Origin of the sequence: Massilia sp. NP310 (assembly GCF_019443485.1) — a bacterium.
In the GTDB taxonomy this organism is placed as follows: domain Bacteria; phylum Pseudomonadota; class Gammaproteobacteria; order Burkholderiales; family Burkholderiaceae_D; genus Telluria; species Telluria timonae.
Window position 1 is genome coordinate 5002501 of record NZ_CP080379.1, and the last position, 115343, is coordinate 5117843.

The window sequence follows — 115343 nt, forward strand, 5'->3', positions numbered from 1 at the left end:
CTATCTGCCGTGGGCGTTGGAAATTTGAAGGGGGCTGCTCCTAGTACGAGAGGACCGGAGTGGACGAACCTCTGGTGTACCGGTTGTCACGCCAGTGGCATTGCCGGGTAGCTAAGTTCGGAAGAGATAACCGCTGAAAGCATCTAAGCGGGAAACTTGCCTTGAGATGAGATTTCCCGGAGCCTTGAGCTCCTTGAAGGGTCGTTCGAGACCAGGACGTTGATAGGCTGGGTGTGGAAGTGCAGTAATGCATTAAGCTAACCAGTACTAATTGCCCGTACGGCTTGTCCCTATAACCTTGGTAGTCCAAGGTCGAGTACAACTGCTCGATACAAAAGCTACAACCCAACTTACTTCTTCCAGATTCATGGCCACGCTGAACAAAGCGTAGGGTGGGCGGCTGTGCCGCCCACGCGTAACTCAAGCGTAGCCAGACAAGTCAAAGCCTGATGACCATAGCAAGTCGGTCCCACCCCTTCCCATCCCGAACAGGACCGTGAAACGACTTTGCGCCGATGATAGTGCTGCAACCAGTGTGAAAGTAGGTTATCGTCAGGCTAGTTATATGAAAAACCCCACCAGGTGATCCTGGTGGGGTTTTTTGCTTTGTGCATCCCATGTACCGTTTGTTGTTCAAGCACCAAATCGCTTTGACATAAAGCACATTGCGTACAAATAACTTTGCTTTCTGTCCAGAATCAATCGTGCGCGGCAGATAGTTTTCTATAATTCTTCGTTACCCAATTATTTGTTCTTGTTGGCATATCAAGCCGACAGGGACGTCGTTTGCCTCATCACTTTTAAAAAGAATATTATGCGATCACTTTCTGCACTCAGCACGCGGGCCAAGCTAGGCCTCGGGTTTGGCCTGGTCGGGATCCTGATCATCGTCCTGGCCATCTTTGCGTGGCGTGAATTAGGCAATGTCGGTCAGGAACTTACCGTACAAAATACGGTGCGCACTAACCAGCTCGAGCGCCTCTACGAGTTGCGCGAGTCGCTCGCCCAAACCGGTCTCGCCGCGCGCAATGCCTACATTTTTCCGGACGCCACTGACGCCACGCGTGAACTCGACCTCCTGGACGAACAGAAAGCCCGTTATCTCGCCGAGCTGCAAGCCCTGGAGCCACTGTTCGTGGGGAATGCCGACTTCGCGAAGATGCGCGATGGACTATTGCAGATGGCGCAAGAGCTGAACCGCCCACGCCGTTACCGCGATGCCGGGCAGATGGCCGAGTACGGTGCCTTCCTCGTCAATGAATGCAGTCCATTGCGCCGTCAAAACGTCCTCGATATCGACCGGGTCATCACCACCGTTCAGCAACATGTCGAAGCCGGTACGGCTCATGCGCAGGAGTCGATCGCTTCCGCCAAGACCACGATCATCGTGGTCACGCTTGCCGCGGTCGCACTGAGCCTGGTGATCGGCAGCGCGATCACGGCACACCTGCTGCGCCAGCTGGGCGGCGAGCCGGTCGAAGTCAATCGCATCGCGTCGGCCATTGCCGCGGGCGACCTCACCGTCGACGTCGCCGTGCGCCCCAACGACGAGGCCAGCGTCATGCATGCCATCCGTGAAATGCAGGTTAGTTTGCAAAACATCGTTGCCCAGGTTCGCGGCGGCACCGACATGATCGCGACCGCTTCTAGTGAGATCAGCGCCGGCAACGACGATCTGTCGATGCGCACCGAGGAACAGGCGAATTCACTGGGTCGCACCGCGGACTCGATGAAAGAGCTGACCGCTGTCGTCGAACAGAACACCGCCTATGCCCGTCACGCCAACACGCTCGCCGCATCGGCCAGCGTAGTCGCAGCCAAGGGCGGCACCGTCGTCTCCGCCGTGGTCAATACCATGCAGGATATCAATGCCTCGGCCCGCAAGATATCGGACATCACCAGCGTGATCGACGCCATCGCCTTCCAGACCAATATCCTGGCGTTGAATGCTGCGGTCGAAGCGGCGCGTGCCGGCGAGCAGGGACGGGGCTTCGCCGTGGTCGCGAGCGAAGTGCGCAACCTGGCGCACCGCTCGGCCACTGCCGCCAAGGAGATCTCGGCATTGATCGGTGAATCGGTCGCCAAGGTCGATGCGGGTTCGAAGCTGGTGGAGCAGGCTGGCACCACGATGGACGACATCGTGACCAGCGTGAAGGAAGTCAGCGGCATCATCGCTGAAATTACGACCGCGAGCGAAGCCCAGCATGCCGGTATCCAGCAAGTGAACCATGCGGTGGGTCAAATGGACGAGGCAACCCAGCAGAACGCTGCGCTGGTCGAGCAAGCCGCAGCTTCCGCCGCGGCACTCAAGGAACAGGCAGCGATGCTGTTGCGCACGGTGCGCGTGTTCCGTATTGGCGCCGAGGGCAGCCCGCTGCGGATCGCGGGCTGACTTTCCTACCTATCAGGCGCCGCTCAGTCGGCGCTGTCGTTCAGGCTCTTGCGCAGGTTTACCAACTGGTCGCGCAAAGCCGACGCCTCATCGACCGAGCACTGGGTCGCACACAATATCGCCGGCATCACGCTGGCGGCTTCTTTCCTCAACGTGTTGCCCTCTTCGGTCAGGCTGATGATCACCTGGCGTTCATCGCTGCGCGCGCGGTTACGCTGCACCAGTCCCTGGGCTTCCATACGCTTGAGCAAAGGTGTCAAGGTCGCGGAATCCAGGAACAGGCGCTCGCCGATGTCGGACACGGTCAGCTGATCTTGTTCCCATAACACCATCATCACGAGATACTGCGGGTAGGTGAGCCCGAGCTTTGGCAACAAACCGCGGTAGACCCGCATCATCGCCAGGGAGGTCGAGTACAAGGCGAAGCACAGCTGCTCGTCGAGCATGGGCGTCGCAGTGGAGGTGGAAGTGTTCGCATTCATGTTTTCCAATATAGGTCGCACGCTAGATAATTGCAAGCGATGATCCGCAAGATCCGAGATGCCAGCACCTCTACATTGTAATGAGTGCGAGTACGTACTTTTTTGCATCTCTGCGCGAGAGGACGACAATCATGAGTCCCCTGTATTACCAGCAGCAGGCGCAAGTGCTGGAGGCGCCTCGTCCTTGCAGGGCGCCGAGCAGCTGCGCAGTGTGGCCCCATTGCCATGAATGCTCACTGCAGAACAATATTATTGCTGAGCACTTGCGCGACCGGGTTGGGCTTTGCTATAGTTCGCCTCCGCTTCGGCACTGACCGAAAATGTTAACGTAATCAAGTGGTTACGATGGCAAGGTCGGCAGAGAAATCTGAGACGAAGCGAAATGAGGGGTTGACGAAAAACGAAAAACACTTCATACTCTCTTTCCTCTGCTGCTGACGAACAAAACGATTCGAAGCAAACAGCAGATGAAGCAGTACCGAATTCTGATCTTTAAAAATTAACAGTCGATAAGTGTGGGCGTTTGATGAAGGTGCCAGCTGACTTGTTCAGCTGCATACTTAAAATATCAAATGTTCGCACAAAGTATTAAACGTTGCTTCAGCAATGAAGTGACGGTCAGTATTTTGAGTGAGCGACTCGGCTAGCAATAGCCGATGACTCGAAAGAGTCAACAAACAGAGATTGAACTGAAGAGTTTGATCCTGGCTCAGATTGAACGCTGGCGGCATGCTTTACACATGCAAGTCGAACGGTAACAGGGAGCTTGCTCCGCTGACGAGTGGCGAACGGGTGAGTAATATATCGGAACGTACCCAAGAGTGGGGGATAACGTAGCGAAAGTTACGCTAATACCGCATACGATCTATGGATGAAAGCAGGGGACCTTCGGGCCTTGTGCTCCTGGAGCGGCCGATATCTGATTAGCTAGTTGGTGAGGTAAAGGCTCACCAAGGCGACGATCAGTAGCTGGTCTGAGAGGACGACCAGCCACACTGGAACTGAGACACGGTCCAGACTCCTACGGGAGGCAGCAGTGGGGAATTTTGGACAATGGGCGCAAGCCTGATCCAGCAATGCCGCGTGAGTGAAGAAGGCCTTCGGGTTGTAAAGCTCTTTTGTCAGGGAAGAAACGGTAGAGGCTAATATCCTTTGCTAATGACGGTACCTGAAGAATAAGCACCGGCTAACTACGTGCCAGCAGCCGCGGTAATACGTAGGGTGCAAGCGTTAATCGGAATTACTGGGCGTAAAGCGTGCGCAGGCGGTTTTGTAAGTCTGTCGTGAAATCCCCGGGCTCAACCTGGGAATTGCGATGGAGACTGCAAGGCTAGAATCTGGCAGAGGGGGGTAGAATTCCACGTGTAGCAGTGAAATGCGTAGAGATGTGGAGGAACACCGATGGCGAAGGCAGCCCCCTGGGTCAAGATTGACGCTCATGCACGAAAGCGTGGGGAGCAAACAGGATTAGATACCCTGGTAGTCCACGCCCTAAACGATGTCTACTAGTTGTCGGGTTTTAATTAACTTGGTAACGCAGCTAACGCGTGAAGTAGACCGCCTGGGGAGTACGGTCGCAAGATTAAAACTCAAAGGAATTGACGGGGACCCGCACAAGCGGTGGATGATGTGGATTAATTCGATGCAACGCGAAAAACCTTACCTACCCTTGACATGTCAGGAAGACCGAAGAGATTTGGTTGTGCCCGAAAGGGAACCTGAACACAGGTGCTGCATGGCTGTCGTCAGCTCGTGTCGTGAGATGTTGGGTTAAGTCCCGCAACGAGCGCAACCCTTGTCATTAGTTGCTACGCAAGAGCACTCTAATGAGACTGCCGGTGACAAACCGGAGGAAGGTGGGGATGACGTCAAGTCCTCATGGCCCTTATGGGTAGGGCTTCACACGTCATACAATGGTACATACAGAGGGCCGCCAACCCGCGAGGGGGAGCTAATCCCAGAAAGTGTATCGTAGTCCGGATCGTAGTCTGCAACTCGACTACGTGAAGTTGGAATCGCTAGTAATCGCGGATCAGCATGCCGCGGTGAATACGTTCCCGGGTCTTGTACACACCGCCCGTCACACCATGGGAGCGGGTTTTACCAGAAGTAGGTAGCTTAACCGTAAGGAGGGCGCTTACCACGGTAGGATTCGTGACTGGGGTGAAGTCGTAACAAGGTAGCCGTATCGGAAGGTGCGGCTGGATCACCTCCTTTCTAGAGTAGCACCGGGGTCTAACGCCCCATCATCAAGCGTCCACGCTTATCGACTGTTGAACGAGTAAAGAACAGTTTTATCGGGGCTGTAGCTCAGCTGGTTAGAGCACCGTGTTGATAACGCGGGGGTCGTTGGTTCGAGTCCAACCAGCCCTACCACGTTTCTCGGGGGATTAGCTCAGCTGGGAGAGCACCTGCTTTGCAAGCAGGGGGTCGTCGGTTCGATCCCGTCATCCTCCACCAAAAGTTCAAACGTAAGTCGTCAGTAAATGACTGATGAGATTTAGGTTTGGTCTTTTCGAGATCACTGTTTTTTCGTTCTTTAACAATCTGGAAGAAGTAAAGTTTTTTTAAGCGTGTTGAATCATGTCGGAAACGATGTGTGAGACACACTTAGGGTAGTAGTAATTTGTATCAAGCAAACATAGTTGTACTCTTGATCTATGACGATCTCTTTAACTCATGAAGAGGCCAACGTTATAGGGACAAGTGAATAAGTGCACATGGTGGATGCCTTGGCGATTACAGGCGATGAAGGACGTAGTAGCTTGCGATAAGCTGCGGGGAGCTAGCAAACGAGCTTTGATCCGCAGATTTCCGAATGGGGAAACCCGGCCTTTTAGGTCATTGCATACTGAATACATAGGTATGCAAAGCGAACGCGGCGAACTGAAACATCTAAGTAGCTGCAGGAAAAGAAATCAACCGAGATTCCCAAAGTAGTGGCGAGCGAAATGGGATGAGCCTGTACGTGATAGTCGGACTGATAGCAGAAGCCTCTGGAAAGTGGCGCCATAGTGGGTGATAGCCCCGTATGCGAAATCAGACCGGTGGTACTAAGCGTACGACAAGTAGGGCGGGACACGAGAAATCCTGTCTGAACATGGGGGGACCATCCTCCAAGGCTAAATACTCGTAATCGACCGATAGTGAACCAGTACCGTGAGGGAAAGGCGAAAAGAACCCCGGGAGGGGAGTGAAATAGATCCTGAAACCGTGTGCATACAAACAGTCGGAGCCTCTTCGTGGGGTGACGGCGTACCTTTTGTATAATGGGTCAGCGACTTACATTCAGTGGCGAGGTTAACCGAATAGGGGAGCCGTAGAGAAATCGAGTCCGAACAGGGCGACAGTCGCTGGGTGTAGACCCGAAACCAAGTGATCTACCCATGGCCAGGATGAAGGTGCGGTAACACGCCCTGGAGGTCCGAACCCACTAATGTTGAAAAATTAGGGGATGAGCTGTGGGTAGGGGTGAAAGGCTAAACAAACTTGGAAATAGCTGGTTCTCTCCGAAAACTATTTAGGTAGTGCCTCAAGTATCACCATCGGGGGTAGAGCACTGTTATGGCTAGGGGGTCATTGCGACTTACCAAACCATTGCAAACTCCGAATACCGATGAGTGCGAGCTTGGGAGACAGACATCGGGTGCTAACGTCCGGTGTCAAGAGGGAAACAACCCAGACCGCCAGCTAAGGTCCCAAAGATTGGCTAAGTGGAAAACGAAGTGGGAAGGCTAAAACAGTCAGGATGTTGGCTTAGAAGCAGCCACCATTTAAAGAAAGCGTAATAGCTCACTGATCGAGTCGTCCTGCGCGGAAGATGTAACGGGGCTAAGCCAGTCACCGAAGCTGCGGATATCCGTAAGGATATGGTAGGAGAGCGTTCTGTAAGCCTGCGAAGGTGTCTTGTAAAGGATGCTGGAGGTATCAGAAGTGCGAATGCTGACATGAGTAGCGATAATGCGGGTGAAAAGCCCGCACGCCGTAAGCCCAAGGTTTCCTGTTCAACGTTCATCGGAGCAGGGTGAGTCGGCCCCTAAGGCGAGGCAGAGATGCGTAGCTGATGGGAAGCAGGTTAATATTCCTGCACCGTCGTATGATGCGATGGGGGGACGGATCGCGGAAGGTTGTCTAGCTGTTGGAATAGCTAGTTTTTGACTCATAGAAGGTGCTTAGGCAAATCCGGGCACGTAATTCAAGGGGTCGAGACGAGTCGCCATGTGCGACGAAGCAATCGGAAGTGGTTCCAAGAAAAGCCTCTAAGCTTCAGTCATACGAGACCGTACCGCAAACCGACACAGGTGGGCGAGATGAGTATTCTAAGGCGCTTGAGAGAACTCGGGAGAAGGAACTCGGCAAATTGGTACCGTAACTTCGGGATAAGGTACGCCCTAGTAGTTTGACCACTTTACTGTGGAAGGACGAACGGGTTGCAATAAAATGGTGGCTGCGACTGTTTAATAAAAACACAGCACTCTGCAAACACGAAAGTGGACGTATAGGGTGTGACGCCTGCCCGGTGCTGGAAGATTAAATGATGGGGTGCAAGCTCTTGATTGAAGTCCCAGTAAACGGCGGCCGTAACTATAACGGTCCTAAGGTAGCGAAATTCCTTGTCGGGTAAGTTCCGACCTGCACGAATGGCGTAACGATGGCCACACTGTCTCCTCCCGAGACTCAGCGAAGTTGAAATGTTTGTGATGATGCAATCTACCCGCGGCTAGACGGAAAGACCCCATGAACCTTTACTGTAGCTTTGCATTGGACTTTGAATCAATCTGTGTAGGATAGGTGGGAGGCTTTGAAGCGGGGACGCCAGTTCTCGTGGAGCCATCCTTGAAATACCACCCTGGTTCATTTGAGGTTCTAACCTTGGTCCGTTATCCGGACCGGGGACAGTGCATGGTAGGCAGTTTGACTGGGGCGGTCTCCTCCTAAAGTGTAACGGAGGAGTTCGAAGGTACGCTAGGTACGGTCGGACATCGTGCTAATAGTGCAATGGCATAAGCGTGCTTAACTGCGAGACCGACAAGTCGAGCAGGTACGAAAGTAGGACATAGTGATCCGGTGGTTCTGTATGGAAGGGCCATCGCTCAACGGATAAAAGGTACTCTGGGGATAACAGGCTGATTCCTCCCAAGAGTTCATATCGACGGGGGAGTTTGGCACCTCGATGTCGGCTCATCACATCCTGGGGCTGTAGCCGGTCCCAAGGGTATGGCTGTTCGCCATTTAAAGTGGTACGTGAGCTGGGTTTAAAACGTCGTGAGACAGTTTGGTCCCTATCTGCCGTGGGCGTTGGAAATTTGAAGGGGGCTGCTCCTAGTACGAGAGGACCGGAGTGGACGAACCTCTGGTGTACCGGTTGTCACGCCAGTGGCATTGCCGGGTAGCTAAGTTCGGAAGAGATAACCGCTGAAAGCATCTAAGCGGGAAACTTGCCTTGAGATGAGATTTCCCGGAGCCTTGAGCTCCTTGAAGGGTCGTTCGAGACCAGGACGTTGATAGGCTGGGTGTGGAAGTGCAGTAATGCATTAAGCTAACCAGTACTAATTGCCCGTACGGCTTGTCCCTATAACCTTGGTAGTCCAAGGTCGAGTACAACTGCTCGATACAAAAGCTACAACCCAACTTACTTCTTCCAGATTCATGGCCACGCTGAACAAAGCGTAGGGTGGGCGGCTGTGCCGCCCACGCGTAACTCAAGCGTAGCCAGACAAGTCAAAGCCTGATGACCATAGCAAGTCGGTCCCACCCCTTCCCATCCCGAACAGGACCGTGAAACGACTTTGCGCCGATGATAGTGCTGCAACCAGTGTGAAAGTAGGTTATCGTCAGGCTAGTTATATAGAAAAACCCCGTCCAGTGATCTGGTCGGGGTTTTTTGCTTTCAGCCGCCGATCTCGATCAGCCTGTTCAGCAACCCTTCCGCCGAATCCGCGATGCGATCCAGACTCGCTTCACGCAGCTGCGCCGTGTCGACGACATGTTCGCTGCGCGAACCAGCCCATTGCAGCAGTGCGCCGCAGGCTTCCGGGTGATCGAACAGTCCATGCAGATACGTTCCCAGGATCTGTCCATCCGACGACACGGCGCCTTCGCCGCGACCGTCGATCGAAAATGCTGGCGTCTCCATGGCCGCGCCATGCGACACACCCATATGAATTTCGTAGCCGCTCACCCGGCTGGCGGTGCCGTCCACACTGAACGCACACACGCCCTCCACCCTGGTCAGCCGCTTTCCGCGCGTTAGTTCGGTCTCGATATCCAGCAAGCCGAGTCCCGCAGACAGTCCCGGCGCGCCTTCGACGCCATGGGGATCCTGTACTGTCCGGCCCAACATCTGGAACCCGCCGCACACGCCGATCACCTTGCCGCCATAGCGCAGGTGACGCGCGATCCGTTCAGGCCATCCATTCGCCTCCAGCCAGGCCAGGTCCCCGCGCGTATTCTTGCTGCCCGGGAGGACGATCAGGTCCGCGCCCGGAATCGCCTCTCCCTGCCGCACGAAGCGCAGGTCGACGTCCGGATGCGCACGCAGCGCATCGAAATCGGTGTGATTGCTCATGCGCGGCAGGCTGGGAACGACGACACGAAACGCGCCCTTGTTCGTTTGCGTCGCCTGCACCGCATCCTCGGCATCGAGGAACAGCCCGTGCAGATAGGGCAGCACCGCCAGCACCGGCTTGCCGGTCTGCCGTTCCAGCCACTCCAGCCCCGGCTCGAGCAGCTTGATGTCGCCACGGAAGCGGTTGATGACGAAGCCGATCACCCGATCGCGCTCCGACTGCGACAGGCAGGACAGCGTTCCAACCAGATGCGCGAACACACCGCCGCGATCGATATCCGCCACCAGCACCACCGGGCAGTCGACCGCCTCGGCAAAGCCCATGTTGGCGATGTCGCGGTCGCGCAGGTTGATCTCGGCCGGACTGCCCGCGCCCTCGACGATCACCGTTTCGTACTGCGCCAGCAGGCGCGCATGCGATGCGAGCACCGCCCCCATCGCCACCGGCTTGTACTGGTGATAGTCGCGCGCATTCATGTCGGCGCGCACCTGACCATGGATGATGACCTGGGCGCCGACGTCGCTCGACGGCTTGAGCAGCACCGGATTCATGTCGGTATGCGGCTCGATGCCGGCGGCGATCGCCTGCAGCGCCTGCGCGCGGCCGATCTCGCCGCCATCGCGCGTCACCGCGCTGTTGAGCGCCATGTTCTGTGGCTTGAATGGCGCGACCCGGATGCCGCGCCGCTTGAGCAGGCGGCACAGCGCCGCGACCACCGTGCTCTTGCCGGCGTCGGACGTCGTGCCCTGCACCATCAGGGTCCGGTAGGGAAAGCCGCTCATCTGGAGCGACGCTGGCGCGCCTGCTCGAGCACTTCGCACATCGCGGCCGTGCCCTGGACCATGCGCGGCCCCGCGCGATTGAGCAGGTGGCCGTCCAGCGTGAACAGGTTATTGCTGCGCACCGCGGCCAGGGTGCCATACGGCTTCCACAGTTCGACGCCGCCATAGTTCTTCTCGGCGGTGGCGATGATCGCTTCCGGGTTGGCCTGCAACACGCTCTCGATCGAGACGATCGGCGCCGTCACCGTCAGCTTGTCGAAGATGTTCTCGCCGCCGCACAGCTTCATCGCGTCGGTCAGGATGTGCTTTCCGCTCAGTGTATACAGCGGCTTGTCCCACACCTGGTAGAAGGTGCGCACCGTGGAACGGTTCGCATACTTCGCGCGCAGGCCGGCCAACTGCTCGCGCAGCTGCGTCGCGGTCGTCCTAGCCGCGGCGTCGGTGCCCAGCAACTGGCCCAGGCGCAGCACGGCGTCGGGAATGCCGTCCAGCGTCTGCGGGTCGCTCTGGAATACCGGGACGCCCAGGCGGCGCACCATCTCAATCTGTCGCTCCGAGCTGTTGTGGCGCCAGGCCACGATCAGGTCGGGCTTCAGCGAGATCAGGAGCTCCATGTCGATCTCGCGGTTCGAGCCGATGCGCGGGATGCGCTTGGCCGCTTCGGGATAATCGCTGTAGTTGACCGCGCCGACGATCTGGTTGCCGCCGCCGGCCGCGAACAGCAGCTCGGTGACGCTGGGCGCCATCGATACTACCCGCAGCGCCGGCTTGGCGAGGGTGACCGTCAGTCCGGCATCATCCTTGACCGTGATCGCGGCCTGGGCCTGGGCCGCCAGGCCAGCCGCGGCCAGACCAGCCAGGCCGGCCAGCAGCATCGCTTTCTTCATTGCTTGCTCCATTCGTGAAGTGCTTGTTCGAGGCGTTGCCATTCATCCTCGGCGGCAGGCAGGCCGACCCGGATGCCGCGCGCCGCATCGCGAAACAGCCGGCACCAGATGCCGTGCGCGGCCATGTGTTCATGAAAGGCTTCGGGCCGCGCCTCGGGCCACCAGCGAAACAGCGGCGTGCCGGCGCTGACGATGCCGTGCTCCCGCAGCAGCCGCGCCATCCGTTTGCCCGACTGAGCCAGCCGGGCCTGCGTATCCCGCTGCCAGCCGGTGTCGGCCAGCGCCTGCAGCGCGATCTCCTGCGCCGGACCGCTGACGGCCCACGGCCCGAGCAGGTCGGCCAGGTCCGCCAGCACGCGCTCATGCGCCGCGACGAATCCCAGCCGCAGCCCCGCCAGCCCGAAGAACTTGCCGATCGAGCGCAGCACGATCAATCCCGGCTGCGCCGCATGCGGCGCCACGCTCAGCGTGGGCGCCGTATCGCCAAAGGCTTCGTCGACCACCAGCCAGCCGCCGCGCGCATGCAGCCGCGCCGCCCAGTCGAGCAGGCGCTCGGGCGCGATGGTTTCGCCGGTCGGGTTGTTCGGATTGACCACCACGACGACGTCGCTGCCATCGACCGCGGCGTCCAGTTCCGCGTACGGCGCCAGCCGCCGCGTATGGCCGTGCAGGTTCCAGTGAAACGCGTGTTCCGCATACGAAGGCGCCGACACCGCGACGCGCGATGGTGGACGCAGGCGCGGCAGGGCCTGGATCGCCGCCTGCGTGCCGGCCACCGGCAGCAGTTGCGGCGCGCCGTAATAGGCGCAGGCCGCAGCAAGGAATGCAGGATCGGGCTCCGGCAGGCGATGCCAGGCCGCGCTCGACGGCGCCGGCGCCGGATAGCCATGCGGGTTGATCCCGGTCGACAGGTCGACCCAGTCATCGCGGCCATAGTGACGCGCGGCGTCGCGCAGGTTGCCGCCGTGTTCAAGCATGAGAAACTCCGACCGCCAGCAGGCAGACCACGCCGGCCCACAGCAAGGTAGTGCGCAGCACCAGCCGCCAGGCGCGCAGGATGTCGCCGGCGCCGGCGGCAGGCCCGAGGCCCAGCGGCGGGCGCTGTTCGACTTCGCCATCGTAGACGGCGGCGCCGCCCAGCGACACGCCCAGGGCGCCGGCGCCGCTGGCCATCACCGGCCCGGCATTCGGGCTGCTCCAGGCCGGGGCCTGGGTGCGCCAGCAGTGCCAGGCGCGCGCGCGGCCGCTGCCCGCCAGCAGCACGTACGACAACGCGGTCAGGCGCGCGGGCACGTAGTTCAATGCGTCGTCGATGCGCGCCGCGACGCGGCCGAACAGGTTGAAGCGCTCGCTGCGATAACCCCACATCGCATCGAGCGTGTTCGTCAGGCGGAACAGCACCGCGCCCGGCCCACCCAGCAGCACGAACCAGAACAGCGTGCCGAACACGGCGTCGTTGCCGTTCTCGAGCAGCGATTCGGCGCTGGCCTTGGCAAGGTCGGATTCGTCGGCGTGCGCCGTGTCGCGGCTGACGATGCGCGCCGTGAGCGCGCGCGCCTGCGCCAGGTCGCCCGCGCGCAGCGCGGAATGGATCGGCAGCGTATGGTCGCGCAGGCTGCGCAGGCCGATGCAGAAATAGAGCAGCACCGCATGCAGCCACAGGCCGGCAAGGTCGGCCAACGCCAGGAACAGCAGGCTCAGTGGCAGGACGGCGAGCATCCATGCCAGGGCTCCACGCGCCAGGCGCGCCTGCCCGCGATTGAGTCGCCGCTCGATCGAGCCGGCCAGCTTGCCGAAGCCGACCAGCGGGTGCCAGCGCCGCGTCTCGCCCAGCAGCAGGTCGAGCGCGATGCCGGCGACGAGCAATAGCGCGATGGTGGACAGCGACAGGCCGGTCAGCACTGGAGACCTTTCAGGACAAGTGGCAGGCCGGCCGCCACCAGCACCGCGCGGTCGGCGCGCGACGCCACCGCCTGGTTCAGGCGGCCGGCTTCGTCGACGAAGCTGCGCGAGATCGCGCCCCAGGGCACGATGCCCATGCCGATTTCGTTCGACACCAGGATCAGGTCGCCCGGCAGCTCCCCGTCCAGCAAGTCCAGCAGCGCCGTACGCTCTTGATGAAAGGATGCCGGCAAGTCGACCGCGCCGACGTCGGGATAGTCGCGGCCATCGCAGAACATCAGGTTGCTGAGCCACAGCGTCAGGCAGTCGACCAGCACCAGGCGCTGCGGCGCGCACCAGTCGCGCAGCGTCTGCGCCAGCGCCAGTTCTTCCTCGACCGTCCGCCATTCGGGCGGGCGCCGCTCGCGGTGATGGGCGATGCGGGTAGCCATCTCGCCGTCGCCGGCGCGCGAGGTGGCGACATAGACGACCTCCTTGCCCGATTCGCGCGCGATGCGCTCGGCGTAGGCGCTCTTGCCCGAGCGCGCGCCGCCGAAGACCAGGGTCACGCTCACGGCTGCGCTCCGAACAGTGCCGCCACCGCACGCGGGTTGGAAGGGAAGTAGCCGTGGAAGTAGGACGCGAACAGCGAGCCGACCCGGTAGGCGGCTTCGCCTTGCGTGCCCGTCCTCTGCTTCACGGTATGTGCTTGCGGCGCGACCGGGGAGTCCAGCAATGAATAATGGAAGGTATGGCCGCGAATCTCTCCCTGCGGCGTCGGCATCGCATGCATGCCCAGTCCTCCCAGGCGCTTCTGCATCCTGACCTCGCCGGTGAGCAGCCCGGCCATCTCGAAGCGGCGTCCCTCGCCATCGGTCAGGCCATCGGCAAGCGCCATCATGCCGCCGCATTCGGCGACGATCGGCACGCCACGTGCGTGCGCCGCGCGGATCGAGTCGCGCCAGCGCTGGGCGGCCTGCAGCTGCGCGCCGTGCAGTTCGGGATAGCCGCCCGGCAGATACACCGCGTCGGCATCGTCCGGCACCGCTTCGTCGGACAACGGCGCGAAATACGTGATGCGCGCGCCGAGCTGCCCGAGCAGGTCGATATTCGCCGGGTAGACGAAGACGAAGGCCGGATCGCGCGCGATCGCGATCGTGCGCCCCGCCAGCAGCGGCTCTACAGGCGCCGGGGCCGTGGCAGCAGGCGTCATGACGGGTAGCGCATCCCACGCCGCTTCATCGAAATCGATGCTGTCGGCCAGCGCATCCAGGATGCCGTCGAGCTCCTCGACCTCGCCCGGCACCACCAGGCCCAGATGACGCTCGGGCAGCGGCGCCTCCTGGCGGGAGAGAGTGCCGATCAGCGGGATGTCGCGCAGCGACTCTTTCACCATTGCCGCATGGCCGCTGCTGGCGATGCGGTTGGCAATCACGCCGGCCATCTCGACGGGGCCATAGTCGCGCAGGCCCTGCGCCACGGCGCCGGCCGTTTGCGCCATCGCCGACGCGTCCAGCACCGCCAGCACGGGGATGCCGAACTCGCGCGACAGGTCCGCCGCCGAAGGAGAGCCATCGTACAGGCCCATCACCCCCTCGATCAGGATCGCGTCCGCCTCGCGCGCGGCGTCAAGCAGGCGCTGGCGGCAGGCATCGACGCCCACCATCCACAGGTCGAGATTGTGCACCGGCGCGCCGCAGGCGCGTTCGAGCAGCATCGGGTCAATGAAGTCGGGGCCGCACTTGAACACCCGCACGCGCTTGCCCATGCGGACCAGCCGCCGCGCCAGCCCGGCCGTCACCGTCGTCTTGCCCTGGCCGGACGACATCGCCGCCACCAGGACGATACGGGCGCCCGTCACCATTCGGTTCCCGCCTGGGCCGTGATGCCGGCCTTGAACGCGTGCTTGACCACGTTCATTTCGGTGACGGTATCGGCCACCGCGATCAGTTCCGGCGGCGCGCCGCGGCCGGTAATCACCACGTGCTGCATCACCGGACGGTCGAGCAGGTCGGCGATCACGGTGTGCACGTCGAGGTATTTGTATTTGAGGGCGATGTTCAGCTCGTCGAGCACCACCATGCCGATCGCGGGATCGGACAGGAACTGCCGGGCCAGCGCCCAGGCTTCCTCGGCCTTGGCGATGTCGCGCTCGCGGTTCTGCGTTTCCCAGGTATAGCCTTCGCCCATCGCATGGAAGCGCACTTCGTCGGGAAAGCGGCGCAGGAAGGTTTCTTCGCCGGTCGACAAGGCGCCCTTGATGAACTGGACCACGCCCACTTTCATGCCGTGGCCGAGCGCGCGCGCCACCATCCCGAACGCGCTCGAGCTCTTGCCCTTGCCGTTGCCGGTATTGACGATGACGATGCCGATTTCCTTGTCGGCCGAGGCGATTTTTGCGTCGATGACCGCCTTCTTGCGCTCCATGCGGGCGCGGTGGCGGTCGTTCAGGGCGGCGGTCTGTTCTGGAGTCATGTCGGTCATGCGGAGCCCTCCTTGGGGATGAAGATGCGGCGGCCTTCGTGTTCGATCATGTCGATCGGATGGCCGAGGTAGTCGCCCAGCAGCGCCGGGCGCATGATCTGGTCGTTGGCGCCGGCGGTCCAGCGGCCGTCGCCCATGAGCAGGAGCGCGTGGGTCGAGATGCGCGCGGCCAGGTTCAGGTCGTGGCCGATCATGACCACGGTCCGGTTCTGCTCGCGGCACAGGCGGGCCAGCAGGCCCATCACGCTCACCTGGTGCGCCAGGTCGAGCGCATTGGCCGGCTCGTCGAGCAGCAGCAGCGGCGTTTGCTGCGCCAGCAGGGCGGCGATCGCCACGCGCTGGCGCTCGCCGCCGGACAGGGTGCGTACGTCGCGCGCGGCCAGGTCGTCCACTTCCATCGACGCCAGCGCCTGCAGGGCGGCTTGATGGTCGTCGCTGCCTTCCCAGTAGCGGTTGGCGTGGTAGGGGTGGCGCGCCGACAGCACGCTCTCGAGCACCGTGTAGGCGAAAGCGTCGTGGCGCGACTGGGCCAGGAAGGCGCGCTCGCGCGCCAGCTCGGTCAGCGGCCAGTCGGGTAGTGCGCGGCCATTCACCTGGACCGATCCGCCGTTCGGCGGCTGCAGCCCGGCCAGCGTACGCAGCAAGGTGCTTTTTCCCGCGCCATTGCGGCCGATGATGCTCCAGCATTCGCCGGCGCGCGCGGTCCAGTCCAGGCCCCGCACCAGGGTGCGTGGGCCGATGGACAGCAGCAGGTCGTGGGTGGAGATGGAGTTCATTTGCGCAGGCGGTGCAACTGGTAGAGGAAGACCGGCGCGCCGATCATCGCCGTGATGGCGCCGACCGGCAGCTGCTGCGGCGCGATGATGGTGCGCGCCAGCGTATCGCACAGCACGAGGAAGGCGCCGCCGGCCAGCACCACGGCCGGGATCAGGACCCGGTGGTCGGGCCCGAAGGCGAAGCGGCAGGCATGCGGCACGATCAGGCCGACGAAGCCGATCGAGCCGGCGCTGGTGACCGCGCTCGCGGTGAGCAGGGCCGACACGAAGAACAGTCCCTTGCGCAGCGCGCCGACGCGCACGCCCAGCGTCACTGCATTCTCGGCGTGCAGCGCGACCATGTTCATGGCGCGCGCATTGCGCATGGCGTACACCAGGCAGCCGGCCAGCACCAGCCAGGGCGCCAGCCGCAGCGGCGCGCCGGCCAGGTCGCCGATCAGCCAGAAGATCATGCTGCGCAGGCGCCCCTCGGGCGCGATCGACAGCATCAGGGTCACGACCGAGCCGCACAGGGCCGAGACGATCACGCCGGTCAGGAGCAGCATCGAGGCGCCACCTTCGGCCGCCTGGCCGCTGCGCAGGTCGCGCCGCGCCAGCAGGTACAGCAACATCGCCACGCCGATGGCGCCGGCCAGCGCGGCGGCATCGACCATCAGCGTGGACGCCATCAGGAGCAGCGCCAGCAGGGCGCCGACCGAGGCGCCGGACGAGACGCCCAGCACATACGGGTCGGCCAGCGGATTACGCAGCAACGCCTGCATCATGAGGCCGGCCAGGGCCAGCGCGCCGCCGGTCGCGAACGCCACCAGCGCGCGGCTGGCGCGCAGCTCGAGCAGGGAGGCGGAAAGCGAATCGGGCTGGCCGCTGGCGAGCTGGCGCAGGGCGTCGGGAATCTCGCCGAGAGGCACCCGGATCGATCCGGTCATGCCCGCGAACAGCAGGGTGGCAATCGAAAACGCCAGCATGGCGCCGACGATGAGCGTGGCGCGCTGGCGTAGCGGTGGGACGGATGCGTGCATGCTGGCCCTGTTGGTTTCGGACGCCCGCGGCCTGGCTGCCGCGGGCAAGGGGTTATAGCTTAACGGATGCCGTAGCGCAGGGCCGCGAACCAGGTGCGGCCGCTGGTGCCGTAGTTACGCGCGATTTCGTACTGCTTGTCGGCGACGTTGTCCAGGCGCATCAGCAGCGACCAGTCGGGCGTGAACTGCCAGGTCGTGTGCAGGTTCAGCAGGCCGTAGCCGCCCAGGCGACGGTTGTTGGCGGCGTCGTCGAAGCGCTCTCCCGATACCGTCAGCTCGGCGCCGGCCTTGAGCGTGCCCATCGTGTAGTCGGCGCCGAAACTGGCGTGCTTCTTCGCGCGGCGCGCCAGCTGCTTGCCGGTGGTCTCGTCGCGCGGATCCTGCCAATCGAGGCTGGCGCGCAGGTCGACGCCCATCAGGCGCGTAGCACCGGCCAGCGAGAATCCTTCGAGCTGGCCTTCGTTGACGTTGTAGGCGCAACTGCGGTTGACGCCGTCCGGGCATGGGGTGCTCGACACGATCATGTCGGTCAGGCGGTTGTGGAAGTAGGTGGCGTCCAGCTGGTAGCTGTCGCCGTCGTAGCGCAGGCCCACTTCGCGGTTGCGGCCTTTTTCGGGCTTGTTGGTTTCCAGGCCGTAGCCGGGGAAATACAGCTCGTTGAAGGTCGGGGCGCGGAAGCTCGTGCCGACGCTGGCGGTGGCGCGCAGGCCGTTGCCGAAGTCGTAGCCATAGCCGGCGGCGCCGGTGTTCTTGCTGCCATAGACCGAGCGGTCGTGGCGCGCGCTGACGTCGACCAGGTGCTGGCCGCGCTTGGCCGAGTAGGCCGCGGCATACGAATTCGTGATGCGCGAGCGCTGCATCGTCGGCACCTCTTCCTTGCGGTGCGTGTACAGCAGCTGCAGCGTGTCCTGGCCGATGGCGATGTCGTTCTGCCAGCTGAACTCATCCTGCTGGGTGTCGATCTGGCTGGCGCCGGATGGCGTCGCGTTGGTGAAGTTGCCCGACTTGTCTTCCGAGCGCGCGTATTGCACCGTGCTGTGCCAGTTCGGCAGGATCTGGTTGCGCATGAAGACCGCGGCGGTGTTCAGGTCGTTGTCGCTGTGGACGCCGTAGTTGGCGGTGCCGCTGTCGTACTGGCTGTACAGGCGGCTGACCAGGAACTGGGCGCCGATCTCGTGGCCCGGCGCAAGCGCCATCGACACGCGGCCGTTGGCGTTGCGGCGGCGGTAGCCGTCTTCGTCCGGGTTGTAGCCCGAGGCGCCCGGGCGGGTGGAGGAGAAGCCGTCCGAGTCCTCGTAGCCGGCGCCGAAGGCGTAGCTGACGGCGTTCGGGCCGCCGCTGCTGCCGTAGATGCCGGCATCAAGCTGGCGGGTGGCGTTGCTGCCCACGCCAACCGAGCCGGTGACGACCGGGGCGCCTTCGCCCTTGCGGGTGAAGATCTGGATCACGCCGCCGATGGCGTCGGCGCCGTACAGGGTGCTCAGCGGCCCGTAGACGATCTCGATACGGTCGATGGCGCCCAGCGGGATCGCGTTCCAGCTGGCGGTGCCGGTGGTCGCCGAACCGAAGCGCACGCCGTCGACCAGGACCACGGACTGGTTGGCGTTGGCGCCGCGGATGAAGACGCTGGTGGCGGTGCCGGCCGGGCCGTTGCGCGAGATTTCGATGCCGCGCTGGCGGCGCAGGATGTCGGCCACCGAACCGGCGCCGGAACGCGCGATCTCTTCGGCATCGATGACGGTGGTGTCGGCGATGACGTCGGCGGCGCGCTGCGCGCTGCGCGTTGCGGTGACGACGACGGTGTCGGCGGTAGGAATGGCGTCAGGCGACGGTGCGTCGGCGACGGCGGCGGACGAGATGACGGCGAGGGCGAGCGAGACCGCGGCGGCTTGCCGGGTGACTGGAAAATTCATGAACTGTTTCTTATAAAGGGCAACCAGCCGACGTCCCCGTAGGCCAGATTGAACGGCATCGCGCGAGGCGACGCCACCTTTTGGCCGGTATCCGGGCTGACAAGTATGGCCGTCCGACCTTCCCATGCATGCGCACAGTGGTATGAGGGGACGGTTTGCCGCATGGCTCGAAGAGAGCATGCGGCACTTGCTTACCGTTGCGGGGGCAGCACACGTTGGCCCTTGAAAGGAGCTTCGTGTTTCCCGTTTAACTGCGACTGCGAACGCAGGCGCGAGCACCAAAACGCGCACATTATAAGGCGTTGTCCAAGGCGTTGTCAGGTTTCCAGCATCATCACTTCACCGTAGCCGATCCGGTGTGGCGCCTGCGCAGCGCGCAGCGCGGCCTCGACCAGCGTGCCGCCGAGGTGCAGCGAATGCAGGAGGCGCATGGTGCCGGCATGGCAGATGACCAGGGCCTGTGCGTGTCCGGCGCGCCGGATGTCGGCATCGAAACCGGCCACGCGTGCGGCCACGTCCATCACGCTTTCGCCGCCGCCGGGTCGGTAGTGCAGCAGGTCGGCGCTCCAGGCGTCGATCTCGCTGCGCGGGATGTCGTCCCAGCTGCGCATTTCCCAGGCGCCGAAGTCGATCTCGGCCAGGCGCGCGTCGAATACCGGCGCCGGCGAGAGCTGCGCCGCCAGGACCGCGCTGCGGGCCAGTGGGCTGGCGTAGACGGGCATCGCGCCGGGCAGCCCCTGGCTCGCCAATGCGGCCAGCACCCGTTCGACGTCGGCTCGATCCGCCGCCAGGTCGCTGCGGCCGTAGCAGTGCCCGGCCGGCACCTCGGGCCGCGGATGGCGCACCAGGTAGAGGCGCATCAGGCCAGCACGCCGCGGCCGAGCGTGGCCAGCACCGCGATATAGACCGCCACTTCGGCCAGTTGCTGCACGGCGCCGAGGCAGTCGCCGGTATAGCCTTGCAAGCGCCGCGTGAACTTACGCGCGAGCCAGCAGGTTGCAACGAGGGACGCCACCAGCGCGGCGACGATCGCGGCCAGGTCGAGCAGGCCGCAGGCCAGCAGGCCGAGCGCGGGCAGCAGCACGGTGACGGCGGCGATGCCGAACTCGCGGTCGCTCATGCGCACCGCCAGCGGCTTGGCCTTGCCCTCGGCGCGGGCGTACTCCATCTGCCAGATCAGGGAAGTTGCGGCCAGTCGCGACAGCGGGTGAGCCAGCAGCAGGGCGGCCATGGCGCTGGCCGGCGGCAGGCTGGCAAGCAGGGCCAGCTTCGCGCCGAGCATGCAGACGATGCCGATCGCGCCATACGCGCCGACCCGCGAATCCTTCATGATCTCGAGCGCGCGTTCCTTCGTCATGCCGCCGCCCAGGCCATCGCAGGTGTCGGCGAAGCCGTCTTCGTGGAAGGCGCCGGTGAGGTAGATGGTGGCGGCGGTGGACAGCACGGCCGCCACTGGCGCCGGCAGCCACTGCGCGGCCACCAGGTAGACGAGCGCGCCGATGGCGCCGACCACGACGCCCACCAGCGGGAAGTAGCGCGACGCATGGTTCAACCAGCTCGGCTCGAAACCGACCCAGCGCGGAATCGGCAGCCGCGTGAAGAACTGCAGCGCGATGAAGAACAGGCGCAGCTGGTGCGTCATGCCGAGCGTTCGCTCACTTGCGCCGAGGCGAAGGTGGCCATCTCGTTCAGGAAGTTGGCGCTGGCGTGCAGCAGGGGCAGGGCGAGCGCGCTGCCGGTGCCTTCGCCCAGGCGCAGGCCAAGGTCGAGCAGCGGACGGGCGCCGAGCTCCTCGAGCAGCAGGGCGTGGCCATGCTCGCCCGAACAGTGCGAAAACACGCAGTAGTCGAGGATGGCCGGCTGCAGGCGTGCGGCCACCAGCAGCGCGCTGGTGACGATGAAGCCATCGATCAGCAGCACCTTGCGCAGCTCGGCCGCCTTGAGCATGGCGCCGGCCATCATCGCGATCTCGAAGCCGCCGAAGGTGGCCAGCACCTCGAGCGGCTGCACGGCGTGGGTGTGACGGGCCACGCTTGCCGCGACCACGTCGGCCTTGTGGCGGATACCGTCGGGGGTGAGGCCGGTGCCGGCGCCGACGCAGCGCGCCACCGGCTGGCCGGTCAGCTTGTGCATCAGGGCGGCGGCCGACGTCGTGTTGCCGATGCCCATCTCGCCGAAGCCGACCACGGTGCCGGGGAGGTCGCGCGCCAATGCCATGCCGTGTTCGAGCGCGGTCGCGCATTCCTGCGCCGTCATCGCGGGTTCGAGCGCGAAGTTGCGGGTGCCGTTGGCGACCTTGCGGTGCACGAGCCCCGCGCGTGCGCCGAAATCGTGGTTCACGCCGGCGTCGACCACGTGCAGGGCGCAGCCGTTCTGGCGCGCGAATACATTGATGGCCGCGCCGTCGCCCAGGAAGTTCTCGACCATCTGCCAGGTGACGTCTTGCGGGAAGGCGGAGATGCCCTCGGCCACGACGCCATGGTCGGCGGCGAACACCAGGATCGCGGGTTGGTCGATGCTGACCCTGGTCGAGCGCTGGATCAGCCCCAGTTGGGCGGCGAGCGATTCCAGTCGTCCGAGGCTGCCGAGCGGCTTGGTCTTGTGATTGATGGCGTCCGCCAGGGACTGGGAGAGGGCGGCGTCGGCGGTAGGGACGATCGTAGGAATCATATAAGGGTATGTAAGAGAAGGTCGCTGAATGCGGCGGCTAAGATATCACAATCGTAAACCTTGCAAACCGGCCTCCGGCTTGCTATAGTCTCGCTCCTCGACGCAGACGCAGCCTCACGGTAGCGAAAGCGAAGAGAAAAAAGAGGTTGACGAACAATGAGAAACACTTCATAATCTCGCCTCTCTGCTGCTGACGAACACAACGATTCGCAACGATGCAGCAGGAAGAAGCACCGAATTCTGATCTTTAAAAATTAACAGTCGATAAGTGTGGGCGTTTGATGAAGGTGCCAGCTGACTTGTTCAGCTGCATACTTAAAATATCAAATGTTCGCACAAAGTATTAAACGTTGTCTCAGCAATGAGATGATGGTCAGTATTTTGAGTGAGCGACCTCGCTAGCAATAGCGAGTGACTCGAAAGAGTCAACAAACAGAGATTGAACTGAAGAGTTTGATCCTGGCTCAGATTGAACGCTGGCGGCATGCTTTACACATGCAAGTCGAACGGTAACAGGGAGCTTGCTCCGCTGACGAGTGGCGAACGGGTGAGTAATATATCGGAACGTACCCAAGAGTGGGGGATAACGTAGCGAAAGTTACGCTAATACCGCATACGATCTATGGATGAAAGCAGGGGACCTTCGGGCCTTGTGCTCCTGGAGCGGCCGATATCTGATTAGCTAGTTGGTGAGGTAAAGGCTCACCAAGGCGACGATCAGTAGCTGGTCTGAGAGGACGACCAGCCACACTGGAACTGAGACACGGTCCAGACTCCTACGGGAGGCAGCAGTGGGGAATTTTGGACAATGGGCGCAAGCCTGATCCAGCAATGCCGCGTGAGTGAAGAAGGCCTTCGGGTTGTAAAGCTCTTTTGTCAGGGAAGAAACGGCTGTGGCTAATATCCACGGCTAATGACGGTACCTGAAGAATAAGCACCGGCTAACTACGTGCCAGCAGCCGCGGTAATACGTAGGGTGCAAGCGTTAATCGGAATTACTGGGCGTAAAGCGTGCGCAGGCGGTTTTGTAAGTCTGTCGTGAAATCCCCGGGCTCAACCTGGGAATTGCGATGGAGACTGCAAGGCTAGAATCTGGCAGAGGGGGGTAGAATTCCACGTGTAGCAGTGAAATGCGTAGAGATGTGGAGGAACACCGATGGCGAAGGCAGCCCCCTGGGTCAAGATTGACGCTCATGCACGAAAGCGTGGGGAGCAAACAGGATTAGATACCCTGGTAGTCCACGCCCTAAACGATGTCTACTAGTTGTCGGGTTTTAATTAACTTGGTAACGCAGCTAACGCGTGAAGTAGACCGCCTGGGGAGTACGGTCGCAAGATTAAAACTCAAAGGAATTGACGGGGACCCGCACAAGCGGTGGATGATGTGGATTAATTCGATGCAACGCGAAAAACCTTACCTACCCTTGACATGTCAGGAAGACCGAAGAGATTTGGTTGTGCCCGAAAGGGAACCTGAACACAGGTGCTGCATGGCTGTCGTCAGCTCGTGTCGTGAGATGTTGGGTTAAGTCCCGCAACGAGCGCAACCCTTGTCATTAGTTGCTACGCAAGAGCACTCTAATGAGACTGCCGGTGACAAACCGGAGGAAGGTGGGGATGACGTCAAGTCCTCATGGCCCTTATGGGTAGGGCTTCACACGTCATACAATGGTACATACAGAGGGCCGCCAACCCGCGAGGGGGAGCTAATCCCAGAAAGTGTATCGTAGTCCGGATCGTAGTCTGCAACTCGACTACGTGAAGTTGGAATCGCTAGTAATCGCGGATCAGCATGCCGCGGTGAATACGTTCCCGGGTCTTGTACACACCGCCCGTCACACCATGGGAGCGGGTTTTACCAGAAGTAGGTAGCTTAACCGTAAGGAGGGCGCTTACCACGGTAGGATTCGTGACTGGGGTGAAGTCGTAACAAGGTAGCCGTATCGGAAGGTGCGGCTGGATCACCTCCTTTCTAGAGTAGCACCGGGGTCTAACGCCCCATCATCAAGCGTCCACGCTTATCGACTGTTGAACGAGTAAAGAACAGTTTTATCGGGGCTGTAGCTCAGCTGGTTAGAGCACCGTGTTGATAACGCGGGGGTCGTTGGTTCGAGTCCAACCAGCCCTACCACGTTTCTCGGGGGATTAGCTCAGCTGGGAGAGCACCTGCTTTGCAAGCAGGGGGTCGTCGGTTCGATCCCGTCATCCTCCACCATAAAGTTCAAACGTAAGCCTGGTTGAGATAACCAAGTGCGGTTTAGGTTTGATCTTTTCGAGATCACTGTTTTTTCGTTCTTTAACAATCTGGAAGAAGTAAAGTTTTTTTAAGCGTGTTGAGCTAGTCAGCAATGACAAGTAAAACACACTTAGGGTAGTAGTAATTTGTATCAAGCAAACATAGTTGTACTCTTGATCTATGACGATCTCTGTAACTCATGCAGAGGCCAACGTTATAGGGACAAGTGAATAAGTGCACATGGTGGATGCCTTGGCGATTACAGGCGATGAAGGACGTAGTAGCTTGCGATAAGCTGCGGGGAGCTAGCAAACGAGCTTTGATCCGCAGATTTCCGAATGGGGAAACCCGGCCTTTTAGGTCATTGCATACTGAATACATAGGTATGCAAAGCGAACGCGGCGAACTGAAACATCTAAGTAGCTGCAGGAAAAGAAATCAACCGAGATTCCCAAAGTAGTGGCGAGCGAAATGGGATGAGCCTGTACGTGATAGTCGGACTGATAGCAGAAGCCTCTGGAAAGTGGCGCCATAGTGGGTGATAGCCCCGTATGCGAAATCAGACCGGTGGTACTAAGCGTACGACAAGTAGGGCGGGACACGAGAAATCCTGTCTGAACATGGGGGGACCATCCTCCAAGGCTAAATACTCGTAATCGACCGATAGTGAACCAGTACCGTGAGGGAAAGGCGAAAAGAACCCCGGGAGGGGAGTGAAATAGATCCTGAAACCGTGTGCATACAAACAGTCGGAGCCTCTTCGTGGGGTGACGGCGTACCTTTTGTATAATGGGTCAGCGACTTACATTCAGTGGCGAGGTTAACCGAATAGGGGAGCCGTAGAGAAATCGAGTCCGAACAGGGCGACAGTCGCTGGGTGTAGACCCGAAACCAAGTGATCTACCCATGGCCAGGATGAAGGTGCGGTAACACGCCCTGGAGGTCCGAACCCACTAATGTTGAAAAATTAGGGGATGAGCTGTGGGTAGGGGTGAAAGGCTAAACAAACTTGGAAATAGCTGGTTCTCTCCGAAAACTATTTAGGTAGTGCCTCAAGTATCACCATCGGGGGTAGAGCACTGTTATGGCTAGGGGGTCATTGCGACTTACCAAACCATTGCAAACTCCGAATACCGATGAGTGCGAGCTTGGGAGACAGACATCGGGTGCTAACGTCCGGTGTCAAGAGGGAAACAACCCAGACCGCCAGCTAAGGTCCCAAAGATTGGCTAAGTGGAAAACGAAGTGGGAAGGCTAAAACAGTCAGGATGTTGGCTTAGAAGCAGCCACCATTTAAAGAAAGCGTAATAGCTCACTGATCGAGTCGTCCTGCGCGGAAGATGTAACGGGGCTAAGCCAGTCACCGAAGCTGCGGATATCCGTAAGGATATGGTAGGAGAGCGTTCTGTAAGCCTGCGAAGGTGTCTTGTAAAGGATGCTGGAGGTATCAGAAGTGCGAATGCTGACATGAGTAGCGATAATGCGGGTGAAAAGCCCGCACGCCGTAAGCCCAAGGTTTCCTGTTCAACGTTCATCGGAGCAGGGTGAGTCGGCCCCTAAGGCGAGGCAGAGATGCGTAGCTGATGGGAAGCAGGTTAATATTCCTGCACCGTCGTATGATGCGATGGGGGGACGGATCGCGGAAGGTTGTCTAGCTGTTGGAATAGCTAGTTTTTGACTCATAGAAGGTGCTTAGGCAAATCCGGGCACGTAATTCAAGGGGTTGAGACGAGTCGCCATGTGCGACGAAGCAATCGGAAGTGGTTCCAAGAAAAGCCTCTAAGCTTCAGTCATACGAGACCGTACCGCAAACCGACACAGGTGGGCGAGATGAGTATTCTAAGGCGCTTGAGAGAACTCGGGAGAAGGAACTCGGCAAATTGGTACCGTAACTTCGGGATAAGGTACGCCCTAGTAGTTTGACCACTTTACTGTGGAAGGATGAACGGGTTGCAATAAAATGGTGGCTGCGACTGTTTAATAAAAACACAGCACTCTGCAAACACGAAAGTGGACGTATAGGGTGTGACGCCTGCCCGGTGCTGGAAGATTAAATGATGGGGTGCAAGCTCTTGATTGAAGTCCCAGTAAACGGCGGCCGTAACTATAACGGTCCTAAGGTAGCGAAATTCCTTGTCGGGTAAGTTCCGACCTGCACGAATGGCGTAACGATGGCCACACTGTCTCCTCCCGAGACTCAGCGAAGTTGAAATGTTTGTGATGATGCAATCTACCCGCGGCTAGACGGAAAGACCCCATGAACCTTTACTGTAGCTTTGCATTGGACTTTGAATCAATCTGTGTAGGATAGGTGGGAGGCTTTGAAGCGGGGACGCCAGTTCTCGTGGAGCCATCCTTGAAATACCACCCTGGTTCATTTGAGGTTCTAACCTTGGTCCGTTATCCGGACCGGGGACAGTGCATGGTAGGCAGTTTGACTGGGGCGGTCTCCTCCTAAAGTGTAACGGAGGAGTTCGAAGGTACGCTAGGTACGGTCGGACATCGTGCTAATAGTGCAATGGCATAAGCGTGCTTAACTGCGAGACCGACAAGTCGAGCAGGTACGAAAGTAGGACATAGTGATCCGGTGGTTCTGTATGGAAGGGCCATCGCTCAACGGATAAAAGGTACTCTGGGGATAACAGGCTGATTCCTCCCAAGAGTTCATATCGACGGGGGAGTTTGGCACCTCGATGTCGGCTCATCACATCCTGGGGCTGTAGCCGGTCCCAAGGGTATGGCTGTTCGCCATTTAAAGTGGTACGTGAGCTGGGTTTAAAACGTCGTGAGACAGTTTGGTCCCTATCTGCCGTGGGCGTTGGAAATTTGAAGGGGGCTGCTCCTAGTACGAGAGGACCGGAGTGGACGAACCTCTGGTGTACCGGTTGTCACGCCAGTGGCATTGCCGGGTAGCTAAGTTCGGAAGAGATAACCGCTGAAAGCATCTAAGCGGGAAACTTGCCTTGAGATGAGATTTCCCGGAGCCTTGAGCTCCTTGAAGGGTCGTTCGAGACCAGGACGTTGATAGGCTGGGTGTGGAAGTGCAGTAATGCATTAAGCTAACCAGTACTAATTGCCCGTACGGCTTGTCCCTATAACCTTGGTAGTCCAAGGTCGAGTACAGCTGCTCGATACAAAAGCTACAACCCAACTTACTTCTTCCAGATTCATGGCCACGCTGAACAAAGCGTAGGGTGGGCGGCTGTGCCGCCCACGCGTAACTCAAGCGTAGCCAGACAAGTCAAAGCCTGATGACCATAGCAAGTCGGTCCCACCCCTTCCCATCCCGAACAGGACCGTGAAACGACTTTGCGCCGATGATAGTGCTGCAACCAGTGTGAAAGTAGGTTATCGTCAGGCTAGTTATATAGAAAAGCCCGCTCAGTTGAACTGAGCGGGCTTTTTGCGTTTCGCAGTCCAGATCGCGCTTTCGACAATCTGTCGAGCCAATCTGCTGTTCAGCGCTTGCCCGACAAGACTGATCGGGTGTCGTGAAAGAATGGGGTTCTCCAAACTCGAGCGATTTCACCAGATCCCATGTCCCCGCAAACGAACGCTGGCCGCAACAACATCCTTTCCATTGTCATCCTGCTGGGCTGCCTGTCGATGTCGGGATCGGTATCCTCCGCCCCCGCCACCGCCAGCGTCGATATGATCGCAGGCCGACAGGTCGAATCGCTGACCATCAAAAATCCGAGCGCGAACGTCAGCATCGTCTTCGAAAACGGCTTGCGCGCAACGGTGGATGGATGGGACAAGGTGATCGACTCGCTGGTTCCTGACGCGTCGATCTTCGCCTATAACCGCCCTGGTTATGGCAACAGCCAGGAAACGGGCACGGCGCGCGATGGCGCAACAATCGTCGAGGAACTCAGGCAAACCCTGAGGCATAAAGGCCTGGCGCCTCCGTACATCCTTGTCGGCCACTCGCTCGGCGGCTTGTACATGCAGCTATTCGCAAAGCGCTACCCGCAAGAGGTCAGCGGCCTCGTGCTCGTTGATCCGCTGCTGCCTGGCGTCGTCAAGAAATCCGAGGAATTCCCCGTCTGGACCCGCGGCGCAAAGCGGCTGTTCTTCTCGAGCACCGTCAACAAGGAGATCGACGCCATTCACCAGACCAGCGAACAGGTGCTGTCGCTTGCGCCGATCGATGACAAGCCGATCGTCATGCTCATCAACAAACCGTCGGGTTCCACTGCGGTCGGCGTCGATTTCGGCGCCTTCAACAAAGACCAGAAGACGAGGGAATTGGTCAGCGGCTTGTATCCGAAAGCAAAAAAGATTGTCGTCGATTCCGATCACCAGGTGCAGCGCCAGAACCCGGCCGACGTGGTGAACGCGATCAGGAACATCCTCGCGAAGCAGCCTGCAGGGGTAATCCCCCCACAAAAAGAGCGCGTTCAGAAGTAGAATTTTCTACTTAAGACACAGAAAGCTCTACATGAAGACGTCCCGCTTTACCGACAGCCAGATTATCGCCATCCTCAAGCAAGCCGAAGCCGGTAGCCCGGTGCCAGAGCTGTGCCGCGAGCACGGCATCAGCAACGCCACGTTCTACAAGTGGCGCTCCAAATTCGGCGGAATGGACGCCTCGTTGATGGCACGCATGAAGGAGTTGGAAGAGGAAAACCGGCGGCTCAAGAAGATGTACGTCGAGGAGCGCCTCAAGGCAGAGATCGTCGCGGAGGCGCTCACAAAAAAATGGTAGCGCCATCTCAGCGGCGGGAGATGGCGCAATGGGCCGTAACGGAGCGGGCAGCCACGGTCAAGCTGGCGTGCAAAGCGTTTGGCATCAGCCAGACCTGCTACCGCTACAAGGCCAAGCTGGATGCGGAAAACGTCCTCATCGCGGACTGGCTGGTGCGACTGACGAACAACCAGCGCAACTGGGGCTTCGGGCTGTGCTTCCTGTATCTGCGCAACGTCAAGGGCTTCAGATGGAACCACAAGCGCGTCTACAGGATTTACCGCGAGCTCGAGCTGAATCTGCGGATCAAGCCGCGTCATCGTCTGGTACGTGAAAAGCCGCTGCCGCTGGCGGTGCCGCTCGCGATCAATCAGAGCTGGTCGATGGACTTCATGCACGACCAGCTCGCCGACGGGCGGAGCATCCGTTTGTTCAACGTCATCGATGATTTCAACCGCGAGGGCTTGGGGATCGAAGTCGATTTCTCGCTGCCGTCCGAGCGCGTGATACGCTCGCTCGACCGGATCATCGAATGGCGCGGCAAACCGGAAGCCATCCGCTGCGACAACGGCCCTGAATACATCAGCGCGGTGACTTTGGCGTGGGCTGCAAAACGCGGCATCCGCATCGATTTCATCCAGCCAGGACAACCGCAACAGAACGCCTACGTCGAGCGATACAACAGGACCGTGCGTTACGATTGGCTTGCGCATCACCTGTTCGAGACGCTCGAAGAGATCCAGGAATTTGCTACCAACTGGTTGTGGACCTACAATCACGACCGGCCCAACATGGCACTCGGCGGTATCACGCCAAAACAGAAATTGGCACTGGCCGCTTAGCCTCTACTTTTAGCGTGCTCTAAAAATGGGGGGATTACCCAGGCAACTCAGCAACGGAATAGTTGCATGCGGTGCGTAGGGCGAATCCCACAGTCCACCGAAACGTTCTCTGATACTTCCCCTGTCTTTGCACGCGCATTATCGAAGTTCTTGTTCAGTAAAGCGGAGGATCGCGATGAAGTCGAAAGAGAAGGTCAAGGGCGGAGACAACCGTGCACGCGGTATCGCAAAACCAAAAACGTTGATGGTTGCCGAGGGCAGCCTGCAGTCGAGAGCGCCTGGTTACGTCATGCCGGGCGGGCTCGACACACCTTTCCCGAAGGGAAACACCGGATCCATGCAATCCGACTCGAGCGGGCGCGGCCAACGCGCCGGCGCCGGTTCGCAGAGCGGCGGATGGAGCGCCCGCCAGCAAGCCCAGCGCATGCAGGCGCGCGGCGAGCAGGACCGTTTGGGCGAGTCGCGGCAATCCGGTCACGGCATGGAGCAGTACCAGCATGCCGGGTCCCAGGAGTCTCCAACCGGCCCGGACAAATCGCGACAAACCGGCAACGGCGCCGCCAACCAGCAACGGCAGGGGCGGCCTGACGAACCGTCGTCGGATGCCGGCAGCAAGCGCAAAGGCTGATCGACCAGGACCTCGACCGTCCACCAATACCACCGACCCGGGCATGGCCCGGGTTTTTTCTTATCGGCGTTGGACGTACGGTGAGCCAGCCCACTGCCAGCCCGCGTGAATCTGGTGCACAATGCCTTTAACGACATTGCCATTTCATCCATAGGAGAAGCATGAACGAACAGGTCGCACGCAACGTCGTGCTGGTGCGCTCGATCGAGTACGCCGATGTTGCCCACACGGTCCTGAGCGACGACGACCGCATGTACGCCACCCGCAGCGCGCGCGAGCTCGCTGCCTGGCAAGCGGCCGACAGCCATATGGCGGTCAACCAGCATCACTTCCTGCAGCAACGCGCGGAACAGATCCTCAAGCGCCTGGGCGAACGCACGCCGGCCTTCGGCGCCTTCGTCCGGCGCGCTCCCGGCATGAGCGGCATCTGGATCGCGCTGCCGTTCCTGGCCTTCGTGCTTGGCGCCGCGCTCGATCGCATCGCCGATCCACACCGCGTCGACCTGTTGTCGGCGCCGCTGCTGGCGATCGTCGGCTGGAACCTGCTCGTCTATCTCGGCCTGCTGCTCTGGGCCATCGTGCCCGCCGCGCGCCGGCGCAAGAGCGGCACGCCGCTGCTGCGCCGCCTGAGCGTGGGCAAGGCGGTGGCGCCGCGCAAGCTGCCGACCGCGCTGGCCGAAGGCGTCGCCCACTACCTGGCCGATTGGGCCGTGCTGAGCGAGCCGCTCACGCGCGCACGCCTGGCCCGCACCTTCCACCTGGCGGCGGCCGGCTTCGCGTTGGGCGCCGTCGCCTCGCTGTATGCGCGCGGCCTGCTCACCGAATACGTCACCGGATGGGAGAGCACCTTCCTCGACGCGGCGCAGGTGCACACGCTGCTGTCATGGCTGTTCACGCCGGCGCTGACCGTGTTCCCGTTTTTGCAGGGCTTCACGCCCGCCGAAATCGAGCAGCTGCGCTTTGGCGGCGCCGCCGGCCTGCCGGTCGGCGAGCGCTGGGTCCACCTGTATGGCGCGACCTTGCTGCTGCTGGTGATCCTGCCGCGCCTGGTGCTGGCACTGGTCGCGGGCATGCGCGCACGCCACCTGAAGCGCAACTTCCCGATCGATCTCGACCAGCCTTATTACCGCAAGCTGGCCGACAGCATCGGCGCCGGCACGCCGGCCGTGCTGCGCGTGATCCCCTACAGCTACACGCTCGACGAACCGCGCGACCGCGGCCTGTGGGCGATCGCCGCCGCGGCCCTCGGCGGCCAAGCGCGGGTGCAGTTGCTGCCGCCGGTCGCATATGGCGTCGAGCTCAAGGAAGCCTTGCGCGACACGACCCTGAAGGAGCCCGGCATCACCGTGACCACGGTGCTGTTCAGCCTTGCCGCCACGCCCGAAAAGGAAAACCACGGCGCGCTGCTCGACTACCTGGTCAAGCGGGTGCCGCGCGGCGTGGCCGTGCTGCTCGACGAGTCGCCGCTGCTCGAGCGCATCGGCGAACAGGCGGGGGGCGAGCGCGTCGCCGAACGTCACGCCCTGTGGCGCCAGTTCTGCAGCTTCCACGGCGCCTCGGCCCACGTCGTCAATCTGCTCCAGCCCGACAAGCACGCGCTTGAACTGGGCGCGGGCCTCGCCTTGCCGGAGCTGCGATGATCACGCCCGCAAAAATCCAGTTCGCCCTGGTCTCGCACACCAATAACGGCAAGACCACGCTGGCGCGCACCCTCGTCGGGATGGACGTCGGCGAGATCCGCGACGCCGCCCACGTGACCCAGATCTCGGAAGGCTACCCGCTCCTGAGCACCGAGGAGGGCGATGCGCTGGTGTTGTGGGACACGCCGGGCTTTGGCGACTCGGTGCGCCTGCACAAGCGCCTCGCGCTGGCCGGCAATCCGATCGGCTGGTTCCTGCGCGAGGTGTTCGACCGCTACCGCGACCGCCCGTTCTGGCTCAGCCAGCAGGCGCTGCGCGCAGCCAGGGAAGAGGCGGACGTCGTGCTCTACCTGGTCAACTCCTCCGAATCGCCGCAGGACGCGGGTTACCTGCCGCCCGAGATGAAGATCCTCGAATGGCTCGGCAAGCCCGTGGTCGTGCTCCTCAACCAGGTTGGCCCGCCACGTCCGGCCCACGAGGAGCAGGCCGAACCCAAGCGCTGGAAGCAGCACCTTGCGCAGTACCAGGTAGTGAAGGAAGTGCTGCCGCTGGACGCCTTCGCCCGCTGCTGGGTGCACGAACACGTGTTCTATGAATCGGTGGCGCACCTGATCGAAGAGGAGAAGCGTCCCGCCTATGCACGCCTGCTGGCCGCGTGGGCCGAGCGCAACCGCGTGCGCTATGTGAGCGCCCTGAACATGAGCGCCGAGCAGGTCGCGGCGGCGGCGCGCGACAGCGAGCCGCTGGGCGAAGAACGCACCGGCATGCTGCGCACCGCGCTGAAGGCGGTCGGCATCGGCAAGGACGAGCAGCGGCGCCAGGATCTCGCGATGGCGGCGCTGGTGCAGCGCCTGAACGACGGCATCAACCATGCAACCGCGCGCATGCTGTCGCTGTATCGCATCGATCCCGGACAAGCGGTGAACGTGAACGCGCGCGTGCGCGAGAACTTCGCGGTGCGCGCGCCGGTGGACAAGGCGCAGGCCGGGCTGCTCGGCGCGGTGGTGTCGGGCGCGGCGACCGGCCTGTCGGCTGATGCGCTGGCCGGCGGACTGACCCTGGGCGCCGGCGCGCTGCTGGGCGCGATCGCCGGCGGCATCACGGCGGCCGGCGCGGCCTGGGGTTTCAACCAGGGCACGGACCGCAACCAGGCCAATGTGAAGTTCGCCAATCCTTTCCTGCAGACGCTGCTGACGGGCGCCATGCTGCGCTACCTGGCGGTGGCGCACTTCGGGCGAGGACGGGGCAATTATGTGGAAAGCGAGGCGCCGCCGTTCTGGCAGGCAGAAGCCGAGCAGGCGCTGAACGCGGTCGGCATCGATGGGGATCGCCTGTGGCAGTCGGTGCGTGAAGCGCCGGACCTGGGCGCCGCCACCAGGCTGGTCGAGGCGGTGCTGGTGCCGGCGGTGACGGCGACGCTCGCGCGCCTGTATCCCGACGTCGCGCTGCCGGGCGCGCCGGTGCAGGCAGCGCCGGCGGCGCCGACATTGGACAAGGACGCGATTACTGGAACTGGTACTGCGCGCTGACGCCCAGGATCCAGTTGCGGCCAGGAGCCGCTTCGTAATAGCGGCGATTGGTGTCGCCCACGATGACGGAGCCGACGTAGTCGCGGTCGAACAGGTTGTTCAGGCGAGCGAACTGGCGCAGCTTCCAACCGCCCAGTTGCTGGCTCGCCTGCACGCGGGCGTTGACGATCGCATAGCCCGGCGCCGGCGTGGCGCTGTTGGTGTCTTCGGCGTACACGCGGCTGTTGGCGATGGTCTCGAGCGCCGCGCCGTAGCGGCCGGCCGCTTCCTTCCAACCGAATTCGCCGTAGAAGCTGGTCTTCGGCAGGCCGGGCAGGCGGCTGCCTTTCGGCACCGCGCCAAAGGCCTCGTCATAGACCGCGTGCAGCATGCTCAGGGCCAGGCGCGCATTCCAGCCGGCGCCGAGTTCGGCGTCTACCGACAACTCGCCGCCCTGGCGCAGGGTGGCGCTGGCGTTGCGGTAGCTGGTGCGTCCGCCCGATGAGGCGTCGACCACCAATTCGTCCTTCGTCTTCACCTGGAACACCGCGGCGTTCACGCGCACGCCGCTGGCCACCATGGCTTTCACGCCGGCTTCGAGATGGGTGCCGATCGCCGGTTCGAGGGCGAAATTGAAGCCGCCGCCGGTGCCCGAATAGAACGATTCGTTCATGGTCGGCGTCTCGAAGCCGCGCGCCGCGCTGGCGTACACGTTCAGGGTCGGCGACACTTTATAGAGCACGCCCACCAGCGGCGTCGTGTGGCGGAAGTCGGCGCCGCCGCTGTCGTCGCCGTTGGAGAGGAAGTTGTCCTTGACGTCGAAGTCCACGCGGCTATGGCGCACGCCGCCGCTCAGCACCCAGCGGTCGCGCTCCCACTCCAGCTGCACGTAAGGATCGACGCTGGTCACTTCGTTCTGCTCGTCGCGCCGCAGGTTGCCCTTCACGCCGAAGGTATCGCCGACGAAGTTTTCGAAACCCTGGCGCGCATCCTTCGAGCGCGCCAGTTCCAGGCCGGCCGTGGCGCGCATGGCGCCGCCGGCGACCTGGCGCACCGCGCGCCAGTTGGCGTCGATGCCGTAGAAATCGCGGTCGAAGTCGATCACGCCGCCCGAGTGGCTGCTCGGCGCCTGGAAGCCGCGCGAGAACGACTGGTACTGGATGACGCGGCGGTTGCCGCCGTAGGCGGTCACCTGCAGGCGGTCGGAGCCGAACGTCTGTTCATACGTCGCGCCGAACTGCTGGTGGTCGATGCTCTTGCGCGTGTCGTAGCGATCGGCCAGCGTGCGCTGGGGTGTTTGCGTATCGGTGGCGTCGATCTCGCCCGCGCGCGGGTCGCGCTGGTAGGTGGCCCAGGTGACGCCGAGCGGGTCTTGCGTATCGTCCTGGCGCAGGCCGCTCGCGGTCAGCACCAGGCGGCTGGTCGACGAGGGTTCGACGACCAGCTTGGCGTAGGCCTGCTTGCGCGTCGCGGCGCTGTGGTCGCGGTAGCCGTCGGTCTCGAAACGCGAGGCATCGAGCAGATAGCCGATGCCGCCGCTGCGGCCGGAGGCATTGGTGTCGAACTTGCGCTGGCCATAGCTGCCGCCGGTGAAGCTGGCTTCGACCGTGGGCGTATCGGTCGGTTCGCGCGTGAAGAGCTGGACCACGCCGCCGGAATGGTTGCCATACAAGGCGGACATGGGTCCACGCAGCACTTCGATGCGCTCGGCCAGATCCAGGTTGAAGGTCGCGGCCTGGCCCTGGCCATCGGGCATGGTGGCCGGGATGCCGTCCGCCACGAGGCGCACGCCGCGCACGCCGAAGGCGGAGCGGGTGCCGAAACCGCGCGAAGAGATCTGCAGGTCTTGCGCGTAGTTCTCGCGATTGCGCACCACGATGCCCGGCACGGCGACCAGGGCTTCGGAGGCGTTGACGCGCAGCTGGGTGTCGCCGATCTGCGCCGCATCGACCACGTCGACCGAGGCCGGCAGGTCGAAACTCGTGTGCTCGGCGCGGGTGCCACTGACCACGACCACGTTCATCGGGTCGCGAATCTCTTCGGCAAGGGCGGCCAGCGGCCAGCAGGCGCAGACGGCGGCGATCGCCGTACGGCGCAAGACGGTGTGATTCATTATTTCTCCATGAGTGCGTAGCAAGCGCGAGAAGGGAAGGCCTTGCCAATCAGCCAAGGAATATACCTTGCAAGGGAGTATTACGTGCGCACAGAAACAATTCGGCAAACTGATGACTTGCTGAAATGGCGGATAGATGTGTCGATCAGGGTCTTGCGGAACCCTGTCGAGGTTTGCTATAGTTCGCGTCCGCTTCGGCAACGGCCGAAAAATGTTAACGTAATCAAGTGGTTACGATGGCAAGGTCGGCAGAGAAATCTGAGACGAAGCGAAATGAGGGGTTGACGAGTAGCGCGAAACACTGCATAATCTCATTCCTCTGCTGCTGACGAACACAACGATTCGCAACGATGCAGCAAGAAGAAGCACCGAATTCTGATCTTTAAAAATTAACAGTCGATAAGTGTGGGCGTTTGATGAAGGTGCCAGCTGACTTGTTCAGCTGCATACTTAAAATATCAAATGTTCGCACAAAGTATTAAACGTTGTCTCAGCAATGAGATGATGGTCAGTATTTTGAGTGAGCGACCTCGCTAGCAATAGCGAGTGACTCGAAAGAGTCAACAAACAGAGATTGAACTGAAGAGTTTGATCCTGGCTCAGATTGAACGCTGGCGGCATGCTTTACACATGCAAGTCGAACGGTAACAGGGAGCTTGCTCCGCTGACGAGTGGCGAACGGGTGAGTAATATATCGGAACGTACCCAAGAGTGGGGGATAACGTAGCGAAAGTTACGCTAATACCGCATACGATCTATGGATGAAAGCAGGGGACCTTCGGGCCTTGTGCTCCTGGAGCGGCCGATATCTGATTAGCTAGTTGGTGAGGTAAAGGCTCACCAAGGCGACGATCAGTAGCTGGTCTGAGAGGACGACCAGCCACACTGGAACTGAGACACGGTCCAGACTCCTACGGGAGGCAGCAGTGGGGAATTTTGGACAATGGGCGCAAGCCTGATCCAGCAATGCCGCGTGAGTGAAGAAGGCCTTCGGGTTGTAAAGCTCTTTTGTCAGGGAAGAAACGGCTGTGGCTAATATCCACGGCTAATGACGGTACCTGAAGAATAAGCACCGGCTAACTACGTGCCAGCAGCCGCGGTAATACGTAGGGTGCAAGCGTTAATCGGAATTACTGGGCGTAAAGCGTGCGCAGGCGGTTTTGTAAGTCTGTCGTGAAATCCCCGGGCTCAACCTGGGAATTGCGATGGAGACTGCAAGGCTAGAATCTGGCAGAGGGGGGTAGAATTCCACGTGTAGCAGTGAAATGCGTAGAGATGTGGAGGAACACCGATGGCGAAGGCAGCCCCCTGGGTCAAGATTGACGCTCATGCACGAAAGCGTGGGGAGCAAACAGGATTAGATACCCTGGTAGTCCACGCCCTAAACGATGTCTACTAGTTGTCGGGTTTTAATTAACTTGGTAACGCAGCTAACGCGTGAAGTAGACCGCCTGGGGAGTACGGTCGCAAGATTAAAACTCAAAGGAATTGACGGGGACCCGCACAAGCGGTGGATGATGTGGATTAATTCGATGCAACGCGAAAAACCTTACCTACCCTTGACATGTCAGGAAGACCGAAGAGATTTGGTTGTGCCCGAAAGGGAACCTGAACACAGGTGCTGCATGGCTGTCGTCAGCTCGTGTCGTGAGATGTTGGGTTAAGTCCCGCAACGAGCGCAACCCTTGTCATTAGTTGCTACGCAAGAGCACTCTAATGAGACTGCCGGTGACAAACCGGAGGAAGGTGGGGATGACGTCAAGTCCTCATGGCCCTTATGGGTAGGGCTTCACACGTCATACAATGGTACATACAGAGGGCCGCCAACCCGCGAGGGGGAGCTAATCCCAGAAAGTGTATCGTAGTCCGGATCGTAGTCTGCAACTCGACTACGTGAAGTTGGAATCGCTAGTAATCGCGGATCAGCATGCCGCGGTGAATACGTTCCCGGGTCTTGTACACACCGCCCGTCACACCATGGGAGCGGGTTTTACCAGAAGTAGGTAGCTTAACCGCAAGGAGGGCGCTTACCACGGTAGGATTCGTGACTGGGGTGAAGTCGTAACAAGGTAGCCGTATCGGAAGGTGCGGCTGGATCACCTCCTTTCTAGAGTAGCACCAGAGCTAACGCTCATCATCAAGCGTCCACGCTTATCGACTGTTGAACGAGTAAAGAACAGTTTTATCGGGGCTGTAGCTCAGCTGGTTAGAGCACCGTGTTGATAACGCGGGGGTCGTTGGTTCGAGTCCAACCAGCCCTACCAAGATATCAGCGCACCCTAATGGGGGATTAGCTCAGCTGGGAGAGCACCTGCTTTGCAAGCAGGGGGTCGTCGGTTCGATCCCGTCATCCTCCACCATAAAGTTCAAACGTAAGCCTGGTTGAGATAACCAAGTGCGGTTTAGGTTTGATCTTTTCGAGATCACTGTTTTTTCGTTCTTTAACAATCTGGAAGAAGTAAAGTTTTTTTAAGCGTGTTGAGCTAGTCAGCAATGACAAGTAAAACACACTTAGGGTAGTAGTAATTTGTATCAAGCAAACATAGTTGTACTCTTGATTCTATGACGATCTCTGACACTCATGCAGAGGCCAACGTTATAGGGACAAGTGAATAAGTGCACATGGTGGATGCCTTGGCGATTACAGGCGATGAAGGACGTAGTAGCTTGCGATAAGCTGCGGGGAGCTAGCAAACGAGCTTTGATCCGCAGATTTCCGAATGGGGAAACCCGGCCTTTTAGGTCATTGCATACTGAATACATAGGTATGCAAAGCGAACGCGGCGAACTGAAACATCTAAGTAGCTGCAGGAAAAGAAATCAACCGAGATTCCCAAAGTAGTGGCGAGCGAAATGGGATGAGCCTGTATGTGATAGTCGATTGAATAGTGGAAGTCTCTGGAAAGTGACGCCATAGTGGGTGATAGCCCCGTACACGAAATTCAAACGGTGGTACTAAGCATACGACAAGTAGGGCGGGACACGAGAAATCCTGTCTGAACATGGGGGGACCATCCTCCAAGGCTAAATACTCGTAATCGACCGATAGTGAACCAGTACCGTGAGGGAAAGGCGAAAAGAACCCCGGGAGGGGAGTGAAATAGATCCTGAAACCGTGTGCATACAAACAGTCGGAGCCTCTTCGTGGGGTGACGGCGTACCTTTTGTATAATGGGTCAGCGACTTACATTCAGTGGCGAGGTTAACCGGATAGGGGAGCCGTAGAGAAATCGAGTCCGAACAGGGCGACAGTCGCTGGGTGTAGACCCGAAACCAAGTGATCTACCCATGGCCAGGATGAAGGTGCGGTAACACGCCCTGGAGGTCCGAACCCACTAATGTTGAAAAATTAGGGGATGAGCTGTGGGTAGGGGTGAAAGGCTAAACAAACTTGGAAATAGCTGGTTCTCTCCGAAAACTATTTAGGTAGTGCCTCAAGTATCACCACCGGGGGTAGAGCACTGTTATGGCTAGGGGGTCATTGCGACTTACCAAACCATTGCAAACTCCGAATACCGGTGAGTGCGAGCTTGGGAGACAGACATCGGGTGCTAACGTCCGGTGTCAAGAGGGAAACAACCCAGACCGCCAGCTAAGGTCCCAAAGATTGGCTAAGTGGAAAACGAAGTGGGAAGGCTAAAACAGTCAGGATGTTGGCTTAGAAGCAGCCACCATTTAAAGAAAGCGTAATAGCTCACTGATCGAGTCGTCCTGCGCGGAAGATGTAACGGGGCTAAGCCAGTCACCGAAGCTGCGGATATATTTCTCGTGATTTATCACTTGATCTATATGGTAGGAGAGCGTTCTGTAAGCCTGCGAAGGTGTCTTGTAAAGGATGCTGGAGGTATCAGAAGTGCGAATGCTGACATGAGTAGCGATAATGCGGGTGAAAAGCCCGCACGCCGTAAGCCCAAGGTTTCCTGTTCAACGTTCATCGGAGCAGGGTGAGTCGGCCCCTAAGGCGAGGCAGAGATGCGTAGCTGATGGGAAGCAGGTTAATATTCCTGCACCGTCGTATGATGCGATGGGGGGACGGATCGCGGAAGGTTGTCTGACTGTTGGAATAGTCAGTTTTTGACTCATAGAAGGCGCTTAGGCAAATCCGGGCGCGTAATTCAAGGGGTCGAGACGAGTCGCCATGTGCGACGAAGCAATCGGAAGTGGTTCCAAGAAAAGCCTCTAAGCTTCAGTCATACGAGACCGTACCGCAAACCGACACAGGTGGGCGAGATGAGTATTCTAAGGCGCTTGAGAGAACTCGGGAGAAGGAACTCGGCAAATTGGTACCGTAACTTCGGGATAAGGTACGCCCTAGTAGTTTGACCACTTTACTGTGGAAGGATGAACGGGTTGCAATAAAATGGTGGCTGCGACTGTTTAATAAAAACACAGCACTCTGCAAACACGAAAGTGGACGTATAGGGTGTGACGCCTGCCCGGTGCTGGAAGATTAAATGATGGGGTGCAAGCTCTTGATTGAAGTCCCAGTAAACGGCGGCCGTAACTATAACGGTCCTAAGGTAGCGAAATTCCTTGTCGGGTAAGTTCCGACCTGCACGAATGGCGTAACGATGGCCACACTGTCTCCTCCCGAGACTCAGCGAAGTTGAAATGTTTGTGATGATGCAATCTACCCGCGGCTAGACGGAAAGACCCCATGAACCTTTACTGTAGCTTTGCATTGGACTTTGAATCAATCTGTGTAGGATAGGTGGGAGGCTTTGAAGCGGGGACGCCAGTTCTCGTGGAGCCATCCTTGAAATACCACCCTGGTTCATTTGAGGTTCTAACCTTGGTCCGTTATCCGGATCGGGGACAGTGCATGGTAGGCAGTTTGACTGGGGCGGTCTCCTCCTAAAGTGTAACGGAGGAGTTCGAAGGTACGCTAGGTACGGTCGGACATCGTGCTAATAGTGCAATGGCATAAGCGTGCTTAACTGCGAGACCGACAAGTCGAGCAGGTACGAAAGTAGGACATAGTGATCCGGTGGTTCTGTATGGAAGGGCCATCGCTCAACGGATAAAAGGTACTCTGGGGATAACAGGCTGATTCCTCCCAAGAGTTCATATCGACGGGGGAGTTTGGCACCTCGATGTCGGCTCATCACATCCTGGGGCTGTAGCCGGTCCCAAGGGTATGGCTGTTCGCCATTTAAAGTGGTACGTGAGCTGGGTTTAAAACGTCGTGAGACAGTTTGGTCCCTATCTGCCGTGGGCGTTGGAAATTTGAAGGGGGCTGCTCCTAGTACGAGAGGACCGGAGTGGACGAACCTCTGGTGTACCGGTTGTCACGCCAGTGGCATTGCCGGGTAGCTAAGTTCGGAAGAGATAACCGCTGAAAGCATCTAAGCGGGAAACTTGCCTTGAGATGAGATTTCCCGGAGCCTTGAGCTCCTTGAAGGGTCGTTCGAGACCAGGACGTTGATAGGCTGGGTGTGGAAGTGCAGTAATGCATTAAGCTAACCAGTACTAATTGCCCGTACGGCTTGTCCCTATAACCTTGGTAGTCCAAGGTCGAGTACAGCTGCTCGATACAAAGCTACAACCCAACAATACTTCTTCCAGATTCATGGCCACGCTGAACAAAGCGTAGCCAGACAAGTCAAAGCCTGATGACCATAGCAAGTCGGTCCCACCCCTTCCCATCCCGAACAGGACCGTGAAACGACTTTGCGCCGATGATAGTGCTGCAACCAGTGTGAAAGTAGGTTATCGTCAGGCTAGTTATATAGAAAAAGCCCGCTCAGTTGAACTGAGTGGGCTTTTTTGCTTTCCGGCCTTGGAAAGCCGTCTGGATCTGGTTTAACGATCGGGAATTCATGCATCTGGCGAACGCGTCGGCGGCAGAGCCGCCAACCCTACGGCAGGTGCTGATCCGAATACAGGGTTGGCAGCTGCGCTGCCGGCGCGTTCAACCAGCCTGGAATCAAGCGAAGCTCAAACACCCCACAAGATATCGGTCTTGTTGTCGCGCGCCGATCGCATCATTTCCAGCAGCGGATACATCCGTGCCGAGAAGGTGACCACTTCGATCGGCTGATGCTCGTGGTCGTCTTCATCGCGATGGTGTGCCTGGACGTCTTGCGCCACCTGATCGGTCGCCTGGTGCTTGCGACTCTCTTCGATCTCGGCCTCGAGCAGAGGGATCACGCGTTCCGCTTCTGCCGCGGTGATGACACCGCGTTCCGGTTCCTTGTGCAACAGGTCGAGGATGCGCTTGGCATGCTCCTGGTACATCAAGACCTCTGGGTAGGATCTGCATTTAAAGGTAATCAACATGGCTATCTCTTGGTATTGTTAGTGTCTAAACGATAGCACGACTGACGCAGGCGCACAGTGCGCGCGCTCGCACAACTCAGGCACGTTTCACCCTCAGGACCCAAGCGGCCCCGAGCACCACGACGGCCAGCGCACCGCTCCCCGTCACCGCCAGCGCACTCGTATCCGACAAGGGCGAGCGCGTCGTCCCGGCCAGGAACCACCCCAGCGCGCCCCAGGCCAGGCTGTTGAACATCTCGAGCATATTCATCACCACGCCGCCCTTGCCGCGGCCCTTGAAGTTGCTGCGCACGCCAGGCCGGCCGCACCAGAACACGATCAGCCCGGCGCCCAGCACGGCGCCGCCCACCACAAAACAGACGAGCAGCCCTGTGGCGGGCATACGCACGGTCAGCCACAGCAGCGGAACAGCCACCAGCGCCAGCACCGGCATGATGGCCGCCGCCAGTTTTGCGCGCCGCACCGTGGCCAGCGACGCGGGCGACACCAGCAACAGGTCCGGCGCATCCTCGGCCGACAGCGCGATCCAGGCCAGCGCGCCGGTCAGCGAGCCGCATAGCAGCGCCAGCCCGGCGCCCAACGCCTGCACCTGCACGTCAGAACGCTGGAAGATGAGGAAGAACAGCGGCAGCAGGAACAGCAGTTGCAGCAACACCTGCGACAGCAGATGTGGATCGCGCACGATCAGGCGCCACTCCTTGACGACGACGGTCGAGAACAGACTGCGCCCGAAGCGGGGGCGCAGCGGCGCCGTGGGCGCCGTGCCCGCGCGCGCCGCCGATGCCGCCAGTTGCAGGCCATGCGCGAAAAAGCGGTGGGTGCGCCGCGCGGTCAGCACGAACACGACAGCAGCCAGCGCGGCCAGCAGCAGCATCGGCAGCGGCTCACCGAGCATGGCGCGCGCCGGCAGCAGCAAAGGGTGATCACCCATGCCATCCTGGCGCAACAGGCCGTCCAGCATCTCGCGCACGCGGCCTTGCGACTCCCTGGACGAGAGCGAGTGCAGCTGGGATGCGATGACGAACAGCGCCCCAGCCAGCGCTCCGATCACCTGCGCCACCACGCGGGTACGGCGCGCGCCGAGCACGCGCACCAGGCCGAGCGTGAGCAGCATCGCCGCGCAGCTGCACAGCGCCGCCACCGAGATCACGCCCGGATAGACGCCGAGCCAGGGCCACTGCCCCTGCAGCAGGCCGGCATGGGCGAACGGCGCCAGGAAGAACAGGTACACGGCGGCGGTGCTGGCCGCCACGCCGGCCAGGCGCACGCTGAAGATGCTGTACGAGGGCAGGGGCGACGACAGCAGCAAGTCGAGATCACTGCGCTCGAACAGCACCAGGACGCTCGACTTGATCGCCGACGACAGCATCAAGGCCGCGCCGCCTGCCAGCACGGCCGAGATGACGAACAGGATGCGCGGATCGTCGCCCGCCACGCCGGCCAGCCGTTGCACCGTCACCCATCCCAGCAGGTGCAGGGCGGCCCAGCCGAGCAGCGCCAGGCCGATCGCCGCATTGCCGGGCCGCCGCTTGCCGGCGCCCGAGGCATTGAACCAGGCCAGCCGCAGCTCATGCCGCAGCAGCCAGCCGACGCTGCCCGGCGCCGCCCTCATGGCGTGGCCGTCAGCTGCAGGAACACGTCTTCCAGGCTGCCGCCCCGGGTGCGCGCGCGCAGCTCGTCCAGCGTGCCCTCGGCGATCAGGCGCCCCTGGCAGATGATCCCGATGCGCTGCGCCAGCCGCTCCGCCACTTCGAGGATGTGCGTGGTCAGGATCACCGTGCCGCCCTTGGCCACGTGGGCCAGCAGCAAGTCCTTCACCTGGCGCGCCGCCGCCGCATCCAGGCCGGTGAGCGGCTCGTCGAGGATCAGGAGTTCAGGTTCGTGGATCAAGGCCCCGGCAAGCGCCAGCTTCTGCTTCATCCCGCGCGAGAACCCTTCGGTCAGCTCGTGCGCATGCCGGCTCAGGTCGAGCCAGTCGAGCAGCTCACGCGCGCGCGGCTCGGCCTGGTCGGCGCGCACGCCCCACAGCCCGGCCACGAATTCCAGATACTCGAAAGGCTTGAGCTTCCCGTACAACATCGGCTCGTCCGGCAGGTAGGCCATCCTGGCCTTGGCCGCCGCCGGCGCGTCGGCCAGGTCGATGCCGAGCACCTCGATGCTGCCGGCGTCCGGCGCCAGCAGGCCGCTCACCAGCCGCAGCGTGGTGGTCTTGCCGGCGCCGTTCGGGCCGAGCAGGGCATAGAACTCGCCGCGCCGCACGACCAGGTCGAGGCCATCGACGGCGGGACGGCCGAAATCCTTGCGCAGGCCGGCCAGGCGCAGGGCGGGTGGTTGCGCATTCATGAAAGCCTCACAGGGGCGCGAACGAGGACAGGAACTGGTCGACCTGCTCGGGCGGCGTCGCATTCGCCGGTCCGAGCACGATGACCTGGTAGAAGCGCTCGCCGCGCGCCTTGAAGCGGCCATGCAGGCGCATCGGCTTGCCGTTGGCGGCGCCTGTCGCTTGCACGCGCAGGCCGTCCCGGGCCACCGGCGCCGGCGCCGCCTCCGCGCCGGCGCCGATATTGCGCAGCAGGGCCAGGCGCATCGCCGGCAGCGCGGCGCGGGCGCGCGCTGCATCGGGCGCCGTGGCGGCGCCGACGGCGAAGGTGGCGCCGTCGACCTCGGCCGCCGTCATGGTCATCTCCACCCGCAGGCCGTCGAGGTCCACCGCGCGCGTGAAGGTGGCCGGCTTGGCCGGGAACAGGATCTTGTAGCGGCCTTCCTGGCTCGTGTGCTCGCGCCAGTTATAGGTGGGATTGCAGCCGGCCAGCAGGCTGGCCGCCAGCATGGCCGGGACGAGGAAGCGCAAGCGCATGCGAAGCGGATTCGGTGGTCGCATGGATGGGTCAATAGCGGGGTGCATGGCACGATAGTAGCAGCAGCGGCTACCTCCCTTGCCGTTTTTTGGGGGAGGGCGGCCACGGTATTCTCTGGACATGGCGGCGTGCCCGGATGTCCTGAATCACGGGTATGCATCGGTCCCGGCTGGAACGTTCTGCGACCCGGCCTCCACCGAAAGATGGAGGACTTCGGCCCGCCCGGCGCGTCTTGGCGTATTATTTTCTCTATTGCGCATTCCAGGATCATCATGAAACGCAGAATCGGATTCCTGTTCCCGCCCGGCTTCCAGGCGCTCGACCTGATGGCCACCACCGTGTTCGAGATCGCCAACGGTCTCGACGGCGGGCCGTTCTATGACATGACCATGCTGTCGGAGCACGGCGGCGTGCTCTCCAGCTCGTCCGGCGTCGGCGTGTTCACCGAAGCTTTCGACCGGCGCGACTACGACACCCTGATCGTGGCCGGCATCATGACCCCGGTCGGCTTCAAGTCGAGCGCGCCCTTCCTGAACTTCCTGCGCGAAGCCAGCGCGGCCTCGCGCCGCACCGCCAGCATCTGCACCGGCGCCTTCATCCTGGCCGAGGCCGGCCTGATCGACGGCCGCCGCGCCACCACCCACTGGGCCCTGGCGCGCGACCTGCAGCGCGCCTGTCCGAAGTCGCGCATCGAGGAAGACCGCATCTACATCAACGACGGTCGCGTGTGGACCTCGGCCGGCATGACCGCCTGCATCGACCTGTGCCTGGCGATGGTGGAGGAAGACCTGGGCAAGGACGCGTCGAAGCACATCGCGCGCCACATGGTGGTCTACCACCGCCGCAGCGGCGGCCAGTCGCAGTTCTCGGCCCTGCTCGAGCTGGAGCCGAAATCGGACCGCATCCAGCAGGCGCTCACCTACGCCAAGAGCCACCTGCGGCGGCCGCTGTCGGTCGACGAGCTGGCCGAGGCGGCCAACCTCAGCACGCGCCAGTTCAGCCGCAGCTTCCGCCTCGAGACCGGGCAATCGCCGGCGCGCGCGATCGAGGTGCTGCGGGTCGAGGCGGCGCGCGCCATGATCGAGACCAGCAACCACTCGATCGACGTGGTCGCGCGCGAGACGGGCTTTGCCGACCCCGAGCGCATGCGGCGCGCGTTCCTGCGCGCCTTCGGCCAGCCGCCGCAGGCGATCAAGCGCGCGGCGCGCGAGCAGGCGCTCTAGGCCCAGGCGCAGACGGATCAATCGTCGCGCAGCGCGCGCCGGTAGCCGATCGCCTCGGCCACGTGCTTCGACCGCACGTCGTCCACGTCCGCCAGGTCGGCGATCGTGCGCGCCACCTTGAGCACGCGGTGGTAGGCCCGCGCCGACCAATGCAGGTGCCGGGCGGCATCGTGCAGCAGCCGGCGCCCGGCTTCGTCGGGCGCGCAGTGGCGATCGATCGCGCCCGGCCCCAGCTGGCTGTTGGGCCGCCCCTGGCGCGCGAGCTGGCGCGCATGGGCCCGCGCCACCCGCTGCGCGATGCTCGCGCTCGGTTCGCCATCGGCCTGCGCGCCCATGCTGTCCGGCGCCATGGCCGCCACCGGCAGCTGGAGGTCGATGCGGTCGAGCAGCGGCCCGGAGATGCGTCCCTGGTAGCGCAGCACGGCGTCCGGCGTGCAACGGCACTTGCCGCTGGCGTGGCCCAGCCAGCCGCAGGGGCAGGGATTCATCGCCGCGATCAGCTGGAAGCGCGCGGGAAAATCTGCCTGGTGGGCCGCGCGCGAGATCGTGATCGATCCCGACTCCAGCGGCTCGCGCAGCACTTCCAGCACGCGGCGCTCGAACTCGGGCAGCTCGTCGAGAAACAGTACCCCGTGATGCGCCAGCGACACCTCGCCCGGCCGCGGCAGGTTGCCGCCGCCGACCAGGGCCACGCCGGACGTCGTGTGATGCGGACTGCGAAACGGCCGCTGGCGCCAACGTTCGGGCGCGAAGCCGCCGGCCAGCGATTGCACGGCGGCCGACTCGAGCGCCTCGGCCTCGCTCATCTGCGGCAGCAGGCCGGGCAGGCGCGCCGCCAGCATGCTCTTGCCCGCGCCCGGCGGGCCGACCAGCAGCACGGAATGAGTCCCGGCTGCCGCCACCTCGAGCGCGCGCTTGGCATGCTGCTGGCCCTTGACCTCGGCGAAGTCGGGATAGGAAGGCAGCCGCGTCAGGCCGGGGCCATGGTGGCGCGCCAGCTTCGGCGCGTCGGGCGCATTGGCGAAGTGGGCGCAGACCTCGAGCAAGGTGCGCGCCGGGTAGATGGCGGCTGCCTCGACCAGGGCCGCTTCGTCGGCATTGGCCAGCGGCAGGATGAAGGCGCGCATTTCGTCGTCGCGCATCTCGTCCTTACCTGAGCGCGCCATCGCGAACGCCATCGCCAGCGCGCCGCGCACCGGGCGCAGCTCACCCGACAGCGACAGTTCTCCCGCAAATTCGTAGCGGTGCAGCGCATCGTCGCGGATCTGGCGCGAGGCGGCCAGGATGCCCAGCGCGATCGGCAGGTCGAAGCGGCCCGATTCTTTCGGCAGGTCGGCGGGCGCCAGGTTGATCGTGATGCGGCGCGCCGGGATATCGAAGCCGGAATTCTGCAGCGCCGCGCGCACGCGGTCTTTCGCTTCGCGCACTTCGGTATCGGGCAGGCCGACGATGGCTATGCCGGGTAGACCGTTGGCCAGGTGGACCTCGACGTTGACGGCGGGCGCTTCCATGCCAGAGAGGGCGCGGCTTCTGAGGACGGCGAGACTCATAGACTCTGATCGACGAGTAGAGATTCGCTAGATACTGAAGGGGCGGTGAAGCTGAGTCTTGCGATTTACCAAACGTACGAGTTCGGCGAACTTAGACTATTCACATCCCTAAGAACAACCTAAATGCTCATACAATGCACTTACTTGCTTGTCCTGACAGAAAAGCCCGCTTGCGCGGGCTTAATGAGTTACCTAGGGAGGCGCTGATCAATTCATCCGCACTACGTGTCACAGGGTCTGCTCATCTGCGATAATTTTGGCTCCTCCAACGTCACGGTGTCGATCATGCAGAAGAGCTTCTCTGACCTTGAATACGCGAGCAAGAAGAAGCTGACGCGGCGCGACCGCTTCCTTGCAGAGATCGAAAAGATCACGCCGTGGAAGCAGCTGCAGCAGGCAATCGAACCGTTTTATCCCAAGGTCGTCGGTGCTGGCCGCCCGCCAATCGGCTTGGCACGCATGCTGAGGATGTACGTGGCCCAACAGTGTTTCGGCTTGTCGGATGAGGGCATTGAAGACGCGATTTATGACAGCCAGGCCATCCGCGCTTTCGTTGGCATCGACCTCAATCGGGAGTCCGCGCCGGACGCGACGACGCTCCTTAAATTTCGCCATCTGCTCGAAGCCAAGGGACTCACCAAGAAGATCTTCGACACGATCAACGGCCATCTTGCCGAGAAGGGTTTGATGATGCGTGAGGGGACCATCGTGGACGCCACGCTGATCGCTGCGCCACCTTCGACCAAGAACAAGGACGGGAAGCGCGACCCAGAAATGCACCAGTCGAAGAAGGGCAACGACTGGCATTTTGGGATGAAGGCGCACGTGGGCGTGGACGCCGCGTCGGGCCTGGTGCATACCGTCATCGGCACTGCCGGCAACGTCTCCGACGTTACGCAAGCGGGCTCGCTGTTGCACGGTGATGAATCTGCTGCGCTTGGCGATGCAGGCTACCAAGGTGTCGAAAAGCGCGCAGAGAATCTCGGCAAATCGGTGACCTGGCACGTGGCGATGAAGCGCTCCAAGCGCAAGGCGCTGCCCAAGAACAAGCTCGGCCGCATGCTCGAAAAACTGGAGCATCTCAAGGCGAGCGTGCGGGCGAAAGTTGAGCATCCGTTCCATGTCATCAAGAACCTGTTCCGCCATCGGAAGACACGCTATCGCGGCTTGGCCAAGAACACCGCTCAGCTCTTTACCTTGTTCGGCTTCGCCAATCTGGTGCTGGCCGGACGGCGATTTACGATCACAGAAACCCGAAGTGCGTCCTGAGTGCCGAAAGGCGCAAGGAAAACTGCCAATTCGCTGAAAAGTTCGCCGTAGCGGCGTCAAGAAACCTATCGCAACGTGCGAGGCGACCACGTCACCAAAAACTGCGGATGCGCCGAAAAATCGTTAATTGATCAGCGCTTCCCTAGGGCAAGAGGTCAAGGACAAGAGATTATCTGTCCAACGCCCATTAGCATGAGTTCGCAAATACGCAGGGCGGCCCGCTGGTTCTACCACGCCTACATCTGCACGGTTACCATATCGATCCATCACATAGAATGTGTTCGCATTAGATTTAATCCACGCGACAACTTCGGCAACCGTATTGCGCCATACCGCTCCATTTCCTACATGAGTGATGTATTCATGTCCGCCATCGGAATGGGAAAGATTAATGCATGTGATCTGGCAATCAGCCATTGTATGTCCTCGCTGTGATTGATAAATATCGTCACTTGTGACGAAAAAACGTTGAGTTTTTTAAACATACTGGCTTAGAATGGGACTCTGATTGGTGCACAAGTGCACTGTTCAGAGTCCTTGTCTAAGCCTAACTACCCTAATAAGGTGGTATGGGTTTTAGCCATACATGATCCCTGCCTATCCAGCCCAACATTGCTGGTTATGTAACCGCGCCCAGCGGCTAGGGTCAATCCTCCGGAACGACCAGTGCCTCTCACAACACTGGTCGCTTCCACCCAACTCCCGCGCTTTTTTGCTGATCATACGTACAGTGCTTGCGAGAGCATTAATGCGAACTCTACAGACGAATTTCTGAGTTTGCCAGTTTTTTTTGAAATTTTTGGTGATTTTTTTTGGGCATCAAGTCTTGACATTCTCACAGCCTCAATAGATCCGGGATTTGCAGGTTTGTGAGTGCTAACTATTGCTTTCCGATAGTAGCCATCGCGTTCATTTTCTTCTTCACCTCTAGCATTCGCTTGTATGCAATTCGCATAAAAGACATGGTGTAGGTAGCGACATTAGTCTTCTATTCCCATATTTCTACCGTCTGTCACAATCATCTGGCATTGCACTCCACTAACGCTGCATTATCTAGGAGGAAACATCTACCCGCATCTTATGCAGGTAGAGTCGATCAGAAACCGTTAAGGAGTCACCGCCGATGTTATCGATCAAGCAGCTCAACAAGACGTATGCCAATGGCGTGAAGGCCATCAACGATGTCAGTCTCGAGATCCCGAACGGCATGTTCGGCCTGCTCGGACCGAACGGCGCCGGCAAGTCCTCGTTGATGCGCACCATCGCCACCCTGCAGGACCCCGACAGCGGCAGCATCCATTTCCACGGCCTCGACGTGCTGAAGGACAAGGAGAGCCTGCGCCGCCAGCTCGGCTACCTGCCGCAGGACTTCGGGGTCTATCCGAAAGTCAGCGCCGAAAAGCTGCTGAACCACTTCGCCGTCCTGAAAGGCCTGACCGCGAAGGGCGAGCGCAGGGAGATCGTCGAAGCCCTGCTGCACCAGACCAATCTGTGGGAAGCGCGCAAGCGCGGCCTGGGCACCTATTCGGGCGGCATGCGCCAGCGCTTCGGCATCGCCCAGGCGCTGCTCGGCGCGCCGCGCCTGGTGATCGTCGACGAGCCGACCGCCGGCCTCGATCCCGACGAGCGCAACCGCTTCCTGAACCTGCTGGCCAAGATCGGCGAGCAGGTGGTGGTCATCCTGTCGACCCATATCGTCGAGGACGTGACCGACCTGTGTCCGCGCATGGCCATGATCGCCAAGGGCACGGTGCTGCTGCAGGGCGAGCCGCAGGCCGCGATCGACACCCTGAAAAGCCGCGTGTGGCGCCGCACCGTCACCCAGGAAGCGCTGCCCGGATACCAGGAGCGCTTCAACGTGCTGTCCACCCGCCTGGTGGCGGGCCGGCCGCAGATCAACGTCTATGCCGAGTCGCAGCCGGACGACGGTTTTGTCAGCGTCGAGCCGGACCTGGAAGACGTCTACTTCCTGCAGATCCGCAATGCCAGCCGCGGGGCTGGACAGGCGGCGTCGGCCCAGGCTGCGCCGGTGACGGCGTGAGGAGGGCGGCATGCTGAGAGAATTCTTCAAGTTCGAGCTGGACTTCCAGCTGCGCCAGCCCCTGCTGTGGGTGTGCGCGCTGATCTTCGGCGCGCTGGCCTTCGGCGCCACCACCAGCGATGCGATCCAGGTCGGCGGCAGCATCGGCAACGTCAACCGCAATGCGCCGACCGTGGTCGCGCAGCTGCTCGGCATCTTCAGCCTGATGTCGATGTTCGTCGTCACCATCTTCATCGCCGGCGGCGTGCTGCGCGACGCCGAAGTCGGCATCTCCGACATGCTGTTCGCCACGCCGATGAAAAAGCGCGACTACCTGATCGGCCGCTTCGCCGCCGGCCTGGTGGCCTGCCTGCTCATCTTCGCCATGATCGTGCTCGGCACGATGCTCGGTCCCCTGATGCCGTGGATCGATGTCCAGCGGGTCGGCCCATTCCCCGGCGCGGCCTACCTGTGGGCGCTGGGCGTGCTGGTCGTGCCCAACCTGTTCTTCATCGGCGCCTTGCTGATGCTGCTGGCCGCCACCACGCGCTCGATCATGATGGTGTACGTCGGCGTGATGGCTTTCTTCGTGCTGTGGATCGTCGCCGGCAGCTTCACCTCGAACATCGACAACGAGTGGATCGCCGTGCTGGCCGATCCCTTCGGCCTGCGCGCGCTCGGCCGCGCCACGCGCTACTTCTCGACCGCCGAATCGAATGCCGGCCTGCCCGACATTGGCGGCTACATGCTGGCCAACCGCCTGCTGTGGAGCGCCGTGGCGCTGGTGCTGGTCGGCCTGACCCTGGCCCTGTTCAAGCCGCAGCGCGCCGGCACCGGCAAGCGCCTGTTCGGCAAGGTCAAAACGCAGGCCGCGCAGGCCTTCGTGCCGGTGACGGTGGCCCTGCCGCGCGTCGCGCCGCGGTTTACCGGCGCCACGCGCTGGGCCCAGTGCTGGCACATCTTCGCCTTCGACGCCGTCGCGGTGTTCAGAAGCGTGCCATTCCTCGTGCTGCTGCTGTTCGGCGTGCTGAACATGGTCGGCAGTGCGAGCGTGCTGGACGAGATGTTCGGCACCGACGTCTATCCGCGCACGCACCTGATGATCGAACTGCTGAAAGGGTCGTTCAACTTCCTCCTGATTGTCATCGTCACCTTCTATGCGGGCGAGTTGATCTTCAAGGAACGCCAGGCCAGGATCGCCGACGTGAGCGACGCCATGCCGGCGCCGAACTGGGCGCCGCTGGTCGCCAAGAGCCTGGCGCTGGTGGGCGTGGTGCTGGTGTTCCTGTTCGCCGGGATCCTGACCGCGATCGCCATCCAGCTGTTCCGGGGCGGGGCGCCGGTCGAATTCGGGGTGTACGTCCAGGGCGTGTTCATGGCCGGCCTGCCGTTCGTCCTGATGGCGCTGATCGCCATCGTGCTGCAGGTCGTCACCAACAACAAATTCATCGGCTACCTGCTGGTGATCGTCCTCCTGATCGCGCAGATCGTCCTGTCGGTGATGCACTTCGATCACAATCTGTACAACATCGCGCTGCTGCCCGAGACGCCGTATTCGGACATGAACGGCTTCGGCCATTTCGTCACGGGCTGGGCCTGGTTCGCGCTGTACTGGACCCTGTTCTGCCTGGCGGCGCTGATCGTGGCCCAGGCCTTCTGGGTGCGCGGCCTGTCGGTCGCGTGGCGTGCGCGGGTGCGCGAAGCGGGCCGCCGCCTGCGCGGAGGCGCCGGCGTGGCGCTGGCGCTGTGCACGATCGCCTTCGCCCTGGTTGGCGGCTGGATCTTCCATAACACCGTGACCCTGGGCGGCTACGAAGCCAAGAACGTGAGCATGGACAAGCAGGCCCGGTACGAGAAGAACTACCGCCAGTACAAGGACTTGCCGCATCCGAAGGTTATCGACGTGCGCGCCGCGGTCGACATCTATCCGGAGCAGCGCCGCGTGACGGTCAAGGGCAGCTACGTCCTGGAGAACAAGACCGACAAGCCGCTCGACACCCTGCGCCTGCAGTTCAATCCCGACGTCGTCACGACCCTGGGCAAGCTGCCGCCGCACCAGGTGGTGCTGGACGACACCGAATCGGGCTTCAGGATCCTGAAGCTGGCCGCACCCCTGGCGCCGGGCGCGCGCCTGCCGCTCGACTTCACGATCGATGCGCATCGCCAGGGCTTCTCGAATTCGGGCAAGGCCGACACCTTCAACCTCAACGGCACGTTCTTCAACAACCACGAGTTCTTCCCGATGCTCGGCTACCAGGCCGACTACGAGCTGCTAGAGCGCAACGAGCGCCGCAAGCGCGGGCTGGGCGAGCCGCAGCGCATGGCCAAGCTCGAGGACGAGGCGGCGCGCGTCGACTCCATGTTCGGCGGCGGCGCGGACTGGATCGGCTTCGAGACCACGGTGTCGACCAGCGGCGACCAGATCGCGCTGGCGCCGGGCTACCTGCAAAGATCGTGGAAGGAGAACGGCCGCAACTACTACCATTACAAGATGGACCAGAAGATGATGCCGTTCTTCGCCTACCTGTCGGCGCGCTGGCAGGTGAAGAAGGGCGACTGGAACGGCATCCCGATCGAGATCTACCACGACGCCAAGCACGGCTACAACGTGGACCGGATGATCGAGGCCACCCGCAAGTCGCTGGACTACTTCACCACCGAGTTCACGCCGTACCAGCACAAGCAGGTGCGCATCCTGGAGTTCCCCAACTACCAGGCCTTCGCCCAGTCGTTCGCGAACACGATCCCGTTCTCGGAGTCGATCGGCTTCATCGCCGACCTGCGCGACAAGGAAGACATCGACTACGTGTTCTATGTGACGGCCCACGAGATGGCGCACCAGTGGTGGGGCCACCAGGTCACCGCCGCCAACGTGCAGGGCTCGAGCATGCTGATCGAATCGCTGTCGCAGTACTCGGCGCTGATGGTGATGGAGAAGGAGTACGGGCGCCACCAGATGCGCCGATTCCTGCGCTACGAGCTCGATCGCTACCTGCGTTCGCGCGGCGGCGAGGTGATCGAAGAGCTGCCGCTCATGCGCGTGGAAAACCAGGATTACATCCACTACCGCAAGGGCAGCCTGATCTTCTACCGCCTGCGCGACGAGATCGGCGAACAGGCGCTGAACCGCGCGCTCAAGCGCTTCCTCGAAGACAAGGGCTACCAGGAGTCGCCGTTCACCACCTCGAAGGAGCTGCTCGACTACATCCGCGCCGAGGCGCCGCTTGATAAGCACGCCCTGATCTCGGACATGTTCGAGAAAATCGTGTTCTACGATAACCGCGTGACGCAGGCGACGGCGAAGAAGCGCCCGGATGGCCAATGGGACGTGACGATGACGCTGCACCTGGCCAAGATGGAGGCCGACGGCAAGGGCAAGGAAACCGCGCGCGCCTACGACGAGCCGGTGGAGATCGGCGTGTTCGCCCGCGCCGCAGGGGCCAGGGAAGCCGACGAAAAAGTGCTGCTCCTGGAGAAGCGCGTGCTGTCCGGCGCCAATCCGGTGGTGACGGTCACGGTGAAGGAGCAGCCGTTCGAGGTGGGCGTCGATCCCTACAACAAGATGATCGACCGCGTGTCGCGCGACAACCGCAAGGAGGTCGGTATCGAGTGATCCGGGGCGAACATGCCGCCATGGTCCGGCCGTTCGGCCAGGCCATGGCGGGGGAGGCGACGCGTGGACGGCAAACGCGGCATACTGGAACTTCTTCGTTCTTTCGCCGCTCATGATGAAACCTGTCGTCGCTGCCTTTCTGCTCGCCATCCTGCCGCTGTCGTCCCTCGCCGCGCCGGCCCCCGCCGCGCGCCAGGAGATCGCGCACCTGATCGGCTACCTGACCGCGTCCGGTTGCAGCTTCCAGCGCAACGGCAGCTGGCACGACGCCGCGCAAGCGGCGAAACACCTCCAGCGCAAATACGACTACCTGCTCAAGCGCGACCTGGTCGCCTCGAGCGAGGATTTCATCGCGCGCGCCGCCAGCGAAAGCAGCCTCAGCGGCAAGCCCTACCTGGTCCGCTGCGGCGGCAATGCGCCGGTCGCCAGCGCAGCCTGGCTCAAGGCCGAGCTGGCGAAGTATCGCGCCGCGCGCCCATCCCGCTGAGTTCGCGCATCCGAAGAATTCGGCTGGCGCGCAACGATCGTCACCATGGGTATCCCCACCGCATTGACTCGTGCATAACTTTCGTGTGAGGATTTGTTCTATATTAAATAGCAACACTATCTGACTGCGGAAGCGGTACCGGTCGCCACGGAAAGGGCCGGGTCCCGACGAGAGGAAATGCAATGCTGGCTAAGAGCTGGGCATGGTGGGTGCCGGTATTGCTATTGGGCGCATGGAATGGCGCCGCACATGCCACCCAGACCGATCCGATCGCACGGCTGGTGCACCAGGAGCGCTATCAAGAGGCGAACAGTGCGATCCAGGCCAGGCTGGCGCGCGACGCCACCGATCCGACGGCACTGGCCGCGTCGGTCGACGTGCGCATCGCCCGGGGCGAGCCGGACGACTTGCCGCAGGCGCGCGCCGCGGCCGAGCGCTGCGTCGGGGCCAATCCGGACAGCAGTCTCTGCGCCGAAGCGCTGGGAAACGTCATGCTGGCGCAGTCGCGCGCCGGCGGCCTGGTCGCGTTCGTGCGCAATGCGCATGCCACGCGCGATACCCTGGAGCGCGCGCTGCGCTTCGATCCGATGAATTACCGCGCCCGCGTGACGCTGATGAGCTTTTATCTGGACGCGCCGTTCTTCCTGGGCGGCAGCGAGGTGCGCGCACGCGAACTGGCCACCGAAGCGCGCCGCCTCGACCCCGACCTGACCCGGCTGATGCGCGCCATGTGCGCTTTCGACGAGGGGAAACTGGACGAGGCCGAGCAGCACATCCTGGCGGCCGACCTGACGCAGTATGCACTGGTGCAGGGCAGCGAGCGCGAGCTGCTGCTGGCCCTGGCCAGCACCCACCTCGACGCCGGCCGCCATGCGCAGAGCGTCCGGCTGTTCCAGGAACTGAACCGCCGGCTGCCGTCCGGCGAGCATGGACTTTACGGACTGGCGCAAGTGGCGCGCGCCCAGGGGCGGCTGGCCGACGCCGCGCTGCAGCTGGAGAGGGCGGCAGCGATCGCCCCCAAGCCCTATGTCTACAAGACGCTGGGCGAAGTCTACGAAGCGCGCCGCGACCGGCCGCGGGCGATCGCGGCCTACCAGGCGGCGCTGGCGGGCGTTCCGCCGCTCGCGCGGCGCGAGAAGAGGCAGGTGACGGCGCAGCTGGCGCAGTTGCAGCGGCGCTGATGGCCGACCGGAGGATGGCGAATTACGCTTCGATTCACGCTTCGATTCACGCTTCGATTCACGCGACGATCAGCGGATTCTTGGTAAGCGCCACCGCCAGGATGTAGGCGAAGCAGGCCAGCGCGGCGACGAAAGCGAGGGCGCGCACCTGGCGCGTGCGGCCGCGCCTGAGCGCCACCGTGCCCAGGCCGATGTAGGCGACCAGGGCCAGCAGCTTGGCCGTCAGCCACGGCGATTGGCCCGGATACTGGCCGCTCCATACCGCCAGGCCGATGGCGCTGGCCAGCAGCAGGGTGTCGATCGCATGCGGCGCGATCTTCACCCAGCGCTGCTCCAGGCGCTTCGATGCGGCCAGCATCCACAGGCCGCGGACGAGGAACAGGGCGCCGCTCACCACGGCGAAGGTCATGTGGATATGCTTGAGGGCGTAATAACTCATCGTTGGGTCGGGTTGGTTGCGACCCCGGCAGTATGCCCGAACCCGGCCCGCGGGCGCGACTGTTCAAAGGACCGGTCAGCCGCACTCGCCGACGTAGTGGCACGACGCGCAGCGCGAACACCCGTCGACCTTGCGCAGCGCCAGCGCGCCGCATTCCGGGCATTTGGCGCCGTTCAGGACGGGCAGCGGCTCGGCCGGCGTCTCCTCCTGCAAGCGCGGCCCTGGCGCGGCGTCGTGCATGCGCCGTTCGAAGCTGCGCGCGAGCGCGTCCACCGGCACCTGGTTGCCCTGCTCGTCGAGGAAGCCGCGCCGCGTCAGGATCCGCTGCAGCATGAAGGCGATCGCCGCGACTTCGGAGTCGTGGTACACCGGCACCTGCACGCCGTCGTCGCGCACGATGTGGCCGCAGCGCACCGGGCCTTTTTCCCATACCACTTCGCGCATGTCGGCCAGCGCCCGCGCGATTGGACCGCCGGCGCGCGCCACCATCGACAGCAGCCGCATCGAGGCCGTGATCCACTGGTGGCCGCCGGTGCGCTGGTTGGCCGGCATGAAGAATTCGAAAGGACGCTCGACCGTCACCTGGCGGCCTTCCCACACGCCTTCGGCGCGCAGGAAGCTCACCGTCAGGTAGACGGTCTTGCGGCCTTCCTGGGTCGAGTACTCGATCTTCGACGTCACCGATTCCAGCTCGCCGAGCGGACGGTGCTCGAAGCGCCTGCGCAGCGGGTCGTCGTCCGCCACCGGCGCGGCCGATGCGTCGTCCGCTGCCGGCGCGGTCGACAACACACTCCCCAGCACCGCGTTGGGGCGATAGGTCGCCAGCCCCTTCAGGCCGGCGCGCCAGGCTTCCAGGTACAGGTCGCGGAAGTCGTCATAGGGATAATCCTCGGGCACGTTGACGGTCTTGGAGATCGCGGTGTCGATGAAGGGCTGGACCGCCTCCACCATGCGCAGGTGGTCCAGCGCGCGCATCTCGAGCGCGGTGACGAAGCTTGGGGGCAAGGGGGCGTCGCCGCGCAGCTGGCGGTACAGGCGCCAGGCGTGGTCGCACACCTCGTAGCTGCGCGTGCCGCCGTCCGCCGTGCGCTTCCTGCGCTGGTAGGTCCAGGAATAGGGCGGCTCGATGCCGTTCGAGGCATTGTCGGCGAAGGCCAGCGAAATGGTGCCGGTCGGCGCGATCGACAGCAGGTGCGAGTTGCGGATGCCGTGCTTGCGGATGCCGTCGCGCAGCGCCTCGGGCAGGCGCAGGGCGAACTGTCCGCGCAGGTACTGGTCGGCGTCGAACAGCGGGAAGGCGCCTTTTTCGCGCGCCAGTTCGATCGAGGCCGCGTAGGCCGCGTCGCGCAGCTCGCTGGCGATGCGCGCCGCCATGGCCCGGCCCGGGTCGGCGTCGTAGCGCAGGCCCAGCATCGCCAGCGCGCTGCCCAGCCCCAGGAAGCCCAGGCCGACGCGGCGCTTGGCGCGCGCCTCGTCGGCCTGCTGCGGCAGCGGCCATCGGGTGGCGTCCAGCACCAGGTCGAGCATGCGCACCGCGACGGTCGCCACCTTGCGCAGGCGCTCGAAGTCCAGCCGCGCATCCAGGGTGAACGGCGCGTCGATGAAGGCGGTGAGATTCAGCGAGCCGAGATCGCAGCAGCCATACGGCGGCAGCGGCTGCTCGCCGCAGGGATTGGTGGCGCGCAGTTCCTCGGCATACCAGAGGTTGTTCTCGGCATTCATGCGGTCGACGAACAGCACGCCCGGCTCGGCGTGGTCGTAGGTCGAGACCATGATGCGCTCCCACAGGTCGCGCGCACGCACGCTGCGGTAGACCCACAGGCCGTCTTCGCGGCGGTGGCCGCCGGCCGCCTGCTCTTCGTCGCCCGGCTCGGCCGCGTGCACCAGCGCGAACGCCTCGTCCGCCTCGACCGCGCGCATGAAGGCGTCGGTCACGCCGACCGAGATATTGAAGTTGGTGAGACGGCCCGTGTCCTTGGCCGCGATGAAGCGCTCGATGTCGGGATGGTCGATGCGCAGCACGCCCATCTGGGCGCCGCGCCGGGCGCCGGCCGACTCCACCGTGCGGCATGAGGCGTCGAACACTTCCATGTACGACACCGGGCCGGAAGCGCGCGAGGCGGTGCCGGCCACCTTGCTGCCCAGCGGGCGGATCGCGGAAAAATCGTAGCCGACCCCGCCGCCGCGGCGCATGGTCTCGGCGGCTTCGCTGAGCGCGGTATAGATGCCGGGCAGGCCGTCGCTGGCGCCGGAGATCGAGTCGCCCACCGGCTGGACGAAACAGTTGATGAGGGTGGCCGACAGGCCAAGGCCGGCGGCGGACGCAATCCGGCCGGCGGGAATGAAGCCCTGTTGCTGGGCCTCCAGGTAACGGCGCTCGCAGTCGGCGCGCTGTGCTGCCGGCTCGAGGGCGGCCAGGGCGCGTGCGATGCGCCGCTGCACGTCCCCGATCGTGCGTTCGTCGCCGCGCGCGTATTTTTCGCGCAGCACGTCCAGCGACACTTCCTGCGCGGGCAGGGCGCCGGCTGGTGCTTCTGGTGCATTCATGCCGGTCGCCCTATCCATGAATGCACCCGCCATCAGGGTTTGTTGATCGGCGTGTCGCCCGATTTGTCGAGATGCGGCGGCAGCACGATGGTCGGATCTTCGGGCTGGGCAGGGAATGGCGCGGTGGCCGACGGCGCCGCGCCTGGCGGCGGGGTGGTCGACGTGGACGATGCCGAGGTGGAGGCGCCGGAAGCGAGGCGGGCTTCGAGCTCGATCACGCGCAGCTCGAGCGCTTCGAGCTTGGCGCGGGTCTTGGCCAGCACCTGGGCCTGGATGTCGAATTCCTCGCGCGTTACCAGGTCGAGCTTGGCGAAGCCCGAGGTCATCGCGGCCTTGACGTTGCGCTCGATGTCCTTGGCCGGACCACTTTCGAGTGCCTGGTTGATCTTGCCCTGCAAGTCGCTGAAGAAGTTGCTGTTGTTCATGTCCCTATCCCTTTCTGCCGGGTTGTATGCACCAAGTCGGTGCAAACGAGCCTGATTTGGTGCGTCACGCAACACGGCGGACGCCGCTCGCGCTCGGTTGTATTGAAGCAAATCGTATGTGGGGCGTGTTTACCAAAAAAACAAGGCCATTTTGCGCGCTTTTATGAGCTGGCACACATCCTGCTAAATGAAAGAGGAATAACGCATGAAAAAAGGATTCCGAACGCAGTAACTGTCAAAGGGGGTTTGTCATGAAGTGCAATGCAAAAATCAACGCAATCAGTCTGGCGATTCTGGCTTTCACCAGCGTCCCGGCCATGGCACAGGAACAACCCGCCGAACATCAGGTGAGCTACAACGTGGCCCTCACCAGCGACTACCGTTACCGCGGCCTGTCGCAAACCGATTCCGACCCCGCGCTGTCCGGCGGCGTCGACTACGTGCACAGCCCAACCGGCTTTTACGTAGGCACCTGGCTCTCCACCATCAAGTGGACGAAAGACCTGGGTGGCGACGGCAATATTGAATGGGATGTGTATGCCGGCAAGCGTGGCCAGTTGACCGACGAGGTCAGCTACGACGTCGGCGGCCTGTATTACTGGTATCCGGATAACAGCCTGGATCCGAACGCAAATACGTTTGAAATTTACGGCAAGCTCGGCTTCGGGCCCGCATATATCAAGTATTCGCACTCGACGACCAATCTGTTCGGCACCGCCGACAGCAAGCGCAGCGGTTACCTGGACGTGGGCGCCGACATCGACGTCGGCAACGGCTTCCTGTTGAACCTGCACGTTGGCCGCCAGCGCGTGAAGAACAACAGCCCGGCGTCGTACACCGACTACAAGGTCGGCGTGACGAAGGACTTCGGGGTCGCCACCGTGGCCCTGGCCTGGCACAAGGCGAATACCGATGCCTACCTGAGTCCGGAAGGCAAGAACCTGGGCAAGTCAGCCGCCGTGCTGTCCGTGTCAAAAACTTTTTGATAGCAAAAGAGGCAATACCATGAAAATGATTACCGCCATCATCAAGCCCTTCAAGCTCGACGAGGTGCGTGAAGCGCTGTCGGAAATCAACGTACAAGGCATGACGGTGACCGAAGTGAAGGGTTTCGGTCGCCAGAAGGGTCACACCGAGCTGTACCGTGGCGCCGAGTACGTCGTCGACTTCCTGCCCAAGATCAAGATCGAAGCTGCCGTCGACGATGCCGTCGTCGACCAGGTGATCGACGCGATCCAGGGCGCCGCCCGCACCGGCAAGATCGGTGACGGCAAGATCTTCGTGGCCGACCTGAATCAGGTCATCCGTATCCGCACCGGCGAGACCGGCAACGACGCACTGTAAGAAGGAAAGTGTTCATGAAGCATATAACGACAAAAATCCTGACCGCCATGCTGGGCCTGGGCCTGGCCCTCCCGGCCATGGCGGCGCCGTCCATCAACAAGGGGGATACCGCCTGGATGTTCGTCGCCACGCTGCTGGTGATCATGATGGTGATCCCGGGCCTGGCGCTGTTCTACGGCGGCATGGTACGCGCCAAGAACATGTTGTCGGTCCTGATGCAGGTCATGATGGTGTTTTCGCTGATCATCGTGCTGTGGTGCCTGTACGGCTACTCGCTGGCCTTCACCGGCAACAACGCCTTCATCGGCGGCTTCGACCGTGCCTTCCTGCAAGGCATCTGGGACCCGGTCGCCGGCACGTTCTCGATGGGCGCCACCTTCACCAAGGAGGTGATGATCCCCGAGTTCATCTTCGTCGCCTTCCAGGGCACCTTCGCCGCCATCACCTGCGCGCTGATCGTCGGTTCCTTCGCCGAGCGCGCGCGCTTCGCGGCGGTGCTGGCCTTCGTGGTGATCTGGTTCACGTTCGCCTACCTGCCGATGGCGCACATGGTCTGGTTCTGGGCCGGCCCTGACGCGATTACCGACGCCGCCTCGCTGGCCACCGTCACCGCCGGCGCCGGCTACCTGTGGCAGCAGGGCGCGCTCGACTTCGCGGGCGGCACCGTGGTGCACATCAATTCCGCGGTCGCCGGCCTGGTCGGCGCCTACGTGATCGGCAAGCGCGTCGGCTACGGCAAGGAATCGATGGCCCCGCACTCGCTGCCGATGACGATGGTCGGCGCTTCGCTGCTGTGGGTCGGCTGGTTCGGCTTCAACGCCGGTTCGGCGCTCGAAGCGGGCGACATCGCGGCGCTGGCCTTCATCAACACCCTGCTGGCGACCGCCGCCGCCACCGTCTCGTGGGCGGCCGGCGAGTGGATCTTCAAGCGCAAGCCATCGATGCTGGGCGCCGCCTCGGGCGCCATCTCGGGCCTGGTGGCGATCACCCCGGGCGCCGGTTTCGTGGGGCCGATGGGCGCCTTGGTCATGGGCCTGCTGGCTGGTATCATCTGCCTGTGGGGCGTGACCGGCCTGAAGCGCATGCTGCGCGCCGACGATTCGCTCGACGTGTTCGGCGTGCACGGCGTGGGCGGCATCCTGGGCGCGCTGCTGACCGGCGTGTTCGCGGCGCCGTCGCTGGGCGGCCAGGGCGTGTGGGATTACACGACCAATGCCATGAACACCAGCTATTCGATCGGCAGCCAGGTGCTGGTGCAGGCGCACGGCGTGGTCGTGACCATCGTCTGGTCGGCCATCGTCGCCTTCATCGCCTTCAAGCTGGTCGACATCGTGATCGGCCTGCGCGTGCCTGAAGACGAAGAGCGCGAGGGCCTGGACATCACCAGCCACGGCGAATCGGCGTACCGTTACTGATATCCCCGGATATCGGTCAGAAAGGCGCCTGCGGGCGCCTTTTTTGCGTTCTTGGCAACACCTCTTTAAAAAGGGCCAGGCACCCCCATATGAGATACCCGATTAAGTAAACAACAAGAAGCGCATAACAAGGACGTCCTCTACATGGTTCCGCACCTCGCCACAGCCCAGACCGGTCCTCTGCTGGACCTGGAAAAGAAAATCCTCGAAGCCACCCCCGCCATCGAGCGCTGGTTCCGGCTCGAGTGGCAGGAGCATACGCCGCCGTTCTATTGCTCGGTCGACCTGCGTAACGCCGGGTACAAGCTGGCGCCGGTCGACACCAACCTGTTCCCGGGCGGCTTCAACAACCTGCCGACCGAAATGCTGCCGCTGACGGTGCAGGCCGCCATGGCCGCGATCGACAAGTATTGCCCGGACGCACGCAACCTGATCCTGGTGCCCGAGACGCATACGCGCAATCCGATGTACCTGCAGAACGTGGCGCGCCTGATGCAGATCTTCCGCCAGACCGGGCTGCACGTGCGCCTGGGCTCGTTCTCGCCGGACGTCACCGAACCGACCCCGTTGGCCCTGCCTGACGGCAATATGCTGGTGGTCGAGCCGCTGGTGCGTTCGCCCAACGGCCGCCGCGTCGGCCTGGCCGATTTCGATCCCTGCACCATCCTGCTCAACAACGATCTGTCGGGCGGCATTCCGGCCATCCTCGAGAACGTGCACGAGCAGTCGCTGCTGCCGCCGCTGCATGCCGGCTGGGCGCTGCGCCGCAAGAGCAACCACCTGAAGGCGTTCGACGAGGTGGCCAAGAAGTTCGGCAAGCTGATCGACATCGATCCGTGGCTGGTCAATCCGCTGCACAGCAAGTGCGGCGAAGTCGACCTGCGCGAGAACGTCGGCACCGAGGCCCTGGCCGACAACGTCTCGGCGCTGTTCTCGAAGATCAAGAAGAAATACAAGGAATACGGCATGAAGGAGCGCAAGCCCTTCGTGATCCTGAAGCCCGACGCCGGCACCTACGGCATGGGCGTGATGACCATCAAGGATGCGAGCGAAGTGCGCGACCTGACCCCGGCCCAGCGCGCGCGCATGTCGGTGATCAAGGATGGCGTGGCAGTGACCGACCTGATCATCCAGGAAGGCGTGCCCACCTTCGAATCGATCGACGACGCCGTGGCCGAGCCGGTGGTGTACATGATCGACCGCTACGTGGTGGGCGGCTTCTATCGCGTGCACGCCGAGCGCGGCATCGACCAGAACCTGAACTCGCCGGGCTCGCAATACGTGCCGCTGGCCTTCGCCCAGCAGCATGCGGTGCCGGACCTGAAGGCCAAGCCGGGCACGGCGGCGCCGAACCGCTTCTATGTGTATGGCGTGGTGGCGCGACTGGGCATGCTGGCGGCGTCGCTGGAAATGGAACGCACGGATCCGAATCCGGAAGTCTATTGACGGTAGCGGGGAGGGCGGCCGCTGCCGCCCGTTCTTGACTGACGGGCTCCCCGGCTGATCTTCATTCTTCCTTGCGCACCACGTACATGAAATGCGAGCGCAGCACCGGCGCCAGCGCCGTCAGCAACTCGGACACCATGTAGGGCGCCACCGCCAGCAGCCGGTGGATCGGCGGCGCCAGCACCAGGCTGCGGTAGCGCTGCTCTGTGCCCGGCCACCACGCTTGCAGCTCGGCGCGGGTGACCTTGCGCACGTTGCGGTTGCGTGGGTTGTCGTAGCGGAAATCGAACACGAGGCACCAGCCCCCCGGGCGCAGCGTGCGCCACATCTGGGCGGCCAGTTCGCGCCGCAGGACGGGATCGAGCACCGAGGAAAGCACCGTTTGCGCCGTGACGAGGTCGTAGCTGGCCGGCGGCAGCGCGTCGAGCGCGCCCAGGTGCCAGCGTACGCCGTGGGCGGTGCAGCGCCGCGCATGGTCGAGCCGGTCTTTTTGCAGCTCGGTGCCGGTGAGCTTGGCCGGCGTGGCGCCCCAGTCGATCATCTGGCGCAGGAAACCGCCAGTGCCGCAGCCGACGTCCAGCACTTGCACGCTCGATAAATCGGAGCCAACCGTGTTGGAGAGCAGGTCGGCAAAACCGCGCGAACGCGCCGCCACCTGCTGCAGGATCTCGGGCCGGTGCCAGGCGTAGCGCGCCAGCGCGGCGCCGCCATGCCAGTTGCGGTAGACATCTTCGATGCGCTCCTGCTCGGCCTGTTGGCTTGGTTGGGTATCCATGCCCTCATGTTCTCGCGCGATCGTATTGACACGATTGAGCTGTCTCAGTCGCGTCGCGTGATACCTGACAAATTGCTGCAGTGCATTTCCAGCTGTCGGCGGATGAGGGCCTGGTCCGCGAGTTTCCACGATTCGGGCTAAAATCAGGCATTACTTCGAATGGACGCCCCATGAAAATCGCCTTTCTCGCCGACCCTCTGTCCGGATTCAAGATCTACAAGGATTCGACCTTCGCCATGATGCGCGAGGCGGCGCGGCGCGGCCATGCCATCTACCATTTCGAGCAGCGCGACATGGTGCTCGAAGAAGGCGTCGTCAGCGCGCGCGTGGCGCAGATCCATCTCACCGGCGACGCCGACGAGTGGTACCGCCTTGACCCCGCCGCCGACGTCAAGTTGTCCGAATTCGACGCCATCATCGAGCGCAAGGATCCGCCGTTCGACATGGAATACGTGTACGGCACCTATCTGCTGGAACTGGCCGAGCGCCAGGGCGCGCGCGTGATCAACAGCCCGCGCGCGATCCGCGACCACAACGAGAAGCTGGCCATCGGCCAGTTCAGCGAACACACCTCGCCGACCATCGTCACCTCGGATGCGGCGCGCCTGCGCGCCTTCCACGCGAAACACGGCGACGTCATCTTCAAGCCGCTCGACGGCATGGGCGGCGCCGGCATCTTCCGCGTCAAGAGCGATGGCCTGAACCTGGGGTCGATCATCGAGACCCTCACCGACAACGGCCGCAACACCATCATGGCCCAGAAGTTCATTCCGGCCATCGAGAAGGGCGACAAGCGCGTGCTGGTCATCGGCGGCAAGCCGGTGCCGTTCGTGCTGGCGCGCATCCCGCAAGGCGGCGAAGTGCGCGGCAACCTGGCCGCCGGCGGCCTGGGCGTGGCCCAGCCGATCAGCCCGCGCGAGCGCGAGATCGCCGAGGCCCTGGGCCCGGTGCTGGCCGAGCGCGGCCTGTTGCTGGTAGGATTAGACGTGATCGGCGACTTCCTCACCGAAGTCAATGTGACCAGCCCGACCTGTTTCCAGGAGATTCATGACCAGGCCGGATTCGACGTGGCCGCGATGTTCATCGACGCGGTCGAACAAAAGGTGAACGAATAACATCATGGTAGGCATCCTGCTCCTGACCCACGCGCCGCTGGGCCAGGCATTCATCGCGGCGGTGGCGCACGTGTTCCGCGGCCCGACCGAGCGCTTCGAGGCGATCGACGTGGCCGCCGACCAGGACATACGCGAGGTCAACGGCCTCGCCAAGGAGGCGATCGCGCGCCTCGACGAAGGCGACGGTGTGCTGGTGATCACCGACGTCAAGGGCGGCACGCCGTCCAATTGCTGCAACTCGCTGGCCGACGCCGGCCACGTGGAAGTCATCGCCGGCATCAGCCTGCCGATGCTGCTGCGGGCGATCACGTATCGGCGCGACACGCTCGACGTCGTGGTCGAGATGGCGCTGGCGGGCGCCCAGAACGGCGCGGTGCGGGTGGATAACCGGATTCGGGTGGGGTAGGGATTGCCGTAGCGGTAGCGGTGCAGGCGCCGGGGGGCGCGATTCGACAAGTACAACGATAAAGCGAATATGATTCAACAAGAACTCGAGATCATCAACAAGCTGGGCCTGCATGCCCGCGCATCCGCCAAATTCACGCAGCTGGCCGCCAAGTACCAGAGCGACGTCTGGCTCACCCGCAACGGACGCCGCATCAACGCCAAGTCGATCATGGGCGTCATGATGCTGGCCGCCGGCAAGGGCGCCAAGGTGACCCTGGAAGCCGACGGCAAGGACGAGGAAGCCGCGGTCGCGGCCCTGTCCGCCCTGGTCAACGACAAGTTCGGCGAAGGCGAGTAATGCCGCGTGAAGCGGCATCTCGTTCAGGAGACGTCAGCATGGCCTCCTTCCTTCTCCATGGCATACCGGTCTCGCGCGGGATCGCGATCGGCCGCGCCCACCTGCTCACCCCGGCCGCGCTCGACGTCAAGCACTACCTGGTCGCCGACGACCAGGTGGAAAACGAAGTGCGCCGCCTGCAGGACGCGATCGCCGCCGTGCACCGCAACCTGCAGGAACTGTGGACCGACCTGCCCAAGGACGCCCCCACCGAGCTGGGCGCCTTCATCGACGTCCACGCCCTGATCCTGTCCGATCCGATGGTGTCGGAAGCGCCGCTCGATATCATCCGCGCGCGCCACTACAACGCCGAATGGGCGCTGGTGACCCAGATCGACGACCTGTCGGCCCAGTTCGACGAGATCGAGGACGAATACCTGCGCGAGCGCAAGCACGACATCCAGCAGGTGGCCGAGCGGGTACTGAAGGTCTTGACCGGCACCGCGCTGAACGTGCCGCCGATCGTGATCGACGACGACCAGCCGCCGCCGCAGATGATCGTGGTCGCCCACGACATTTCGCCGGCCGACATGCTGGCCTTCCGCGACCGCGATGGCGGACCGCGCACCTTCATCGGCTTCGTCACCGACGTCGGCGGCCAGAACTCGCACACCGCGATCGTCGCGCGCAGCCTCGACATCCCGGCCGTGGTGGGCATGGACCAGGCCTCGCGCCTGGTCGAGCAGGATGACTGGGTGATCGTCGACGGCGACGCCGGCGTGGTGATCTGCAATCCGAGCCAGCTGGTGCTGGAGCAGTACCGCGAGCGCCAGACGGCGCTGGCCAAGGCGCGCAAACGCCTGCTCAAGCTCAAGAAGACCCCGGCCGTCACCCAGGACGGCACCGCCATCACGCTGCTGGCCAATATCGAGCTGCCCGACGATTGCCCGGCCGCGCTCGAGGCGGGCGCCAACGGCGTCGGCCTGTTCCGCTCCGAATTCCTGTTCATGGGCCGCGGCCCGCAGGGCCTGCAGATTCCGGGCGAGGACGAACAGTTCGAGCAGTACCGCAAGGCGGTGCTGGCGATGAAGGGCCGCCCGGTGACGATCCGCACGCTCGACGTCGGCGCCGACAAGCCGCTCGACCAGACCGATCAGACCGCGCTCAATCCGGCGCTGGGCCTGCGCGCGATCCGCTACTGCCTGGCCGAGCCGCAGATGTTCCTGACCCAGCTGCGGGCCATCCTGAGGGCGTCCGCCTTCGGCAAGGTGAGGATCCTGATCCCGATGCTGGCGCATGCCTTCGAGATCGACCAGACCCTGAACATGATCGAACAGGCCAAGGCCGAGCTGCGTCTTGAAAACATCAAATTCGACGAGGGCATCGAGGTCGGCGCCATGATCGAGATCCCGGCCGCGGCGCTGGCGCTGCCGCTGTTCGTGCGGCGCATGGATTTCCTGTCGATCGGCACCAATGACCTCATCCAGTATCTGCTGGCGATCGACCGGGTCGATTACGAGGTGGCGCACCTGTATAATCCGCTGCACCCGGCCGTATTGCAGCTGATCGCCTCGACCATCGCCACCGGCCACAAGGCCGGTCTGGACGTGGCGGTATGCGGCGAGATGGCCGGCGACGTCAAGCTCACCCGCCTGTTGCTGGGCATGGGCTTGCGCGAATTCTCGATGCATCCGGCGCAGCTGCTGGCGGTGAAACAAGAAATCTTGAACACCGACCTGGGCGCGGTCACCACCCGTACCCGGCGCATCCTGCGCGCGATCGAGCCGGGCGAGATCGCCAGCGCGGTCGAGCAGCTGCAAGCCCTCTGACGTTGTGGCGACGGCCAGGCCCCGGCCGTCGCGAGCACCACCATCGCACCACCCAACACTTTTGAATACCTCCATGGGATCTCTTGGAATAGTCACACCGCAGGCGATGCATTTCGCCGAGCCCTTGCTGTTGCAAAGCGGCGCCCAGCTCGGCGACTACACGCTGATGTATGAAACCTATGGCACGCTCAACGCCGACAAGTCGAACGCGGTGCTGATCTGCCACGCGCTGAACGCCTCGCACCACGTGGCCGGCCACTACTCCACGCCGAAAAGCGCCGGCTGGTGGGACAATATGGTCGGACCGGGCAAGCCGGTCGACACCGACCGCTTCTTCGTCATCGGCATCAACAACCTCGGATCCTGCTTCGGCTCGACCGGCCCGATGCACGTCAATCCCGCCACCGGCAAGCCGTATGGCGCCGCCTTCCCGCTGGTGACGGTGGAAGACTGGGTGGCGGCCCAGGCGCGCCTGGCCGATCGCCTCGGCATCGAACAATTCGCCGCCGTGATGGGCGGCTCGCTGGGCGGCATGCAGGCCCTGTCGTGGAGCATCATGTTCCCCGAACGCCTGCGCCACTGCATTGTGATCGCCTCGACGCCCAAGCTGTCGGCCCAGAACATCGCCTTCAACGACGTCGCGCGCCAGGCCATCCTGACCGACCCGGACTACCGCGGCGGCGACTTCTACGAGCATGGCGTGGTGCCGAAGAACGGCCTCAAGGTGGCGCGCATGATCGGCCACATCACGTATTTGTCAAACGACGACATGGCGGAAAAATTCGGGCGCAAGCTGCGCAACGCGGCCGAAACCAATGACTACAACTTCGACTTCGGCATCGACTTCGAGATCGAATCCTATCTGCGCTACCAGGGCGACAAGTTTTCGGAATACTTCGACGCCAACACCTATTTGTTGATCACCAAGGCGCTCGACTACTTCGACCCGGCGCGCGAGCATGGCGGCGACCTGACGAAGGCGCTGGCCGGCACGAAAGCCCAGTTCCTGGTCGCCTCGTTCACCACCGACTGGCGCTTCTCGCCCGAGCGCAGCCGCGAGATCGTCGAGGCCCTGATTTCGAACCGGCGCCGCGTCAGCTATGCCGAGATCGACGCGCCGCACGGTCACGACGCCTTCCTGCTCGAAGACGCGCGCTACATGAACGTGGTGCGCGCCTATGTCAACCGCATTGCGCTGGAGGTCGCATGAATTTCAACGACCTGAACACGCTGCGGCCCGACCTGGCCTTCATCGCGCACTGGGTGGGCGAGGGCGCCCACGTGCTGGACGTCGGCTGCGGCGACGGCGCCATGCTGCGCTACCTGGAGTCCGGCAAGCGCTGCAGCGGCTACGGCATCGAGATCGCCGACGACAAGGTGTTGGAAAGCACCGCGCGCGGCATCAACGTGATCCAGCACGACATGGAGAAGGGATTGGGCCTGTTCGGCGACAATACCTTCGACACCGTGCTGTGCCTGAACTCGCTGCAGATGATGCAGCACGTCGAGGCGCTGCTGCGCGACATCGTGCGGGTGGGGACCGAAGCCATCGTCTCGTTTCCCAACTTCGCCCACTGGCCGCACCGCCTGGCGCTGCTCAAGGGCCGCATGCCGATGTCGCGCTCGCTGCCCTATAAATGGTATGACACGCCCAACGTGCGCTATGCAACGATCTACGATTTCCAGGAACTGGCGGTGTCGTGCGGCCTCGAAGTGCTGGAGTGCGTGGCGCTGGCCGACGGCGAGGTCGTCAAATTCCTGCCCAACCTGCGCGGCAGCCTGGCAGTGTTTCGTCTGCGCAAGAAAATAACGCCAGCAACTTGATACGTCTTATGTGCGTTGGCGGCTTGAGCGAACGCGGCGGATACGCGATGATCCTCGCCAATCCTGCGCGGGCGTGTTGCCCGTTTTGAATAATTTCTGAGAGGATAGCGCTGCTAACAACAGCCTGTCGGTGACGAGATGATAAAACTGAAACGCCTTGCCCTTTGCCTCACCCTGATGAGCGCCACCAGCCTGGGCCTTGCCCAGGACAACAGCCAGGTGGTCCAGGACGGCATCGCGGTCAAGCCGCTGTCGCGCATGCGCGTGCTGGCGCCGGAAGAACAGGTCAACGAGGCCGCGCGCCAGCAGTACACCGAAATGGTGGGCGAGGCCAAGCAGAAGGGCGTGCTGGCGCCGGAAGGCGACCCCCAGCTCAAGCGCCTGCGCGTGATCGCCCAGCGCATCATCCCGCAGACCACGCGCTGGAATCCGGCCGCGAGCAAGTGGGAATGGCAGGTCAACCTGTTCAAGTCCGACCAGGTGAACGCCTTCTGCATGCCGGGCGGCCGCATCGGCTTCTATACCGGCATCATCAATCAGCTGAACCTGACCGACGACGAAGTGGCGGCCGTGATGGGCCACGAGATCGCGCACGCGCTGCGCGAACACGGGCGCGAGCGCCTGGCCAAGACCAATGTCACCGCGCTCGGCGCCCGCGTCGGCGGCGCGCTGCTGTCGGGGATCTTCGGCGTCGACCCCAACCTGACCGGCACCGCCGCCAACTATGCCGGCCAGTTCCTGGTACTGAAATTCTCGCGCGACGAAGAGCGCGAGGCCGACCTGGTGGGCCTGGATATCTCGTCGCGCGCCGGCTACGACCCGCGCGCCGGCATCGCGCTGTGGCGCAAGATGGCGGCGCTGAACCAGAGCGCGCCGCTCGAGATCTTCTCGACCCACCCGGGCGGCGAAACCCGCATCAAGGACATGGAAGCGCACATGAACGTGCTGCTGCCGCTGTACGCGCGCGCCAAGAACACGAGCGTGTCCAAGCTGCCGGCCTACCAGAGCACCGCCCTCAAATGATGGTTCGATGGGCCGTGTAGTCGTCAAGGGCCGGCAGGCCGAAGCCAATGCCCATGTGCCGCTGCCGATCCGCGACGGCGTCTCGCCCAGCTACCTGTGGCTGACCGAGACCCGCGCCGGTGGCATGCTGCGTTTTCTCACCGAGCGGTATCCGGACGTGAGCCGCGAGGCTTGGGCCGCGCGCCTGAACCGTGGCGAGATCGTCGATGCGAAAGGCGCTGCCCTGGGCCCCGACAGCCACGTGCGCCAGGGCATGCGCATCTGGTATTACCGCGAGCTGGAACAGGCCGAGACGCCGATCCCGTTCCACGAAAAAGTGCTGTTCCGGGACCAGCACATCCTGGTGGCCGACAAGCCGCACTTCCTGCCGACCATCCCGACCGGACGCTTCCTGAAAGAGACGCTGCTGGTGCGCCTGAAGCGCGCCCACGACCTGCCGCACCTGGTGCCGATCCACCGGCTCGACCGCGAGACGGCGGGCGTGGTGATCTTCTCGCACAATCTTGAATCGCGCGGGGCGTACCAATCGATGTTCCAGAAGCGGGTGGTGAAGAAGACCTATGAGGCGCTGGCGCCGATGATGGCGGGACGAGAATTCCCCTTCACCTACCGCAGCCGCATGCAGGATGCGGAGCAGTTTTTTGTGAGCGAAGAGGTGGAGGGCGAGCCGAATTCGGAGACGCTGATCGAGCTGATCGAGCGGCGAGGAAACCTGGCGCGTTATCGCCTGCATCCGCACACGGGCCGCAAGCACCAGCTGCGGCTGCACCTGTCGCGCCTCGGCGCGCCGATCGTGAACGACGCCTTCTATCCGGTCGCGCTGCCGTGCAAGGGCGACGATTTCAGGTCGCCGCTGCAGCTGCTGGCGCGCTCGATCGCCTTCGACGATCCCTTGAGCGGCCAGCCGCGCAGCTTCTGCAGCGATTTCAGCCTGGATTGGCCCTGAATCAGCGCTCGTAATCGATGATCAAGGGAGCGTGGTCGGAGAACTTGACGTCCTTGTAGACCGAGACGGCCTTGGCGCACTTGGCGAGGCCCGGGGTGGCGACATGGTAGTCGATGCGCCAGCCCACGTTCTTGGCATAGGCCTGCCCGCGGTTGCTCCACCAGGTGTACTGCTCGGGACGCGGGTCCAGGCCGCGGTGCACGTCGACCAGGCCCAGTTCGTCGAAGATGCGCGTCATCCAGGCGCGCTCCTCGGGCAGGAAGCCCGAATTCTTGAGGTTGCCCTTCCAGTTCTTGAGGTCGATCTCTTTATGCGCGATGTTCCAGTCGCCGCAGATCACGATTTCGCGGCCCTCGGCCTGCAGCTCCTGCAGGTGCGGCAGGAACACTTCCATGAAGCGGAACTTGGCCAGCTGGCGCTCGGGCGACGAGGAGCCCGACGGCGCATACAGCGAGATCACGGTCAGGTCGCCGAAGTCGCAGCGCGTGTAGCGGCCCTCGGCGTCGAACTCGACGCAGCCGAAGCCGATGCGGTGCTTGTCCGGGGCGGTGCGGCTGTAGACGCCGGTGCCCGAATAGCCCTTCTTCTCGGCGTAGTGGAAGTGGCCATGGTAGCCGTGCGGGCGCAGGAAATCCTCGGTCATGTCGGCTTCCTGGGCCTTGAGCTCCTGGACGCAGATATAGTCGGCATCCTGCGTGGCGAGCCATTCGAAGAAGCCCTTCTTGTGGGCGGAACGGATGCCGTTCAGGTTCGCGGAAATAATTCGTGGCATGGTGATGATAAGACTGGTAATGGATCAGCGGGTTTAATGGCCACCCGGCAACAAGCGGGACAGTGTAGCGCGTTTTTGAACCGTCCGTCATGCCTGCCGACTGTTGCGGATATGCAGTAGATGCCGTGATGAAGGGCAACGATCTGTTACACTAGGCATTCTCCTGCATCACACGCCGCGTCAACTTCCTGACGTTGCATTGCCTCCTTCCCAAGTCCATGAACACTGACAAACCGCTACTCGCGGGCATCGTCGCTTCCGGCGTTTGCCTGCCCGCCGCATCGGACGCCGAGCTGGCCGACTTCGTGGAAAACGCCGTCGAAGGCCTGCACCGGGTGGGCCCGGACGGCACCATCCTGTGGGCCAACCGCGCCGAACTGCAGCTGCTCGGCTATGAGTGGGACGAATACGTCGGCCGCCACATCGCCGACTTCCACGCCGATCCGGCCACGATCGACTACATCCTGACGACCCTGCTGTCGGGCGGGGTGCTGTACGACCAGCCGGCGCGGCTGCGCTGCAAGGATGGCTCGATCAAGCATGTGCTGATCCACTCCAACGGGCATTTCGAGGACGGCCGGCTGCGCTACACGCGCTGCTTCACGCGCGACGCCACCGAGCGGCACGAGCGCGACGTGGCGCTGGCCCAGCGCGACGCCATGCTGCTCAATGCGCCGGTGGCGGCGGCCCTCCTGATGGGGCCCGAGCTGCGCTTCCACCTCGTCAATCGCCGCTATTGCGAACTGGTCGGCTCCAATGAACTGGTCGGACGCACCTTCGGCGAGGCTTTCCCGCGCCTGTCCGGCAGCGGCGTGGCCGAGCGCATTGCCCACGTGTTCGCCACCGGCGAGCCGTATCACGCGGAAGAACTGGCCCTCGGCCGCCTCGACCCCCAGGGCCAGCTGGAAGAGCGCTATTTCAAGTTCAGCCTGGAGCCGCTGACGGGCGTGGGCGGGCGGCCGGACGGCGTGATCCTGGTCGCGGTCGAGGTGACCGACCACGTGCGCAGCCGCCAGGCGATCGAGCGCGCCCATCGCGAGCGCGAACAGTTGCTGGTGGAGTTGAGCGCGGCCAGCCGGGCCAAGGACGAGTTCCTGGCCATGCTGGGCCATGAGCTGCGTAATCCCCTGTCGCCGATCGTCATCGCGTTGCAGCTGATGCGCATGCGCGGCGACGGCGCGCACGGCCGCGAGGGCGAGATCATCCAGCGCCAGGTGGACCATCTGGTGCGGCTGGTGGACGACCTGCTCGACGTCTCGCGCGTCACGCGCGGCAAGATCGAGCTCAAGGTCGAGCGGGTCGAACTGGCGCGGGTGGTCGACAAGGCGGTCGAGATGGCAAGCCTGCTGATCGAGCAGCGCCGCCACCGCCTCGAAGTCGAACTCGAACCCGGCCTGGCGTGGGAAGGCGATCCGGTGCGATTGGCGCAGGTGGTGTCGAACCTGCTGACCAATGCGGCGCGCTATACCGAGCCGGGTGGCCAGCTGTGGCTGCGCGTACTGCGCGTACTGCGCGACGGGCTTGAAGCGGTCGAGATCAGCGTGCGCGACACCGGCATCGGCCTCGCGCCCGAGGTGCGCGAACAGGTGTTCGAGCTGTTCTTCCAGGGCAAGCGCAGCATCGACCGCGCCGAAGGCGGACTCGGGATCGGGCTGGCGCTGGTGAAGAACATCGTCGAGCTGCACGGCGGCAGCGTCCATGCGCACAGCGAGGGACGCGGCCTGGGCAGCGAATTCGTGGTGCGCCTGCCGCTAAGCAGCGTAGCCCAGGCGCCGGCGCCATCGGAGCCGGCGCCGGCTCCGATGGCGGGCGTCGCCTCGCAGCGCGTGCTGCTGGTGGACGACAATGCCGACGGCGCCGATACCCTGGGCCGCCTGCTGCGTGCGCACGGCCACGCGGTCGAGGTGTACCACGATCCGGTCGGCGCGCTGGCGGCGCTGGAGCGCTTCAGGCCCACGGTCGCCTTGCTCGACATCGGCCTGCCGGTGCTGGACGGCTACCAGCTCGCCGCGCGCATCCGCGCGCTGCCCGGCGGGGCGGGCTGCCGCCTGGTGGCGCTGAGCGGCTACGGGCTGGCGGCCGACCATGCGAGGAGCGAGGCGGCCGGCTTCGAGCGCCACCTGGTCAAGCCGGTCAATCCGGACGAGGTGGCGCGGGTGGTCGCGGCCGACGCCGCGACGGATTAAAATAGCCGCTTTCGACATTCAGGGAGAGAGTACATGAGCGATCTGCGCCAGCAATTCATCGGGTTTTCGGTCGAGGCCGAGGTATTGAAGTTCGGCCAATTCACGACCAAGGCCGGCCGCCTGTCGCCGTACTTCTTCAACGCCGGCCTGTTCCACGACGGCGCCACGCTGGGTAAACTCGCCCAGTTCTACGCCCAGACCCTGCTCGATTCGGGCGTCGAATTCGACATGCTGTTCGGCCCTGCCTACAAGGGCATCACCCTGGCCAGCGCCACCGCCGTGGCCCTGGCCGCGAAGGGCCGCGACACCTCGTTCGCCTACAACCGCAAGGAAGCGAAGGATCACGGCGAGGGCGGCACCATCGTCGGCGCCAAGCTGCAGGGTAAAGTGGTGATCATCGACGACGTGATCTCGGCCGGCACCTCGGTGCGCGAATCGGTGACGATGATCCGCGCCGCCGGCGCCGAACCGGCCGCCGTACTCATCGCGCTGGACCGCATGGAGCGTTCGGGGAAGGACGACGCGCTGTCCGAACTGTCGGCAGTGCAGGAAGTCGCGCGCGAGTTCAACATCCCCGTGATCTCGATCGCCAACCTCGAAGACCTGTTCACCTACCTCGACACCCACACCCAGGACGAGCGCCTGTCCCAGCACAAGGACGCCGTCGCCGCATACCGCACCCGCTACGGTATCTAACATGTGAAAACAATGAGGGTCAGCGTCGCATTACTGGCAGTTCCGGGAAACTGCTCAATAATGCGACGCTGACCCTCATTGTCGATGGCTGAGGGTTAGCCGGCGAGTTTTTGTTTCAGCAGTTCGGTCACCTGGGCCGGGTTCGCCTTGCCCTTCGACGCCTTCATCGTCTGGCCGATCAGGGCGTTGATGGCGGCTTCCTTGCCGGCGCGGTATTGCTCGACCGACTTGGCGTTGGCGGCCAGGACTTCGTCGACGATCGCTTCCAGCGCGCCCGTGTCCGAGATCTGCTTCAGGCCCTTCTGGTCGATCACGGTGTCGGCCAGGTTTTCGTCGTCCGATTTGGCTTCCCACATCGCGGCGAAGACTTCCTTGCCCGCCTTGTTCGAGATCGTGCCGTCGGCGATGCGCTTGAGCAGCAGCGCCAGTTGCGCCGCGCTCACCGGCGCGTCGCCGATGTCCACGCCTTCGCGGTTCAGGGTCGACGAGACGTCGCCCATCATCCAGTTGGCGGCCGCCTTGGCGTTTTCCTTGCCGGCCTTGGCCACCACGGCTTCGTAGTAGCCCGCCATCGCCTTCGACGAGGTCAGGACCAGGCTGTCGTACTCCGGCAGGCCATACTCGCCCGTGAAGCGCGCGCGCAGGGCGCCCGGCAGCTCCGGCATCCCGGCCTTCACGCGGTCGATCCAGTCCTGGCCGATCACCAGGGGAGGCAGGTCGGGGTCGGGGAAGTAGCGGTAATCCTGGGCGTCTTCCTTGGTGCGCATCGAGCGCGTCTCCTTGCGGTCCGGGTCCCACAGGCGCGTCGCCTGGATCACCTTGCCGCCGTCCTCGATCAGCTCGATCTGGCGCCGCACCTCGTAGTGGATCGCCTCTTCCATGAAGCGGAACGAGTTCAGGTTCTTGATCTCGCAGCGGGTGCCGAATTCCTTCTGGCCGACGGGGCGCACAGAGACGTTGACGTCGCAGCGGAACGAACCCTCCTGCATATTGCCGTCGCAGACGCCCAGCCACATCACCAGCGAGTGCAGGGCCTTGGCATACGCCACCGCCTCGGCGGCGCTGCGCATCTCGGGCTCGGACACGATCTCGAGCAGCGGCGTGCCGGCGCGATTCAGGTCGATGCCGCTCATGCCGGCATAGTCTTCGTGCAGCGACTTGCCGGCGTCTTCCTCGAGGTGGGCGCGGGTCAGATTGACGGTCTTGGTCTCCAGCTTGCCGTCTTTTTCATAGGCGAAGCTGATGGTGCCGCCCTGGACCACCGGATCCTCGAACTGGCTGATCTGGTAACCCTTCGGCAGGTCGGGATAAAAGTAGTTCTTGCGCGCGAAGACCGATTGCGGCGCGATCTTCGCGCCGACCGCCAGGCCGAAGCGGATCGCGCGCTCGACCGCGCCGCGGTTCAGCACCGGCAGCACACCCGGCAGCGCCAGGTCGACCGGGCTGGCCTGCGTGTTCGGCTCGGCGCCGAAGCGGATCGAGCTGCCGCTGAAGATTTTCGATTGGGTCGTGAGCTGGACGTGGTTCTCAAGACCGATGACGACTTCCCATTGCATAGTGTTCTCTCTTTGTTCAGTAGCGTCGCGGATCACACGCCTTCGGGCGTGCGCTTGTGCCAGTCGGTCGCCTGCTGGTACTGGTGCGCGATGTTCAGCAGCTTCGCCTCGGCGAAGTAGTTGCCGATGATTTGCAGGCCCACCGGGCGCTTGCCGTTCGCTTCACTGCCTTCCTTGCCTGCTCCGAAACCGCAGGGGATCGACATGCCGGGCAGGCCGGCCAGGCTGGTCGACAGCGTGAAGATGTCGGCCAGGTAGTTCGCCACCGGGTCATTGGTCTTCGAGCCCAGGTCCCAGGCCACCGTCGGCGCCACCGGCCCCATGATCACGTCGCATTTGTCCGCGAACGCAGCCTGGAAGTCGTCCGCGATCAGGCGCCGGATCTTTTGCGCCTGCACGTAATAGGCGTCGTAGTAGCCGTGGCACAGCACGTAGGTGCCGACCATGATGCGGCGTTTCACCTCGCTGCCGAAGCCTTCGGCGCGGGTTTTGCGGTACATGTCCTGCAAATCCTTGTACTCCGCTGCGCGGTGGCCGTAGCGCACGCCGTCGAAGCGCGACAGGTTCGACGAGGCTTCCGCCGGCGCGATGATGTAGTAGGTCGGAATCGACAGCGCCGTTTTCGGCAGCGAGATGTCGACCAGTACCGCGCCCAGTTTCACGAACTGCTCGAGCGCCGCGCGCACCGCGCCTTCGACGTCGCTGGCCAGGCCTTCGCCGAAGTATTCCGAAGGCACGCCGATGCGCAGGCCGGCCAGCGGCTTGTTCAGGTCGCGCGTATAGTCTTCGCGGACGTTGCCCTGTTCGACCGTGAGGCTGGTCGAATCGCGTTCGTCGAAGCCGATCATTTCGTTGAGCAGCAGAGCGCAGTCCTCGGCGGTCTGGGCGATCGGGCCGCCCTGGTCCAGCGACGAGGCGAAGGCGATCATGCCGAAGCGCGACACGCGGCCATAGGTCGGCTTGATGCCGGTGACGCCGCAGAAGGCGGCCGGCTGGCGGATCGAGCCGCCGGTGTCGGTCGCGGTGGCGGCCGGCGCCAGGCGCGCGGCGATCGCCGCGGCCGAGCCGCCCGACGAACCGCCCGGCACGGCTGCTGCGTCCCATGGGTTCTTCACCGCGCCATAGGCCGAGTTCTCGTTGGCCGAGCCCATCGCGAATTCGTCCAGGTTGACCTTGCCCAGGGTGACCATGCCGGCCGCGTTGAAGCGGTCGACGACGGTCGCGTCGAACGGGCTGACGTAACCGTCCAGCATCTTCGAGCCGGCCGTGGTGCGCCAGCCGCGGGTGACGAAGATGTCCTTGTGCGCGATCGGCACGCCGGTCAGCGGGCCGGCCGTGCCTTGCGCGAAGCGGGCGTCGGCGGCCGCGGCCTGGGCCAGCGTCAGTTCGTGGTCCACGTGCAGGAAGGCATTGTGCCCGCTCGCGTCGATGCGGCCGAGGTAGTGGCGCGCCAGCTCGGTCGCGGACACCTGTTTCGAGTGCAGGAGCGCGGACAGCTCCTTGATGGTCTTGTTATGCATGTGCGTGTCGATTCTCTAGCGATTTTCTGGGCGGTTTACTCGATGACCTTCGGCACCAGGTACAGGCCATCCTGCGCCTTCGGCGCCGGCGCCTGGTAGTCTTCGCGGCGGTTCTCTTCGGTGACCGCGTCGTCGCGCAGGCGCAGCGGCAGGGCCAGGATGGCCGACAGCGGCTGGGCCAGCGGCGCCACGCCGGTGGTGTCGACCGCCTGCATCTGCTCGGCCAGCGCGAAGATGCCGTTCAGCTCGGCCAGCGCGGTCTCGGCATGGGCGTCATCCATGTCGAGCTGGGCCAGGTTGGCGATGCGTTTTACGTCGGAAAGGGTCAGGGACATGGCTATATGGCACGCCATCAGCGCGCAAAAAGTGATTCGGCGAATATGAATGTTAGCAAGTTGTCAGCGAACGGCTTCTTAAAGGCGATAAAACCCTGCAAACACCGCTCAAATCGCTTGCAATTCGGTGGGGAAAACCACCTGTATTCAGCATGTAAACGACAAATTATAAGGTAGAATGGCGGGCTAATGCGTTGTCGTGCCGAAAGCCCGGCGCCCGCGCATGCGAAGTCCGCGGTGCCCATGCGTGGCAGGTGCGGCACAGAATCCCCGATCAATGTTTAGGCGCACATTGATGCGCATCAGGACACCCATGTTTGGTTTTTTACGCAGCTACTTCTCGAATGACCTGGCGATCGACCTCGGCACCGCCAACACGCTGATCTACGTCCGCGGCCTGGGCATCGTCCTGGACGAGCCGTCGGTGGTCGCGATCCGCCAGGAAGGTGGCCCGAACGGCAAGAAGACCATCCAGGCAGTCGGCAAGGAAGCCAAGCAGATGCTGGGCAAGGTGCCCGGCAATATCGAAGCGATCCGCCCCATGAAGGATGGCGTGATCGCCGACTTCACCGTCACCGAGCAGATGCTCAAGCAGTTCATCCGCATGGTGCACGACTCGAAATTCTTCCGTCCGTCGCCGCGCATCATCATCTGCGTGCCGTGCGGCTCGACCCAGGTCGAGCGCCGCGCGATCCGCGAATCGGCGCTGGGCGCCGGCGCCTCGCAGGTGTACCTGATCGAAGAGCCGATGGCGGCCGCGATCGGCGCCGGCCTGCCGGTCTCGGAAGCGACCGGCTCGATGGTGGTCGACATCGGCGGCGGCACCACCGAAGTGGGCATCATCTCGCTGGGCGGCATGGTCTACAAGGGCTCGGTGCGCGTCGGCGGCGACAAGTTCGACGAAGCCATCGTCAACTACATCCGCCGCAACTACGGCATGCTGATCGGCGAACAGACCGCCGAAGCGATCAAGAAGGCGATCGGCTCGGCGTTCCCTGGCTCGGAAGTCAAGGAAATGGAAGTCAAGGGCCGCAACCTGTCGGAAGGCATCCCGCGCTCGTTCACCATCTCGAGCAACGAGATCCTGGAAGCCCTCACCGATCCGCTGAACCAGATCGTGTCGGCCGTGAAGAACGCGCTGGAACAGGCGCCGCCGGAACTGGGCGCCGACATCGCCGAAAAAGGCATGATGCTGACCGGCGGCGGCGCGCTGCTGCGCGACCTCGACCGTCTCCTGATGGAAGAAACCGGCCTGCCGGTGCTGGCCGCCGAAGATCCGCTGACCTGCGTGGTGCGCGGCTCGGGCATGGCCCTCGAGCGCATGGACAAGCTTGGTTCGATCTTCTCGTACGAATAAGACGCGCGTGATCAACCGGGGCGGGCAGGGCGTGCGGTCACAAGCTGCGCGCATCTGCCCGCCTTGGTATTGACCGCCCGCGTTATCACCAACGGACGTCATGGAATACAGTCCTCCGCCGCTGTTCAAGCAAGGCGCCCCGGCACGAGTCAAGGCCATGGTGTGCGCCTTGATCGCCATCGTATTGCTGTTCGTCGACGCCCGCATGGGATTGCTGTCCGGCGTGCGCCAGGTGGCCGCCACCGTGCTCTATCCGATGCAGATGGTGGCCCTGATGCCGCGCGAGGCGCTGGCCAATATGGGCGATTATTTCTCGTCGCTGTCGACCTTGCAGAAGGAAGTGCAGGCCCTCAAGCACCAGGAGCTGGCGCGCGCCCAGTTGCTGCAGCAGGCCCAGTTCCAGATGGCCGAGAACGCGCACCTGCGGCGCCTGATGGAAGGCAAGCAGCAGTTGCCGGTGCAGTCGCAGATGGCCGAGATCCTGTACGACGCGCGCGACCCGTCCACCCGCCGCATCGTGATCAACCGCGGCTCGCGCGACGCCGTGTCGCTCGGCCTGCCGGTGATCGACCACGCCGGCGTGGTCGGCCAGGTCACCCGCGTGTTCCCGTTCACCTCCGAAGTCACGCTGCTGACCGACAAGGACCAGGCCATTCCGGTGCAGGTGCTGCGCAGCGGCTTGCGCAGCATCGTCTATGGCCGCGGCAATACGGGCCTGCTCGACCTGCGCTTCGTGGCCCAGGACGCCGACATCCAGGTCGGCGACGTGCTGGTGACCTCGGGCCTGGACGGCATGTACCCGGCCGGCCTGGCGGTGGCGCGCGTGACCCAGGTCGAGAAGGCGGCCGGCTCGTTCGGCCGCGTGGTCGGCCAGCCGCTGGCCGGCATCGACCGCAATCGCCAGGTGCTGGTGATCATGTCGCACAATCCCTTGCCGCCGCGCCCGGCGCCAGAGGCGCCGTACAGCGGCAGCCGGCGCAATATGCCGAAGATGCCGGCGGTGCCGACGCCGCCGCTGCCGGCCGCGCCGCTGCCGGCGGCCGGCGCGCCCGCCGCCGCCAACGGCGCGCCAGCGCCGACGCCGGCCAACCAGCCTGCGGCAACGCCGCCCGTGGCCCAGCCCACGCCACGTCCGGCGGCGCCCGCCGCCACGCCACCTGCAGCGACCGCGCCCGCGCCGGCCGCCCGAACGGAGTAAGCCGCCATGCCCGGTCGCCGTCCGCATTACATCCTGCTGCCCGTCAGCCCGCTGTTCATCGCCTTCAGCCTGGTGTGCGCCTTCATGCTCAACCTGATGCCCTGGGGGCGCTGGGTCGGGGCGCCCGACTTCGTCGCGCTGGTGCTGGTGTTCTGGGGCATCCACCAGCCGCGCAAGGTCGGCATCGGCGTCGCCTTCTGCATGGGCCTGTTGATGGACGTGCACGACGCCAGCCTGCTGGGCGAGAACGCGCTCGCCTACACCGTGCTGTCCTACCTGGCCATCATGATCCACCGCCGCGTGCTGTGGTTCCCGCTGCTGACCCAGGCCATGCACGTGTTCCCGCTGCTGCTGCTGGCGCAGGCCATCCAGCTGGTCGTGCACCTGGTGGTCTCCGGCCGCTTCCCCGGCCTGCTGCCGTTCGTCGAGAGCGTGGTGGCGGTGGCGCTGTGGCCGCTGATCACCTGGCTGCTGCTGGCGCCCCAGCGGCGCGCCGTCGACCGCGACCATACCCGCCCCATCTGACCAGGTTTGCCCAGGAATGACCGAGTTCAAGGATAGCGACCGCGAGATCCACCAGTTCCGGATGCGCCTCACGGCGCTGGTGGCGCTCGTCTTCATCTGCTTCGGCCTGCTGGTCGCGCGCGTGGTCTGGCTGCAGGTGCTGCACCACGACCAGTACGCGGCGCAGGCCGAGGACAACCGCATCGCGCTGGTGCCGATCGTGCCCAACCGCGGCCTGATCGTGGACCGCAACGGCGTGGTCCTGGCGCGCAACTATTCCGCCTACACGCTCGAGATCACGCCGTCCAAGCTGCAGGCCGACATGGAGTCGGTGATCGACGAGCTGGCCAAGCTGGTCGAGATCGACGCGCGCGACCGGCGCCGCTTCAAGCGCCTGCGTGAAGAGTCGCGCAGCTTCGCCAGCATCCCGCTGCGCACCCGCCTGACCGACGACGAGGTGGCGCGCTTCACCGCCCAGCGCTTCCGCTTTCCCGGCGTCGAAGTCCAGGCGCGCCTGTTCCGCCAGTACCCGATGGGCGAGGTGGCCTCGCACGTGATCGGCTACATCGGCCGCATCAACGCCAAGGAAGCCGCCGCGATCGAGGAGGGCGACGACGCCGCCAACTACAACGGCACCGACCATATCGGCAAGGAAGGCGTCGAGAAGCGCTACGAGCGCCAGCTGCACGGCATCACGGGCTACGAGCAGGTCGAGCGCTCGGCCGGCGGCCGCGCGATCCGCACGCTCAAGCGCACGCCGCCAGTGCCGGGCAGCAACCTGATCCTGTCGATCGACATCGAGCTGCAGAAGATCGCCGAGGAGGCCTTCGGCGACCACCGCGGCGCGCTGGTGGCGATCGAGCCCGCGACCGGCGACGTGCTGGCCTACGTTTCGCGGCCGGGCTTCGATCCGAACCTGTTCGTCGACGGCATCGACTACCAGAGCTGGAACGAGCTGAACACCTCGCTCGACCGGCCGCTGATGAACCGTCCGCTGTCGGGCACCTATCCGCCGGGTTCGACCTTCAAGCCCTTCATGTCGCTGGCGGCGCTCGAGCTGGGTTACCGCCGTCCGCAGGACGCGATCCGCGATCCCGGCTTCTTCATCCTGGGCGGACACCGCTTCAACGACGACAAGCCGGGCGGCCACGGCATCGTCAACATGTACCACTCGATCGCCCATTCGTGCGACACCTATTACTACCAGCTGGGCAACGAGATGGGGATCGACAACATCTCGAAATTCATGAGCGAATTCGGCTTCGGCCATCCGACCGGGATCGACCTCGATCACGAAAAGACCGGCGTGCTGCCGTCGAAGGAATGGAAGGCCGAGCGCTTCAAGCGCAACCGCGCGGCCCAGAAATGGGTGGGCGGCGACACCATCTCGATCTCGATCGGCCAGGGCTTCAACAACTACACCATGCTGCAACTGGCGCATGCGACCGCGATCCTGGCCAATGACGGCGTGGTGATGAAGCCGCACCTGGTCAAGATGGTCGAGGATGGCGTGACCCGCGAGCGCACCCTGACCGTGCCCAAGGAGACCCGGCGCCTGTCGATGAAGCAGGAGCACCTCGATTTCATCAAGGATGCGATGGCCGGCGTGATGCGCGAAGGCACCGGGCAACGCGCGTTTTCGACCGCCACGTACACGTCGGCCGGCAAGACCGGCACCGCGCAGGTGATCGGCCTGCGCGGCAAGAAGTACGACGCCAACGCGATCGACGAACGCCATCGCGACAATGCGCTGTTCACCGCCTTCGCGCCGGTCGAGCAGCCGCGCATCGCGCTGGCGATGATCGTCGAGAACGCCGGTTTCGGCGGCGTCGTGGCGGCGCCGATCGCGCGCAAGGTGCTCGACTATGCGATCCTCGGCAAGCGTCCTGCGCCGCCGCCGGAGCCGAAGGATAGCGCCCGTCCCGCCACCGTCAAGGCGGCCGCGCCGGCCGCTGCAGCCGCTGCGCCCCAACCTTCGGCCCCCGCCACCGCCACCCGAACCGAATAAGCCATGGCCCATATTCCAGAACGGCGCTCGCTGCGCCGCCGCCTGCGCCCGTACTTCACGGTGTTCGACCTGCCGCTGACCCTGATCCTGGCCATGCTGGTGACGATCAGCATGGTCACCATGATGTCGGCCGGCGCCGATTTCCCGGACCGGGTCGAGCACCAGATCCGCAACTTCCTGCTGTCCTTCGCCGTGATGTGGCTGGCCGCGAACATCGCGCCGCAAACCCTGATGCGGCTCGCGGTGCCGGTCTATGCGGTCGGCGTGGCCCTGCTGGTCGCGGTCGCGCTGTTCGGCCTGATCAAGAAGGGCGCGCAGCGCTGGCTGCACATCGGCGTCATCGACATCCAGCCGTCCGAGATCATGAAGATCGGCCTGCCGCTGATGCTGGCCTGGTACTTCCAGACCCGGGCCCAGGTCGCCGGCTGGAAGCATTACATCGTGGCCGCCGTGATCCTGATGATTCCGGTCGCCCTCATCATGGAGCAGCCCGACCTCGGCACCTCGCTGCTGGTCGCGTCGTCGGGCCTGTACGTGATCTTCCTGGCCGGCCTGTCGTGGAAGGCGATCGCGGCGGTGACGGCGAGCGTCGTGGCCTTCCTGCCGATCGGCTGGTCGATGATGCACGACTACCAGCGCCAGCGGGTGATGACCCTGATCGATCCGACTTCCGACCCGCTGGGCAAGGGCTTCCACATCATCCAGTCGATCATCGCGATCGGTTCGGGCGGCGTGACCGGCAAGGGCTATATGCAGGGCACCCAGGGCTACCTGGAATTCGTGCCGGAACGCACCACCGACTTCGTGTTCTCGGTGTATTCCGAGGAGTTCGGCCTGATCGGCAACCTGTTCCTGCTGTTCGTCTACCTGCTCTTGATCGGACGCGGCCTGATGATCGCAGCCAATGCGCCAAACGCCTTCGGCCGCTTGCTGGCCGGTTCGATCGCGATGATTTTCTTCACCTATGCCTTCGTCAATATGGGCATGGTTTCAGGGATATTGCCTGTAGTTGGGGTGCCACTACCGTTCATGAGCTATGGCGGCACGGCCTTCATCACGCTGGGCCTCGGCGCCGGCATCCTGATGAGCATCCAGCGGCATCGCAAGCTGGTGCAGACCTAGGGAAGCGCTGATTTATTCATGGCGGCGGTCTTGGCACGGAAAAAAGGCGCCCTGCTGCGTTGTAAATCCTCGCCATACCACGCGGTATGGCTGCGGTTTACGCCTTGCCGGGCGCCTTTTTCCGTCGCCAATCCCATCCGTCAGAATAAAACAGCGCTTCCCTAGGACGGCCAAGCCGTCCACGCGTCTAGCGAACCGGGCCGCCGCGCGCCGCGGGGCCTGCCGTGTGCACCTCGGTCAGCAAGGCCATCAAGCGGGAAATATCGACCGGCTTGGTGAAGAAATGGTCGAAGCCTGCCGCGAAGGCCTTGTCGCGGTCGGATTGCTGGCCATATCCGGTGACGGCAACCAGCACCGGAGGCGGCAGCCGCGGCATCGCGCGCAGCCGGCGCGCCAGCGCGTTCCCATCGAGCTCGGGAAGGCCGATGTCGAGCAGGCAGATGTCCGGCCTGATCGTCTCGACGTTGTCGAGCGCCCTCACCGAGCTCAGTTCGACCACGACGTCATGGCCGGCCGATTCGACCAGCATCGACAGCATGGCGGCGGCGTCGGCATTGTCGTCCACCACCAGCACTTTCAGCCCGCCCGCCGCCGGCGCGAGCCCCGTGGCGGAACCGGCGCTGCCGGCCGGCGCGGCATCGGGTTCGATCCGCGGCAGGGTCACGGTGAACCGGCTGCCCTGTCCGGCGCCCGCGCTATGCGCGCCGACGCTGCCTCCGTGCAGCTCGACCAGGTTGCGCACCAGGGCCAGGCCGATGCCCAGCCCGCCCTGGGTCCGGTCGGCATCGCGCTCGCCCTGGGCGAACAGATCGAACACGCGGCCGACCAGTTCGTGGGCCATGCCGATGCCGTTGTCGCTCACCGAGATGGCGACGTCGCGCTCCCGCACCTCGACCCGCATGTCGATCGCGCCGCCCGGCGGCGTGTACTTGGCCGCATTGTTGAGGAGATTGGCGAGCACCTGCACCAGCCGCTTGCGGTCGCCGCGAACGTAGGCCTTGCCCGCGCGGTAGATGCAGCGCAGCGCATGCTGGCGCTTTTCCATCAGCGGGCGCGCCTGTTCCTCGGCGTCGGCGATGACGTCGTGCACGTCGATCTCTCTCTGTTCCAGCGTGATCAGGCCGCGGGTCACGCGCGAGATGTCGAGCAGGTCGTCGACCAGCGCGGTCATGTGCGCGACCTGGCGCTGGATGACGGCGCTGGTCCGGTGTATCTTGTCCTCGTCGAGGCGGGCGGCGGCGAGCAGGTCGGCCGCGGCGCTGATCGGCGCCAGCGGGTTGCGCAGTTCATGCGCCAGCATCGCGAGGAATTCGTCCTTCAGGCGGCTTGACAGGCGCAGCGCTTCTTCGGCCCGGGCCCGCTCGATCGCGTCCCAGGTGCGCTCGGCCACGTCGGCGATGATCTCGAGTTCACCCGGCGTCCAGCGGCGCGGCACCGAATGGCCGACATTGAAGTTGGCGCGCAGCTGGCCACCCCGGTTCAGCGGCACGACGACGACCGACTGCATCCCGAGATCCAGGTAGGCCTGCGCATGCCCGGCTAGGTGCGGGTCGGCCGCGATGTCCTCGGCCACCACCGCCCGCGCGGCGCGCAGGCTTTGCAGCAGGTAGGGACTGAAAGTGGCAACCGATCCGTGTGGCGGCAGGCCGGGCAGGGCGGGCAGCTCGCCGCTGTGCGTCCATTGCGCGGGGATGTGGAAGCAGCCGGCCTGGTCGTCGATTTCGGCGTAATAGGCGCGCGTGACGCCCAGGTGCTGGCGGATCAGCCGGGTCGCCGTGCCGATGATGTCGTCGGTCGTCGCCATCCCCCTCAATTCGTCGGCCAGGTTCAGCTGGAAAGCGCGCCGGCGTTCCGCCATGACGCGCGCGCTCGTCTCGACCGCCGCGGTGAACATGCCGACGACGGCGCCCGAAATATCGCGGATCGGGCTGTACGAAAACGTGAAGTGGCACAGTTCCGGGTAGCCGTTGCGCAGCAGTTCGAGCGGCATGTCCTCGCCCCTGACCGCGATGCCGTCGTTCATCACCTGGTCGACCATGGCGCCGATCGTCGGCCAGATTTCGGGCCAGGTTTCCCGGGCCGGGCCGCCGAACGACGCCGGGTGCTTGCTCGAACCGAGGATCGGCCGGTAGAAATCGTTGTACAGCTGGATCAGGTCCGGGCCCCACCATATCGCGATCGGGAACTGCGATTCGAAACAGACGTTCACCTGCAGCCGCAAGGCGTCGGGCCAGGTGGATGGGTCGCCCAGGCCGGTGCGCGACCAGTCGGTCTGCCGCAGCAGGGTCACGGTGTCGCCGTTACCCGGCAGGTGATCGAAAATATGCGAAGAGTGCGGCATGGTTGAAAGTGGACAGACCGGCGATGCCGCAGTATGCCCTGTTTTTTTGCGTCGGAACCACACTTTCGGAACGATCATGGCACGCGAACGTCTTGCCAAAACGGCCATTATCGCATTCCGGCTTGATGCCTGCATATTGATGAGTCTGGCAAGACAACGTAAACTGGGGGTCGACCTAACACGATGGAGGACGGCCAATGGGCGTTCGTACAAGCTTCCTGGCGGTCATACCGGTTGCCATTCTAGTATCGGCCTGCAGCAGCACTGGGGAACACAAGCGGCTCAATCCTTTCCCCTGGCCGCACAAACCGACCGCCAAGCATGGCAAGGCGCCCCAGCTGCCGCCCGCCAAGTCGGGCCGCGGCGGCTACTACAAGGACGACGGCCCGGGCGACGACATCCCCGACGGCCTGCTCGACGTGCCGGACGCCGTGGTCAAGGCCGAGCCCTTCAACAAGTGGACCAGCCGTCCCTACACGGTGCTGGGCAAGACCTATACGCCGCTGGGAAATGACGAGCGGTACAGCGCGCGCGGCGTCAGCACCTGGTATGGCGTCAAGTTCCACGGCCAGCGCACGGCGTCCGGAGAACTGTACGATATGTACAAGATGACGGCCGCGCATCCGACGCTGCCGATCCCGTCCTATGTGCGCGTGACCAGCCTCGACACCGGCAATTCGGTGGTGGTGCGCATCAACGACCGCGGCCCCTTCCATTCCAGCCGCATCATCGACGTCTCGTACACGGCGGCGCTCAAGCTCGGGCTGCTGGGCAAGGGCAGCCATGAAGTCGAGATCGAGCGCCTGTTCCCGGGCGATCCGATCGTCCCGCCGGCGCAGATCGCGGCCGCGCGCCGCGAAGTCGCGTCGATCGCGCAATCGGCGCCGCCCGAGATCGAGGCGCTGATGCTGGAAGACCGGATTCATTCCGACAGCGCGGCGCTGGTGAGCCAGGCAGAGCCGGTGTCCGCGCCCGCGCCGGCCGGTCGCTTCTTCATCCAGCTCGGCGCCTATGGCCGCGCCGGCACCGCCGAGGCGATGGGAGAAAAGATCGCCGATGCCGGCGTCGAGCTGGGCAAGCTCGAAGTGGTGAAGGTGGGTTCCCTGAATCGCCTGTACGGCGGCCCCTACGCCAGCCGCGCCGAAGCGATGGAAGCCATGCGTGCGCTGCCGTCCAGCCTCGGCTTCAAGCCGATCGTGGTCCAGCGCTGATCGCCCCCTCGTCGAACGCGGCGCGCTGAATCTGCGCGCCATGAAAAATGGCCGGCGAACCGGCCATTTCTTCGAGCGGAAAAGAAGCGCTTATGCCTGTGCGGCGGTGCGGCGGCGGCGCAGGAAGCCGATGGCGGCCAGGCCGGCGCCGGCCAGCAGGACGCTCGACGGCTCAGGCACTTCGCCCGGCTCTTCAGTCGGCTCTTCCACCTTGGTGTAGTCGAGCAGGAGCTCGGAGTTGGTGAGCATCAGGTCGCCGAGCACTTTCAGCTTGAACGTCAGTTGGCCATCGTTCAGCAGCGCGTCGATGATGGACTGGTTCGTCACGGTGCCGCTGATGGTGAACTCACCGGTGTACGCCTTCTTCACGGTCGTCGTCGTGGTCGTGGTATCCGAATATTGCGAGTGCGATTGTTTGCAGATGAAGAAGAACCATTTCGTGCATTTTTGGCCGTCGTAAATTTCCTGGAAGCTCGACGGGGAGGTATAGCTCGACTCGAAGAGCTGGGTGCTTCCGCTTCCGAGCAGGAAGTCGCCGAACCACAGGGCGGCGCTCTCTTGTTCACCGGTATAGGTATGGGTATTGGTGACCGTCACATCACGGGTGCTCTTGCCATTCTTGACCTTGCCGTATTCGCCTTCGTCGCGGTCGCTGGTCGAGGTCAGTTTCATCAGTTCGCCATCGTCCTTGAAGGAGAACGAATACGACAGGCTATTGAAGGTATATTTTTCTGGCAGCGGCGTATCGTTGATGAAAGCGACTTTGTAGCTGCCCTGATCCAGCATCCCGTTGGCCAGCGAGCCGTTCAGCGAAATGGGTGCAGCGGCAGCGGTGGTCGACAGCGTGGCAGCGGCGAGCAGCAAGGCGGTGATGATCTGTTTCATGGTTTCCCCTCGGAACGTCAAATTATATTGGAACAACTTAATTTGATATAGAGCAAATAGTGTGCCAAGGATATAAGTGTTTGTTTTGGTTAATTAAAATTTCTTGAGGAAAATTAAGTGTAAAGATATTCGACAGCTTGCGGGTGGTCAACTGCACACCGCATAAAAAAGCGCGCCATGTGGCGCGCTGGATGGATGCGATACACGACCGCGACGTTATTCGCAGTTGCGCAAGTCGGCGCCGGAGAAGTTGCCGATGAGCGTGGAAAGCCGGTTGCGCGCACCGGCATCGATCGCCTGGTACTGGTAGGCGGGGCGCATGACTTGCGGGCCACGCGGCAGCACCCGCACACCGCGCACACCCTGGCGCTGCAGTTGCGCCACCAGCTTCTGGGCCGCGCTGTCGGTCTTGAACACGCCCAGCGAGATCGCCCAGCGCAGCGGCGAGTCGCCCTGCATGATGTAAAAATTCTCGACACCGCGTTCCTTGAGCTCGGCGGCGCGGCGCTGGGCGCCTTCGCGGCCGCCGTTGGGAGGCAGGTAGACCAGGCGGCTGGTCACTTCCTGGAAGGGGACGTCGACCCGCGACTGGCGCGCAGCGAGGTCCAGGCTGGCCACCCGGGTTTCGAAACGGCGGGCGTCGGCGGCGCTGAAGGGACCGGCCTGGACGCAGGCGATCAGGTCCGGCGCCACGGCGGCCGGCGGCGCCGGCTCCGGCGAGGGCGCGGCGGCGGATGGCTCGGCGCGGGCTTCGGCGTCGCCGGCTTCCATGGCCTCGGCCTCGTCCAGCGCGCGCTTGGCCTCGACCGCCGTCAGTTGCGTGATGCGTTCGGGCGCCAGCTGGTTGTTCAGCCGGCCTGGCTCGCGCTCACCGGCGCCGGGCTGGCCCAGCATGCCCTGGCCATACGCCAGCAAGGCCGCGTTCGCGGCCAGCAGCGCCCAGAATACGAATTTCAACACCGTGCTTCCCCCTCTCTCCAGGCGGTCGCCGCCTGCAGGCCGACCAGCACGATATTATCGACCACCCTGTGCGCGACCTTGAGCGCGGGCGCGATGGTCGGCGCCGCGCCGCCCGAGACGATGCAGGAAGAGGCGCCATGTCCGGCCACGGCGCGCTCGATGGCGCCGGCCTGGGCCGACAGCACGCCGGAGAGAATCGCGTCGTTGGTATTGTCGCCAAACAGCGCCGGCACGGCGCCAGGGACTACCTGCGGCAGCTGCGCCGTGTTGCTGGCCAGGCTGGACGCCATCAGCGCCAGGCCGGGCAGGATCATGCCGCCCACGAACAGGCCGTCGGCGCTCACCGCGTCGACCGTGGTCGCGGTGCCGCAGGTGGCGACGATCAGGTTCTGCCTGGGCGCCAGGGCGCGCGCGCCGATGGCGGCGGCGAAGCGGTCGCAGCCCAGGCGGCCGGGGTCGCGGTAGCCGTTGCGCAGGCCGGCGCGCTCCACGCTGGAGGCGAACCATTCGACCTCGATCCCGGCCGGCAGCAGGGCCGCGATGCGCCCGGCCAGCTGTGGGCCGGCGACGTTCGACACCAGCGCGCGGGTCACGCCGGCGCTCGCCCATCGGGCAGCTGCTTCGTCCAGCTGCGCATGCAGCACGGCGCCGTGCAGGCGCCACGCGCCGAGGGCGCTGCCGGCGTCGGCCAGCGCCCACTTGACGCGGGTATTGCCCGCGTCGACCAGCAGCATCATGTCTTCACCCGCAGCGAGACGTCGCCGGCCATCACGGTGATGCGGCCCTCCGACGTGTCGAGCAGCAGGCGGCCGCTGTCGTCGACGCCGGCGGCGCGGCCCTCGTGCCGCACCGCGCCGTGGTCGAGCAGGACCACGGTCTCGCCCTGCCAGGCGTGGCGCAGGTTCCAGCGCGCGGCGAAGGCGGCGAAGCCGCGCGCGGAAAACTCCGCCAGCGCCGCGGCCAGGCCGTCGAGCAGGGCCGCCATCAGGACGTCGCGCTCCATGCGCGCCAGCCAGGGCACGCCGGCCGCGCTGCGTCCCAGCTGCGCTTCCATCTCGTCCGGCATCAGGAGATTGAGGCCGATGCCGATCACGGTCCAGGTGCCGCCACCGGGCGCGGACTGGGTCTCGACCAGGATGCCGGCCAGCTTGTCGCCGTCCTTGAGCAGGTCGTTCGGCCATTTCAGCTGGACTTGCTGGCCCAGCGCGCCGAGCGTCTCGGCCAGCGCCACGCCGATTGCCAGCGGCAGGCCAACCAGCGCCTGCGGGCCGCCGTCGAACTTCCACGCCAGCGAAAAGGTCAGCGAACCTTCGGGCGAAGACAGCCAGCTGCGGCCGGCGCGACCGCGGCCGGCGGTCTGGTGTTCGGCCACCAGCAGCAATGGCGCTTCGAGCGTCGCGGCGCGCGCCAGCAGGTCGGCATTGGTGGAGCCGGTCTGCGCCACGACGTCGACCGCCACGCCGGCCTTCGACAGTGCGCGGATGGCATCGGCGTTCATGCTTCCCCCTGGCGCTGCTTGGTCGGCGCGCGCGCGAACAGGCGGTCGAACACGAAGTTGGGCAGCAGGCGCAGCAGCTTGGCGACGACGCCCATCTGCCAGGGTAATACGCGGTAGCTGTCGCCGCGCGCGATCACGGCGGCGGCTTGCGCCGCGAAGCGGTCGGCGGGCATCAGGAAGGGCATGGGAAAACGGTTCTTGCTGGTCATGGGGGTGTCGATATAACCGGGGGCGATCGTCACCACCCGGATGTTGGTCGCGCGCAGCTCGACCCGCAGCGCTTCGCAGTAGCTGTGCACGGCGGCCTTGCTGGCGCAGTAGGCGCCGGCGCCGCGCATGCCGCGCACGCCCGCCACGCTGCCGATGCCCACCAGGCGGCAGGGCGTCGCCTGCCGCCGCATGGGGGCAATGAACGGGGCGAAGGTGGCGACCGTGGCGTTCACGTTGGTGGCGAACACCGCGTCGAACACGGCCAGGTCGGCCGCGCGGTCGGTGAGCGTGCCGTGCGAAATGCCGGCGCTGGCGATGACGACGTCGGCGCCGCCGTTGGCGGCGATGAAGTCAAGCGCGGCCGCGGCCAGGCCGTCGCGATCGAGCACGTCGACCGCGTAGATGTGATGCCGTTCGGGGTGGGGCAGCGAGGCGGCCAGCGCAACCAGGTGGTCGCGCCGCCGCGCCAGCAGGCCAAGCGTGGCGCCGCGCGCGGCGTATTCGCGCGCCAGGGCGGCGCCGATGCCGCTCGAGGCGCCGGTGATGAAGACGCGCTCCGTCCGCGTCGACATGGGCTTAGCGCTGGTTGCGCACGATGGCGACGTCGATGCCGCTGTCGAGCAGCTTGGCGCGCGCCTTGTTGACGGCTTCGACTTGCGAGTAGGGGCCGACCCGCACCCGGTGCAGCACGCCGCTGTCGGTGCTGCGGTCGGTGATCGCGGCCTCGAAGCCGAGCAGGGCCAGCTTGGCGCGGGTGTTCTCGGCGTCCGACATCTCGCGGAAGGCGCCGGCCTGCAGGTAATAGATGTAGCCGTCGGTCACGGCCGCCGCGCCGGAGGCGGGGGCGGCGGTGTTGACCGGGCCCGGCGGCGGTGGCGGCGCGCTCGGGCGCGGCTCCTGCATGCCGGCGATGGCGGCGCCCAGCGGGTCGGAGTCGGGCTGCTGCTGTGGTGACGGCGCCGGCGCGCTCGCCGGCGCGCTCGGCTGGCTTGGCGCCTGCGGCACCGGCGCCCGGTTGCCGTACATCGGCTTGTTGGGATCGGACGCCTGGCTGGGCTCGAGGTCGGCCGGGCGGCCCATCTTGTTGGAACGATCGGTGAACGGCGAGGCGCCCTTGGTGATCACGAGCGCGACCGCCACCGCGATCCCCAGCCCGATGATCAGGCCGACGATGATGCCGGTCAGGGTGCTGCCGCGTTGATGGCGTTGGCTACGCTTCGAGAAGGTACGGATGACGGTCATGACGCTTTCTGGTGATGAGACGTTGGGCTTCGGTTCCAGTGCTGCCTGCACTTTAGGGCACTTCGAAAAACCTGCTGCGCGTTGCAGTTTCGGTCGGGCCGCGTAGGTCTGCGATGCTCACCGTACGGCCGTACGGTTGCGCTTCTCGACCGAAACTGCTGCCGCTCGCGACGGTTTTTCGAGGCGCCCTTCACATCTTGTCCGGCGCCGAGACGCCGATCAGGGCCAGGCCGTTGCGCAGCACCTGGCGGGTGGCGGCGGCCAGCGCCAGGCGGGCCAGCTTGAGCGACTCGTCGTCGTCGAGCAGCCACTTGTGCGCGAAATAATAGCTGTGCAGCTCGCCTGCCAGTTCGCGCAGGTAGAACGCGACCTGGTGCGGGCCGAGTTCGGCCTGCGCGCGCTGCAGCATCTCGGGATAGGCCGCCAGCTTGGCCAGCAGCTGCGACTCGTGCGATTCGGTCAGCGGCGACAGATCCGCCTTGGCCAGGCTGGCGACGTCGCCGCCCCAGTTGGCCAGCGCCGAGCAGATGCGCGCGTGGGCATACTGCACGTAGTAGACCGGATTCTCGTCATTGGTCGCGAGGGCGACGTCAACGTCGAACACGAACTCGGTGTCGGCCTTGCGCGAAATCAGGAAGAAACGCACCGCGTCGCGGCCGCGCGTGACGTCGCCATTGCCCGACCATTCGATCAGGTCGCGCACGGTGACGTAGGAGCCGGCGCGCTTGGAGATCTTGACCTCTTCGCCGTTCTTCATCACGGTGACCATCTTGTGCAGCACGTAGTCGGGATAGCCCTGCGGGATGCCGATGTTCACCGCCTGCAGGCCGGCGCGCACGCGCGCGATGGTGCCGTGGTGGTCGCTGCCCTGGATGTTGATCGCCTGGTCGAAGCCGCGGCGGAATTTCTGGATGTGGTAGGCGACGTCGGGCACGAAATAGGTATAGGTGCCGTCGGACTTGCGCATCACGCGGTCCTTGTCGTCGCCGTAGTCGGTGGTCTTGAGCCACAGGGCGCCGCCGTCTTCATAGGTCTTGCCGGCATCCACCAGGGCCTGCACCGCGGCTTCCACCTTGCCGTCGGCGTACAGCGACGATTCGAGGTAGTAGTTGTCGAACTTGACGCCGAATGCCTGCAGGTCCTGGTCCTGCTCGTTGCGCAGGTAGGTCACGGCGAAGCGGCGGATCGATTCGATGTCATTCACGTCGCCGCTGGCGGTGGCGGGTGCGCCGTCGCTGGCCGACACGGTCTTCTTGGCCAGGAAGTCGGCCGCGATGTCGGCGATGTAGTCGCCGTTATAGGCCGACTCCGGCCATTCGGCGTCGCCCGGCTTGAAGCCGCGCGCGCGCGCCTGCACCGAGGTGGCGAGGGTGGCGATCTGGACGCCGGCGTCGTTGTAGTAGAACTCGCGCGTCACTTCGATGCCCTGCGATTCGAACAGCGACGACAGCGCATCGCCCAGCGCGGCCTGGCGGCCGTGGCCGACGTGCAGCGGACCGGTCGGGTTGGCCGAGACGAATTCGATGATCGCATGGTGGCCGCTGGCGGCGCCGGCGCGGCCGAAGGCTTCACCCTGCTCGAGCACGCTGCGCACCACCGACTGCTTGGCGGCGGCGGCCACGCGCAGGTTGATGAAGCCGGGGCCGGCAATCTCCGCCGATTCGATCAGGCCCTGCGCGCCCGGCTCGGCCTGCAGCGCGGCGACCAGGCGGGTGGCCAGTTCGCGCGGATTGGTCTTGAGCGGCTTGGCCAGCTGCATGGCGATATTGCAGGCGATGTCGCCGTGCGAAGGATCGCGCGGACGCTCCAGCACCACATTGGGGGCCAGGTCGGTGCCGGCGACGATCGGGGCGAGGGCTGCCTGGAACAGGGCAACGATTTGTTGTTTTTGTTGGGCGAGCATGGGAATGGTCGAAAAATTAGGTACTACGGATGGACGGCGCCTATTATCGGGAAGACGAGCAGGCAAACAGTGAACATTATACTAGTTTGATGCCACGCTTTGGCTGGCCACGGCGTTCGCGATTGGCGGTTCAACAACCATATTAAGCGTCGCCAAAGGCATAACCGTTACAATGGGAGCCCATTTTCGCAACATTTTATTCGCCATGACTGACAAGCGTCCAACGCTCACCCTGAAACCCAAGGCCAGGCCCGCCGCCGACCGGCGCGCGCCAGGCGCGGTCGGCCGCAACCCGGTTCCGGCCGGCGCTGCGGCAAAGGGTCCTGCGCGGGGGCAGGGCGGTCATGGCAAGCCCGGTCCGAGCGCATCAGGCCAGCCCCGGCCGGCAGATCCCGACCGCCGCCCGGTCGGCAAGCCGCCTCGGGCGCAGGGTGGCGACTTCCCCGGCCAGCAGCCGCGTGCGCAGCGTGAAGAAGCGCCGCGTCTGCGCCAGAGCCACGAAGTGAAAGTCGCGCCGCAGCGCGACTACCGCCCCGACCTCAAGTCCGATTCGCTGGCGCTGGCGCTGCTCGGCGCCGCCAGCGCCGTGGCGCGCGTGCGCGGGGGCAGCGCGCTGCCGCAGGCCCTGGCTGCCGTCTTCGGCGCCTACGACGCCACGCCGCAGGCGCGCGGCGCGATCCAGGACATCGCCTACCGCACCATGCGCCAGCTGGGCCGCAGCGAGACCCTGCTGGGCCTGATGACCAGCAAGGCGCCCGAGCCGCCGATGCTGGGCGGCCTGTTGTGCGCGGCGCTCTCCCTGCTCGATCCGCCCGAGGGCCAGGCGGCCCCGTATGAGGCCTTCACCGTGGTCGACCAGGCCGTCAACGCGGCCGCGGCCCATCCCGATTTCGCCCATGCCAAGGCCATGGTCAACGCCGTGTTGCGGCGCTTCCTGCGCGAGCGCGAGGCGCTGGTCGCAGAAGCCCTGCGCGAGCCGCTGGCGCGCTTCAATTATCCGCAGTGGTGGATCGACACCATGCGCGCGGCCTATCCGCGCGACTGGGAAGCCGTGCTCGAGGCCGGCAACGTCCATCCGCCGCTGACCCTGCGCGTCAACCGCCGCAAGACCGATGTCTCTGCCTATCTGCACGCCCTGAACGAAGCCGGCCTGCAGGCCGAGCAGGTGGGCTTGACCGCGGTGCGCCTGGCCCAGGCCATCAACGTGGCCCAGATCCCGGGCTTCGCCGACGGCGTGGTGTCGGTGCAGGACGCCGGCGCCCAGCTGGCCGCGCCGCTGCTCGACCTGAAGGACGGCATGCGCGTGCTGGACGCCTGCGCCGCTCCCGGCGGCAAGAGCGGTCACATCCTCGAGACCGCCGACGTGCAGCTGACCTCGGTCGACGCCGACCCGGCGCGCCTGGCGCGCGTGGGCGACAACCTGGGCCGCCTCGGCCTGGACGCGACGCTGCTGGCCGCCGATGCCGGCAGCCGGGACTGGTGGGATGGCCGTCAATACGATCGTATCCTGGCCGACGTGCCGTGCACCGCCTCGGGCATCGTGCGCCGCCACCCGGATATCCGCTGGCTGCGCCGCAAGTCGGATACATCCCAACTTGCAACACTTTCTTCCAAAATACTCGACAATCTTTGGCAGATGTTGCTGCCCGATGGTAAATTGCTGTTCGTGACATGTTCGCTCTGGCCCCAGGAATCGGAGGCGCAGGCAGCCGCTTTCGCGGCTCGCCACGACGCAGTCCGCCTTGATGCGCCGGGCCAACTCCTGCCGCTCGGCGGCGCCGGACAGGATCATGACGGTTTGTTCTACGCCCTGTTCCAGAAGAAAGCGGCGTAAGTTCTTTTACACTACGCGCATTTTTTAAGGCCCCGGCTCACCCGTGACGTTACGACTTTTACGCCTCCTCGCCTGCCAGCTGCTGCTGGCGCTTGCGTGCGTTGCTGCGTGGGTACCGGCGCAGGCGGCCGACGGGATCGAGATCAGCCGCGCCGCGATCGAAGCGAGCGACGACGGCTACCGGCTCAACACGGTCTACGATTTCGAGCTCAATAGCGGCCTGCGGGATGCGCTCCAGCACGGTGTGCAACTGCATTTCACCACCGAGATCGAGCTGGTGCGGCCGCGCTGGTGGTGGCGCGACGAGCGGGCGGTGTCCGCCAAGCGCACCATCCGCATTTCGTATGACGTGCTGACGCGCCAGTATTACGTGACGGTGGTCGGCTCCTTCCAGGAGCGCTTCCAGACCTTCGAGGATGCGATGTTCATGGTGCGCCGGCCGACCCGCTGGCTGATCGCGCCCAAGGGCAAGCTCAAGCCGGGCGAAGTCTACGAAGTCTCGCTGCGCATGTACATGGACCGCGAATACCTGCAGAAGCCGCTCCAGGTCAACGCCCTCAACGATTCCGACTGGCGCCTGACGTCCAGCCGGAAGACCTTTACCTATCGTGCAGAGTAGACCGGTCAACCAGGTCTTGCGCTACGCCCTCGTCGTGGGCTGCGCGGTAGTGTGCATCCTGCTGTTCCTGCTCGCGTCGGCCTCGGCCAATTCCGAATTCCTTGGCCGCTACTACGGCTGGCTGATCGGACTGATCGGCGCGGTGGCCTTCGTGCTGCTGGCCTTCGTCGCGGTCGCCCTCGGCCGCCTGTATTCGCGCCACAAGGCCGGCAAGTTCGGCTCGCGCCTGATGGCGAGACTGGTGCTGCTGTTCGCCGGCATCGGCATCCTGCCCGGCGTCGTCATCTTCATGGTGTCGGTGAATTTCGTCTCGCATTCGATCGACTCGTGGTTCGACGTCAAGATCGAGTCGGCGATCGAGTCGGGCCTGAACCTGGGCCGCGCCGCGCTCGACGAATCGCTGGCCGAACTGGGCGCGACCGCGCAGACCGCCGCCGCGACCCTGGCGGGCCAGGGCGACATGAGCGCGCAGCCGGTGCTGGCGCGCCTGCTGGCCGACACCAGCGGCCTGCAGAGCGCGATGCTGGTCGACGAGAAGGGCGCGGTGCTGGCCGCGGCGCTGGAAGACCGCGGCGCCAACCTGGCGGCCGACGCGCCCAACGAACGCATGCTGAAGAGCGCCGCCATGCCGGGCGGGTATGCGCTGGCCGAAGGCGGCGTCGACCGCGACCTGAGCGAAGAGGGGCTCGACGGCGTCTCGAGCGCGCTCGACGCCGTCACGGGCCTGCGCCTGCGCGTGGTGCTGGCCGTGCCCGAGCCGCCCGGCGCGCCGCAGCGCTACCTGCAGCTGCTGCAGTCGGTGCCGGTCAACCTGGCCTCGAACGCCGAGGTGCTGCGCTCGGCCTACAGCGAATACCGCCTGCGCCTGGAAGCGCGCACCGGCCTGCGCAAGATGTACATCGGGATGCTGACCCTGACGCTGCTGCTGGCGATCTTCGGCGCCGTCGGCAGCGCCTTCCTCATTGCCGGCAACCTGGCGCAGCCGCTGCTGGTGCTGGCCGAGGGCACGCAGGCGGTGGCCGAGGGCGACCTGTCGCCCAGGCCGATCGTCCAGACGAAGGACGAACTTGGCACGCTGACGCAATCGTTCAACGCCATGACCGGCCAGTTGTTCGAGGCCAGGAGCGCGGTCGAGCGCAACCGCGCCGCGCTGCAAAGCGCCAAGGCCCACCTCGAATCGGTGCTGGCGAATATGTCGGCCGGCGTGATCGTGCTCGACGCCGAGGGCCTGGTGGTGAACTCGAACGACGCCGCCTACCGCATCCTGCAGGTGGAACCCGGCGCGATGGCCGGGCCGCTGGCCCGGATCCCGGGACTGGAGCACTTCTCGAACTGCATCACGCGCGCCTTCTCGGCCCAGAGCGCGCACTCGGCGGCCGAGCGGCGCAAACGTGCGCACTGGCAGCAGCAGATCGAGATCCCGCGCCGCGGCAGCGGCGACGACCACGACCACGACCTGGTGCTGCTGGCGCGCGGCTCGCGCCTGCCGGTGGGCGCGGACAGCGGCTTCATCGTGGTGTTCGACGACATCTCGGACGTGATCACGGCCCAGCGCTCGGTCGCCTGGGGCGAGGTTGCGCGGCGCCTGGCGCACGAGATCAAGAACCCGCTCACGCCGATCCAGCTGGCGGCCGAGCGCATGCAGATGAAGCTCGAGGACAGCCTGCCGCCGAAAGAGGCCGAGCTGCTCAAGCGCGGCACCACCACCATCGTCAACCAGGTCGACGCCATGAAGCGCATGGTGGACGACTTCCGCGACTACGCGCGCACGCCGCCGGCCATGCTCGAGCAGCTCGACCTGAATGGCCTGATCGGAGAAATCCTGAACCTTTACCTGGCCGAGGATGGCAATGACGTCATCCACGCCAGCCTGGCGCCGAACCTGCCGCGCGTGATGGGCGACGCCACCCAGCTGCGCCAGGTGATCCACAACCTGGTGCAGAACGCCCAGGATGCGCTGGTCGACCGCGGCCCCGACGCGCCGCCCCCGCGCGTGGACGTGAGCACCGAGACCATCCACTACACCGGCGCCGACGGGCTCGCGGGCACCGCGGTGCGCCTGGCGATCGTCGACAACGGCCCCGGCTTCGCGCCGCGCATCCTGGCGCGCGCCTTCGAACCCTATGTCACCACCAAGGCCCGCGGCACCGGCCTCGGCCTGCCCATGGTCAAGAAAATCGTGGACGAGCACGGGGGCCGGATCGACGTCGGCAACCGCAGCGATGGAACTGGCGCAGCGGTATCGATTTTGCTGCTAAAGTTAGCCCAAAATTCAGCCCCATCAGCAAACTTGGCTTAAGTGCAAAAAAACTTATAAAATTGCACACGTGACGGGTAGAAGATCAGGAAGGTAGAAACGATGGCGAACATACTCGTAGTTGACGATGAAATGGGCATCCGGGAACTCCTGTCGGAGATTCTCGGCGACGAAGGCCATGCCATCACCCTGGCCGAGAACGCGCAACAGGCGCGCGAGGCGCGTGCGGCCGCGACGCCAGACCTGGTGCTGCTCGACATCTGGATGCCGGATACCGATGGCGTGACCCTGCTCAAGGAGTGGCAGCGCGACGGCATGTTGACCATGCCGGTCATCATGATGTCGGGCCATGCGACCATCGACACGGCGGTCGAGGCGACCCGCATCGGCGCCCTGAATTTCCTCGAAAAGCCGATTGCCCTGCAAAAGCTGCTCAAGGCGGTCCAGCAGGGCCTGACCCGCGCGCAAGAGGTGGCGCGCGCACCGATGGCGCCGCCGCGCCCGATCGCGCCGAGCGCGCCGCCGGTGGCGAGCGACGCCGCCATCGCCGCCCCCAGCGCGCCGATGTTCGCGTCCCCCGGCGTGCAGCCCGGCCCAGGCGTCGGCATGGGCAACGGTACGCGCATGGTGCATGCGGTGTCGCAGGGCGAGGGCACCGGCTATACGCTGTCGTTCGACCTGCCGCTGCGCGAGGCGCGCGACGCCTTCGAGCGCATGTACTTCGAGCACCACCTGGGCCGCGAAGGCGGCAGCATGACGCGCGTGGCCGAGAAGACCGGCCTCGAGCGCACCCACCTGTACCGCAAGCTCAAGCAGCTCGGCGTCGAACCGGGCAAGCTCGCCAAGAAAGGGGGATGATGGCCCGCGCGGCCACCGTCCTCGTCACAGGGCCCAGCGCCGCCGCCCGCGAACAGGCGATCGCGGCGCTGCTGGCCGTTCCTCCCGCTGCCGTTTCCGATCCTGGCGCGCCTGGCGCCGGCGCAGCCACGTCGCGCGACTTCAGCGCGGTCATCCTCGAAGGCCTGGGCGTGGCCGCCACGCCGCTCGAGACCGGCCCCGGCATGCAGGTCGTGCGCATCGCTCCCGGGTGTTTGTGCTGCGACGGCAATCTCGTTTTGCGTGTAACATTGAATCGACTGCTGCGCCAACGCCCGGGACGCCTGTTTCTCGGCCTGGCGAGCAGCGAACACCTTGATCAGTTGCGATCGTGGCTTGCAGCGCCGCCATACGATCAGCTGTTGGCACTGAACCCGACCGTCCACGCCTGAAGGCACTTGACGGTCTTGAAATCGGTTCGGACAGCCCCACCTCTGAAGCGAAGTGAACAGCCTGCCGTACGCCGCCATGCGGCAGGGTTGCACTAATTTCTGATCGAAGGAGTCATCATGAACATGATCTATAACAGCGAACAGTACAGCGTCGTCGAGTTCGGCGTCGACCGTGAACTCGAAGCGCTGCGATTTGGCGGCTTCGAGATCGTCGACAAGGCCGGCCGTCGCGAGGCCTTCATTGGCGGCCGCCTCGCGCAATCGTTCCGGCGCGACGTCAACAACCTGATTGCCAGCGAACCCACCATGGAAGAGATCGACGACTTCCTGGGCTCGTATGACACCCTGATGAGCCAGCCCGTGGTTCTTCATTGAGCACGTGCATTGAGCCAGGACAGCATTTCGCTGCGCTGACGCCCCCGAGCGCCATTGCCACCAGCGGGCGATGGCGCTTTTTTCATCGGTCATGGTAAGCTGCGGGCCATGTGCCAGCTCCTCGGAATGAACTGCAATGTCCCTACCGACATTGTCTTCTCTTTTACCGGCTTCGCCCACCGCGGCGGCCGTACCGACACCCACCACGACGGCTGGGGAATCGCCTTCTTCGAGGGCAGTGGCGTGCGCCACTTCGTCGATCACCAGGCCGCCATCGCCTCGCCGATCGCCGAACTGATCAAGCGTTATCCGATCAAGTCGACCAACGTCATCGCCCACATCCGCAAGGCCACCGTCGGCCACGTGGCGCTGGAAAACTGCCATCCCTTCGTGCGCGAGCTGTGGGGCCGCTACTGGGTGTTCGCCCATAACGGCGACCTCAAGGATTTCGCGCCCGTGCTCGACGGCGCCTTTCGTCCGGTAGGCACCACCGACAGCGAACTGGCCTTCTGCTACCTGCTGCAAAGCATGCGCCGTGAATTCGGCGACACCGCGCCGGGCCGCGAGGAGTTGCGCGCACTGCTCGAGCGCATCATTCCCGGCATCGCCGCCCACGGCACCTTCAATATGATGCTGTCCGACGGCGCCGCGCTGTTCACCCATTGCTCGACCAAGCTGTGCTACGTGGTGCGCAAGTATCCCTTCGTGACGGCCTGCCTGTCCGACGAAGACCTGTCGGTCGACTTTTCGCAGGTGACCACGCCCGACGACCGGGTCGCGATCATCGTCACCGAGCCGCTCACGACGAACGAGGAGTGGACCCATTTCGCGCCGGGTGAGCTGAAGGTGTTCGTCGACGGATTGCCGCAGTAAACACTGTGTATCGATTGTGACAACACCGATGTTTCGCGAATAACGTTCTTCTAATAAATTAGTGCCAAGAAGACACACGCCGGGATGGATGCGGTAAAGTAGTCCGATTGATGCGAGAACGAGAACGAGATGACCGATACCGCCAGCCTCGACGAGGCCTCCCAGCCGCTACGCATGCGCCATTTCTACCTCGCGCGCCAGCCCGTGCTGGACCGCAACCAGGCGCTGTTCGGCTATGAACTGCTGTTTCGCGGCAGCGCCCAGGGCCCGGCCCATTTCGATTCGGGCCTGTCGGCCAGCGCCAGCGTCATCCACCATGCATCCCAGCTCGGCCTGCCGCGTGCGATCGGCGACGCCAACGCCTTCATCAACGTCGACAAGGACGTCTTGATGAGCGATATGTTCGCCTTCCTGCCGCGCGAGCGCACGGTGCTGGAGATCGTCGCTTCGGTCGAGCCGGACGACGCCGTCATCGAACGCATGCGGGCCCTGGGCAAGCATGGCTTTCGCTTCGCGGCCGAGGCGGCGGCCCACGGCCCGGCGCTGTCGCGCCTGCTGCCCGTGATCGACTTCGTCAAGATGGATTTGCGCGCGCTGCCGGCCGTGACCCTGCTGTCGCTGGCGCCGCGCCTGCGCACCACGGGCAAGCGCCTGGTGGCCGAAAAAGTCGAGAACCACAGCGAATACCGCACCTGCCTGGACATCGGCTTCGACTACTTCCAGGGCTATTATTTCGCCAAGCCGTCGGTGCTGGCCAGCCGCAAGCTGTCGCCGTCGCAGACGACGGTGCTCGACCTGGTGAACCTGGTGGCGTCCGACGCCGACAACGCCGAGATCGAAGGCGTGGTCAAGCGCGAGGTGACGATCGGCCTGAACCTGCTGCGCCTGGTGAACACGCCGGCGGTGGGGGCGGGGCGACGCATCGAATCGATCAGCCAGGCCCTGACCCTGCTGGGCCGGCGCCAGCTGCAGCGCTGGCTGCAGATCCTGCTGTATGCCGAGCCGGACGTGCGCGGCCACAGCCAGAGCCCGCTCCTGCTGCTGGCCACCACGCGCGCGCGCCTGATGGAGCTGCTGGCCCAGCGCCTGCGTCCGGGCCAGAAGAACGTCGCCGACGTCGCCTTCACGGTCGGCATGATGTCCCTGATGGACACGCTGTTCTGCATCCCGATGATGGACATCGTGGAGCAGATCCCCGTGATCGACGAAGTGCGCGCCGCGCTTCTGCAGCGCAGCGGCTTCTTCGGCGAGCTGTTGAAGCTGGCCGAATCGATCGAGCGCATGGACGACGAGGGCGACGACCTGCTGGCGGGCCTCAAGAGCCTGTCGATGGACGGCGACGACCTGGCCGAACTCGAGGTGTCGGCGTTCGAGTGGAGCGACAAGGTGGTGCGCTACGCGATCTGAGCGCCGCACACTCGGCGCGTCACGAAAAAAACGCCGCGGATCTCGCGGCGTTGTGTTTTACAGGTTCGGCGCTAGGTGGCGCTCCACCTCGGCCTTGTCCATCCCGCGCCGCCGCGCCATGTCCTCGACCTGGTCGTCGCCGATCTTCCCGACCACGAAGTACTTCGATGCCGGGTGCGCGAAGTAGAAGCCCGACACCGCCGCGCCCGGATACATCGCGAACGATTCGGTCAGCTCCATGCCGATCTCCCCGGCCTGCAGCGTGCGGAACATGTCGGCCTTGACCGTGTGCTCGGGGCAGGCCGGATAGCCCGGCGCCGGGCGGATGCCCTGGTACTCCTCGGCGATCAGCGCCTCGTTCGACAGGGATTCGTCCGCCACGTAGCCCCACAGGTCGGTGCGCACGCGCTCGTGCATGTATTCGGCGAAGGCTTCGGCCAGGCGGTCGGCCAGCGACTTGAGCATGATCGACGAGTAGTCGTCATGCGCCGCCTCGAAGCGCTGCTCGTGCTTCTCGATGCCAAGGCCGGCGGTCACGGCGAACATGCCGATGTAATCCGGGATGCCGCTCTCTTTCGGCGCGATGAAGTCGGCCAGGCACTGGTTGGGGCGCTGCACGCCGTCGACGACCGGCCTGACGCCCTGCTGGCGCAGGCCGTAATACGTAAAGGCCACCTGCTCGCGCGATTCGTCGGTATATACCTCGATGTCGTCGTCGTTCACCGTGTTGGCCGGCAGCAGGGCGATCGCGCCGTTGGCGGTGAGCCAGCGGCCTTCGATGATCTTCTTGAGCATGGCCTGGCCTTCGGCATACACCCTGGTGGCGGCCTCGCCCACCACCTCGTCGGTGAGGATGGCGGGGAAGGGGCCGGCCAGGTCCCAGGTCTGGAAGAACGGGCCCCAGTCGATGTAGCGCGCGATCAGGCCCAGGTCGACGTTCTTGAACACGCGGCGCCCGATGAACTTCGGCTTGACCGGCGCGAACGAGAGCTTGGCCTTGTTGGCGCGCGCCTGCTCGAGAGGCAGCATCGGCAGCGCCTTCTTGCCGGCGTGCTGGATGCGGATGCGCTCGTAGTCCTGGGCCAGTTCGATGATGTAGGCGTCGCGGGTGTCGTCGGTCACCAGCGCCTGGCCGACCGAGACCGAGCGCGACGCGTCCGGCACGTAGACCACCGGGCCGTCGTAGTGCGGCGCGATCTTGACCGCGGTGTGGGCGCGGCTGGTGGTGGCGCCGCCGATCAGCAGCGGCACCTGGCGCTCGCGGAACCACGGGTCGCGCTGCATCTCGCGCGCCACATGCGCCATCTCTTCGAGCGACGGCGTGATCAGGCCCGACAGGCCGACCATGTCGGCGTTTTCTTCCTTGGCCTTGGCCAGGATGTCGGCGCAGGGGACCATCACGCCCATGTTCACGATCTCGAAGTTATTGCACTGCAGGACCACCGAGACGATGTTCTTGCCGATGTCGTGCACGTCGCCCTTGACGGTGGCGATCACCATCTTGCCCTTCGGCTTGGCGACGATGCCGGTGCGCGCTTCTTCCGCCGCCTTCTCTTCTTCGATGAACGGCACCAGGTGCGCCACGGCCTGCTTCATCACGCGCGCCGACTTGACCACCTGCGGCAGGAACATCTTTCCCTGGCCGAACAGGTCGCCGACGATGTTCATGCCGTCCATCAGCGGACCTTCGATCACGTGGATCGGACGGCCGTTGGCTGCTGCGACCTGCTGGCGCATCTCTTCGGTGTCTTCGACGATCCATTGCGTGATGCCGTGCACCAGCGCATGCGCCAGGCGCTTCTCGACCGGCGCGTTGCGCCACTCGAGGTTCTGTTCCTGTTTGGCGCCGCCGGCCTTGAGCGTGCCGGCGAATTCGATCATGCGTTCGGTGGCGTCCTTGCGGCGGTTGAGCACCACGTCTTCCACGCGTTCGCGCAGCTCGGGATCGAGGTCGTCGTAGACGCCGACCATGCCGGCGTTGACGATGCCCATGGTCAGGCCGGCCTTGATCGCGTGGTACAGGAACACGGTGTGGATCGCTTCGCGCGCCGGGTCGTTGCCGCGGAAGCTGAACGAGACGTTCGACACGCCGCCCGAGATCTTCGCGTGCGGCAGGTTGTCGCGGATCCAGGCGCAGGCTTCGATGAAGTCGTTGGCGTAGTTGTCGTGCTCTTCGATGCCGGTGGCGATGGCGAAGATGTTCGGGTCGAAGATGATGTCTTCGGGCGGGAAGCCCACCTGTTCGGTCAGCACCTTGTAGGCGCGTTCGCAGATCTCGATCTTGCGCGCGAAGGTGTCGGCCTGGCCCTGCTCGTCGAACGCCATCACGATCACGGCGGCGCCGTAGCGGCGGCACAGGCGCGCCTGGCGGATGAATTCCTCCAGGCCTTCCTTCATCGAGATCGAGTTGACGATGGCCTTGCCCTGCACGCACTTCAGGCCCGCCTCGATCACCGACCACTTGGACGAGTCGATCATCACCGGCACGCGCGAGATGTCGGGTTCCGACGCGATCAGGTTCAGGAAGCGCGTCATGGCCGCCTGCGAATCGAGCATCGCCTCGTCCATATTGATGTCGATGACCTGGGCGCCGTTCTCGACCTGCTGGCGCGCCACCGACAGCGCCTCGTCGAACTGCTCGTTCAGGATCATGCGGGCGAAGGCCTTCGACCCGGTGACGTTGGTGCGCTCGCCGACGTTCACGAACAGCGACGATTCGTCGATGGTGAAAGGCTCCAGGCCCGACAGGCGCATCGCGACCGGCACTTCCGGCACCTGGCGTGGAGCCTGGGTTTCCAGGATCTTCGCGATCGCCGCGATGTGCTCGGGCGTGGTGCCGCAGCAGCCGCCGGCGATGTTGATGAAGCCGGCGTCGGCGAATTCGCGCAGCAGGGCGGAGGTGTCAGCCGGCAGCTCGTCGAAGCCGGTGTCGCTCATCGGGTTGGGCAGGCCGGCGTTCGGGTAGATGCACACGAAGGTGTCGGCGATTTGCGACAGCTCCTGCGCATAGGGGCGCATCAGCGCCGCGCCGAGCGCGCAATTCAGGCCGATCGTCAGCGGCTTGGCATGGCGCACCGAATTCCAGAAGGCCGGCACGGTCTGGCCCGACAGGATGCGGCCCGAGGCGTCGGTCACGGTGCCCGAGATCATCAGGGGCAGGCGCGGCGTCTCGGGATGCTCGTCGAAATACTGGTCGATCGCGAACAGCGCCGCCTTGCAGTTCAGGGTGTCGAAGATGGTCTCGACCAGCAGCAGGTCGGCGCCGCCATCGACCAGGCCGCGGACCTGTTCGTGGTAGGACGCGACCAGCTGGTCGAAGGTGATGTTGCGCGCCGCCGGGTCGTTGACGTCGGGCGAGATCGAGGCGGTCTTCGGGGTCGGCCCCAGGGCGCCGGCGACGAAGCGCGGCTTGTCAGGGGTTGAATATTTGTCGCAGGCGGCGCGCGCGAGCCTGGCCGCTTCGACGTTCATCTCGTAGGCCAGGTGCGCCATGTGGTAATCCTCCTGCGCCACGCCGGTGGCGCCGAAGGTATTGGTCTCGAGCAGGTCGGCGCCGGCGGCGAGATAGCGCTCGTGGATTTCCTGGATCACCTGCGGCTGGGTGAGCGTGAGCAGCTCGTTATTCCCTTTCACGAACAGCTCGCGCTGGCCTGCTCCCTCGGGCGCCGCGAAGTTCGCGAAACGCTCACCGCGGTAGGCCGCTTCATCGAGCTTGTACTGCTGGATGATGGTGCCCATCGCGCCATCCAGGATCATGATGCGGCGCGCGAGGATCTCGCGCAGCTGGGTTTCGATCGGGGAGACGGGATTGGTACGGGCGTTCATCGTGTTTTTCCGAAGGTGCGGCTTGACAGGCCGGTTGAGAAAGGGCGGTCTACGATTATACGTCAAGCGGCGCGATAGGCCCGGCAGTGGGGGTGTGTATGTATCGTTATGTATTCAACGCCGCATGCGTTACATAGCGTTACATTTGTTGGGGTGGCTGCAATCTTTACGATACATGGCGAGACGACAATCAAGGTCCGCCTCCACGAGTGGCGAACGTATAGATGGGATAACCGCATGAACAAAGAATACCAACCGGATTGGGATCAGCCTATGGACCGCAACCCGGAGCCAGCAATGTCGTCGAAGCCACAAGTCGCCAGCAATGGTGTGAAACAGATCGTCACGATCCGCCTGGATGTGGATATGCTTGAATGGTTCAAGGCCGCAGGTCCCGGCTACCAGACCCGCATCAACCAGGTTCTGCGTGAACACATGGACGCCCAGCGTACGTCGCAGGCGTAGGGGTGGCGGCTTTGCCGCCGACGCGGTGATCGTTATCGGTTGATCGCCGCAACCGTTTTGCACGTCATCTCCGCCCGCGGGGACGACGTGTTATGAAATCGACTTCAGGAGCGCCGCGAGCGCTTCAATTGAACGTCAACCCCGCCAGCGAAAACCCTTTCAGGAATTCCGCCGCCTTCAGGCGCTTGCCGCCAGGCTTCTGCAGCTCGTTCAGGCGCAGCGCACCTTCTCCGCAAGCGACCACGATGCCGCCGGCGTCGGCCTGCAACACCGCGCCCGGTGCGCCGCTGCCTTCAACCGCTTCGGCCGACCAGAACTTCACCGCCACGCCATCGACCACCCCGTTCGCGCCGGGGAAGGGGTTGAAGGCGCGCACCTTGCGCGCCAATACCGCGGCCGGCAGGCTGAAATCGAGCTTCGCTTCTTCCTTGCCGATCTTGGCGGCGTAGGTCACGCCTTCGTCCGGCTGCGGCACGGCGGTCAGCTCGCCGGCTTGCATCTTGCGCAGCGCGTCGACGATCATGCGTCCGCCCAGCGCGGCCAGCTTGTCGTGCAGGCTGCCGGTGGTATCAAGCGGGTCGATCGGCAGGCGCTCCATGGTCAGCATCGGCCCGGTATCCAGGCCTTCTTCCATCTCCATGATGGTCACGCCGGTTTCCAGGTCGCCCGATTCGATCGCGCGGTGAATCGGCGCGGCGCCGCGCCAGCGCGGCAGCAGCGAACCGTGGATATTGATGCAGGGACGGATGTCGAGCGTGCTGCGCGGCAGGATCAAGCCATAGGCCGCGACCACCATCACGTCGTAGTCGATCGACTGCAATTGCTCGTGCGCGGCGCGGGCCTGGGCGGCGCGCTCCGGATCCTTGGCGTCCATGCGCAGCGACAGCGGCTGCGCCACCGGCATGCCGTGCGCCAGCGCGTACTGCTTGACGCTGGATGCCTGCAGTTGCATGCCGCGCCCGGCGGGGCGGTCGGGCTGGGTCAGGACCAGCGGGATCTCGAAGCCGGCCTCGTGCAGGGCACGCAGGGCGACGGCGGCAAATTCGGGGGTGCCGGCGAAAACGACTTTCATGTCACCGCCGCAATCAACGGCGGGCGGCGCGCTGGGCGGCGTCGCGCTGCATGCCGCGTTCTTCCTTCTGCAGCTTGGCCTTGATGCGGTTGCGCTTGAGCGGCGACAGGTATTCGACGAAAACCTTGCCCATCAGGTGGTCCATCTCGTGCTGGATGCACACGGCCAGCAGGCCGTCGGCCTCGACCTCGAACGGCTTGCCGTCGACGTCGAATGCGCGCACCTTGACCCGGGCCGGGCGCTCGACGCCGTCGTAGATGCCGGGCACCGACAGGCAGCCTTCGTCGTAGACCTGCTTTTCTTCGCTGGCCCAGGTGATCTCGGGGTTGATGAAGACCATCAGCTTTTCTTGCGCTTCGGTCACGTCGATGGTAACCACGCGTTCGTGCACGTCCACCTGGGTGGCGGCCAGGCCGACGCCAGGCGCGTCGTACATGGTTTCCGCCATGTCGGCCACCAGCTTGCGCAGGCGCTCGGTGCCGAATTCGGTGACCGGCTTGGCGACCTTGTGCAGGCGCGGGTCGGGGTAGCGGAGGATGTCGAGAAGTGCCATATCGGATCGGATGTCGGTGGAGTTGTCTAGGTTGAACGGGTACTTGGCTGGCAGGCAAGACAGGACGCAAACCCGCCACACGCCCTGGCGCGCAGACCTCGGTTTGCTTGCTAGTTCAGGGATTTGTGTGCAGAATTTGATTCTATACAGCAACCCTTCCGTGAGCGGGGAGCGGTACGTCGTGCTGTCTCTCGCTGCGGCCGGGCCGGATGACGGAGCGGCCTGTTCAGCATCATGACCTGCATTGGATGCAGCTGCAATCTGGCGGCATCATTTAATCTTACGCCGCATTAAACGGACGTCTTCAATGAAAAATTTTAGCACAGTCGTGGCCCGTGCTGCTGCTGCGGCGTTGCTCGCATGCGCCGCCGGCGCCTCGGCCCAGACCCCAGTGCCCGCTGCCGCCTGCAGCTTCCGCCCGGACGCACCCGACAAGCACGTCGTGGTCAAGGGCGATACCCTATGGGATATTTCTGGCGCCTTCTTGCGCAACCCATGGTGCTGGCCCCAGGTCTGGGGCATGAACCGTGACGAAATCCGCAACCCGCACTGGATCTATCCGGGCCAGACCATCTGGTTCGACCGCGCGCGTGGCCGCCTGAGCCTGCAACAGCCCGGCACTAGCCTCGATGGCGGCGACGACCGCGATGCGCCTCCGCTGACCCGCCTGTCGCCGCAGGTGCGCAGCGAAGGCCTGGCGCGCGACGCCGTGCCGGCGATTCCCGCCGGCGCCATCGAACCCTATCTGACCCAGCCGCTGGTGGTCGAGGCCGACGAGCTGGCGGGCGCGCCGCGCATCGCCGCCTCGCAGGAAGGCCGCGTCTACCTGGGAGAAGGCGACCGCGTCTACGTGCACGGCGACGTCAAGCACGAGAGCGTGTTCCAGGTGTTCCGCCCCGGCGCGGCGCTGACGGACCCGCAGACCGGCCTGGTGGTGGCGCACGAAGCCGCCTTCCTGGGCACCGTCAAGCTGCTCAAGCCGGCCGCGCCCGGCGTCGACGTGCACACCTTCCAGGTGGTCGATACCGTGCAGGAGATGGGCGTGGGCGACCTGCTGCTGCCGGCGCCGCCGACGCCGGTGCGCAACTACGTGCCGCACGCGCCGCTGCAACCCGTCGACGGCCGCGTCATGTCGATCTATTCGGGCGTGACCTACGCCGGACAGAGCCAGGTCGTCACTGTCAACCGGGGCACGGTTGACGGGCTCGATGTCGGCGCCGTGCTGCAGCTCTATCATCTCGGGAAGACTGTGGCCGATCCGCAAAGCCGGGGTTTCCTGGGCCTGGGCCGGCAGCAGTTGAAACTGCCCGACGAGCAATACGGCAGCCTGTTCATCTTCCGCGTGTTCAAGAACGTCTCGTACGGCTTGGTCATGCAGGTGACGGCGCCGGTGCAGGTGGGCGACGTCGCCAGATCACCGGAGTAACCCCGCCGTGCAAGACACGGAACCCCATCCCATTGCCGAGCGCGCCACCCTGATCGCCGATTGGCTGCGCCTGGAACAGGCGCATGGGGTGGGGTGCCGCAGCGCGCATGCGCTGTTGTCCGCCTTCGGCTCGCCCGGCGCCATCTTCAGGGCCGGGGCAACGGCGCTGGCGGCCCATGTGTCGGCGGGCCAGGCGCAAGCGGTGAGCGCGCCGGTCACGCCCGCCTTGACGGCCCTGGTCGCGGCCACCCTGGCCTGGCTGGAGCAACCCGGCCACCACCTGATCACCTTCCACGATCCCCTGTACCCGCCGGCGCTGGCCGAGAGCCCCGATCCGCCGCTGCTGCTGTACGCCGCCGGCCGCATCGAGCTGCTGGCGCGGCCCCTGGTCGCCGTGGTCGGCAGCCGCAACGCCAGCGTGCAGGGCAAGCTCGACGCCGAATCCTTTGCCGCGGCCCTGTCCGGCGCCGGCCTGTGCGTGGTGTCGGGGCTGGCGCTGGGCATCGACACCGCCGCCCATGAAGGCGCGCTGCGCGGGCTAGGCGCCACCATCGCCGTGGTCGGCACCGGACTCGACCGCGTCTACCCGGCGCGCAACCGGATGCTCGCCCACCGCATCGCCGAACACGGCTGCCTGCTCAGCGAATACGCGCTGGGCACGCCGCCGCTGGCCGCCAATTTCCCGCGCCGCAACCGTGTGATCAGCGGCCTGGCGGCCGGCGTGCTGGTGATCGAGGCGGCGGCCCAGTCGGGCTCGCTGATCACGGCCCAGATGGCGGCCGAGCAGGGCAGGGAGGTGTTCGCCTTGCCCGGCTCGATCCATTCCGCGCTGGCCAAGGGATGCCACCGCCTGATCCGCGACGGCGCGCAACTGGTCGAGACGGTGGACGAGGTGTTGCTGGCGATGCGGGTGTCACCGCTGGCGGCCATCGGGCAAGCATGTCGCCAGAAGCGCGACGCCGGGCCGGACGAAACGGCGGAAGAAGACGCCGAGCTGTTGCTCGCGCTGGGCCACGAACCGGTGGCGCTCGACGATTTGCTGGCGCGGCTGGGGGCCGATGCTGGCGAGCTCGGCGGGCGACTGCTGGGCCTGGAACTGGCCGGTCTGGTGGTGCAGTTGCCGGGCGGAAGGGTGCAACGCATCTGGCCTTAGGCCTACTTCGAATCAGGCCGCGTGGATGCACATTTAATAGATTGCTTGTGCTTCATCTCACGAAGTTTGCGAATTGTATGTTCTTGTTTTTAATCGTTTTTGGTAAGCTGGCTGATCGAACAAGGCTTGCATACAACGTTTTTTCCACGAGGCAGCGCGACAGGCGCGCTCTACTTGTGCCGCACGAAGTTTAGCTGCTACAGTAGCGTCACTATGTTCGACATCCTGGTCTATCTCTACGAGACGTACTACCGTCCCGACGCCTGCCCCGAGCCGGCAGCCCTGGCTCGCAAACTGTCCGCTGTCGGCTTCGACGACATCGAAATCTCGGAAGCGCTGGACTGGCTGACCGGGCTGACCGATGCGCCGCTGCCCGACACGATCGATGCCTCCACCGGCATGCGCTACTACGTGGACGAAGAATATATCGAGCTGGGCAGCGCCGCGATCGGCTTCATCGCCTTCCTCGAAAGCGCCAAGGTGCTCGGCCCCATCCAGCGCGAAATCGTCATCGAGCGCGCACTGGCCTGCGACGAGTCCCCCATCGCCTTGAGCAAGCTCAAGATCATCGTGTTGATGGTGCTCTGGAGCCAGGGCAAGGAACCGGACGCGCTGATGTTCGACGACTTGTTCAGCGACGACGACGAGCAGGAACCGCGTCTGCTGCACTGACCGCGGCGTCGCTTTTGTAAGACATTCGACGGGGCTAGTGCCCCGTTTTGCATTTCTGGCTCACCATTTCTGGGCGGCACATAGACCATATGTGGCCCGCATCGCACCATCACGAAGCGCAAGGTGTACTTGCAGGGAGCGCGATAACGCGCTTATCATTGGCCGCTTCATCTTGACAGTTACCAATCAGACACTATGGCCGGAATTTCACCGGCCCGGCTGCCAGCATGTATGATGCGCAAGCCCACACTATATAGATAGCACGACGAGAATCACTATGACCAAATCCCTCATCATCGCCGAGAAACCGTCGGTCGCGAACGATATCGCGAAGACGCTGGGCGGCTTCACCAAGCACGATGAGTACTTCGAATCGGACGACTACGTCCTCTCGTCCGCCGTCGGCCACTTGCTCGAGATCGCGGTGCCCGAAGAACACGACGTCAAGCGCGGCAAGTGGAGCTTTACCCACCTGCCGATGATCCCGCCTTACTTCGCGCTGAATCCGATCGCCAAGACCGAGTCGCGTCTCAAGGTGCTGAATAAGTTGATCAAGCGCAAGGATGTCACCACCCTGATCAACGCATGTGACGCGGGCCGCGAAGGAGAACTCATCTTCCGCCTGATCGCCCAGAACGCGAAAGCCAAGCAACCGGTCAAGCGCCTGTGGCTGCAGTCGATGACGGCCAACGCGATCCGCGAAGGCTTCAATAACCTGCGCAGCGACGAAGAAATGCTGCCGCTGGCCGACGCCGCGCGCTGCCGCTCCGAAGCCGACTGGCTGATCGGCATCAACGGCACCCGCGCCATGACCGCCTTCAATTCGAAAGAGGGCGGCTTCTACCTGACGACGGTGGGCCGGGTGCAGACCCCGACCCTGTCGATCGTGGTCGAGCGCGAAGAAAAGATTAAGAAGTTCGTGCCGCGCGACTACTGGGAAGTGCGCGCCGAGTTCGTGTGCGCCGCCGGCGTCTACGAAGGGCGCTGGCTCGACCAGAAATTCAAGAAGGACGAGAACGATCCCGAGAAGCGCGCCGAGCGCCTGTGGAGCAAGGCTGCCGCCGATTCGATCGCGGCCGCCTGCCGCGGCAAGCAGGGCAACGTCACCGAAGAAAGCAAGCCGACCACATCGATGGCGCCCGGCCTGTTCGACCTGACGTCGCTGCAGCGCGAGGCCAACGGCCGCTTCGGCTTCTCGGCCAAGAACACGCTGGGCCTGGCCCAGGCGCTGTACGAGAAGCACAAGGTGCTGACCTACCCGCGTACCGATTCGCGCCACCTGCCCGAGGATTACATCGGCACCGTGAAGTCGACCCTGGAAGCGCTGGCCGAGACCAATAACTACAATCAGTTCGCCAAGCAGATCAGCAAAAATGGCTGGGTCAAGCCAAACAAGCGCATCTTCGACAACACCAAGATCTCGGACCACTTCGCCATCATCCCGACCGGCGTGGTGCCCAAGAACCTGAGCGAGCCGGAACAGAAGCTGTACGACCTGGTGACGCGCCGCTTCCTGGCCGTGTTCTTCCCGGCCGCCGAGTTCCTGGTCACGACCCGCTATACCGAAGTCTCGGGCCACCAGTTCAAGACCGAGGGCAAGGTCATGACCAACCCCGGCTGGATGGCCGTGTACGGCAAAGACACGGGCGACGACAAGGACGGCGCCAACCTGGTGCCGGTGGCCAAGGGCGAGAAGGTATTGACCGACAAGGTCACGGCCAACGGCCTGGTCACCAAGCCGCCGGCGCGCTACAACGAAGCGACCCTGCTGTCGGCGATGGAAGGCGCGGGCAAGCTGGTCGATTCCGACGAGCTGCGCGATGCGATGGCCGGCAAGGGCCTGGGCACGCCGGCCACGCGCGCGGCCATCATCGAGGGCTTGCTGACCGAGAAATACCTGCTGCGCGAGGGGCGCGAGCTGATGCCGACCGCTAAGGCCTTCCAGCTGATGACCTTGCTGCGCGGCCTGGGCGTGAATGAACTCACGGCGCCCGAGCTGACCGGCGAGTGGGAATTCAAGCTGTCGCAAATGGAGAAGGGCAAGATTTCGCGTGAAGAATTCATGCGCGAGATCCAGCAGATGACCCAGATCATCGTCAAGCGCGCCAAGGAATACGACAACGACACGATTCCCGGCGAGTACGCGACCCTGGTCAACCCGTGCCCGAACTGCGGCGGCATGGTCAAGGAAAACTACCG

The 115343-nt window shown here is 63.9% G+C and carries 84 protein-coding genes, 6 tRNA genes, 11 rRNA genes, 1 pseudogene and 1 riboswitch (2 of these 103 only partly in view); of the genes and pseudogenes, 62 read left to right on the plus strand and 40 right to left on the minus strand.

The features are described from left to right. The 3 genes from KY496_RS22050 to KY496_RS22060 all read left to right on the plus strand — a co-directional run. A 23S ribosomal RNA gene (locus tag KY496_RS22050) occupies positions 1-292 on the plus strand (it extends 2584 nt beyond the left edge of the window). A gap of 153 nt (positions 293-445) precedes the next feature. Beyond that, a 5S ribosomal RNA gene (gene rrf / locus KY496_RS22055) occupies positions 446-558 on the plus strand. A 256-nt stretch (positions 559-814) separates the two neighbouring features. Continuing rightward, positions 815-2392, plus strand: coding sequence for a methyl-accepting chemotaxis protein (locus KY496_RS22060; protein WP_219862464.1), 1578 nt, complete (start codon positions 815-817; stop codon positions 2390-2392). Between the two features lie 23 nt (positions 2393-2415). On the opposite strand, the gene KY496_RS22065 is transcribed toward KY496_RS22060, so the two are convergent. Next, positions 2416-2874 carry a MarR family winged helix-turn-helix transcriptional regulator gene (locus KY496_RS22065; protein ID WP_219862465.1) on the minus strand — a complete coding sequence of 153 codons (459 nt, stop codon included), beginning with the start codon at positions 2872-2874 and terminating at the stop codon, positions 2416-2418. 686 nt (positions 2875-3560) lie between these two features. Between KY496_RS22065 and KY496_RS22070 the strand changes: the two genes are divergently transcribed. The 5 genes from KY496_RS22070 (at position 3561) to rrf (KY496_RS22090) (ending at position 8714) form a co-directional block, all read left to right on the plus strand. Further along, positions 3561-5091 (plus strand): 16S ribosomal RNA (locus KY496_RS22070). 82 nt (positions 5092-5173) lie between these two features. After that, positions 5174-5250: transfer RNA gene (locus KY496_RS22075), tRNA-Ile, on the plus strand. 8 nt (positions 5251-5258) lie between these two features. Next, positions 5259-5334: transfer RNA gene (locus tag KY496_RS22080), tRNA-Ala, on the plus strand. Between the two features lie 240 nt (positions 5335-5574). Beyond that, positions 5575-8448: ribosomal RNA gene (locus tag KY496_RS22085) — 23S ribosomal RNA — on the plus strand. A 153-nt stretch (positions 8449-8601) separates the two neighbouring features. Further along, positions 8602-8714, plus strand: a 5S ribosomal RNA gene (gene rrf / locus KY496_RS22090). The 16S, 23S and 5S rRNA genes sit together here with 2 tRNA genes alongside, the layout of an rRNA operon. A 50-nt stretch (positions 8715-8764) precedes the next feature. On the opposite strand, the gene KY496_RS22095 is transcribed toward rrf (KY496_RS22090), so the two are convergent. The 13 genes from KY496_RS22095 to cobT all read right to left on the minus strand — a co-directional run bounded on the left by KY496_RS22095 (position 8765) and on the right by cobT (position 21855). Further along, a complete protein-coding gene (locus KY496_RS22095) occupies positions 8765-10225 on the minus strand; it encodes a cobyric acid synthase (protein WP_219862467.1) in 1461 nt (486 codons plus the stop codon). Further along, complete coding sequence (locus tag KY496_RS22100) at positions 10222-11112, minus strand: cobalamin-binding protein (protein WP_071360497.1); 891 nt, start codon at positions 11110-11112, stop codon at positions 10222-10224. Before KY496_RS22100 ends, KY496_RS22095 begins: the two co-directional genes overlap by 4 nt. Then, on the minus strand, positions 11109-12089 hold the full coding sequence (cobD, locus tag KY496_RS22105; RefSeq protein ID WP_219862469.1) for a threonine-phosphate decarboxylase CobD: 981 nt from the start codon (positions 12087-12089) through the stop codon (positions 11109-11111). Before cobD ends, KY496_RS22100 begins: the two co-directional genes overlap by 4 nt. Then, positions 12082-13014, minus strand: a complete 933-nt coding sequence (gene cbiB / locus KY496_RS22110; protein WP_071360495.1) for an adenosylcobinamide-phosphate synthase CbiB — start codon at positions 13012-13014, stop codon at positions 12082-12084. Before cbiB ends, cobD begins: the two co-directional genes overlap by 8 nt. Beyond that, the gene (gene cobU, locus KY496_RS22115; protein ID WP_219862471.1) at positions 13008-13568 is read right to left on the minus strand and encodes a bifunctional adenosylcobinamide kinase/adenosylcobinamide-phosphate guanylyltransferase; all 561 of its coding nucleotides are present in this window, start codon (positions 13566-13568) and stop codon (positions 13008-13010) included. The genes cbiB and cobU overlap by 7 nt, the downstream gene beginning before the upstream one ends. Further along, entirely contained in the window at positions 13565-14857 is a 1293-nt protein-coding gene (locus KY496_RS22120) for a cobyrinate a,c-diamide synthase (RefSeq protein WP_219862473.1), read from the minus strand. The genes cobU and KY496_RS22120 overlap by 4 nt, the downstream gene beginning before the upstream one ends. Then, positions 14851-15477 (minus strand): cob(I)yrinic acid a,c-diamide adenosyltransferase, encoded by a 627-nt coding sequence (gene cobO / locus KY496_RS22125; protein ID WP_005671439.1) that lies wholly within the window; start codon positions 15475-15477, stop codon positions 14851-14853. The genes KY496_RS22120 and cobO overlap by 7 nt, the downstream gene beginning before the upstream one ends. Continuing rightward, positions 15474-16253 carry an ABC transporter ATP-binding protein gene (locus KY496_RS22130; protein ID WP_071360491.1) on the minus strand — a complete coding sequence of 260 codons (780 nt, stop codon included), beginning with the start codon at positions 16251-16253 and terminating at the stop codon, positions 15474-15476. The genes cobO and KY496_RS22130 overlap by 4 nt, the downstream gene beginning before the upstream one ends. Next, the gene (locus KY496_RS22135) at positions 16250-17272 is read right to left on the minus strand and encodes an iron ABC transporter permease (RefSeq protein ID WP_071360490.1); all 1023 of its coding nucleotides are present in this window, start codon (positions 17270-17272) and stop codon (positions 16250-16252) included. Before KY496_RS22135 ends, KY496_RS22130 begins: the two co-directional genes overlap by 4 nt. A gap of 59 nt (positions 17273-17331) precedes the next feature. Then, the gene (locus KY496_RS22140; protein WP_219862475.1) at positions 17332-19185 is read right to left on the minus strand and encodes a TonB-dependent receptor domain-containing protein; all 1854 of its coding nucleotides are present in this window, start codon (positions 19183-19185) and stop codon (positions 17332-17334) included. 64 nt (positions 19186-19249) lie between these two features. Then, a riboswitch (cobalamin riboswitch) is annotated at positions 19250-19483 on the minus strand. A gap of 19 nt (positions 19484-19502) precedes the next feature. Next, on the minus strand, positions 19503-20045 hold the full coding sequence (locus KY496_RS22145) for a histidine phosphatase family protein (protein WP_184240541.1): 543 nt from the start codon (positions 20043-20045) through the stop codon (positions 19503-19505). Next, positions 20045-20827, minus strand: coding sequence for an adenosylcobinamide-GDP ribazoletransferase (locus KY496_RS22150; RefSeq protein ID WP_219862477.1), 783 nt, complete (start codon positions 20825-20827; stop codon positions 20045-20047). The genes KY496_RS22145 and KY496_RS22150 overlap by 1 nt, the downstream gene beginning before the upstream one ends. Then, the gene (cobT, locus tag KY496_RS22155) at positions 20824-21855 is read right to left on the minus strand and encodes a nicotinate-nucleotide--dimethylbenzimidazole phosphoribosyltransferase (protein WP_219862478.1); all 1032 of its coding nucleotides are present in this window, start codon (positions 21853-21855) and stop codon (positions 20824-20826) included. The genes KY496_RS22150 and cobT overlap by 4 nt, the downstream gene beginning before the upstream one ends. Before the next feature lie 441 nt (positions 21856-22296). Here cobT and KY496_RS22160 point away from each other — a divergent pair. The 10 genes from KY496_RS22160 (at position 22297) to KY496_RS22205 (ending at position 33417) form a co-directional block, all read left to right on the plus strand. Next, positions 22297-23827 (plus strand): 16S ribosomal RNA (locus KY496_RS22160). Between the two features lie 82 nt (positions 23828-23909). Further along, positions 23910-23986 (plus strand) — tRNA-Ile (locus tag KY496_RS22165). Positions 23987-23994: 8 nt separating this feature from the next. Continuing rightward, positions 23995-24070, plus strand: a tRNA-Ala gene (locus tag KY496_RS22170). 241 nt (positions 24071-24311) lie between these two features. Then, positions 24312-27185 (plus strand): 23S ribosomal RNA (locus KY496_RS22175). A 153-nt stretch (positions 27186-27338) separates the two neighbouring features. Then, positions 27339-27451, plus strand: a 5S ribosomal RNA gene (gene rrf / locus KY496_RS22180). Positions 27452-27628: 177 nt separating this feature from the next. After that, positions 27629-28501, plus strand: a complete 873-nt coding sequence (locus KY496_RS22185) for an alpha/beta fold hydrolase (protein WP_219862480.1) — start codon at positions 27629-27631, stop codon at positions 28499-28501. 31 nt (positions 28502-28532) lie between these two features. Further along, positions 28533-29620, plus strand: a protein-coding gene (locus KY496_RS22190; protein WP_085986720.1) for an IS3 family transposase whose coding sequence is annotated in 2 segments (ribosomal slippage) — positions 28533-28785 and positions 28785-29620 — 1089 coding nt in all. Because the reading frame shifts where the segments join, the coding sequence is not laid out codon by codon here. Between the two features lie 175 nt (positions 29621-29795). After that, a complete protein-coding gene (locus tag KY496_RS22195; RefSeq protein ID WP_005671458.1) occupies positions 29796-30248 on the plus strand; it encodes a hypothetical protein in 453 nt (150 codons plus the stop codon). A gap of 161 nt (positions 30249-30409) precedes the next feature. Further along, on the plus strand, positions 30410-31888 hold the full coding sequence (locus KY496_RS22200; RefSeq protein WP_005671456.1) for a DUF2868 domain-containing protein: 1479 nt from the start codon (positions 30410-30412) through the stop codon (positions 31886-31888). Next, complete coding sequence (locus KY496_RS22205) at positions 31885-33417, plus strand: DUF3482 domain-containing protein (protein WP_081590025.1); 1533 nt, start codon at positions 31885-31887, stop codon at positions 33415-33417. Before KY496_RS22200 ends, KY496_RS22205 begins: the two co-directional genes overlap by 4 nt. On the opposite strand, the gene KY496_RS22210 is transcribed toward KY496_RS22205, so the two are convergent. After that, positions 33392-35509 carry a TonB-dependent receptor gene (locus KY496_RS22210; RefSeq protein ID WP_040778549.1) on the minus strand — a complete coding sequence of 706 codons (2118 nt, stop codon included), beginning with the start codon at positions 35507-35509 and terminating at the stop codon, positions 33392-33394. The two genes, KY496_RS22205 and KY496_RS22210, sit on opposite strands and share 26 nt — an antisense overlap. A gap of 576 nt (positions 35510-36085) precedes the next feature. Between KY496_RS22210 and KY496_RS22215 the strand changes: the two genes are divergently transcribed. The 5 genes from KY496_RS22215 to rrf (KY496_RS22235) all read left to right on the plus strand — a co-directional run bounded on the left by KY496_RS22215 (position 36086) and on the right by rrf (KY496_RS22235) (position 41230). Then, a 16S ribosomal RNA gene (locus KY496_RS22215) occupies positions 36086-37616 on the plus strand. Between the two features lie 80 nt (positions 37617-37696). Then, positions 37697-37773: transfer RNA gene (locus tag KY496_RS22220), tRNA-Ile, on the plus strand. Between the two features lie 20 nt (positions 37774-37793). After that, a tRNA-Ala gene (locus KY496_RS22225) sits at positions 37794-37869 on the plus strand. Positions 37870-38111: 242 nt separating this feature from the next. Next, a 23S ribosomal RNA gene (locus KY496_RS22230) occupies positions 38112-41003 on the plus strand. Between the two features lie 114 nt (positions 41004-41117). Beyond that, a 5S ribosomal RNA gene (gene rrf / locus KY496_RS22235) occupies positions 41118-41230 on the plus strand. 216 nt (positions 41231-41446) lie between these two features. Here rrf (KY496_RS22235) and KY496_RS22240 read toward each other — a convergent pair. The 4 genes from KY496_RS22240 to KY496_RS22255 all read right to left on the minus strand — a co-directional run bounded on the left by KY496_RS22240 (position 41447) and on the right by KY496_RS22255 (position 44645). After that, complete coding sequence (locus tag KY496_RS22240; RefSeq protein ID WP_071360482.1) at positions 41447-41788, minus strand: DUF1840 domain-containing protein; 342 nt, start codon at positions 41786-41788, stop codon at positions 41447-41449. Between the two features lie 76 nt (positions 41789-41864). Continuing rightward, positions 41865-43400 (minus strand): hypothetical protein, encoded by a 1536-nt coding sequence (locus KY496_RS22245; RefSeq protein ID WP_219862482.1) that lies wholly within the window; start codon positions 43398-43400, stop codon positions 41865-41867. Continuing rightward, on the minus strand, positions 43397-44131 hold the full coding sequence (locus tag KY496_RS22250; RefSeq protein ID WP_219862484.1) for an ABC transporter ATP-binding protein: 735 nt from the start codon (positions 44129-44131) through the stop codon (positions 43397-43399). Before KY496_RS22250 ends, KY496_RS22245 begins: the two co-directional genes overlap by 4 nt. Before the next feature lie 7 nt (positions 44132-44138). Then, positions 44139-44645: a hypothetical protein gene (locus KY496_RS22255; RefSeq protein ID WP_229520337.1), complete on the minus strand. Its 507-nt coding sequence runs from the start codon at positions 44643-44645 to the stop codon at positions 44139-44141. Positions 44646-44918: 273 nt separating this feature from the next. Here KY496_RS22255 and KY496_RS22260 point away from each other — a divergent pair, with 273 nt between their 5' ends. Further along, positions 44919-45869, plus strand: coding sequence for a GlxA family transcriptional regulator (locus KY496_RS22260; RefSeq protein ID WP_005671562.1), 951 nt, complete (start codon positions 44919-44921; stop codon positions 45867-45869). Positions 45870-45886: 17 nt separating this feature from the next. On the opposite strand, the gene KY496_RS22265 is transcribed toward KY496_RS22260, so the two are convergent. Next, on the minus strand, positions 45887-47419 hold the full coding sequence (locus tag KY496_RS22265) for a YifB family Mg chelatase-like AAA ATPase (RefSeq protein WP_219862486.1): 1533 nt from the start codon (positions 47417-47419) through the stop codon (positions 45887-45889). 285 nt (positions 47420-47704) lie between these two features. Here KY496_RS22265 and KY496_RS22270 point away from each other — a divergent pair, with 285 nt between their 5' ends. Next, a complete protein-coding gene (locus KY496_RS22270; RefSeq protein ID WP_219862084.1) occupies positions 47705-48688 on the plus strand; it encodes an IS5 family transposase in 984 nt (327 codons plus the stop codon). A gap of 123 nt (positions 48689-48811) precedes the next feature. Here the strand turns inward: KY496_RS22270 and KY496_RS22275 are convergent, their stop codons facing one another. Beyond that, positions 48812-49105 carry a DUF3892 domain-containing protein gene (locus KY496_RS22275; protein WP_219862488.1) on the minus strand — a complete coding sequence of 98 codons (294 nt, stop codon included), beginning with the start codon at positions 49103-49105 and terminating at the stop codon, positions 48812-48814. A gap of 706 nt (positions 49106-49811) precedes the next feature. On the opposite strand from KY496_RS22275, the gene KY496_RS22280 reads away from it, so the two are divergent. The 4 genes from KY496_RS22280 to KY496_RS22295 all read left to right on the plus strand — a co-directional run bounded on the left by KY496_RS22280 (position 49812) and on the right by KY496_RS22295 (position 55989). Beyond that, positions 49812-50729, plus strand: coding sequence for an ABC transporter ATP-binding protein (locus tag KY496_RS22280; RefSeq protein WP_219862489.1), 918 nt, complete (start codon positions 49812-49814; stop codon positions 50727-50729). Positions 50730-50739: 10 nt separating this feature from the next. Beyond that, positions 50740-54321, plus strand: a complete 3582-nt coding sequence (locus KY496_RS22285; protein WP_219862491.1) for a M1 family aminopeptidase — start codon at positions 50740-50742, stop codon at positions 54319-54321. A gap of 112 nt (positions 54322-54433) precedes the next feature. Continuing rightward, positions 54434-54808, plus strand: coding sequence for a DUF5329 domain-containing protein (locus KY496_RS22290; protein WP_005667779.1), 375 nt, complete (start codon positions 54434-54436; stop codon positions 54806-54808). Between the two features lie 182 nt (positions 54809-54990). After that, positions 54991-55989, plus strand: a complete 999-nt coding sequence (locus KY496_RS22295; RefSeq protein ID WP_219862494.1) for a lipopolysaccharide assembly protein LapB — start codon at positions 54991-54993, stop codon at positions 55987-55989. Positions 55990-56047: 58 nt separating this feature from the next. Here KY496_RS22295 and KY496_RS22300 read toward each other — a convergent pair whose 3' ends face one another. The 3 genes and pseudogenes from KY496_RS22300 to KY496_RS27195 all read right to left on the minus strand — a co-directional run. Beyond that, entirely contained in the window at positions 56048-56428 is a 381-nt protein-coding gene (locus KY496_RS22300; RefSeq protein WP_005667783.1) for a SirB2 family protein, read from the minus strand. 75 nt (positions 56429-56503) lie between these two features. Beyond that, a complete protein-coding gene (locus KY496_RS22305; protein WP_219862496.1) occupies positions 56504-58975 on the minus strand; it encodes an adenosylcobalamin-dependent ribonucleoside-diphosphate reductase in 2472 nt (823 codons plus the stop codon). A gap of 197 nt (positions 58976-59172) precedes the next feature. Beyond that, positions 59173-59400, minus strand: a pseudogene (locus KY496_RS27195) (accessory factor UbiK family protein); the annotation flags it as partial. Between the two features lie 251 nt (positions 59401-59651). Between KY496_RS27195 and KY496_RS22315 the strand changes: the two are divergent. The 4 genes from KY496_RS22315 to gshA all read left to right on the plus strand — a co-directional run bounded on the left by KY496_RS22315 (position 59652) and on the right by gshA (position 63605). Continuing rightward, positions 59652-60386, plus strand: coding sequence for a TorF family putative porin (locus KY496_RS22315; protein ID WP_071360473.1), 735 nt, complete (start codon positions 59652-59654; stop codon positions 60384-60386). Between the two features lie 19 nt (positions 60387-60405). Beyond that, positions 60406-60744 carry a P-II family nitrogen regulator gene (gene glnK / locus KY496_RS22320; protein WP_005667790.1) on the plus strand — a complete coding sequence of 113 codons (339 nt, stop codon included), beginning with the start codon at positions 60406-60408 and terminating at the stop codon, positions 60742-60744. Positions 60745-60758: 14 nt separating this feature from the next. Further along, positions 60759-62159, plus strand: coding sequence for an ammonium transporter (amt, locus tag KY496_RS22325; RefSeq protein ID WP_229520338.1), 1401 nt, complete (start codon positions 60759-60761; stop codon positions 62157-62159). A 144-nt stretch (positions 62160-62303) separates the two neighbouring features. Then, positions 62304-63605, plus strand: a complete 1302-nt coding sequence (gshA, locus tag KY496_RS22330) for a glutamate--cysteine ligase (protein ID WP_071360471.1) — start codon at positions 62304-62306, stop codon at positions 63603-63605. 61 nt (positions 63606-63666) lie between these two features. On the opposite strand, the gene KY496_RS22335 is transcribed toward gshA, so the two are convergent. Continuing rightward, positions 63667-64380 (minus strand): class I SAM-dependent methyltransferase, encoded by a 714-nt coding sequence (locus tag KY496_RS22335; protein ID WP_219862498.1) that lies wholly within the window; start codon positions 64378-64380, stop codon positions 63667-63669. A gap of 170 nt (positions 64381-64550) precedes the next feature. On the opposite strand from KY496_RS22335, the gene gshB reads away from it, so the two are divergent. The 8 genes from gshB to KY496_RS22375 all read left to right on the plus strand — a co-directional run bounded on the left by gshB (position 64551) and on the right by KY496_RS22375 (position 71841). Continuing rightward, positions 64551-65495: a glutathione synthase gene (gene gshB / locus KY496_RS22340; RefSeq protein WP_219862500.1), complete on the plus strand. Its 945-nt coding sequence runs from the start codon at positions 64551-64553 to the stop codon at positions 65493-65495. Positions 65496-65499: 4 nt separating this feature from the next. Then, positions 65500-65901 (plus strand): PTS sugar transporter subunit IIA, encoded by a 402-nt coding sequence (locus KY496_RS22345; protein ID WP_219862502.1) that lies wholly within the window; start codon positions 65500-65502, stop codon positions 65899-65901. Between the two features lie 69 nt (positions 65902-65970). Beyond that, on the plus strand, positions 65971-66240 hold the full coding sequence (locus KY496_RS22350) for an HPr family phosphocarrier protein (protein ID WP_005667800.1): 270 nt from the start codon (positions 65971-65973) through the stop codon (positions 66238-66240). 38 nt (positions 66241-66278) lie between these two features. Then, complete coding sequence (gene ptsP / locus KY496_RS22355) at positions 66279-68048, plus strand: phosphoenolpyruvate--protein phosphotransferase (RefSeq protein ID WP_005667802.1); 1770 nt, start codon at positions 66279-66281, stop codon at positions 68046-68048. Positions 68049-68121: 73 nt separating this feature from the next. Next, positions 68122-69258, plus strand: a complete 1137-nt coding sequence (locus tag KY496_RS22360; protein ID WP_219862503.1) for a homoserine O-acetyltransferase — start codon at positions 68122-68124, stop codon at positions 69256-69258. Continuing rightward, entirely contained in the window at positions 69255-69872 is a 618-nt protein-coding gene (metW, locus tag KY496_RS22365) for a methionine biosynthesis protein MetW (protein ID WP_005667805.1), read from the plus strand. The genes KY496_RS22360 and metW overlap by 4 nt, the downstream gene beginning before the upstream one ends. A 138-nt stretch (positions 69873-70010) precedes the next feature. Then, a complete protein-coding gene (locus KY496_RS22370) occupies positions 70011-70895 on the plus strand; it encodes a M48 family metallopeptidase (protein ID WP_184240465.1) in 885 nt (294 codons plus the stop codon). A gap of 7 nt (positions 70896-70902) precedes the next feature. Continuing rightward, positions 70903-71841: a pseudouridine synthase gene (locus tag KY496_RS22375; RefSeq protein ID WP_219862505.1), complete on the plus strand. Its 939-nt coding sequence runs from the start codon at positions 70903-70905 to the stop codon at positions 71839-71841. Between the two features lies 1 nt (position 71842). Here the strand turns inward: KY496_RS22375 and KY496_RS22380 are convergent, their stop codons facing one another. Next, positions 71843-72613, minus strand: a complete 771-nt coding sequence (locus KY496_RS22380) for an exodeoxyribonuclease III (protein ID WP_005667810.1) — start codon at positions 72611-72613, stop codon at positions 71843-71845. Positions 72614-72831: 218 nt separating this feature from the next. Here KY496_RS22380 and KY496_RS22385 point away from each other — a divergent pair, with 218 nt between their 5' ends. After that, entirely contained in the window at positions 72832-74799 is a 1968-nt protein-coding gene (locus tag KY496_RS22385) for an ATP-binding protein (protein WP_219862507.1), read from the plus strand. Between the two features lie 33 nt (positions 74800-74832). Then, entirely contained in the window at positions 74833-75495 is a 663-nt protein-coding gene (pyrE, locus tag KY496_RS22390; RefSeq protein ID WP_219862509.1) for an orotate phosphoribosyltransferase, read from the plus strand. A gap of 95 nt (positions 75496-75590) precedes the next feature. On the opposite strand, the gene gatB is transcribed toward pyrE, so the two are convergent. From gatB to gatC, 3 genes are read right to left on the minus strand one after another with little or no spacing between them, the layout of a single operon-like run. Next, on the minus strand, positions 75591-77051 hold the full coding sequence (gene gatB / locus KY496_RS22395; protein WP_005667815.1) for an Asp-tRNA(Asn)/Glu-tRNA(Gln) amidotransferase subunit GatB: 1461 nt from the start codon (positions 77049-77051) through the stop codon (positions 75591-75593). 32 nt (positions 77052-77083) lie between these two features. Next, positions 77084-78571, minus strand: a complete 1488-nt coding sequence (gatA, locus tag KY496_RS22400) for an Asp-tRNA(Asn)/Glu-tRNA(Gln) amidotransferase subunit GatA (protein WP_184239687.1) — start codon at positions 78569-78571, stop codon at positions 77084-77086. A 35-nt stretch (positions 78572-78606) separates the two neighbouring features. After that, positions 78607-78906, minus strand: a complete 300-nt coding sequence (gene gatC / locus KY496_RS22405; RefSeq protein ID WP_005667818.1) for an Asp-tRNA(Asn)/Glu-tRNA(Gln) amidotransferase subunit GatC — start codon at positions 78904-78906, stop codon at positions 78607-78609. Between the two features lie 313 nt (positions 78907-79219). Between gatC and KY496_RS22410 the strand changes: the two genes are divergently transcribed. From KY496_RS22410 to rodA, 5 genes are all read left to right on the plus strand, one after another. Beyond that, a complete protein-coding gene (locus KY496_RS22410) occupies positions 79220-80263 on the plus strand; it encodes a rod shape-determining protein (RefSeq protein WP_005667820.1) in 1044 nt (347 codons plus the stop codon). Between the two features lie 100 nt (positions 80264-80363). Beyond that, on the plus strand, positions 80364-81461 hold the full coding sequence (gene mreC / locus KY496_RS22415) for a rod shape-determining protein MreC (RefSeq protein ID WP_219862511.1): 1098 nt from the start codon (positions 80364-80366) through the stop codon (positions 81459-81461). A gap of 6 nt (positions 81462-81467) precedes the next feature. Then, the gene (gene mreD, locus KY496_RS22420) at positions 81468-81986 is read left to right on the plus strand and encodes a rod shape-determining protein MreD (protein WP_071360459.1); all 519 of its coding nucleotides are present in this window, start codon (positions 81468-81470) and stop codon (positions 81984-81986) included. Between the two features lie 16 nt (positions 81987-82002). Further along, positions 82003-83973, plus strand: coding sequence for a penicillin-binding protein 2 (mrdA, locus tag KY496_RS22425; RefSeq protein ID WP_219862513.1), 1971 nt, complete (start codon positions 82003-82005; stop codon positions 83971-83973). A 3-nt stretch (positions 83974-83976) separates the two neighbouring features. Further along, positions 83977-85095 (plus strand): rod shape-determining protein RodA, encoded by a 1119-nt coding sequence (rodA, locus tag KY496_RS22430; protein WP_219862515.1) that lies wholly within the window; start codon positions 83977-83979, stop codon positions 85093-85095. A gap of 187 nt (positions 85096-85282) precedes the next feature. On the opposite strand, the gene KY496_RS22435 is transcribed toward rodA, so the two are convergent. Continuing rightward, positions 85283-87436 carry an ATP-binding protein gene (locus KY496_RS22435; RefSeq protein ID WP_219862517.1) on the minus strand — a complete coding sequence of 718 codons (2154 nt, stop codon included), beginning with the start codon at positions 87434-87436 and terminating at the stop codon, positions 85283-85285. 197 nt (positions 87437-87633) lie between these two features. Here KY496_RS22435 and KY496_RS22440 point away from each other — a divergent pair, with 197 nt between their 5' ends. After that, the gene (locus KY496_RS22440; protein WP_219862519.1) at positions 87634-88647 is read left to right on the plus strand and encodes a septal ring lytic transglycosylase RlpA family protein; all 1014 of its coding nucleotides are present in this window, start codon (positions 87634-87636) and stop codon (positions 88645-88647) included. Positions 88648-88737: 90 nt separating this feature from the next. Here KY496_RS22440 and KY496_RS22445 read toward each other — a convergent pair whose 3' ends face one another. From KY496_RS22445 to argS, 7 genes are all read right to left on the minus strand, one after another. Then, positions 88738-89532 carry a PEP-CTERM sorting domain-containing protein gene (locus KY496_RS22445; RefSeq protein WP_005667833.1) on the minus strand — a complete coding sequence of 265 codons (795 nt, stop codon included), beginning with the start codon at positions 89530-89532 and terminating at the stop codon, positions 88738-88740. A 216-nt stretch (positions 89533-89748) separates the two neighbouring features. Further along, positions 89749-90492 carry an SPOR domain-containing protein gene (locus tag KY496_RS22450; RefSeq protein ID WP_005667836.1) on the minus strand — a complete coding sequence of 248 codons (744 nt, stop codon included), beginning with the start codon at positions 90490-90492 and terminating at the stop codon, positions 89749-89751. Continuing rightward, complete coding sequence (locus tag KY496_RS22455) at positions 90486-91229, minus strand: type III pantothenate kinase (RefSeq protein WP_005667839.1); 744 nt, start codon at positions 91227-91229, stop codon at positions 90486-90488. The genes KY496_RS22450 and KY496_RS22455 overlap by 7 nt, the downstream gene beginning before the upstream one ends. Next, complete coding sequence (locus KY496_RS22460; protein ID WP_071360454.1) at positions 91226-91990, minus strand: biotin--[acetyl-CoA-carboxylase] ligase; 765 nt, start codon at positions 91988-91990, stop codon at positions 91226-91228. The genes KY496_RS22455 and KY496_RS22460 overlap by 4 nt, the downstream gene beginning before the upstream one ends. Further along, complete coding sequence (locus KY496_RS22465) at positions 91987-92772, minus strand: SDR family oxidoreductase (protein ID WP_071360453.1); 786 nt, start codon at positions 92770-92772, stop codon at positions 91987-91989. Before KY496_RS22465 ends, KY496_RS22460 begins: the two co-directional genes overlap by 4 nt. 4 nt (positions 92773-92776) lie before the next feature. Continuing rightward, complete coding sequence (locus KY496_RS22470; protein ID WP_071360452.1) at positions 92777-93442, minus strand: SPOR domain-containing protein; 666 nt, start codon at positions 93440-93442, stop codon at positions 92777-92779. 190 nt (positions 93443-93632) lie between these two features. Then, a complete protein-coding gene (argS, locus tag KY496_RS22475) occupies positions 93633-95345 on the minus strand; it encodes an arginine--tRNA ligase (protein ID WP_184239677.1) in 1713 nt (570 codons plus the stop codon). A gap of 205 nt (positions 95346-95550) precedes the next feature. On the opposite strand from argS, the gene rsmB reads away from it, so the two are divergent. The 8 genes from rsmB to KY496_RS22515 all read left to right on the plus strand — a co-directional run bounded on the left by rsmB (position 95551) and on the right by KY496_RS22515 (position 103978). Continuing rightward, positions 95551-97179 carry a 16S rRNA (cytosine(967)-C(5))-methyltransferase RsmB gene (rsmB, locus tag KY496_RS22480; protein ID WP_229520339.1) on the plus strand — a complete coding sequence of 543 codons (1629 nt, stop codon included), beginning with the start codon at positions 95551-95553 and terminating at the stop codon, positions 97177-97179. Between the two features lie 43 nt (positions 97180-97222). After that, complete coding sequence (locus KY496_RS22485) at positions 97223-97798, plus strand: DUF4390 domain-containing protein (protein WP_005667854.1); 576 nt, start codon at positions 97223-97225, stop codon at positions 97796-97798. Then, positions 97788-100097: an ATP-binding protein gene (locus KY496_RS22490; RefSeq protein ID WP_219862521.1), complete on the plus strand. Its 2310-nt coding sequence runs from the start codon at positions 97788-97790 to the stop codon at positions 100095-100097. The genes KY496_RS22485 and KY496_RS22490 overlap by 11 nt, the downstream gene beginning before the upstream one ends. A 60-nt stretch (positions 100098-100157) precedes the next feature. Then, positions 100158-100913 (plus strand): response regulator, encoded by a 756-nt coding sequence (locus KY496_RS22495; RefSeq protein ID WP_005667858.1) that lies wholly within the window; start codon positions 100158-100160, stop codon positions 100911-100913. Beyond that, positions 100910-101323 carry a GTPase gene (locus tag KY496_RS22500; RefSeq protein WP_219862523.1) on the plus strand — a complete coding sequence of 138 codons (414 nt, stop codon included), beginning with the start codon at positions 100910-100912 and terminating at the stop codon, positions 101321-101323. The genes KY496_RS22495 and KY496_RS22500 overlap by 4 nt, the downstream gene beginning before the upstream one ends. Before the next feature lie 117 nt (positions 101324-101440). Continuing rightward, positions 101441-101698 carry a DUF3567 domain-containing protein gene (locus tag KY496_RS22505; protein ID WP_005667861.1) on the plus strand — a complete coding sequence of 86 codons (258 nt, stop codon included), beginning with the start codon at positions 101441-101443 and terminating at the stop codon, positions 101696-101698. Between the two features lie 108 nt (positions 101699-101806). Continuing rightward, positions 101807-102571 (plus strand): class II glutamine amidotransferase, encoded by a 765-nt coding sequence (locus KY496_RS22510; RefSeq protein WP_005667864.1) that lies wholly within the window; start codon positions 101807-101809, stop codon positions 102569-102571. 129 nt (positions 102572-102700) lie between these two features. Continuing rightward, positions 102701-103978, plus strand: coding sequence for an EAL and HDOD domain-containing protein (locus tag KY496_RS22515; protein WP_219862524.1), 1278 nt, complete (start codon positions 102701-102703; stop codon positions 103976-103978). Between the two features lie 57 nt (positions 103979-104035). On the opposite strand, the gene metH is transcribed toward KY496_RS22515, so the two are convergent. Further along, entirely contained in the window at positions 104036-107803 is a 3768-nt protein-coding gene (gene metH, locus KY496_RS22520) for a methionine synthase (RefSeq protein ID WP_219862526.1), read from the minus strand. Between the two features lie 273 nt (positions 107804-108076). On the opposite strand from metH, the gene KY496_RS22525 reads away from it, so the two are divergent. Next, a complete protein-coding gene (locus KY496_RS22525) occupies positions 108077-108268 on the plus strand; it encodes a BrnA antitoxin family protein (protein ID WP_005667870.1) in 192 nt (63 codons plus the stop codon). A 124-nt stretch (positions 108269-108392) separates the two neighbouring features. Here the strand turns inward: KY496_RS22525 and fmt are convergent, their stop codons facing one another. Both fmt and def read right to left on the minus strand, forming a co-directional pair. Continuing rightward, on the minus strand, positions 108393-109340 hold the full coding sequence (gene fmt / locus KY496_RS22530) for a methionyl-tRNA formyltransferase (RefSeq protein WP_219862527.1): 948 nt from the start codon (positions 109338-109340) through the stop codon (positions 108393-108395). A gap of 13 nt (positions 109341-109353) precedes the next feature. After that, positions 109354-109893, minus strand: coding sequence for a peptide deformylase (def, locus tag KY496_RS22535; protein ID WP_005667874.1), 540 nt, complete (start codon positions 109891-109893; stop codon positions 109354-109356). 307 nt (positions 109894-110200) lie between these two features. Between def and KY496_RS22540 the strand changes: the two genes are divergently transcribed. From KY496_RS22540 to KY496_RS22555, 4 genes are all read left to right on the plus strand, one after another. Next, complete coding sequence (locus tag KY496_RS22540; protein WP_005667877.1) at positions 110201-111319, plus strand: LysM peptidoglycan-binding domain-containing protein; 1119 nt, start codon at positions 110201-110203, stop codon at positions 111317-111319. Positions 111320-111326: 7 nt separating this feature from the next. Further along, positions 111327-112472, plus strand: a complete 1146-nt coding sequence (dprA, locus tag KY496_RS22545; protein WP_219862529.1) for a DNA-processing protein DprA — start codon at positions 111327-111329, stop codon at positions 112470-112472. Positions 112473-112685: 213 nt separating this feature from the next. After that, positions 112686-113144 (plus strand): DUF494 family protein, encoded by a 459-nt coding sequence (locus KY496_RS22550; protein WP_005667881.1) that lies wholly within the window; start codon positions 112686-112688, stop codon positions 113142-113144. A 277-nt stretch (positions 113145-113421) separates the two neighbouring features. Next, positions 113422-115343: the 5' portion of a DNA topoisomerase III gene (locus tag KY496_RS22555; protein ID WP_219862531.1), read on the plus strand. Its footprint extends 739 nt past the window's final position; 1922 of the gene's 2661 nt are visible here — the first part of the coding sequence; it begins with the start codon at positions 113422-113424; its stop codon lies off the right edge, out of view.

What these genes read in the sequence shown, in the direction of transcription:
- KY496_RS22060 (WP_219862464.1), top strand. Translation starts at nt 815, where the DNA reads ATGCGATCACTTTCTGCACTCAGCACGCGGGCCAAGCTAGGCCTCGGG.
- KY496_RS22065 (WP_219862465.1), bottom strand. Translation starts at nt 2,874, where the DNA reads ATGAATGCGAACACTTCCACCTCCACTGCGACGCCCATGCTCGACGAG.
- KY496_RS22095 (WP_219862467.1), bottom strand. Translation starts at nt 10,225, where the DNA reads ATGAGCGGCTTTCCCTACCGGACCCTGATGGTGCAGGGCACGACGTCC.
- KY496_RS22100 (WP_071360497.1), bottom strand. Translation starts at nt 11,112, where the DNA reads ATGAAGAAAGCGATGCTGCTGGCCGGCCTGGCTGGTCTGGCCGCGGCT.
- cobD (WP_219862469.1), bottom strand. Translation starts at nt 12,089, where the DNA reads ATGCTTGAACACGGCGGCAACCTGCGCGACGCCGCGCGTCACTATGGC.
- KY496_RS22120 (WP_219862473.1), bottom strand. Translation starts at nt 14,857, where the DNA reads ATGGTGACGGGCGCCCGTATCGTCCTGGTGGCGGCGATGTCGTCCGGC.
- cobO (WP_005671439.1), bottom strand. Translation starts at nt 15,477, where the DNA reads ATGACCGACATGACTCCAGAACAGACCGCCGCCCTGAACGACCGCCAC.
- KY496_RS22130 (WP_071360491.1), bottom strand. Translation starts at nt 16,253, where the DNA reads ATGAACTCCATCTCCACCCACGACCTGCTGCTGTCCATCGGCCCACGC.
- KY496_RS22135 (WP_071360490.1), bottom strand. Translation starts at nt 17,272, where the DNA reads ATGCACGCATCCGTCCCACCGCTACGCCAGCGCGCCACGCTCATCGTC.
- KY496_RS22140 (WP_219862475.1), bottom strand. Translation starts at nt 19,185, where the DNA reads ATGAATTTTCCAGTCACCCGGCAAGCCGCCGCGGTCTCGCTCGCCCTC.
- KY496_RS22145 (WP_184240541.1), bottom strand. Translation starts at nt 20,045, where the DNA reads ATGCGCCTCTACCTGGTGCGCCATCCGCGGCCCGAGGTGCCGGCCGGG.
- KY496_RS22150 (WP_219862477.1), bottom strand. Translation starts at nt 20,827, where the DNA reads ATGACGCACCAGCTGCGCCTGTTCTTCATCGCGCTGCAGTTCTTCACG.
- cobT (WP_219862478.1), bottom strand. Translation starts at nt 21,855, where the DNA reads ATGATTCCTACGATCGTCCCTACCGCCGACGCCGCCCTCTCCCAGTCC.
- KY496_RS22185 (WP_219862480.1), top strand. Translation starts at nt 27,629, where the DNA reads ATGTCCCCGCAAACGAACGCTGGCCGCAACAACATCCTTTCCATTGTC.
- KY496_RS22195 (WP_005671458.1), top strand. Translation starts at nt 29,796, where the DNA reads ATGAAGTCGAAAGAGAAGGTCAAGGGCGGAGACAACCGTGCACGCGGT.
- KY496_RS22200 (WP_005671456.1), top strand. Translation starts at nt 30,410, where the DNA reads ATGAACGAACAGGTCGCACGCAACGTCGTGCTGGTGCGCTCGATCGAG.
- KY496_RS22205 (WP_081590025.1), top strand. Translation starts at nt 31,885, where the DNA reads ATGATCACGCCCGCAAAAATCCAGTTCGCCCTGGTCTCGCACACCAAT.
- KY496_RS22210 (WP_040778549.1), bottom strand. Translation starts at nt 35,509, where the DNA reads ATGAATCACACCGTCTTGCGCCGTACGGCGATCGCCGCCGTCTGCGCC.
- KY496_RS22240 (WP_071360482.1), bottom strand. Translation starts at nt 41,788, where the DNA reads ATGTTGATTACCTTTAAATGCAGATCCTACCCAGAGGTCTTGATGTAC.
- KY496_RS22245 (WP_219862482.1), bottom strand. Translation starts at nt 43,400, where the DNA reads ATGAGGGCGGCGCCGGGCAGCGTCGGCTGGCTGCTGCGGCATGAGCTG.
- KY496_RS22250 (WP_219862484.1), bottom strand. Translation starts at nt 44,131, where the DNA reads ATGAATGCGCAACCACCCGCCCTGCGCCTGGCCGGCCTGCGCAAGGAT.
- KY496_RS22255 (WP_229520337.1), bottom strand. Translation starts at nt 44,645, where the DNA reads ATGCGCTTGCGCTTCCTCGTCCCGGCCATGCTGGCGGCCAGCCTGCTG.
- KY496_RS22260 (WP_005671562.1), top strand. Translation starts at nt 44,919, where the DNA reads ATGAAACGCAGAATCGGATTCCTGTTCCCGCCCGGCTTCCAGGCGCTC.
- KY496_RS22265 (WP_219862486.1), bottom strand. Translation starts at nt 47,419, where the DNA reads ATGAGTCTCGCCGTCCTCAGAAGCCGCGCCCTCTCTGGCATGGAAGCG.
- KY496_RS22270 (WP_219862084.1), top strand. Translation starts at nt 47,705, where the DNA reads ATGCAGAAGAGCTTCTCTGACCTTGAATACGCGAGCAAGAAGAAGCTG.
- KY496_RS22275 (WP_219862488.1), bottom strand. Translation starts at nt 49,105, where the DNA reads ATGGCTGATTGCCAGATCACATGCATTAATCTTTCCCATTCCGATGGC.
- KY496_RS22280 (WP_219862489.1), top strand. Translation starts at nt 49,812, where the DNA reads ATGTTATCGATCAAGCAGCTCAACAAGACGTATGCCAATGGCGTGAAG.
- KY496_RS22285 (WP_219862491.1), top strand. Translation starts at nt 50,740, where the DNA reads ATGCTGAGAGAATTCTTCAAGTTCGAGCTGGACTTCCAGCTGCGCCAG.
- KY496_RS22290 (WP_005667779.1), top strand. Translation starts at nt 54,434, where the DNA reads ATGATGAAACCTGTCGTCGCTGCCTTTCTGCTCGCCATCCTGCCGCTG.
- KY496_RS22295 (WP_219862494.1), top strand. Translation starts at nt 54,991, where the DNA reads ATGCTGGCTAAGAGCTGGGCATGGTGGGTGCCGGTATTGCTATTGGGC.
- KY496_RS22300 (WP_005667783.1), bottom strand. Translation starts at nt 56,428, where the DNA reads ATGAGTTATTACGCCCTCAAGCATATCCACATGACCTTCGCCGTGGTG.
- KY496_RS22305 (WP_219862496.1), bottom strand. Translation starts at nt 58,975, where the DNA reads ATGAATGCACCAGAAGCACCAGCCGGCGCCCTGCCCGCGCAGGAAGTG.
- KY496_RS22315 (WP_071360473.1), top strand. Translation starts at nt 59,652, where the DNA reads ATGAAGTGCAATGCAAAAATCAACGCAATCAGTCTGGCGATTCTGGCT.
- glnK (WP_005667790.1), top strand. Translation starts at nt 60,406, where the DNA reads ATGAAAATGATTACCGCCATCATCAAGCCCTTCAAGCTCGACGAGGTG.
- amt (WP_229520338.1), top strand. Translation starts at nt 60,759, where the DNA reads ATGAAGCATATAACGACAAAAATCCTGACCGCCATGCTGGGCCTGGGC.
- gshA (WP_071360471.1), top strand. Translation starts at nt 62,304, where the DNA reads ATGGTTCCGCACCTCGCCACAGCCCAGACCGGTCCTCTGCTGGACCTG.
- KY496_RS22335 (WP_219862498.1), bottom strand. Translation starts at nt 64,380, where the DNA reads ATGGATACCCAACCAAGCCAACAGGCCGAGCAGGAGCGCATCGAAGAT.
- gshB (WP_219862500.1), top strand. Translation starts at nt 64,551, where the DNA reads ATGAAAATCGCCTTTCTCGCCGACCCTCTGTCCGGATTCAAGATCTAC.
- KY496_RS22345 (WP_219862502.1), top strand. Translation starts at nt 65,500, where the DNA reads ATGGTAGGCATCCTGCTCCTGACCCACGCGCCGCTGGGCCAGGCATTC.
- KY496_RS22350 (WP_005667800.1), top strand. Translation starts at nt 65,971, where the DNA reads ATGATTCAACAAGAACTCGAGATCATCAACAAGCTGGGCCTGCATGCC.
- ptsP (WP_005667802.1), top strand. Translation starts at nt 66,279, where the DNA reads ATGGCCTCCTTCCTTCTCCATGGCATACCGGTCTCGCGCGGGATCGCG.
- KY496_RS22360 (WP_219862503.1), top strand. Translation starts at nt 68,122, where the DNA reads ATGGGATCTCTTGGAATAGTCACACCGCAGGCGATGCATTTCGCCGAG.
- metW (WP_005667805.1), top strand. Translation starts at nt 69,255, where the DNA reads ATGAATTTCAACGACCTGAACACGCTGCGGCCCGACCTGGCCTTCATC.
- KY496_RS22370 (WP_184240465.1), top strand. Translation starts at nt 70,011, where the DNA reads ATGATAAAACTGAAACGCCTTGCCCTTTGCCTCACCCTGATGAGCGCC.
- KY496_RS22375 (WP_219862505.1), top strand. Translation starts at nt 70,903, where the DNA reads ATGGGCCGTGTAGTCGTCAAGGGCCGGCAGGCCGAAGCCAATGCCCAT.
- KY496_RS22380 (WP_005667810.1), bottom strand. Translation starts at nt 72,613, where the DNA reads ATGCCACGAATTATTTCCGCGAACCTGAACGGCATCCGTTCCGCCCAC.
- KY496_RS22385 (WP_219862507.1), top strand. Translation starts at nt 72,832, where the DNA reads ATGAACACTGACAAACCGCTACTCGCGGGCATCGTCGCTTCCGGCGTT.
- pyrE (WP_219862509.1), top strand. Translation starts at nt 74,833, where the DNA reads ATGAGCGATCTGCGCCAGCAATTCATCGGGTTTTCGGTCGAGGCCGAG.
- gatB (WP_005667815.1), bottom strand. Translation starts at nt 77,051, where the DNA reads ATGCAATGGGAAGTCGTCATCGGTCTTGAGAACCACGTCCAGCTCACG.
- gatA (WP_184239687.1), bottom strand. Translation starts at nt 78,571, where the DNA reads ATGCATAACAAGACCATCAAGGAGCTGTCCGCGCTCCTGCACTCGAAA.
- gatC (WP_005667818.1), bottom strand. Translation starts at nt 78,906, where the DNA reads ATGTCCCTGACCCTTTCCGACGTAAAACGCATCGCCAACCTGGCCCAG.
- KY496_RS22410 (WP_005667820.1), top strand. Translation starts at nt 79,220, where the DNA reads ATGTTTGGTTTTTTACGCAGCTACTTCTCGAATGACCTGGCGATCGAC.
- mreC (WP_219862511.1), top strand. Translation starts at nt 80,364, where the DNA reads ATGGAATACAGTCCTCCGCCGCTGTTCAAGCAAGGCGCCCCGGCACGA.
- mreD (WP_071360459.1), top strand. Translation starts at nt 81,468, where the DNA reads ATGCCCGGTCGCCGTCCGCATTACATCCTGCTGCCCGTCAGCCCGCTG.
- mrdA (WP_219862513.1), top strand. Translation starts at nt 82,003, where the DNA reads ATGACCGAGTTCAAGGATAGCGACCGCGAGATCCACCAGTTCCGGATG.
- rodA (WP_219862515.1), top strand. Translation starts at nt 83,977, where the DNA reads ATGGCCCATATTCCAGAACGGCGCTCGCTGCGCCGCCGCCTGCGCCCG.
- KY496_RS22435 (WP_219862517.1), bottom strand. Translation starts at nt 87,436, where the DNA reads ATGCCGCACTCTTCGCATATTTTCGATCACCTGCCGGGTAACGGCGAC.
- KY496_RS22440 (WP_219862519.1), top strand. Translation starts at nt 87,634, where the DNA reads ATGGGCGTTCGTACAAGCTTCCTGGCGGTCATACCGGTTGCCATTCTA.
- KY496_RS22445 (WP_005667833.1), bottom strand. Translation starts at nt 89,532, where the DNA reads ATGAAACAGATCATCACCGCCTTGCTGCTCGCCGCTGCCACGCTGTCG.
- KY496_RS22455 (WP_005667839.1), bottom strand. Translation starts at nt 91,229, where the DNA reads ATGATGCTGCTGGTCGACGCGGGCAATACCCGCGTCAAGTGGGCGCTG.
- KY496_RS22460 (WP_071360454.1), bottom strand. Translation starts at nt 91,990, where the DNA reads ATGAACGCCGATGCCATCCGCGCACTGTCGAAGGCCGGCGTGGCGGTC.
- KY496_RS22465 (WP_071360453.1), bottom strand. Translation starts at nt 92,772, where the DNA reads ATGTCGACGCGGACGGAGCGCGTCTTCATCACCGGCGCCTCGAGCGGC.
- KY496_RS22470 (WP_071360452.1), bottom strand. Translation starts at nt 93,442, where the DNA reads ATGACCGTCATCCGTACCTTCTCGAAGCGTAGCCAACGCCATCAACGC.
- argS (WP_184239677.1), bottom strand. Translation starts at nt 95,345, where the DNA reads ATGCTCGCCCAACAAAAACAACAAATCGTTGCCCTGTTCCAGGCAGCC.
- rsmB (WP_229520339.1), top strand. Translation starts at nt 95,551, where the DNA reads ATGACTGACAAGCGTCCAACGCTCACCCTGAAACCCAAGGCCAGGCCC.
- KY496_RS22495 (WP_005667858.1), top strand. Translation starts at nt 100,158, where the DNA reads ATGGCGAACATACTCGTAGTTGACGATGAAATGGGCATCCGGGAACTC.
- KY496_RS22500 (WP_219862523.1), top strand. Translation starts at nt 100,910, where the DNA reads ATGATGGCCCGCGCGGCCACCGTCCTCGTCACAGGGCCCAGCGCCGCC.
- KY496_RS22505 (WP_005667861.1), top strand. Translation starts at nt 101,441, where the DNA reads ATGAACATGATCTATAACAGCGAACAGTACAGCGTCGTCGAGTTCGGC.
- KY496_RS22510 (WP_005667864.1), top strand. Translation starts at nt 101,807, where the DNA reads ATGTGCCAGCTCCTCGGAATGAACTGCAATGTCCCTACCGACATTGTC.
- KY496_RS22515 (WP_219862524.1), top strand. Translation starts at nt 102,701, where the DNA reads ATGACCGATACCGCCAGCCTCGACGAGGCCTCCCAGCCGCTACGCATG.
- metH (WP_219862526.1), bottom strand. Translation starts at nt 107,803, where the DNA reads ATGAACGCCCGTACCAATCCCGTCTCCCCGATCGAAACCCAGCTGCGC.
- KY496_RS22525 (WP_005667870.1), top strand. Translation starts at nt 108,077, where the DNA reads ATGGACCGCAACCCGGAGCCAGCAATGTCGTCGAAGCCACAAGTCGCC.
- fmt (WP_219862527.1), bottom strand. Translation starts at nt 109,340, where the DNA reads ATGAAAGTCGTTTTCGCCGGCACCCCCGAATTTGCCGCCGTCGCCCTG.
- def (WP_005667874.1), bottom strand. Translation starts at nt 109,893, where the DNA reads ATGGCACTTCTCGACATCCTCCGCTACCCCGACCCGCGCCTGCACAAG.
- KY496_RS22540 (WP_005667877.1), top strand. Translation starts at nt 110,201, where the DNA reads ATGAAAAATTTTAGCACAGTCGTGGCCCGTGCTGCTGCTGCGGCGTTG.
- KY496_RS22550 (WP_005667881.1), top strand. Translation starts at nt 112,686, where the DNA reads ATGTTCGACATCCTGGTCTATCTCTACGAGACGTACTACCGTCCCGAC.